At 64.6% G+C, this 112,232-nt stretch carries 105 protein-coding genes and 2 pseudogenes (2 of these 107 running past the window's edge); 54 read left to right on the forward strand and 53 right to left on the reverse strand.

Annotation, left to right across the window (positions count from 1 at the left end; all coding sequences use genetic code 11):
* From QT386_RS02045 to QT386_RS02055, 3 genes are all read left to right on the forward strand, one after another.
* Positions 1–573 carry the 3' portion of a class I SAM-dependent methyltransferase gene (locus QT386_RS02045; protein ID WP_289272063.1) on the forward strand. It extends 489 nt beyond the left edge of the window, so only the last 573 of its 1,062 coding nucleotides appear in the window; the start codon falls outside the window, past its left edge; it ends in the stop codon at positions 571–573.
* Positions 570–1,271: a pseudouridine synthase gene (locus QT386_RS02050; protein ID WP_289272064.1), complete on the forward strand. Its 702-nt coding sequence runs from the start codon at positions 570–572 to the stop codon at positions 1,269–1,271. The genes QT386_RS02045 and QT386_RS02050 overlap by 4 nt, the downstream gene beginning before the upstream one ends.
* A gap of 218 nt (positions 1,272–1,489) precedes the next feature.
* Positions 1,490–2,857 (forward strand): cytochrome P450, encoded by a 1,368-nt coding sequence (locus QT386_RS02055; protein WP_289272065.1) that lies wholly within the window; start codon positions 1,490–1,492, stop codon positions 2,855–2,857.
* A gap of 95 nt (positions 2,858–2,952) precedes the next feature.
* Here QT386_RS02055 and arr read toward each other — a convergent pair whose 3' ends face one another.
* Positions 2,953–3,354 (reverse strand): NAD(+)--rifampin ADP-ribosyltransferase, encoded by a 402-nt coding sequence (gene arr / locus QT386_RS02060; protein WP_289272066.1) that lies wholly within the window; start codon positions 3,352–3,354, stop codon positions 2,953–2,955.
* A 298-nt stretch (positions 3,355–3,652) separates the two neighbouring features.
* On the opposite strand from arr, the gene dapF reads away from it, so the two are divergent.
* Positions 3,653–4,492: a diaminopimelate epimerase gene (gene dapF, locus QT386_RS02065; protein WP_289272067.1), complete on the forward strand. Its 840-nt coding sequence runs from the start codon at positions 3,653–3,655 to the stop codon at positions 4,490–4,492.
* A gap of 50 nt (positions 4,493–4,542) precedes the next feature.
* On the opposite strand, the gene QT386_RS02070 is transcribed toward dapF, so the two are convergent.
* Both QT386_RS02070 and QT386_RS02075 read right to left on the reverse strand, forming a co-directional pair.
* Positions 4,543–5,445, reverse strand: a complete 903-nt coding sequence (locus QT386_RS02070; RefSeq protein ID WP_289272068.1) for an NAD(P)/FAD-dependent oxidoreductase — start codon at positions 5,443–5,445, stop codon at positions 4,543–4,545.
* Positions 5,435–5,890: an Rrf2 family transcriptional regulator gene (locus QT386_RS02075; protein ID WP_289272069.1), complete on the reverse strand. Its 456-nt coding sequence runs from the start codon at positions 5,888–5,890 to the stop codon at positions 5,435–5,437. The genes QT386_RS02070 and QT386_RS02075 overlap by 11 nt, the downstream gene beginning before the upstream one ends.
* 182 nt (positions 5,891–6,072) lie before the next feature.
* On the opposite strand from QT386_RS02075, the gene QT386_RS02080 reads away from it, so the two are divergent.
* From QT386_RS02080 to QT386_RS02090, 3 genes are all read left to right on the forward strand, one after another.
* A complete protein-coding gene (locus QT386_RS02080) occupies positions 6,073–6,423 on the forward strand; it encodes a hypothetical protein (RefSeq protein WP_289272070.1) in 351 nt (116 codons plus the stop codon).
* Positions 6,424–6,524: 101 nt separating this feature from the next.
* Positions 6,525–7,583, forward strand: coding sequence for an NAD(P)-dependent alcohol dehydrogenase (locus QT386_RS02085; protein ID WP_289272071.1), 1,059 nt, complete (start codon positions 6,525–6,527; stop codon positions 7,581–7,583).
* Positions 7,584–7,690: 107 nt separating this feature from the next.
* Complete coding sequence (locus tag QT386_RS02090) at positions 7,691–8,155, forward strand: hypothetical protein (protein ID WP_289272356.1); 465 nt, start codon at positions 7,691–7,693, stop codon at positions 8,153–8,155.
* A gap of 10 nt (positions 8,156–8,165) precedes the next feature.
* Here QT386_RS02090 and QT386_RS02095 read toward each other — a convergent pair whose 3' ends face one another.
* A complete protein-coding gene (locus QT386_RS02095; RefSeq protein ID WP_289272072.1) occupies positions 8,166–9,419 on the reverse strand; it encodes a DsbA family protein in 1,254 nt (417 codons plus the stop codon).
* A gap of 114 nt (positions 9,420–9,533) precedes the next feature.
* On the opposite strand from QT386_RS02095, the gene QT386_RS02100 reads away from it, so the two are divergent.
* The 3 genes from QT386_RS02100 to QT386_RS02110 are packed head-to-tail and all read left to right on the forward strand — an operon-like array spanning position 9,534 to position 12,745.
* Positions 9,534–10,634 carry a glutathione S-transferase family protein gene (locus QT386_RS02100; protein WP_289272073.1) on the forward strand — a complete coding sequence of 367 codons (1,101 nt, stop codon included), beginning with the start codon at positions 9,534–9,536 and terminating at the stop codon, positions 10,632–10,634.
* Between the two features lie 3 nt (positions 10,635–10,637).
* Positions 10,638–11,756 carry a glutathione S-transferase family protein gene (locus tag QT386_RS23305; protein ID WP_289272074.1) on the forward strand — a complete coding sequence of 373 codons (1,119 nt, stop codon included), beginning with the start codon at positions 10,638–10,640 and terminating at the stop codon, positions 11,754–11,756.
* Entirely contained in the window at positions 11,753–12,745 is a 993-nt protein-coding gene (locus QT386_RS02110; protein WP_289272075.1) for a glutathione S-transferase family protein, read from the forward strand. Before QT386_RS23305 ends, QT386_RS02110 begins: the two co-directional genes overlap by 4 nt.
* Positions 12,746–12,881: 136 nt before the next feature.
* On the opposite strand, the gene QT386_RS02115 is transcribed toward QT386_RS02110, so the two are convergent.
* Positions 12,882–15,026, reverse strand: coding sequence for a DUF1302 domain-containing protein (locus QT386_RS02115; RefSeq protein ID WP_289272076.1), 2,145 nt, complete (start codon positions 15,024–15,026; stop codon positions 12,882–12,884).
* 137 nt (positions 15,027–15,163) lie between these two features.
* Here QT386_RS02115 and QT386_RS02120 point away from each other — a divergent pair, with 137 nt between their 5' ends.
* Positions 15,164–16,582, forward strand: coding sequence for a DUF1329 domain-containing protein (locus QT386_RS02120; protein ID WP_289272077.1), 1,419 nt, complete (start codon positions 15,164–15,166; stop codon positions 16,580–16,582).
* Positions 16,583–16,792: 210 nt separating this feature from the next.
* Here the strand turns inward: QT386_RS02120 and QT386_RS02125 are convergent, their stop codons facing one another.
* Positions 16,793–17,428, reverse strand: a complete 636-nt coding sequence (locus tag QT386_RS02125; RefSeq protein ID WP_289272078.1) for a TetR/AcrR family transcriptional regulator — start codon at positions 17,426–17,428, stop codon at positions 16,793–16,795.
* A gap of 158 nt (positions 17,429–17,586) precedes the next feature.
* Between QT386_RS02125 and QT386_RS02130 the strand changes: the two genes are divergently transcribed.
* Both QT386_RS02130 and QT386_RS02135 read left to right on the forward strand, forming a co-directional pair.
* Positions 17,587–18,414 (forward strand): alpha/beta fold hydrolase, encoded by an 828-nt coding sequence (locus QT386_RS02130; RefSeq protein WP_289272079.1) that lies wholly within the window; start codon positions 17,587–17,589, stop codon positions 18,412–18,414.
* 99 nt (positions 18,415–18,513) lie between these two features.
* Positions 18,514–18,885 (forward strand): glutaredoxin domain-containing protein, encoded by a 372-nt coding sequence (locus tag QT386_RS02135; protein ID WP_289272080.1) that lies wholly within the window; start codon positions 18,514–18,516, stop codon positions 18,883–18,885.
* Here QT386_RS02135 and QT386_RS02140 read toward each other — a convergent pair.
* Both QT386_RS02140 and QT386_RS02145 read right to left on the reverse strand, forming a co-directional pair.
* The gene (locus QT386_RS02140; RefSeq protein WP_289272081.1) at positions 18,868–19,536 is read right to left on the reverse strand and encodes a hypothetical protein; all 669 of its coding nucleotides are present in this window, start codon (positions 19,534–19,536) and stop codon (positions 18,868–18,870) included. The genes QT386_RS02135 and QT386_RS02140 overlap by 18 nt on opposite strands.
* A gap of 35 nt (positions 19,537–19,571) precedes the next feature.
* The gene (locus QT386_RS02145; RefSeq protein ID WP_289272082.1) at positions 19,572–20,375 is read right to left on the reverse strand and encodes an enoyl-CoA hydratase/isomerase family protein; all 804 of its coding nucleotides are present in this window, start codon (positions 20,373–20,375) and stop codon (positions 19,572–19,574) included.
* 142 nt (positions 20,376–20,517) lie between these two features.
* Here QT386_RS02145 and QT386_RS02150 point away from each other — a divergent pair, with 142 nt between their 5' ends.
* Positions 20,518–21,123: a type 1 glutamine amidotransferase domain-containing protein gene (locus tag QT386_RS02150; protein WP_289272083.1), complete on the forward strand. Its 606-nt coding sequence runs from the start codon at positions 20,518–20,520 to the stop codon at positions 21,121–21,123.
* Between the two features lie 58 nt (positions 21,124–21,181).
* Here the strand turns inward: QT386_RS02150 and QT386_RS02155 are convergent, their stop codons facing one another.
* On the reverse strand, positions 21,182–21,529 hold the full coding sequence (locus QT386_RS02155; RefSeq protein ID WP_367401374.1) for a zinc ribbon domain-containing protein YjdM: 348 nt from the start codon (positions 21,527–21,529) through the stop codon (positions 21,182–21,184).
* 19 nt (positions 21,530–21,548) lie between these two features.
* Positions 21,549–22,196 (reverse strand): FABP family protein, encoded by a 648-nt coding sequence (locus QT386_RS02160; RefSeq protein WP_289272085.1) that lies wholly within the window; start codon positions 22,194–22,196, stop codon positions 21,549–21,551.
* Between the two features lie 147 nt (positions 22,197–22,343).
* Between QT386_RS02160 and QT386_RS02165 the strand changes: the two genes are divergently transcribed.
* The 4 genes from QT386_RS02165 to QT386_RS02180 all read left to right on the forward strand — a co-directional run bounded on the left by QT386_RS02165 (position 22,344) and on the right by QT386_RS02180 (position 26,846).
* Positions 22,344–25,187 carry a penicillin acylase family protein gene (locus QT386_RS02165; protein ID WP_289272086.1) on the forward strand — a complete coding sequence of 948 codons (2,844 nt, stop codon included), beginning with the start codon at positions 22,344–22,346 and terminating at the stop codon, positions 25,185–25,187.
* Positions 25,188–25,195: 8 nt separating this feature from the next.
* Entirely contained in the window at positions 25,196–26,008 is an 813-nt protein-coding gene (locus QT386_RS02170) for a DUF429 domain-containing protein (protein ID WP_289272087.1), read from the forward strand.
* A gap of 69 nt (positions 26,009–26,077) precedes the next feature.
* Entirely contained in the window at positions 26,078–26,209 is a 132-nt protein-coding gene (locus QT386_RS02175) for a hypothetical protein (protein ID WP_289272088.1), read from the forward strand.
* A gap of 136 nt (positions 26,210–26,345) precedes the next feature.
* Positions 26,346–26,846 (forward strand): PH domain-containing protein, encoded by a 501-nt coding sequence (locus QT386_RS02180; protein ID WP_289272089.1) that lies wholly within the window; start codon positions 26,346–26,348, stop codon positions 26,844–26,846.
* Here the strand turns inward: QT386_RS02180 and QT386_RS02185 are convergent, their stop codons facing one another.
* Positions 26,847–27,635: an aspartyl/asparaginyl beta-hydroxylase domain-containing protein gene (locus QT386_RS02185; protein WP_289272090.1), complete on the reverse strand. Its 789-nt coding sequence runs from the start codon at positions 27,633–27,635 to the stop codon at positions 26,847–26,849. It abuts the gene before it with no gap.
* Between the two features lie 159 nt (positions 27,636–27,794).
* On the opposite strand from QT386_RS02185, the gene QT386_RS02190 reads away from it, so the two are divergent.
* Positions 27,795–28,409, forward strand: coding sequence for a hypothetical protein (locus QT386_RS02190; RefSeq protein WP_289272091.1), 615 nt, complete (start codon positions 27,795–27,797; stop codon positions 28,407–28,409).
* A 14-nt stretch (positions 28,410–28,423) separates the two neighbouring features.
* On the opposite strand, the gene QT386_RS02195 is transcribed toward QT386_RS02190, so the two are convergent.
* The 5 genes from QT386_RS02195 to QT386_RS02215 form a co-directional block, all read right to left on the reverse strand.
* Entirely contained in the window at positions 28,424–29,413 is a 990-nt protein-coding gene (locus QT386_RS02195) for a sensor domain-containing diguanylate cyclase (protein ID WP_289272092.1), read from the reverse strand.
* Positions 29,414–29,504: 91 nt separating this feature from the next.
* A complete protein-coding gene (locus tag QT386_RS02200; protein WP_367401375.1) occupies positions 29,505–30,188 on the reverse strand; it encodes a mobilization protein in 684 nt (227 codons plus the stop codon).
* A gap of 353 nt (positions 30,189–30,541) precedes the next feature.
* A complete protein-coding gene (locus QT386_RS02205) occupies positions 30,542–31,372 on the reverse strand; it encodes an HDOD domain-containing protein (protein ID WP_289272094.1) in 831 nt (276 codons plus the stop codon).
* A gap of 63 nt (positions 31,373–31,435) precedes the next feature.
* Complete coding sequence (locus QT386_RS02210) at positions 31,436–32,320, reverse strand: YihY/virulence factor BrkB family protein (protein ID WP_289272095.1); 885 nt, start codon at positions 32,318–32,320, stop codon at positions 31,436–31,438.
* An 18-nt stretch (positions 32,321–32,338) separates the two neighbouring features.
* On the reverse strand, positions 32,339–32,683 hold the full coding sequence (locus QT386_RS02215; RefSeq protein WP_289272096.1) for a hypothetical protein: 345 nt from the start codon (positions 32,681–32,683) through the stop codon (positions 32,339–32,341).
* Positions 32,684–32,820: 137 nt separating this feature from the next.
* Here QT386_RS02215 and QT386_RS02220 point away from each other — a divergent pair, with 137 nt between their 5' ends.
* The 3 genes from QT386_RS02220 to QT386_RS02230 are packed head-to-tail and all read left to right on the forward strand — an operon-like array spanning position 32,821 to position 34,172.
* Positions 32,821–33,288: an MOSC domain-containing protein gene (locus QT386_RS02220; RefSeq protein WP_289272097.1), complete on the forward strand. Its 468-nt coding sequence runs from the start codon at positions 32,821–32,823 to the stop codon at positions 33,286–33,288.
* 15 nt (positions 33,289–33,303) lie between these two features.
* Positions 33,304–33,750 carry a hypothetical protein gene (locus tag QT386_RS02225; RefSeq protein WP_289272098.1) on the forward strand — a complete coding sequence of 149 codons (447 nt, stop codon included), beginning with the start codon at positions 33,304–33,306 and terminating at the stop codon, positions 33,748–33,750.
* Positions 33,747–34,172, forward strand: coding sequence for a YqaA family protein (locus tag QT386_RS02230; RefSeq protein ID WP_289272099.1), 426 nt, complete (start codon positions 33,747–33,749; stop codon positions 34,170–34,172). The genes QT386_RS02225 and QT386_RS02230 overlap by 4 nt, the downstream gene beginning before the upstream one ends.
* Before the next feature lie 3 nt (positions 34,173–34,175).
* Here the strand turns inward: QT386_RS02230 and QT386_RS02235 are convergent, their stop codons facing one another.
* Together QT386_RS02235 and QT386_RS02240 are read right to left on the reverse strand one after the other, a co-directional pair.
* Positions 34,176–34,442: a cupin domain-containing protein gene (locus tag QT386_RS02235; protein ID WP_367401376.1), complete on the reverse strand. Its 267-nt coding sequence runs from the start codon at positions 34,440–34,442 to the stop codon at positions 34,176–34,178.
* Between the two features lie 138 nt (positions 34,443–34,580).
* A complete protein-coding gene (locus QT386_RS02240) occupies positions 34,581–34,922 on the reverse strand; it encodes a hypothetical protein (RefSeq protein WP_289272101.1) in 342 nt (113 codons plus the stop codon).
* A gap of 88 nt (positions 34,923–35,010) precedes the next feature.
* On the opposite strand from QT386_RS02240, the gene QT386_RS02245 reads away from it, so the two are divergent.
* Positions 35,011–35,604: an L-2-amino-thiazoline-4-carboxylic acid hydrolase gene (locus QT386_RS02245; protein WP_289272102.1), complete on the forward strand. Its 594-nt coding sequence runs from the start codon at positions 35,011–35,013 to the stop codon at positions 35,602–35,604.
* A 30-nt stretch (positions 35,605–35,634) separates the two neighbouring features.
* The gene (locus tag QT386_RS02250) at positions 35,635–35,979 is read left to right on the forward strand and encodes a HopJ type III effector protein (protein WP_289272103.1); all 345 of its coding nucleotides are present in this window, start codon (positions 35,635–35,637) and stop codon (positions 35,977–35,979) included.
* Here the strand turns inward: QT386_RS02250 and QT386_RS02255 are convergent.
* Positions 35,976–36,755, reverse strand: a complete 780-nt coding sequence (locus QT386_RS02255) for a helix-turn-helix domain-containing protein (protein ID WP_289272104.1) — start codon at positions 36,753–36,755, stop codon at positions 35,976–35,978. The genes QT386_RS02250 and QT386_RS02255 overlap by 4 nt on opposite strands.
* A 121-nt stretch (positions 36,756–36,876) precedes the next feature.
* Here QT386_RS02255 and QT386_RS02260 point away from each other — a divergent pair, with 121 nt between their 5' ends.
* Positions 36,877–38,094, forward strand: coding sequence for an MFS transporter (locus QT386_RS02260; RefSeq protein ID WP_367401369.1), 1,218 nt, complete (start codon positions 36,877–36,879; stop codon positions 38,092–38,094).
* Positions 38,095–38,309: 215 nt separating this feature from the next.
* Positions 38,310–39,461: an acyl-CoA dehydrogenase family protein gene (locus tag QT386_RS02265; RefSeq protein WP_289272105.1), complete on the forward strand. Its 1,152-nt coding sequence runs from the start codon at positions 38,310–38,312 to the stop codon at positions 39,459–39,461.
* Positions 39,462–39,554: 93 nt separating this feature from the next.
* Here QT386_RS02265 and QT386_RS02270 read toward each other — a convergent pair whose 3' ends face one another.
* From QT386_RS02270 to QT386_RS02280, 3 genes are read right to left on the reverse strand one after another with little or no spacing between them, the layout of a single operon-like run.
* The gene (locus QT386_RS02270) at positions 39,555–40,145 is read right to left on the reverse strand and encodes a 2-hydroxychromene-2-carboxylate isomerase (RefSeq protein ID WP_289272106.1); all 591 of its coding nucleotides are present in this window, start codon (positions 40,143–40,145) and stop codon (positions 39,555–39,557) included.
* A gap of 30 nt (positions 40,146–40,175) precedes the next feature.
* On the reverse strand, positions 40,176–40,574 hold the full coding sequence (locus QT386_RS02275) for a hypothetical protein (protein WP_289272107.1): 399 nt from the start codon (positions 40,572–40,574) through the stop codon (positions 40,176–40,178).
* Entirely contained in the window at positions 40,571–41,404 is an 834-nt protein-coding gene (locus tag QT386_RS02280) for a dienelactone hydrolase family protein (protein WP_289272108.1), read from the reverse strand. The genes QT386_RS02275 and QT386_RS02280 overlap by 4 nt, the downstream gene beginning before the upstream one ends.
* A 102-nt stretch (positions 41,405–41,506) precedes the next feature.
* Here QT386_RS02280 and QT386_RS02285 point away from each other — a divergent pair, with 102 nt between their 5' ends.
* Together QT386_RS02285 and QT386_RS02290 are read left to right on the forward strand one after the other, a co-directional pair.
* The gene (locus QT386_RS02285; RefSeq protein ID WP_289272109.1) at positions 41,507–42,484 is read left to right on the forward strand and encodes a GlxA family transcriptional regulator; all 978 of its coding nucleotides are present in this window, start codon (positions 41,507–41,509) and stop codon (positions 42,482–42,484) included.
* Positions 42,485–42,519: 35 nt separating this feature from the next.
* A complete protein-coding gene (locus QT386_RS02290; RefSeq protein WP_289272110.1) occupies positions 42,520–43,065 on the forward strand; it encodes a GNAT family N-acetyltransferase in 546 nt (181 codons plus the stop codon).
* Positions 43,066–43,069: 4 nt separating this feature from the next.
* Here QT386_RS02290 and QT386_RS02295 read toward each other — a convergent pair whose 3' ends face one another.
* The 7 genes from QT386_RS02295 to QT386_RS02325 form a co-directional block, all read right to left on the reverse strand.
* Complete coding sequence (locus QT386_RS02295) at positions 43,070–43,972, reverse strand: hypothetical protein (protein WP_289272111.1); 903 nt, start codon at positions 43,970–43,972, stop codon at positions 43,070–43,072.
* Between the two features lie 63 nt (positions 43,973–44,035).
* Positions 44,036–45,655 (reverse strand): ABC-F family ATP-binding cassette domain-containing protein, encoded by a 1,620-nt coding sequence (locus tag QT386_RS02300; RefSeq protein ID WP_289272112.1) that lies wholly within the window; start codon positions 45,653–45,655, stop codon positions 44,036–44,038.
* Positions 45,656–45,926: 271 nt separating this feature from the next.
* Positions 45,927–47,273: an APC family permease gene (locus QT386_RS02305; RefSeq protein ID WP_289272113.1), complete on the reverse strand. Its 1,347-nt coding sequence runs from the start codon at positions 47,271–47,273 to the stop codon at positions 45,927–45,929.
* Positions 47,274–47,335: 62 nt separating this feature from the next.
* Positions 47,336–49,123, reverse strand: a complete 1,788-nt coding sequence (locus tag QT386_RS02310) for a serine hydrolase (RefSeq protein ID WP_289272114.1) — start codon at positions 49,121–49,123, stop codon at positions 47,336–47,338.
* Between the two features lie 473 nt (positions 49,124–49,596).
* Complete coding sequence (locus QT386_RS02315; RefSeq protein ID WP_289272115.1) at positions 49,597–50,595, reverse strand: LysR family transcriptional regulator; 999 nt, start codon at positions 50,593–50,595, stop codon at positions 49,597–49,599.
* A 537-nt stretch (positions 50,596–51,132) separates the two neighbouring features.
* Positions 51,133–53,439 carry a DUF6351 family protein gene (locus QT386_RS02320; RefSeq protein ID WP_289272116.1) on the reverse strand — a complete coding sequence of 769 codons (2,307 nt, stop codon included), beginning with the start codon at positions 53,437–53,439 and terminating at the stop codon, positions 51,133–51,135.
* A 124-nt stretch (positions 53,440–53,563) separates the two neighbouring features.
* A complete protein-coding gene (locus tag QT386_RS02325; protein ID WP_289272117.1) occupies positions 53,564–53,944 on the reverse strand; it encodes a hypothetical protein in 381 nt (126 codons plus the stop codon).
* Positions 53,945–54,349: 405 nt separating this feature from the next.
* Between QT386_RS02325 and QT386_RS02330 the strand changes: the two genes are divergently transcribed.
* From QT386_RS02330 to QT386_RS02340, 3 genes are read left to right on the forward strand one after another with little or no spacing between them, the layout of a single operon-like run.
* Positions 54,350–54,562, forward strand: a complete 213-nt coding sequence (locus QT386_RS02330; RefSeq protein ID WP_289272118.1) for a hypothetical protein — start codon at positions 54,350–54,352, stop codon at positions 54,560–54,562.
* Between the two features lie 11 nt (positions 54,563–54,573).
* Positions 54,574–54,903 (forward strand): hypothetical protein, encoded by a 330-nt coding sequence (locus tag QT386_RS02335; RefSeq protein WP_289272119.1) that lies wholly within the window; start codon positions 54,574–54,576, stop codon positions 54,901–54,903.
* Positions 54,904–54,944: 41 nt separating this feature from the next.
* The gene (locus tag QT386_RS02340) at positions 54,945–55,181 is read left to right on the forward strand and encodes a zf-TFIIB domain-containing protein (protein ID WP_289272120.1); all 237 of its coding nucleotides are present in this window, start codon (positions 54,945–54,947) and stop codon (positions 55,179–55,181) included.
* A 54-nt stretch (positions 55,182–55,235) separates the two neighbouring features.
* Here the strand turns inward: QT386_RS02340 and QT386_RS02345 are convergent, their stop codons facing one another.
* Both QT386_RS02345 and QT386_RS02350 read right to left on the reverse strand, forming a co-directional pair.
* Positions 55,236–56,153: an iron-containing redox enzyme family protein gene (locus tag QT386_RS02345; protein WP_289272121.1), complete on the reverse strand. Its 918-nt coding sequence runs from the start codon at positions 56,151–56,153 to the stop codon at positions 55,236–55,238.
* Positions 56,154–56,315: 162 nt separating this feature from the next.
* Positions 56,316–57,221, reverse strand: a complete 906-nt coding sequence (locus QT386_RS02350) for an AraC family transcriptional regulator (RefSeq protein ID WP_289272122.1) — start codon at positions 57,219–57,221, stop codon at positions 56,316–56,318.
* 98 nt (positions 57,222–57,319) lie between these two features.
* Between QT386_RS02350 and QT386_RS02355 the strand changes: the two genes are divergently transcribed.
* Positions 57,320–58,072 (forward strand): SDR family oxidoreductase, encoded by a 753-nt coding sequence (locus QT386_RS02355; RefSeq protein WP_289272123.1) that lies wholly within the window; start codon positions 57,320–57,322, stop codon positions 58,070–58,072.
* Between the two features lie 760 nt (positions 58,073–58,832).
* Complete coding sequence (locus QT386_RS02360) at positions 58,833–60,269, forward strand: MFS transporter (protein WP_289272124.1); 1,437 nt, start codon at positions 58,833–58,835, stop codon at positions 60,267–60,269.
* Between the two features lie 66 nt (positions 60,270–60,335).
* On the opposite strand, the gene QT386_RS02365 is transcribed toward QT386_RS02360, so the two are convergent.
* The 3 genes from QT386_RS02365 to QT386_RS02375 all read right to left on the reverse strand — a co-directional run bounded on the left by QT386_RS02365 (position 60,336) and on the right by QT386_RS02375 (position 62,264).
* Complete coding sequence (locus QT386_RS02365) at positions 60,336–60,782, reverse strand: SRPBCC family protein (protein ID WP_289272125.1); 447 nt, start codon at positions 60,780–60,782, stop codon at positions 60,336–60,338.
* Between the two features lie 124 nt (positions 60,783–60,906).
* Positions 60,907–61,278, reverse strand: a complete 372-nt coding sequence (locus QT386_RS02370; RefSeq protein ID WP_289272126.1) for a hypothetical protein — start codon at positions 61,276–61,278, stop codon at positions 60,907–60,909.
* 122 nt (positions 61,279–61,400) lie between these two features.
* Positions 61,401–62,264, reverse strand: a complete 864-nt coding sequence (locus QT386_RS02375; protein ID WP_289272127.1) for a dihydrodipicolinate synthase family protein — start codon at positions 62,262–62,264, stop codon at positions 61,401–61,403.
* A gap of 147 nt (positions 62,265–62,411) precedes the next feature.
* On the opposite strand from QT386_RS02375, the gene QT386_RS02380 reads away from it, so the two are divergent.
* The 3 genes from QT386_RS02380 to QT386_RS02390 all read left to right on the forward strand — a co-directional run bounded on the left by QT386_RS02380 (position 62,412) and on the right by QT386_RS02390 (position 64,028).
* A complete protein-coding gene (locus QT386_RS02380) occupies positions 62,412–62,804 on the forward strand; it encodes a DUF1905 domain-containing protein (protein WP_289272128.1) in 393 nt (130 codons plus the stop codon).
* A 199-nt stretch (positions 62,805–63,003) separates the two neighbouring features.
* Positions 63,004–63,864, forward strand: a complete 861-nt coding sequence (locus tag QT386_RS02385; protein WP_289272129.1) for a nitroreductase family protein — start codon at positions 63,004–63,006, stop codon at positions 63,862–63,864.
* Between the two features lie 35 nt (positions 63,865–63,899).
* On the forward strand, positions 63,900–64,028 hold the full coding sequence (locus QT386_RS02390) for a hypothetical protein (RefSeq protein ID WP_289272130.1): 129 nt from the start codon (positions 63,900–63,902) through the stop codon (positions 64,026–64,028).
* On the opposite strand, the gene QT386_RS02395 is transcribed toward QT386_RS02390, so the two are convergent.
* The 4 genes from QT386_RS02395 to QT386_RS02410 are packed head-to-tail and all read right to left on the reverse strand — an operon-like array spanning position 64,025 to position 67,222.
* Positions 64,025–64,879, reverse strand: a complete 855-nt coding sequence (locus QT386_RS02395) for a sulfotransferase domain-containing protein (RefSeq protein ID WP_289272131.1) — start codon at positions 64,877–64,879, stop codon at positions 64,025–64,027. The genes QT386_RS02390 and QT386_RS02395 overlap by 4 nt on opposite strands.
* A gap of 2 nt (positions 64,880–64,881) precedes the next feature.
* Entirely contained in the window at positions 64,882–65,799 is a 918-nt protein-coding gene (locus QT386_RS02400; RefSeq protein WP_289272132.1) for a hypothetical protein, read from the reverse strand.
* A complete protein-coding gene (locus QT386_RS02405) occupies positions 65,796–66,941 on the reverse strand; it encodes a 50S ribosomal protein L11 methyltransferase (protein WP_289272133.1) in 1,146 nt (381 codons plus the stop codon). Before QT386_RS02405 ends, QT386_RS02400 begins: the two co-directional genes overlap by 4 nt.
* Entirely contained in the window at positions 66,938–67,222 is a 285-nt protein-coding gene (locus QT386_RS02410; protein ID WP_289272134.1) for a lasso peptide biosynthesis PqqD family chaperone, read from the reverse strand. Before QT386_RS02410 ends, QT386_RS02405 begins: the two co-directional genes overlap by 4 nt.
* 1,316 nt (positions 67,223–68,538) lie before the next feature.
* Here QT386_RS02410 and QT386_RS02415 point away from each other — a divergent pair.
* Entirely contained in the window at positions 68,539–69,051 is a 513-nt protein-coding gene (locus tag QT386_RS02415) for a lasso peptide biosynthesis B2 protein (RefSeq protein WP_289272135.1), read from the forward strand.
* Between the two features lie 6 nt (positions 69,052–69,057).
* Positions 69,058–70,188, forward strand: coding sequence for a hypothetical protein (locus QT386_RS02420; RefSeq protein WP_289272136.1), 1,131 nt, complete (start codon positions 69,058–69,060; stop codon positions 70,186–70,188).
* Positions 70,189–70,428: 240 nt separating this feature from the next.
* On the opposite strand, the gene QT386_RS02425 is transcribed toward QT386_RS02420, so the two are convergent.
* Positions 70,429–71,661, reverse strand: coding sequence for a sugar-transfer associated ATP-grasp domain-containing protein (locus tag QT386_RS02425; RefSeq protein ID WP_289272137.1), 1,233 nt, complete (start codon positions 71,659–71,661; stop codon positions 70,429–70,431).
* Positions 71,658–73,553: an asparagine synthetase B gene (locus QT386_RS02430; RefSeq protein WP_289272138.1), complete on the reverse strand. Its 1,896-nt coding sequence runs from the start codon at positions 73,551–73,553 to the stop codon at positions 71,658–71,660. Before QT386_RS02430 ends, QT386_RS02425 begins: the two co-directional genes overlap by 4 nt.
* Before the next feature lie 353 nt (positions 73,554–73,906).
* Between QT386_RS02430 and QT386_RS02435 the strand changes: the two are divergent.
* Together QT386_RS02435 and QT386_RS02440 are read left to right on the forward strand one after the other, a co-directional pair.
* Positions 73,907–74,164, forward strand: a pseudogene (locus QT386_RS02435) (nitroreductase family protein); the annotation flags it as partial.
* An 845-nt stretch (positions 74,165–75,009) separates the two neighbouring features.
* Positions 75,010–75,258: pseudogene (locus QT386_RS02440) on the forward strand (nitroreductase family protein); the annotation flags it as partial.
* A gap of 36 nt (positions 75,259–75,294) precedes the next feature.
* Here QT386_RS02440 and QT386_RS02445 read toward each other — a convergent pair.
* The 9 genes from QT386_RS02445 to QT386_RS02485 form a co-directional block, all read right to left on the reverse strand.
* Entirely contained in the window at positions 75,295–76,122 is an 828-nt protein-coding gene (locus tag QT386_RS02445) for a hypothetical protein (RefSeq protein ID WP_289272141.1), read from the reverse strand.
* 21 nt (positions 76,123–76,143) lie between these two features.
* Positions 76,144–76,515: an SH3 domain-containing protein gene (locus QT386_RS02450; RefSeq protein ID WP_289272142.1), complete on the reverse strand. Its 372-nt coding sequence runs from the start codon at positions 76,513–76,515 to the stop codon at positions 76,144–76,146.
* A gap of 232 nt (positions 76,516–76,747) precedes the next feature.
* Positions 76,748–77,638, reverse strand: coding sequence for an HNH endonuclease (locus QT386_RS02455; RefSeq protein ID WP_289272143.1), 891 nt, complete (start codon positions 77,636–77,638; stop codon positions 76,748–76,750).
* A 517-nt stretch (positions 77,639–78,155) separates the two neighbouring features.
* Positions 78,156–78,635, reverse strand: coding sequence for a hypothetical protein (locus tag QT386_RS02460; protein WP_289272144.1), 480 nt, complete (start codon positions 78,633–78,635; stop codon positions 78,156–78,158).
* Entirely contained in the window at positions 78,632–80,737 is a 2,106-nt protein-coding gene (locus QT386_RS02465; protein ID WP_289272145.1) for a TniQ family protein, read from the reverse strand. Before QT386_RS02465 ends, QT386_RS02460 begins: the two co-directional genes overlap by 4 nt.
* Positions 80,738–80,739: 2 nt before the next feature.
* Positions 80,740–81,831, reverse strand: coding sequence for a TniB family NTP-binding protein (locus QT386_RS02470; RefSeq protein WP_289272146.1), 1,092 nt, complete (start codon positions 81,829–81,831; stop codon positions 80,740–80,742).
* Entirely contained in the window at positions 81,831–82,562 is a 732-nt protein-coding gene (locus QT386_RS02475; protein ID WP_289272147.1) for a hypothetical protein, read from the reverse strand. The genes QT386_RS02470 and QT386_RS02475 overlap by 1 nt, the downstream gene beginning before the upstream one ends.
* On the reverse strand, positions 82,556–83,911 hold the full coding sequence (locus QT386_RS02480) for a DDE-type integrase/transposase/recombinase (protein WP_289272148.1): 1,356 nt from the start codon (positions 83,909–83,911) through the stop codon (positions 82,556–82,558). The genes QT386_RS02475 and QT386_RS02480 overlap by 7 nt, the downstream gene beginning before the upstream one ends.
* On the reverse strand, positions 83,847–84,677 hold the full coding sequence (locus QT386_RS02485) for a hypothetical protein (RefSeq protein WP_289272149.1): 831 nt from the start codon (positions 84,675–84,677) through the stop codon (positions 83,847–83,849). The genes QT386_RS02480 and QT386_RS02485 overlap by 65 nt, the downstream gene beginning before the upstream one ends.
* A gap of 134 nt (positions 84,678–84,811) precedes the next feature.
* Between QT386_RS02485 and QT386_RS02490 the strand changes: the two genes are divergently transcribed.
* Positions 84,812–86,083 carry a hypothetical protein gene (locus tag QT386_RS02490; RefSeq protein WP_289272150.1) on the forward strand — a complete coding sequence of 424 codons (1,272 nt, stop codon included), beginning with the start codon at positions 84,812–84,814 and terminating at the stop codon, positions 86,081–86,083.
* A 293-nt stretch (positions 86,084–86,376) separates the two neighbouring features.
* Here QT386_RS02490 and QT386_RS02495 read toward each other — a convergent pair whose 3' ends face one another.
* On the reverse strand, positions 86,377–86,856 hold the full coding sequence (locus QT386_RS02495) for a hypothetical protein (protein WP_289272151.1): 480 nt from the start codon (positions 86,854–86,856) through the stop codon (positions 86,377–86,379).
* Positions 86,857–86,931: 75 nt separating this feature from the next.
* Positions 86,932–87,348, reverse strand: a complete 417-nt coding sequence (locus QT386_RS02500) for a hypothetical protein (RefSeq protein ID WP_289272152.1) — start codon at positions 87,346–87,348, stop codon at positions 86,932–86,934.
* Between the two features lie 887 nt (positions 87,349–88,235).
* On the opposite strand from QT386_RS02500, the gene QT386_RS02505 reads away from it, so the two are divergent.
* The 5 genes from QT386_RS02505 to QT386_RS02525 are packed head-to-tail and all read left to right on the forward strand — an operon-like array spanning position 88,236 to position 103,264.
* Entirely contained in the window at positions 88,236–89,009 is a 774-nt protein-coding gene (locus tag QT386_RS02505; protein WP_289272153.1) for a hypothetical protein, read from the forward strand.
* Between the two features lie 25 nt (positions 89,010–89,034).
* Positions 89,035–90,768 (forward strand): hypothetical protein, encoded by a 1,734-nt coding sequence (locus tag QT386_RS02510; protein ID WP_289272154.1) that lies wholly within the window; start codon positions 89,035–89,037, stop codon positions 90,766–90,768.
* Positions 90,769–90,787: 19 nt separating this feature from the next.
* Complete coding sequence (locus tag QT386_RS02515) at positions 90,788–92,026, forward strand: hypothetical protein (protein ID WP_289272155.1); 1,239 nt, start codon at positions 90,788–90,790, stop codon at positions 92,024–92,026.
* A complete protein-coding gene (locus QT386_RS02520; protein ID WP_289272156.1) occupies positions 92,026–97,353 on the forward strand; it encodes a hypothetical protein in 5,328 nt (1,775 codons plus the stop codon). The genes QT386_RS02515 and QT386_RS02520 overlap by 1 nt, the downstream gene beginning before the upstream one ends.
* A gap of 7 nt (positions 97,354–97,360) precedes the next feature.
* A complete protein-coding gene (locus QT386_RS02525) occupies positions 97,361–103,264 on the forward strand; it encodes a hypothetical protein (protein WP_289272157.1) in 5,904 nt (1,967 codons plus the stop codon).
* Between the two features lie 187 nt (positions 103,265–103,451).
* Here QT386_RS02525 and QT386_RS02530 read toward each other — a convergent pair whose 3' ends face one another.
* Both QT386_RS02530 and QT386_RS02535 read right to left on the reverse strand, forming a co-directional pair.
* Positions 103,452–103,967: a DUF6557 family protein gene (locus tag QT386_RS02530; protein WP_289272158.1), complete on the reverse strand. Its 516-nt coding sequence runs from the start codon at positions 103,965–103,967 to the stop codon at positions 103,452–103,454.
* An 11-nt stretch (positions 103,968–103,978) separates the two neighbouring features.
* Entirely contained in the window at positions 103,979–104,908 is a 930-nt protein-coding gene (locus tag QT386_RS02535; protein ID WP_289272159.1) for a hypothetical protein, read from the reverse strand.
* A gap of 205 nt (positions 104,909–105,113) precedes the next feature.
* Here QT386_RS02535 and QT386_RS02540 point away from each other — a divergent pair, with 205 nt between their 5' ends.
* The 8 genes from QT386_RS02540 to QT386_RS02575 form a co-directional block, all read left to right on the forward strand.
* On the forward strand, positions 105,114–105,362 hold the full coding sequence (locus QT386_RS02540) for a helix-turn-helix domain-containing protein (RefSeq protein WP_289272160.1): 249 nt from the start codon (positions 105,114–105,116) through the stop codon (positions 105,360–105,362).
* A gap of 12 nt (positions 105,363–105,374) precedes the next feature.
* Positions 105,375–106,175 (forward strand): hypothetical protein, encoded by an 801-nt coding sequence (locus QT386_RS02545; protein ID WP_289272161.1) that lies wholly within the window; start codon positions 105,375–105,377, stop codon positions 106,173–106,175.
* 266 nt (positions 106,176–106,441) lie between these two features.
* The gene (locus QT386_RS02550) at positions 106,442–107,386 is read left to right on the forward strand and encodes a hypothetical protein (RefSeq protein WP_289272162.1); all 945 of its coding nucleotides are present in this window, start codon (positions 106,442–106,444) and stop codon (positions 107,384–107,386) included.
* Positions 107,347–108,525, forward strand: a complete 1,179-nt coding sequence (gene dbpB, locus QT386_RS02555) for a DGQHR domain-containing protein DpdB (protein WP_289272163.1) — start codon at positions 107,347–107,349, stop codon at positions 108,523–108,525. Before QT386_RS02550 ends, dbpB (QT386_RS02555) begins: the two co-directional genes overlap by 40 nt.
* A complete protein-coding gene (dpdA, locus tag QT386_RS02560; protein ID WP_289272164.1) occupies positions 108,522–109,814 on the forward strand; it encodes a tRNA-guanine transglycosylase DpdA in 1,293 nt (430 codons plus the stop codon). The genes dbpB (QT386_RS02555) and dpdA overlap by 4 nt, the downstream gene beginning before the upstream one ends.
* The gene (gene dbpB / locus QT386_RS02565) at positions 109,811–110,884 is read left to right on the forward strand and encodes a DGQHR domain-containing protein DpdB (RefSeq protein WP_289272165.1); all 1,074 of its coding nucleotides are present in this window, start codon (positions 109,811–109,813) and stop codon (positions 110,882–110,884) included. Before dpdA ends, dbpB (QT386_RS02565) begins: the two co-directional genes overlap by 4 nt.
* 7 nt (positions 110,885–110,891) lie before the next feature.
* Entirely contained in the window at positions 110,892–111,599 is a 708-nt protein-coding gene (queC, locus tag QT386_RS02570; RefSeq protein ID WP_289272166.1) for a 7-cyano-7-deazaguanine synthase QueC, read from the forward strand.
* Positions 111,596–112,232, forward strand: partial view of a 6-carboxytetrahydropterin synthase gene (locus QT386_RS02575; protein ID WP_289272167.1) — the 5' portion only. 461 nt of this gene lie beyond the right edge of the window; 637 of the gene's 1,098 nt are visible here — the first part of the coding sequence; its start codon is at positions 111,596–111,598; the stop codon falls past the right edge of the window. The genes queC and QT386_RS02575 overlap by 4 nt, the downstream gene beginning before the upstream one ends.

A 112,232-nucleotide genomic window follows, 5' to 3' on the forward strand; every position in this document is an offset into this window, starting at 1 on the left:
GAGTGGGCGAGCCTCGACGCACCACGCCCGATCCTCGAGGGCCGCTTCACCAGCCGCCCCGGTGTCTTCGCCTGGGACCGGATCGACGCCGCCTCCGCCCTGCTCGCCGCCAACCTGCCCGCCGATCTCTCTGGCCACGCCGCCGATCTCGGCGCCGGCTACGGTTACCTCAGCGCCGAGCTGCTGGCGCGCTGCCCGCAGATCACCGCGCTAGACCTGTATGAAGCGCAATCACGCGCGCTGGCCATGGCCAGGCTCAACCTGCAGTCCGCGCGCGTGCCGGTGGAGTTCTCCTGGCATGACGTCACCATCGGCCTGCCGCGCCGCTACGACAGCATCGTCAGCAACCCGCCCTTCCACGCCCAGGGCGGCGAAGAGCGCCCCGACATCGGCCGCAGCTTCATCGCCGTGGCCGCGCAGTCGTTGAACCCCGGTGGCCGCTTCTGGATGGTGGCCAACCGTCACCTGCCCTACGAGCGGGCGCTGGACGAGCACTTCGGCGAGATCCGCAGCGTCGCCCAGGCCGGCGGCTTCAAGGTCGTGGAGGCCCGCAAGCCGAGGCATCGGTCATGAGGCTGGTGCGCCTGATCGCCAACCTCGGCTACGGCAGCCGCAAGGACGTCACCGCTCTGTTCCGCCAGGGCCGCATCACCGATGAGGCAGGCGAGGTCCTGTACGCCGACGACAAGGTCGAGCACGCCGCCATCCGCATCGACGGCGAGCCGCTGGACCCGCCCGCCGGCCTGACGCTGATGCTGCACAAGCCCACCGGCTATACCTGCTCCACCAAGGATCGCGGGCAACTGATCTACGAGCTGTTGCCGCCGCGCTTCCGCGAGCGCTCGCCGCTGCTGTCGACGGTGGGCCGGCTGGACCGCGACACCAGCGGCCTGCTGCTGATGACCGACGACGGCGCCCTGCTGCACCGCATCGTCTCCCCCAAGGCCGGCCTCCACAAGATCTACGAAGCCACTCTGGCCCAGGACCTGCGCGGTGACGAGGCCGTCATCTTCGCCAGCGGCGAGCTGATGCTGGAATCGGAACAGACCCCCCTGGCCCCCGCCCAGATGGAAACCCTGGGCCCGCGCCACGCGCGCCTCACGCTGACCGAAGGCCGCTACCACCAGGTGCGCCGCATGTTCGCCGCGGTGGGCAACCACGTGAACAGCCTGCACCGCCCCAGCATCGGCGGCCTCTCCCTGCAGGACCTCCCCAGCGGCCAATGGCGCCAGTTGGGCCCCGAGCACCTGGAGACGCTGTTCGGGCGCTGAGTCAGCAGCACTTGCGAGGGGCAACAAACCATCTCCCTCTCCCCTTGAGGGAGAGGGGCTGGGGAGAGGGGGCACCATCAGTTCCTGCCGCCACCCCATTCCCTCAACCCACCTCAATCTGTAAATGGCCGTATCAACCTGAGACCCCCGCCACAACTTCCCGCCCCTTGCCCGCCTAGAATCCCCACACCTCCAACACCCGCGCGGCGCCTCGACACATGCCCGATTCCCCGCCGCCCCCCAGACCCCTCAGCGCACTGCCCGCACCCCGCGGCTGGCCGCTGCTGGGCAACCTGCCGCAGCTGGGGCAGGGGCGGATTCATCAAGTGCTGGAGCGTTGGGTGCAGCAGCACGGCCCGCTCTACCGGGTCCGCTTCCTCAACAAGCAGCTCCTGGTGATCGCCGACATCGAGCTTTGCCGCCGGGTGCTGCGCGAGCGCCCCGACAACTTCGGGCGCTTCCCCGCCTTCCACCGCATCATCTCCGACATGGGCCTCACCTCCCTGTTCTCCTCGGAGGGCGAAACCTGGCGTCGCCAGCGCCGCGTCTTCATGCGCGCGCTCAACATCCACCACATGGCGCCCTTCATGCCGAAGCTGGACGTCATCACCGGCCGCCTGCAGGGTCTGTGGCAGCGCGCCGCCGACAGTGGACAGCCGGTGACGGTGCTGGACGACGTCATGCGCTACACGCTCGACGTCACCACCCGCTTCGCCTTCGGCTACGACGCCAACGCCCTGGAGACGCACGAAGACCCCATCCAGAAACACCTGAGCCGCATCCTCCCCCAGGTCAGCCGCCGCGCCCGCATCCCGTTTCCCTACTGGCGCTGGTTCAAGCTCAAGGCGGACCGGCAACTCGACGCCGATATCGCCGGCGTACGCGGCTACATCGAGAACCTGATCGCCGACGCCCGCAAGCGCATCGCCGGCGACGCCAGCCTCGCCGAGCGCCCCACCAACTTCATCGAGGCCCTGCTCGTCACGCGAGATGAGGATGGCTCCGTCTTCAGCGACAACGACATCTTCAGCAACGCCCTCGGCACGCTGGTGGCCGGCGAAGACACCACCGCCATGACGCTGGCCTGGATGATGTACTTCCTCGCGCAGAATCCAGAGGCGCAGGAGCGCCTGCATGAGGAAGCGGTACAGGGCGGGGTAGAGCGCCCCTACCTGGATGCCGTCATGAGCGAGACCTTCCGCCTCAAGCCCGTGGCGCCCGTATTTTTCCTGCACGCGAACGTGGACGTGGCACTGGGCGGCTACGCCGTGCCCGCCGGTACGGACCTGGTGCTGGTCACGCGCCCGGCTGCTGCCGACCCTATTGAGTTCCCCGGCGACCCGGGCTTCCGACCCGAGCGTTGGCTCTCACCGCAGCCCAGCTATGTCAATCGCGCGCCGCTGGCCTTCGGCCACGGTCCGCGCCTTTGCCCCGGGCGCAATCTCGCGCAATTGGAAATCCGTACGGTCGCCAGCATGCTGGCACGCGAATTCCGCATCCGCCTGACAGACGATCGGCCAGTGGAAGAGAGCTTCGCGTTCACCATGGCGCCCCAGAACCTGAAGCTGCGTTTCGAGAGCCGCTGAGCTTTTCCTCCTTCTCACCGCTTGCGGGGAGAGAATTGGGATGAGGGGCCGCGCCCTCCGGCGGGTCGCCTGCCGCGGATCGAATACAGGGGGCTTCAATCCTCGATCGCCTCGATGCCTCGTCGCTCCAGTTCTTCGATCCCGTCGCGCATTTGCTTGAGTCGTTCCGGAGAGTGTCCTTCCCACTCGGTTACTTCGCCGATCACCCGGAAGCCGTGCCGAGAGCGATAGGATTCCGTGGGATTCCCGGGGAACTTCTTGTCCGTCAGATTGGGGTCGTCCTCGATGGGGCCCGTAGGTTCCACGACATAGATCCTGCCTACGCCGGCACCGGCGGCCATTTCGGCTCCCCAGATGGCCGCATCCAGGGTGGCGGTCAGATAAACGAAAACGGCTTTCTTCCTTTTTCCGTAGTTGGATGCATGACCTGGCACGATCAGTTCACCCATCTTCAGGTGGGCTTTCGTGCCGTGGTAGTACGTCTGCGAATCCGACATTGCCTGCTCCATGCTGCCTGCCATTCCGGCAGGGCGCCGATGCTGAACCCTCGACAGGGGCTTCCCGCAAGCCCCCTGGTGTTATATAAATTGGATGTGGGAGGCGCCTGGCGCCTCCTTTTTGGTTTGCGAGACAAGGCCGGGGCGATTCTTCAACGGGACACGGCACAAGCGCTCCCGCCCCAAGTCTGAAGAGCGCCGACACGGGATTGGATCAAAGGCTTGCTTGATTGCGGCAGCCCTCTCCCGAATGCTCAAATGCACCGGCTCCATCCAGGCGTCGCGCAGGACCCGGACCATGAAATTCCATAAGTACCAGGCCCTCCGCAACGATTACATCGTGGTCGAGTTCGATGCAGCGCAAACGCCATCCCCAGCCCTGGTCCGGCGCATCTGCGACCGCCACTACGGCCTGGGCTCGGACGGCATCCTCATGCCCGGCCATGCCCCCAACGGCGACCACGCCCTGCGCATCTTCAACCCGGATGGCTCGGAAGCGGAGAAGAGTGGCAACGGCATCCGCATCTTCGCGCGCTACCTCTGGGACATGAAGCGAGTCAGCGACCAGCCGTTCCGACTGATAACCAAGGGCGGCGTCGTTCAGTGCCAGGTGCAGGACCACGGGCGGCAGATCATGGTCGACATGGGCAAGGTCACGTTCGACAGCGCTGAAATCCCCATCGCAGGGCCCCAGCGGGAAGTGATCGACGAGGAGCTGGATGTCGCGGGCGAGAAGATTCGTTTCAATGGCGCCAGCATCGGCAACCCCCACTACGTCATCCACGCTGACGCCACCAGCCGAGCCATGGTCGAGCGGCTGGGCCCGCTCATCGAGCGGCACGAGAAATTCCCGAACCGGACCAATGTGCAGTTCGTGAAGATCGCCAGCCGTCGACGGATCGAGATCGAGATATGGGAGCGCGGCGCCGGCTATACGTTCGCTTCCGGCAGCAGCAGTTGTGCGGCGGCCGCTGCGTCCGTGCGTCGTGGCTTCTGCGATCCCGATCTGGTGGTCGCCATGCCAGGCGGGGAGTTGTCGATCAGCGTGTCGACTGCATTCGAGGTCCGGATGACCGGCCCTGCCGCAAAGGTGGCCGAGGGCGTCCTCTCGCCTGAACTGATCCGGGCCGCAGCCTGATCGGAAAAGCGGAGGGCAGGGCCAGTCCCGCCTTTCGCGAAAGCTAGGGTTTACCCGAACAACATTGCCCGATGCGCCGAGGCTCCGGCCTGCGCGCCATCCCCCACCGCCAGCGCCACGTTGCCCGCCATGCGCGCGGCATCGCCGCAGGCGAACACACTGGGCACCGTGGTCTGCTTCAGGGCGTCGGTACGGATGTAGTGTCCCATCGGGCTTTCATCCAGCTCGCAGCCGAGTTGTTGCGCCAGTGGGCTGGCCATCGTCATATGCGTGGCGGTGAACAGCCCGTCCAGCACCACGCGCTCGTCGTCTTCCAGTTCCACCGTCGCGGTATCGGCCAGGCGCCGCACGCGACGTGTCTCGATGCGGACACCACGGGCCTGCAGTGCCGCACGCTGCTCGGCGTCGGGCTCGAAACTGCCGTTGATGAAGAAGGTGACTCGTCCCCAATGCGGCAGCATCAGCGCGTGGTGCATGGAATTCGGGCCCACGGCGAGCACGCCGATGCGGCCTTCGTTCAACTCATAGCCGTGGCAGTAGGGGCAATGGAAGACGCTGCGTCCCCAGCGCTCCGCCAGGCCCTCCACCGCCGGCAGTCCGTCCTTCACACCGGTAGCGAGCACCAGGTATGAAGCCTGGAAGCCTGCGCCATCTTCCATCGACACACTGAAGCCGCCTTCCTCGCGCCGGGCCGAGGCGGCGCTGCCGTCCTGCCACTGCACGTTGGGGTAGGCCAGCAGTTGCTGGCGCCCCTCGGCGGCGATCAGTTCGGGCGGCCGTCCGTCCTGTCCCAGGAACCCGTGGGAAGCCTGCGCGAAACGGTTGCGGCGGATGCCGGCGTCGATCACCAGCAGGCGGCGTCGCGCGCGGGCCAGTTGCAGGGCGGCAGACAGGCCGGCGTAGCTGCCGCCAACCACGATGGCGTCGTAGCGGCTGGGGTTTTCAGTGGACATGAGGTGTCTTCCTGCGCGAGTGCGCTTGGTAGCGTCGATTGAAGTCGGCCGAGAGGTCGGCCAGCGTGACGCCGGAGAGCCGGCCGATCAGCAAGGCCTCGGCCTCCTGGAAGGCCTTGTCCAGGCCTTCGTTCACGGCCTGCTCCACCAGGCACTGCGGGTTTTCCTCGCGGTGCCCCATGGCAAAGACGCCTGGCGCGCCTACGGCGTCATAGATGTCGCGCAGCGTCACCTTGGCCAGGTCGCAGCTCAGCGTCCAGCCGCCGCCCGGGCCCTTCACGGCCTCCACGTAGCCCAGCGCGCGCAGCCCCGCGAGCGTGCGCCGCACCACCACCGGGTTGGTCTGCAGGTATCCCGACAACTCCTCGGAGGTCAGGGCCCGGTCGCTGTGCGCCATGTGCAGCAGCACGTGCAGCACCGAGGAAAGCTTGCAGTCCTTTTTCATGTAACAAACAATGATACATATTGGCGGACCTGTCGAGCCGCGCCGGCGGCAAAATCCTGTAGGTCACTGATTCGCGGTGAAATCGGGCGGGCCGGTGGCCCCTGAACTCCGGGCGTCGGCGCCGGTCTACACCCTTGAACCTGCAAAACGGCAGGCATTTCCATTCACTCAGGAGTTCAAGGATGAGCGCCAACAAGATCGTCGAAACCGTCAAGGATGCTGTCGCCGAAGCCAAGGGGAAGGTCGAGTTGATCGGTGCCCACGGCAAGGACGTGATCCAGACCGGCGCACAGACCCTACAGGCCGCCAAGAGCGTTGTCGTGGAAGGCGGGCAGCAGACGGCCCAGGTGCTGGCCAACACCAAGGAAGAACTGCAGCGCACGCTCAAGGACGGCGTGGCGCAGATCGGTCACAAGCTTTCGAACCTGGCCACGCCCACCCACAAGGAGCAGGCCGCCGCGCGCAAGGCCGAGGTCAAGGAGAAGAAGCAGCGCCGTCGCGGCAACGGGGCCGCCGCCCAGGCCGGCGCCTAGCTGCAGGAGCGCCTGCAAGGGCCTGAATTTCTGCGATAAGCTCCCGGGGCCGGCCGGTCCGTGATCGGCCGGCCCCTCTCACTGCAGAAGAAGCCAAGCCCATGAAGACCATCGGATATGCGGCCCTGTCCGCCACCACGCCCCTGGCGCCGTTCACCGTCGAGCGCCGTGAACTGCGCCCCAACGACGTGGCGATGGAAGTCCTCTACTGCGGCGTCTGTCACTCCGACCTGCACACCGCCCGCAACGACTGGGGCTGGAGCACCTATCCCTCGGTCCCCGGCCACGAGATCGTCGGCCGCGTCACCGCGGTGGGCAGCGAGGTCAAGCGCTACAAGGTCGGCGACTCGGTGGCCGTTGGCTGCATGGTGGACAGCTGCCAGAGATGCGACCAGTGCCAGAAGGGTGATGAGCAGCTCTGCCGCCAGGGCAATACCCAGACCTACAACGGCAAGGACCGCATCACCGGCGAGCCCACCTTCGGCGGCTACTCCAAGCACCTCGTCGCGCGCGAGGAATTCGTGCTGCGCGTGCCCGAGGGCCTGGATCCTGCGCGTACGGGCCCGCTGCTCTGCGCCGGCATTACCACCTACTCGCCGCTGCGCCATTGGAAGGTCGGCCCCGGTACCCGCGTGGGCGTGCTCGGCCTCGGCGGCCTCGGCCACATGGCGGTGAAGCTCGCCGTGGGTCTGGGCGCCGACGTCACCGTGCTGAGCCGCACGCCCGACAAGCAGGCCGACGCACTCGCCCTGGGTGCCCACCGCTTGCTGGTGTCGTCCGACAAGGACGCCATGAAGAAGGCCAAGGGCAGCTTCGACGTCATCATCGACACCGTGCCGGTCAAGCATGACGTCACGCCCTACATGCCGCTGCTCGACATCGACGGCACACTGGTCATCGTCGGCCAGCTCGGCCCCCTGGCCGAGACCTCCAGCATGCCGCTGGTCTCCGGCCGCCGCCGCATCACCGGCTCGCTGATCGGCGGTATCGCCGAGACGCAGGAACTGCTGGACTTCTGCGCCGCCCGAAACATCCTGCCGGACTGCGAGATGATCCGTATGGACCAGATCAACGAAGCCTTCGAGCGCATGGAGAAGTCCGACGTGCGCTATCGCTTCGTGATTGACATGGCCTCCCTGTCGCAGGCGAACGCCGACTGAAATCGCTGCTCGCTCGTCTCCGCGGCTGGTGGTGCGGGCTGGTCCTGCGCCTGCCCTGGGCGCGCCCGCCCGCCGCGCCCGCGCTCGCCGGTCCACCGCGCATCTTCATCGACGCGCTGAACCTGGCCTACTGGACCGGCCAGCCGCCGTCCCTGCGCGCGCCACTGACCCTGCTGGCTCGGCTACTGGAACAGGGGCAGGATGCGGTGCTGTACTTCGACGCCAATGCCCGCTATCGACTGGGTGACGAGAGAGCCGTCTACGAGCTTTTGCTGGAGCATCCGCGCCATTGCATCGAGGTAGCCTCGGGCAAGCGTGCCGACGGCGTGCTGCTCCGCATGGCCACCGCCTGCAAGGGGTGCGTAGTGAGCCGCGACAAGTATCGTGACTTCCGCAAGCGTTACCGCCGGCTCATCGACGATCCGGCGCGGCTACTCGGCGGCGGCGTCCGCGAGCGATGCTTGCGGGTTCCACAGCTGCAGATCGATGTGCCGCTGCCGGCATCCGCGCAGGAGGCATGGGAGCGGTTGGCGCCGTTGCTCGTGAAAGATGTGCCGCGCGCTCGGGCATAGGCCCGTATCCTCAGGCCCCCGTCACCTTTTCCACCATCCACAAGCGATCCTGTCCCCAGGTGTTGAAGTCGCCCGCACGGAAGCTCGGCACGCCCCACAACCCCGCCGCGAACAGCGCGTCGCGGTTGTCCTGCGCGTACTGCGTGTCGATGCCACGCGCCAGCTTCGCCGCTGCCGGCGCCCAATCCAGGCGGCAGCGCTCGTAGATGCTCCGCAGCACGTCGTCACGTCCGGCATCCAGGCCCTCGGCCCATACGCTCTGGCCGGCGATGGCGCAGTAGCGCAGCTGTGTATCCACATCCGCCTCCAGGGGGAACACCGTCAGTAGCCGCGATGCCGGATCGCCCACCGGATCGTGGATGCGGCCGAAGGGGATGCCTTGCGCGTCGGCGCAGCGCTTCACGTCGCGCACGATGTACAGGCGCTTGATCGACGGCACCGGCAGTCCGCGCATCACCATGGGCAGCACCGGGCGTACCCGCAGCTCCGTGCCGTGGCCGGTGGCGCGTCGGCGCAGCAGTTCCACCGCGGCCAGGTAGGAATAGGGGCTGCGGAAGCTATACCAGAACTCCAGCGGCGTGCCGGGTGCGACCGGCGCCTCCGGCAGTCGCGAGGCATCCAGCGTCGACAGTGGTGCCGAGTCTCCCAGCACACCGTCGGCCTTCAGCCGTGCCCGCAGGAATTCCAGACGGTCCAACGCCCAGAACCACTCGCCGTGGTACTGCCACATGGCGGGCAGGTAGTGAGCCAACTGGCGACGCCGTGCGGCATTGGCCTGCAGCAGTTTCTGCAGGCTGCCGGAATCGGCCACTGGCCCGCTGATCGGCCGGCCATCGTCCAGCTCCCGCAACGCCGCCTCCTCGGCCGCCAGGAACTCCGCGCCATCCCCGGCCGCCGCCAGGCGGGCCTGCAGCTGCGCGATCTGCACGGGCGTCAGCATCCGGGGCACCGGCAGGCCATGGCAGGGCGCCAGGCGGGCCGCGTCGGTGGCGGCGAAGGCGCGCTGGCGGGCTTCCTCGGGATAGGTCTCGGCGTTGGGCGTGGGCACCAGGCGGATGCGCAACAGGGTGCCCAGGCGCGGCAGCAGGCGCCGCGCCAGCGCGGCGCAGAGCTGGGAGTGCGGGTCCCCGGCCTCGTAGTACAGCTCCAGGTCGGGGCCCGAGCGCCAGCGTGCCAGCAGGTTCTGCGAGCCGGCGATGCGCTCGGCAATACGTGACTTGAAGCTGGGCGGCAAGCCGGCAGCCGGCAGTGTGGCGTTATTCATGGGGCCTATGGTCTCCAGGGTCCTTGACCGTGTCCAGAGGGTAGTTTACATAGTGTAAATATCAATGGAAGGGCCGCAGGCAAGGCCGCTTCCGCATAACCGGGGAGTGGGGACGTGGACAAGCCTTATGTGATGCACGGCTGGCATCTGTCGTATTTCAGTGGCAAGACCCGCGCCTACCTGCGCTACAAGGGCGTGCCTTTCGAAGACCGCGCGGTGGACGCGCTGACGCTGCTGTGGAAGATCCCGCGCAAGACCGGCGCCGCCGTCATGCCGGTGGTGGTCACGCCGCAGGGCGAGTGGCTGCAGGACACCACCGACATCGCCGAGGCCATCGAGCGGCGCTTCCCGGAGGCGCCGGTCACCCCCGCCACCCCGCGCCAGCGCATCGCCGCGCTGCTGCTGGAAGCCTGGGCGGACGAGTGGTGGATCCCCCCGGCCATGCATTACCGCTGGATCTACCCGGAGAACTACAAGCTGTTCCAGGCCGACAGCGGCGACGGCCTGCTGCCCTGGTTCCCTCGCGTGGTGAAGGATCGCTTGGCGGCCTACGTGGCCGACAAGATGCGCAGCTACCTGCCCGCGGTGGGTGTGATCCCCGAGCAGCGCGCCGTCATGGAGCGCTGGACCGAGGACATGCTCGACGCGCTGGAGAAGCACTTCGCCGTGCTGCCTTTCCTGTTCGGCACGCGCCCCTCGGTGGCGGACTTCGGCCTCATCGGCCCGATGTACGGCCACCTCGGTCGCGATCCCTGGCCGAAGAAGCACCTGGTGGAACCGCGCCCGCATCTCAAGGCCTGGATCGAGCGCATGAACCAGCCCAAGGTCCGCGGCGGCGAGTTCCTGCCGGACGACGCCATCCCGGAAACCCTGCAGCCGTTGCTGGACGCGGTATTCCGCGAGTTCTACCCGATGGTGGAAGGCATCCGCGATGAAGTGCGGGCCGCGCTGAAGCAGAAGCCCGCCCGCTCGCGCCTGCCGCGCGCACTGGGCACCATCGAATTCCCCATGGGCCAGGGCCGCTTCCGCCGCGCCGCCATGCCCTACACGCTGTGGATGATGCAGCGCGTGCTCGACGCCTACGGCGCACTGGATGCCGCCGGTCGTGGCCGAGTCGATGCCTGGACCGCCGCGCAGGGCGTGCCGGATGCCATGCGCCTCGACATCGGCGTGAGGCTCAAGCGCGTGGGGCTGCACGTGAAGGCGGAGCGCTGAGACGTGGGCTACCGCGTCTACCTCTCCGACGTCTCCTACTTCAGCGGCAAGCTGGAATGCGCGCTGCGCGCCAAGCGCATCGCCTACGAGCGCGTACCGGTGTCCAGCGACACCCTGCTGAACGAGGTCCTGCCCCACACCGGCTGGATGAAAGTGCCCGCCGTACGCCGCGACGACGGACTCTGGCTCTACGACAGCACGCCGCTGCTGCGCTGGCTCGACGCCGAACACCCGCAGCGCTCGCTGATCCCGCAGGACCCCTATCGCGCCTTCCTCTCCGCCCTGGTGGAGGACTTCTGCGACGAGTGGCAGTGGCGCCCCGCCATGTTCTGGCGCTGGGCCTGGCCGGACAACGCCCGTTATCTCGGCAGCCGCCTGGGAGAGGAACTGTCGCGCGGCACCATTCATCCCGCCGCCGGCATGGCCCTGTACTTCCGCAAGCGGCAGCAGCGCATCTTCCTGCGCGGCGACGGCGTGCGCGCCCATAATTTCGACGCCATCGCCGCGCTGTATCCGCAGGCGCTGGCCTGGCTGGAAGCGCTGCTGGGAAAGCGCCGCTACCTGCTCGGTGACCGCCCCAGCCTGGTGGACATCGCCTGGTGCGGCCCCATGCTGCGCCACTACGCGCAGGACCCGCGCCCCGCCGCGCTCATGGCCGCGCAGGCGCCGCGCGTCTGGGCCTGGGTCTCTCGCGTCTGGAACGCCGGCAGCGAAGAGTGGGGCGCCACGGAGCTGGACGACTTCTCCGATTCCGCCTGGGATGCCTTGTTCGCCGACATCGGTACCGCCTACCTGCCGTACCTGCACGACAACGCCGCGGCCGTCGCCGCCGGCCAGAAGCGCTTTTCCGGAGCCTATGGCGGCATCGACTACCCGGACTTGCCGGCGGTGCGCTACCGCGCGCGCTGCCTGGCCACGCTGCAGCGTGACTTCGAGGCCCTGCCGCCCGATGTGCGCCAGCGCATCGGGCAGCGCCTGGGCCCCGTCATCGGCGGGCTCCTGCAGCGCCGCAGCGCCGCGCAAGTGGCGCCCATCGACACCGCCATCGTGCAACCGCGAAAGGTGACGGCCGCCCAGCGCCTGCGCTATTACTTCAGCGGCACACCCTGGGACTGCGAATGACCTACATCCTCTACGGCGGCAACCCTTCGCCCTACTCGCGCAAGCTGCGCGCCATCCTGCGCTATCGCCGGCTGCCGCACGTCTGGAAGGCCGGCACTCCGGAAACCCTGCCGGAAATCGCCCGGGTGAAGCCCAAGCTGATTCCGGTGCTGAAGCTGCCGGATACCGGTGAATTTCGCGTGGACTCCACGCCCACCGCACACCTGCTGGAGCAGCGCCACGCCGAGCGCTCCATCATCCCGCCGGACGCTGCAGATGCCTTCGTCTGCCACCTGATCGAAGACTTCGCCGACGAGTGGTTGAGCAAGCTCATGTTCCACTACCGCTGGCATGAAGATGCCACGGCGATGTGGGCCAGCCACTGGATCGTGCGGGACGCATTGCCCGCCGCCACCGGCAAGGCGCATGACCAGGCTGCGAAGATGTTCCACGACCGCCAGCGCAGCCGCATGGCCATGGTCGGCTGCACCCCGGAAAACGCGCCGGTGATCGAGGCCGCCTACGCTCGCCTGCTGGACATCCTCGGCCCCTACGTCGGCGGCCAGCACTATCTCTTCGGCAGCCGCCCCTCGCTGGCCGATTTCGGCCTCTACGGCCAACTCGCCCAGCTCACCACCGACCCCTGGCCGCAGCGACTCTGCCGCGAGCGTGCGCCCGCCGTGGAGGCCTGGGTGATCACCCTGGATGATTGCTCCGGCGTGGACGGCGAATGGAAGCCGGAGAAGGCCGCCGCCGTGCGCGAGGCCCTGCTGGAAATGGTGGGCGCCGAGTACCTGCCGTTCCTGCGCGCCAATGCCGCCGCGCTGGAGAAGGGCGAGCCGCAGATGACCGTCTCCATCCGCGGCCGCGAGTACACCCAGCAGCCCTTCGCCTACCAAGCCAAGTGCTACGGCCAGATCCGCAGCCAGTGGGCGGCGTTGCCGGTGGAGGCGAGGGCGGGGCTTGAGCCGCTGATGGAGAAGACTGGCTGCTTGGGGTATCTGGCCTGATCTTTCTTTAGCCCTCGCCCGCTTGCCGGGCGGCCACAGATGGCCGCCTTGGTGGTCGATCGGGTAGATGAAGTCCCGCCATGGATGGCGCCATCGCTTGTCTTCCCTCTCCCGCCAGGGGAGAGGGAAGCAGGCGCTAGAACACCTTCGCCACGTAGATCGAAACGTTATCCCGATCCCTCAGCCGGTGATGCGTGCCGCCCCCGGTGAACACCTGGTAGCTGACGCCCGCCGTCCAGTCATCCGGGAACTCCGCCATCAGGCTGCTGACCAGCACCTTGCGGCCCTCGATGAAGTTGATGATCGGTGCAGGCGAGATGCCCTTGATGTCGTGCAACCACAGGAAGGTGGGATACAGCGCGATGTTGCCCGGCAGCTCGTTGTAGGTGAAGCGCAGCAGGCTGCGGTAACCCCAGGCAAAGTCGTCGCCGAAGCCGCTGCGCATCTGCGTGGGATTGATGTGGCGTGTATCCGGCAGGCCGTCGGGCGTACCCGTGCCGTCGGCACCGGCCGAGGGATGCGTGCGGTCGCCGGCACCCTCGAAGTACAGCTCGCCACGGGCCGGCATGTCGTGGACCATCAGCGCTGCGCCCTCGATCACCCAGAACACCTGCGCCGCGCCAAAGGGGTTGTCGGCAAAGCTGCGGATGCCGGTCAGCGACATCTGCGACACCTTCTGCCGCTCGTAACCCTGGACGTAGTCGCCGGCATTGACCGTCACGCCGCGGTAGCGCGAGAGGTAGTCCGGCACCGCGCTGTTCTCGCCGGGTAGCGTGAACAGAGCGCCACCGGGCAGCAGCGCGCCCAGCCCGGCCTGCAGCCCCTGCAGTGCCGGCGCCAGCGCCGACGGCAGGCCGGCCAGCAGGTTGGGGTCCGACACTGCCGACACGCCGATGGGGATGTCCTGCGCCGGGAAGGCCGGCCCCAGCACCGTGAACAGCACGTCGGACTGCAATACCTGCAGCGGCTGGTTGGGACGGAAGTTGTATTCGCCCGACAGTGCCCAGTCGCCCACGTTGGTATTGAAGCTGATGCCGAAGAGATCAATGTCTTCCGGATACTCGAGGAACAGCTGCGCCGTATCCACCGGCAGCGGCTCGCGGCCCAGAGGATTGATCGGCGCGTTGAAGCCCATGCAGGCCACGAAGGCGCCTGCGAAGCCACCGCCCGGAGAATCACGCGTGCAGCTGGCATTCGCCGCATAGCCGCTGAGCAGCGGATAGCGGCTGTGATAGCGCAGGTAGTGCAGGGTCAGCTCGGTGCCGCCGTTGAGCCAGTCCGCCAGGTAGTTCAGGCGCAGGCCGTACTGGCCGTCATCACTCGGCGCGGCGAAGTCCGCGTCGGGGATGCGCAGGGTGCGCGTGGACTGCGACACCAGCGACACCAGGCCGGCCGGCGAGAACTGCCCGTCCGGGTCCTCGCTGTAGTTGCCGAAACCGGTGATGGCGTATTCGCCGCCACCCGCAATGTCGCTGAAGGACAGTAGGCTGCCGGTGGCCGGCAGCTTCGCGCCGCGCCAGCCGAGCTGGTACACCGCCTCCAGCGCCAGGTTCTCCGTCAGCGTCAGCGAAGCCACCGCCAGCGGCACCGCGAGCTGCAGCTGGCTGGGCTCGGAGCCCGGCATGCCCAGCACCGGCGCATCCAGCGGGCTGATTTCCGCCAGCGTGTTGAACTGCACCAGGTTGGCCTCGCCCCAGTTCAGCACCTGGTTGCCCACCTTCACCAGCAGCTCCTGCTCCCCCACGGCAAAGCTGCGCGAGACGAACAGGTTGCCCAGGCGATAGCCGCTGGCAAACAGCTCCTCGGCCGCGCCGTTGCGCCGCGAATGGCGCGGCTGGAAGCGCGTGTCATTGTGGGTTTCCTGGAAGCCGCTGTTGACCACGTCGTGGAAGAACAGTGCCGAGGCCTGGAACTGCCAGTCGTCCCAGACCAGCTCCAGCTTGGGCCGCACCTGGAAGATCGCCGCGGTGAGGTCGCCCTTGTCGTAGTTGAGGTTGCCGTTGTCCTCGTTCACGCCGGAGAAGCTGCCGCGCGCATCGACCAGGCGCTGGTTCGGCGCGGGGTCGCCGCTGGCGGACTGGCAGTCGTCGGCCACGCAGAGCCCCTGCTGGCCCGGCACGTTGAGCTTGCCCAGGAGGCGTTCGTCGCGGTCCTGCACGCGCATTGCGGCGCCGAAGGACAGACGGGTATTGAGCGCCCCGCTGACCGGGCCCCAGTCGAAATCCACCGCCTGTGCCGGCAGCGTCAGGAACAGCGCCGCCACCAATGCCGTCTGCTTCATCGTCTCCTCCCTCATGCGCGGGCGGCGGATTGCCGCGGCCCCGTGGGCGGGGTCTTGACGCGAGATTTACAGGGTGTAAAGTTTACATCATGCCAATACAGGCGCAAGCGATGCGCCGCAGCCGGTCTGGAGGAGACATGCGGCAATTCCAAGCGTCGTCGGTGATCAGGATGTTGGGGGTGGGAATGCTGGCGCTGTGGCCTGCGCTGGCGGGGGCGGGCGTGCCGGAGGCCGAGGCGGCCAAGCTGGGGGGCACGCTGACGCCCGCCGGGGCGGAAGCTGCCGCCAATGCCTCCGGCACGATTCCGGCCTGGGAGGGGAGCAAGCGCTTCCGCCCGGAGCAGCTCAAGCTCACCTATGACGACCTGCAGCGGATGCGCAAGAGCGATCCTGCCGCCCTGGCGCGCGCGCTGGCGCCCAACGGCGCGGCCGACAAGCCGAGCTTCGTCATCACCAAGGCCAACGCCGCCCAGTACGCCGACAAGCTCAGCGCCGGCCACAAGGCGATGTTCGAGCGTTACCCCACCTGGCAGATGCGGGTATTCCCGACCATCCGCGGCGCCTTCCTGCCGCCGGTGGCGGAAGCCGCCACCAAGCTCAACGCCGTGCAGGCCAAGCTTGAAGGCACCGACAAGGTCACTGGCGCCAAGCTCGGCGTGCCCTTCCCGATCCCGCGCAGCGGCGCCGAGGTGATCTGGAACCACAAGCTCAAGTTCCGCGGTTCCGCCGTGCGCCGTTTCAACAACGAAGTCATCGTCGCGCAGGACGGCAGCTACCAGTTGGCGCGCATCGTCGAGGACGTGAAGTTCAAGTACGGCGATCCCAAGGCGCCGAGCCCGATCGAGGACGGCATCATCCTGTACTACCTGCAGGAAGTGCTGACTCCCAAGCGCATCGCCGGTCAGATGCTGCTGGTCCACGAGACCACCGACCAGACCGAAGGCGGCCGCAGCGCCTGGATCTTCAATCCTGGCCTGGGTCGCACGCGCCGCGCGCCCAACGTCGGCTACGACAACCCCAAGGCCTCCGCCGACGGCCTGATGTTCAACGACCAGACCGACATGTACAACGGCGCCCTGGATCGCTACAACTGGAAGCTGCTGGGCAAGCGCGAGCTGTACATTCCCTACAACTCCACGCCCATCCTCGGCGCCGGCGTCAGCTACGACAAGCTGATCCGCAAGGGCCACCTCAACCCCGAGCTGGCGCACTACGAGCTGCATCGCGTCTGGGTGGTGGAAGCCACGCTCAAGCCTGGCGTACGCCATGCCTTCCGCCGCCGCATGTTCTATCTCGACGAGGACAGCTGGAGTGTGTCGATGGTGGACTGCTACGACGATCGCGACCAGCTCTGGCGCTTCCAGGAAGCCCACCTCACCAGCTTCCCCTTCGTGCCCGTCACCAGCGGTAGCCCCGAGGTGCACCACGACCTGCAGAGCGGCCGCTACTTCGTTACGGCCAGCTTCTCCGGCGACGACTACCCGGACTTCAGCCTGCAGCTGGAAGACAACTACTTCCGCCCGCAGACCCTGGCGAGCCGAAAGCTGAGGAAGTGATCCTTCGCCCGTCTCCCCTTGCGGGAGAGGGTGATGCGCCCCGCTTTGGCGATGACTCAATGTCATCGCCTGCGGCGAATCACGGGCGGCCATGGATAGCCGCCCAGGCGCTAGATTGAGTGATGAGGTCTCGCCATGGATGGCACCCCCGACTTGTTCCCTTCTGCCTCGGCTCCCTTTCGGCAAGGCGAGAGTGCGGAAAAGCTCGGCTCAGCTCTTCACCACTCTTTCCATGAAGCCATTGAACAGCTTCACCCCGCGCGTACGGCTGAGCTCACCGTCGCGCACCAGTTGCCGCATGCCCCAGAACGCCAGGATCGACATCCAGGCATAGGCGCGCGCATCGGCTTCGTTCATGTCGAGCGCCTTGCGCACCACCGGCGTCCAGATGCCGCTGATCAGCTTGCGGATGCCCTGGCGGATCTCCTCCAGCTCGGGCGTGCTGCCGGCGGTGCCGGCGATCAGCTGCCACAGCGCGTCGCCGCGGCCGGGCGGCAGGTCCAGCGAGAATGCTTCCGCCGCCTTGATGGCCTCGGTGAGATTGCCGGCGTTGGCCTCCACCGAGTCGGTGGTGCCCTTCGCCACTTCCATGAAGATGTGCCAGGCCGTATCGGCCAGCAGCTTCTCCATGCTCGGGAAATGCTGGTAGATCAGCTGGCGGCTGGTGCCGCCGCGTTCGGCCAGGGCGCTCATGTTCAGCCCGGCCCAGCCGTCGCTTTCGACGATCTGTGCCGCCACCTCCAGCAGCGTCTGCCGGCGCAGGTCCTTGCTGAGGTAGGCGCGCTTGGCGACGGCCGGCTTCTTGACACTGCCCTCGCGCGGCTTGGCCGTCGGCTTGGTGGCCATTCTCATCCCTGGAATGTTACGTGGTGACAATATTTTCCGTTACCCGCAGGCCGGTGTCGATAGCCGTCGGCTTACACGCGGGCCATGCAGAAAACGAATGGAGCCCCATCCATACGGCGCATTTCCATTCCCGGCAGGCCAGGTCTAGCCTGCCCGGCATGAACGAACTGAAGCTGCAGGACCGCTACATCGCCACTGTTCTGGGCCGGCTACGTCTGCGCGTGGCCGGGCAGGGGCCCGCCATCCTGTTCTGGCCCAGCCTGCTGATGGACGGCTCCATGTGGCTGGCGCAGGCCCGCCATTTCGCCCCGAGCCATACCGTGATCCTGGTGGACTCCCCGGGCCACGGCGGCAGCGAGGCCCTGACGCGCATGTTCAGCTTTGAGGAATGCGCGCAGTGCATCGTGCAGGTGCTCGACGCGCTGGGTATCGAAAAGGCCCACATGGTCGGCAACTCCTGGGGCGGCATGATCGGTGGCACCTTCGCCGCCCTGTATCCGGAGCGCATCGGGGCCGCCGTGCTGATGAACGCCACCGCCTCGCGCGCACCCCTGCGCCAGCGTCTGGAGTTCCGCCTGCTGACACACGTCGTGCGTCGCCTGGGCGGCTTCCGCGGCCCCTTCGTGTCGCGCGCCATCAAGGCCTTCGTCGGCCCCACCACCGCGCGTGAGCGGCCGCAGGTCGCCGAGCAAATCCGCGCCGCCCTGCGCCACATCGATGCGCGCTCGGTCTACTGGGCCGTCAACAGCGTCGTCCCCGCGCGCCCGGACCAGCACCAGCTGTTCGGCCGCATCCGCACGCCCGTGCTGGTGCTGGCCGGCATCGAAGACCCCACCTTCCCGGTGCCGGAGACCAGCGAGATGGCCCAGGCCATCCCCGGCGCTGAATTCCTCGTCATGGATCGCACCGGCCACCTCGCCGGCCTGGAACGCCCGGAAGAGGTCAACGCCATCGTCGAGTCCTTCCTGCAGCGCAGCGGGGCCTGAGTGGCCCGAACTGTGGCTCATCGGATGACACGCGATCAGGCATTGCGGGCGCCCTGAACGCCGCCGATACTGCGCGCCATCACGCATCCGGAGTCACCCATGCCGCGCCTGGTCCTCGACGAATCCCGCATCCATCCCGCCGTGCGCGAGGTCATTGCGCAGAATCATCGCGACATCGTGGAAGAAGTCTCCGCCGCAGTGGACGCCAACGACATCGTCGTGGTTGGCATGGCGCAGAACCCCTCGCCCAAGAAAGCGCGCCAGTTGCTCGAAGCCGCGGGCCTGCAGTACCGCTACATGGAATACGGCAGCTACTTCAACACCTGGCGTCGCCGCAACGCGCTGAAGCTTTGGACCGGCTGGCCCACCTTCCCGATGGTGTTCGTCAAGCGCCAGCTCATCGGCGGCGCCAGCGATCTGGAAAAGCTCCTGGCGTCCGGTGAGCTCAAGAAGCTACTTGACGAGCGGTAAGTAAACGGGCGTCGGCGTAAAGCTGTAGCCGCCGGTTCCGCCGATAGCCGAGGCTGGAGGGCTGAACTCGTTCACATCCACGGAGTCGCTCCGCAGGCGTGCGTATTTCTTCTGTGCCAGAGCCCAGTCCCTCTCAAAAGGCTGGGTGTAGTCGACGCTCGCGGAGGTGACGACGAGTCCTCGGTTGGCAAGCTCCGTGAAATGGAAATTGTCGATGTAGGTGATCCTGCCAGGCTGGATCCTGTACTTCATCGAGAAATGCGATGCGGGTCCTGCATGCGCAGAGCCCCCCACCACATCCCAACTGAAAAATTCATAGTCGCCCGGGGGTAGTTCCACCGCGAAGAGATCGCCCTTCATGCCGAGCGCGGTGAAGTCCTGATGGGCATAGCAACTCGGCTCCATGATCGAATCGCAGCCGGTCTCCACGAATTCGAAGCCCTTCTCTTGCCCCAAGGGCCGGTATAGCACCCGGTAGGCAGACAACCGCCCATCACGCGTGACGGAGCCGAGCATCACCCCTTTGTCCGCCGTCTGCTCGTAGTCCGCCCGGATGTTCTTTGCGGCGCAGCCGGAAACCAGCAGGCAGCAGGCAAGTAACGCCAGGCAAAGCGTTGGGCAGGGCCTCATCAGATTCGCGTCCACCATCATGGCTCCAGAGCTTAGCGCAACAGAAGCGCGCGCCCCTACTGATCGTCGTACTGCGGCTCCCGACGCTCCCGGAAAGCCGCCACTGCCTCACGGTGATCCGCCGTCTCGGTCAGGATGATCTGCTGGCGGTTCTCGATCATCAGCGCCGTCTCCAGGCTCGGTGCGTCGATCAGCGTGTTGAGCGTTTCCTTGGTCATGCGCAGGCCCAGCGGTGAAGCACGCAGCATGTCGGCCGCCATCGCCAGGGCGCCATCCAGCAACTGCTCCGCCGGCAGCACCTCGCTGACCAGGCCCATGCGCAGCGCGCGCGGCGCATCGATGAAACGCCCGCTGAGCAGGAACTCCGAGGCCGCCGCCAGGCCCACCAGCCTTGGCAACAGGTAGCCGGAGCCCAGGTCGCAGCCGCCCAGGCCCACACGCAGGTAGGCGGCATTCATCTTCGCCTCCGGCGCGGCGTAGCGCAGGTCCGCCGCCAGCAGCAGCGAAAAGCCCGCGCCGCAGGCCGCGCCCTGCACCAGGCAGATCACCGGCTGCGGGCAACTGCGCATCAGGCGGATCACGCGTGCATAGCGCTCCTGGATTTCGGTCTGCCGATGCGCCCGGCCACTACCGCCCTCGGCGAAGGCCTGGGAGCCCAGGTCGGCACCGGCGCAGAACGCTCGGCCTGCCGCACGTAGGATCGTCACGCGTACCTGCGTACGGCGGTGCAGGCCCTCGTAGTAATCGGCCAGCTCGTCGATCACTTCCGGCGTCAGCACATTGAGCGCCTCCGGCCGGTCCAGCGTCAGGATCTCGATGGCACCGCGCGCTTCCACGGTGATGCTGCGATAACTGCCCATGGCTTCTCTCCCCGCAAACTGCATGGTCCCGGGAGGATTACAGCATGCCGGCGCAGCGCCTGGCTCCTGCATGCCGGGTGGGGAACTTCGCCGTTTTGGCCGGGGTCGCAATGACCCTGCGACACAAGCCATGGAGGGCATCATGTCCGCAAGACTGGAAGGCAAGCGTGTAGCCATACTCGCCACCGACGGATTCGAGCAGTCCGAACTGCTGGAACCGCTCAAGGCCCTGCGCGAGGCCGGCGCCACCGCTGAAATCGTATCCCCCAAGTCCGGCAGGATCCGCGGCTGGAAACATACCGACTGGGGCCAGGAGGTGGACGTGGACGTCGAGCTGGCCAAGGCCGACGCCGACGACTACGACGCCCTGGTGTTGCCGGGCGGCGTCATGAACCCCGACCACCTGCGTGCCAACCGCAGCGCCGTGCAGTTCGTGAAGGACTTCAACGACGCGAAGAAGCCCATTGCCGCCATCTGCCACGGCCCCTGGACCCTGATCGAGGCCGGCGCGGTGAAGGGGCGCCAGATCACGTCCTGGCCGTCGTTGCGCACCGACCTGACCAACGCCGGTGCCCAGTGGGTGGACCAGGAGGTCGTCACCGACCGGGGCCTGGTCACCAGCCGTAAGCCGGACGACCTGCCGGCCTTCTGCCGCAAGATGATCGAAGAGATCGCCGAAGGTCCGCACGAGCGCGACAAGGCTACGATCAAGGCCGGCAAGCAGGAGCAGCGCGCGGCGCGTCACTGACCGTGTACGGGGCAGGCTGGAAGAGCGGGCTTGGCGCCCGCTCTTCCAGTAGCCCGGCTCAGGCCTTCTTCAGGTACTGCGCCTTGAGCATGACACTCATGCCGTCGACCTTGCAGTCCACCTCGTGGTCGCCGGAGACCAGGCGAATGCCGCGAATCTTGGTGCCACCCTTGATCACCGTGGACGAGCCCTTGAGCCGCAGGTCCTTGATCAGCACCACCGAGTCGCCATCCGCCAGCAGGTTGCCGTGGGCGTCCTTCACCACGAGTCGATCATCATCCTGCGCGGTAGCCGCAGGCGGTGCGTCGGCGGACCACTCATGCCCGCAGTCCGGGCAGATCAGCAGTCCACCATCGGGATAGGTATTCCCCTGGCGGCAGGCGGGGCAGGGTGGCAGCTCGGTCATGTCGTTCATCGTTGCGAGCTCAGCCGCGCGCCAGCGCCAGCGGATTGGGCGTTGGCGCCGCCACGCGAGTCAGCGTGTTGCGGTCGGTATGGTGGAAGGGCTCGGCCTGGCCCTTGATCATCATCACGGTGTCTTCGTCATAGGACCAGCTGCCGTCGTCGTTGATCGTCACCTGCATGCGGAACTCCACCGTGCGGAAGGCATGCTCCAGGAACGGCGCCGAGCGGATGCCGAAGGACGTCGAGTCCGCCGTGGCCACCACCTCGAAGCTCTTCGCATCGGCGCTGGCCTGGCCATAGGCCATCACCACCTGCCCGCGCGGGATCGTGAGCGTGTGGATGATGCCGCCGGTGGCCGGCTCCCACAGCCAGTAACCCACCTGGTCATGGTAGGTCTTCACGTTGTTCGGCTTGGTGATGAAGGTGTGGTAGCGCAGCCCGTACAGCAGCTGAGGGCCGTTGGTGGCCGGGTCGATCGGCTGCAGTTCGATGCGTTCCACGTAAGCCTGCTTGCGCGGGCCGTCCGCCTTGGGCTTCACGTCGAGGCCGCGCGTGCCCTCCCAGATGCCGGCGAGGCCGGCCAGCGGGCCGAGGTTCTTCAGGGTATCGACATCGACGTCGGACGGTTCGGTGTAGATGTCGGCGGGAAAGCCGCTGTCTGCGCTCATGGAAAGGCTCTTGTTGTTCGAATGACGGGCGCGATTATGCCCGCTGCCCGGCGACTGCCGTAGGTGAATCTTCCCGCAGGCAGCCATCGCGGGCTCGGCTACACTGGCCCCAAACGACAAGCGCCGGACGGCGCGACGGAGGAGCCCATGAAGACCCCCCTGCTCACGGCCCTGGCGGCCGTGGTCCTGCTGGCCGCCTGCAGCCGGTCCGACGACCGCAGCGACAGCGGTGGCGGCACGGTCACCCCGCCGGCCAACCTGGTCCTCAAGGCCGAGACCGTGCTCCCGCCCGGCCAGTCCGGCTTCGTCTCCCTGGCCGGCCAGCTGCGCGGCCTGCTCAGCGGCAACCCCGGCGACTACGGCGAGCACGTCGACGACCAGCGCCTGCTGTACTGGAGCTTCGACGCCAAGCCCGGCGTGCTCGGCACCAAGCCGGGCACCTCCGTGGTCCCCAAGGAAGGCGTCGAGATCTATCGCGATTCCCACGGCGTTCCCATCGTCTACGCCGCCAGCGTGCGCGACGGCTGGTACGGCGTCGGCTATGCCGTGGCACAGGATCGCCTGTTCCTGATGGACGCCGTGCGCCGCATGGGCTTGGGCACCTTCTCCGAGCTCACCGGCTGCGGAAGCGTGCCGGCCGACATCCAGCAACGCACGCTGACCTACACCGACGCCGAGTACCAGGCCATGTTCGAGGCCGGCTCGCAGGACTCCAAGGACGCCGTGCTGGGCTATGTCGAAGGTGCCAATGCCTGGCGCGAGAAGGCCCTGGCCAATCCCACGCTGCTGCCGGCCGAGTACGTGCTGCTGACCACGCTGCCCGCCGAGTTCACCGTGCGCGACGTGATCGCCGCCGGCGTCTACATCACCCGCTTCGTCGCCAGCGAGGGCGGCAACGAGTTCCTCAACATCCGCATGCTCAAGCAGCTCGAGGCCGAGTACGGCTCGCGCGACGAAGCCTACAAGGCCTTCCAGGACATGACCTGGCTGGAAGACCCCAAGGCCGTCACCAGCGTGCCGCGCGGCTTGAGCACTTTCTCCAACCAGGCCGAGCCCGCCGCCGGCCGCGAGGCCGTGTTTCGCCAGATGGCGGCCTGGGCGCTGACGCTGCCGGAGACCCTGTGGAAGGGCAGCGGCACCGGCCACGCCGCCACGCCATTCCCCTGCGCCTTGCCGCTGGCCCCGCCGAGCCTGCCGGGCGGCCTCGGCGCCTCCGGCAAGGTCGTGTATCCCAAGACTGCCGTCGCCGCGAAATCCCCTGCCAGCCGCCCCGCGAGCAAGACCGAGCAGCAGAGGGCCGTCGCCACCCGCGCCGCCATCCACAAGGTTGTCGCCTCGCTGCAGGACCTGCGCGCTCATCTGCACGGCGGCAGCATGGCCTACGCCCTGGCGCCCTCGCGCACCCGCGACGGCGGCACGCTGATGGTCAGCGGCCCGCAGCTCGGCTACACCTATCCGACGCTGCTGGTGGAATTCGAGCTGCATGCCGGCGACTACCACTCGCGCGGCTCCTCCGTGCCGCTGCTGCCGGCCGTCGGCATCGGCTACAGCGAGCACGCCGCCTGGGGTCTCACCACCGGCTACAGCAAGACCATCGACTCCTTCATCGAAACCACCTGCTCCACCGCGCAGCAGGCCGCCAGCACCTGCAAGGCCGACCAGTATTTCCACGATGGCCAGTGGAAGGACATGCAGTGCCGTGACGACACCGTGCGCTACCGAGCCGCCGCGCAGGGCATTCCCGCCGGCCCGGCCATCCTCAGCGCACCGGCGCGCATCTGCCGCACCGTGCACGGCCCGGTGGTGGCGCGCGACGATGCCGCCGGCCTGGCGCGCAGCGTCCAGTACGCCATGTTCGGCCGTGAGATCGAAACCATCGAAGGCGTCACCGCCTGGTCCAAGGCCAAGAGCTTTGCCGAGTTCAAGGCCGCCACCGCCAAGGTCACCTGGAACGAGAACGTCACCGTCGCTACGCGCGACGGCCACATTGCCTACTTCCACCCCGGCCTGTTCCCGCGCCGCCATCCGGACACCGACATGCGCCTGCCGATCCCAGGCACCGGCGCCTACGACTTTGGCGACAACCTGGCCTTCTCCGAATTGCCGCAGGTGGTGGACCCGCCGCAGGGCTACCTCGCCAACTGGAACAACAAGCCCGCCTTCGGCTGGCTCGACGGCGAAGGCCTGGGCAGCACCTCGCGTCCCGGTGGCGCCGGCCAGCGCGTCACCAGTATCCTGGAACTGCTCGCCACGCGCAGCGACTGGAGCTACGAAGACCTGCGCGGCATCGACCGCCACCATGGCATCCGCGATCACCGCGCCCGCGAATACCTGCCGCTGCTGGCGAACTTCCGCAGCACCGCCGCCGCCCAGCTCAGCGATGTGCAGAAGGCTGCGCTCGACCAGGTCCTGGCCTGGAACGGCGACGCCTTCGGCCCGACCCAGGACGTGGAGTCTCCCAACGCGCGAGACGGCGTGCCGCAGACCCTGTTCGGCGAGATAGTCACCGGCTTGCGCGACGAACTGTTCGGTGGCCTGCGCGACAACATCCTCGACACCGGCGTGCCGGACCCCGATCCCAACAACCCCGACGCGGAAGCCGGCCTCACCGTCTATGGCCGCGTCGCCGGCGTCGGCAGCCATGTCTTCGACCAGAGCGTGATGGACAACCTCGTGCTGCGCATCCTCAAGCCCGAGAGCTCGGGCCTGGCACTGCGCCGCGACTACAGCGGCAACCGCGAGCGTGACGCCGTGATGCTGGCCGCGCTGAACCGCGCCATGTCGGCACTGGCAACCCAGTACAACGGTGGTGCGCCGCTGGCGGTGGCAGACCTGTCCAAGTGCACGCGCATCCACCCGCGCTCGAAGATATGCTCGCTGTCGGGCGTGATCGGCCCGGGCTCGGACACCATCCCCGGCACGAGTTGCGTGACCATGCCCTACGAGGATCGCGGCTCCTGGGTGCATCGCGTCGGCTACGAGAAGCCCTGAGCGATCCAATGGCAATCGTGCTGGGCATCGACGCGGCGTGGACTCCGACCCAGCCCAGTGGGGTGGCCTTGCTCGATACCACGGTGAGCACGAAGTGCGTAGGCGTCGCTCCCAGCTACGCTGCTTTCCTGAAGCTGGCCGATGGCGTAGCGGTCGATTGGAGCGCGTCTCACCTCGGGCAGGAGCCACCGATTTCATCCCTGATGGAGGCGGCTTGCCGGATTGCTGGGGCTCCCGTCGATGCTGTGGCCATCGACATGCCGGTTTCCCGGCGGGCCATCGATTCAAGACGCGCGGCAGACAATGCGGTCTCCAGGGAATTCGGGGGACGCCGCTGTTCGACCCACACGCCGAGCAGCCTGAGGCCAGGGCCCATGGGGGCAAGGATTACCGAAGCATTCGCGGCATTGGGTTATCCGGTGGCGACTGTCGACACTGCACCGGGAACACCCAGGCAACTGCTGGAGGTTTATCCCCATACAGCCTTGCTGTCGCTTCTCGCGCGAGAGATTCGCGTGCCCTACAAGGTCGGCAAGCTGAACCGCTACTGGAGGAATGAGACGCCCGGGATGCGCAGGGAGCTTCTATTCCAGGAACTGGGGGCGATCGAAGCGGGACTGACTTCCGTCCTGGGCCCTCTGCCTATCGAACGGCCCTTGCCCTCGGCAAAGGTGAAAACCCTCAAGGCCTTCGAGGATGCACTGGACGCCATGATCTCCGCTTGGGTTGGCTTGTTGTACCTGGAGCGTCGGGCAGTGGCCTTGGGCGACAGCCATGCCGCCATTTGGTGTCCCGCGGATGTGATCAGGCGAATGCCCTAGCCCTCGCCGTATCGGATGATGTCCCGGCCGCAGCGCTGGCCTGGGCTTGAGAGCCTTCTGGAGCGTTCCATGTCCGGTCATCGCCCCAGTTCCACCGCCATCGGCGCCGCCATCCTGCCGCGCGACCGCCATGCCGAGGAACAACGGGAGCGGGCCATGGCGCGCGGCCTGCGCCAGATCTGCGCCGCGCTGTCGCCCTGAAGCCCCTCGAATGGGGGGTAATGACGCGAATGGGGGGTATGAGGCCTTTCTCGCAGGCCGGAGTATTTCTTGTCTACTTCGCGCGCGTCGGGTTTTCCACAGACTTGACCTACCGCATCGAGCAGGGAGCTCCGTGATGGACCCGTACAACCGAACCGCCGCTGCCATCCCGCAGCCGGCACCGACCATGTCCGCCGCCCTGAGGATCCAACCCTGGCGTCGCGTACTGCTGGGCCTGGCCTGCCTGATGCCGATGCTGCTGATGTTCTCCGCCCTGCTGGGCTATCGCGCGGAGCACGACGAAAGCCCCGTGCTCGCGGTGAGCAGCGGCGTCGCCTTCATCCTCTTCCTCGGCTGGTTGTTCGTGCATGTCTACCGCCTCGGCTCGGTCGTGGTGGATGCCGAGGGCCTGTCGCATGCCTCGCTGCGGCTGGGCATGCCGCGCCGGCAACGCCTGCGCTGGGATCAGGTGCAGCGTGTGCGCTACACCGACTCGGCCTACCGCTTCAGCGGCGCCGACGGACGCGAGGTGATCCTCAGCGCGGCCCTGCTGCCCGACACGCAGGTCACCTTGCATGCCCTGCGCCTCTTCATGCCCACGCGCCTGCTGGCGCAACTGGGCCTGCGCGCACACTGATCAAGTCGCGCGCCGATCGCGCATCCATTCGCGCTGCCGCTTCGCCGCCCGACGCATGAACGGCGTGACCGCCGCCAGGTCCAGGAAGCGCTGGTTGAGCCAATGCCAGGGCTGGCTCAGCGGCCGTGCAAAGTCGGCGAAAAGCACCACGCGCGTGCCGTCCGTGTCGTTCCAGACCTGGTGGTTGAAGCTGTCGTCGAAGATCAGCGCCTGGCCCTCGCGCCAGTGACAGATCTGGTCGCCCACGCGGATGGAACAGCGGCTGGCCGGCTCCGGCACGCGCAGCGCCAGGTGCAGCCGCAACACGCCGTTGTAGGCCCCGCGGTGCGGCGGTATGTGCTTGCCGGGTTCCAGGATGCTGAAGAAGGCTGTGCCCAGACCCGGCACTTCGCGCAGTGCCGCCATCGTCGCCGGGCAGTGCCGGGCGTTCTCGCGGCAGTCCATGCCCGGTGCGTGGAGGAAGAAGGTCTTCCAGCGGGAATCCTGCTGGATCGTGCGGACTTCCTCGAGAATGTCCTGGAAATTCGGGATGCCGTCGACGTCCTGCAGCACCGCGTCCAGTTCCCGCCGGATTCCGGGTGCCCGCGCCTCCAGCCGCGTCACCCAGGGAAAGTCGCGGTTGTCGTAGACCACCGGGTCTCCCTGCAGCGAAGCCCGCGCCACGAAATCCTCCAGCCAGCCCTGCAAGCGCTGGCCGATGGCGCCCAGGCGCGTGCGCGGCGGCGTGAGCGTCTGCGCGCGCGTGCGTAACGCGGGGTCGGCGGCATGCCGGACCTGGGGATCGTTCATGGGGCGTTCCTTCGCGGCGGGTCTCCTAACTTCGGCCCCCGCGCCTGAATCCCCGCTGAAGCCGAGCCGACCCAGGCACAGGAAGAATCGACCCATCCGCGTCCGGCGCCCGTGCGCCGGGTTACCCTGTCGCCATTGCGAGTCCGGGGAGGGACCGTCATGGGCAATGTGTCCGGGGGAATGCTGCAGGGCTGGCGGCTGTTCTGGCTCATTACGGCGGCGTTGGTGGCCATGAGCGGCGCCATGGTGGCCCTGCACCCGGGCGAGGAAGGCGCGCGACTGGTGATCCGTGCCACGGCGCGGACCTCGCTGCTGCTGTTCGCGCTGGCCTTCTCGGCCTCCACGTTGCGGCGGCTGTGGCCGGGCGCTTTCACCACCTGGCTGCTGCGCAACCGCCGCTACCTCGGCGTGGCCTTCGCCGCCTCGCATGCCATCCACCTGGCGGCCATCGTCGCCTTCGCCCGTATCGACCCCACGGAGTTCGGCCAGATCTCCCCGGTGGCCAATCGCATCGTCGCCGGCCTGGCCTACGTCTTCATCTTCGCCATGGCCGCCACGTCCTTCGACCGCATGGTGGCCCTGCTCGGCGCGCGCCGCTGGAAGCTGCTGCACACGGTGGGTGCGCACTACATCTGGCTGATCTTCCTGCTGTCCTTCGCCAAGCGCATCCCGCAGGGCCCGGGCTACGCCCTGGGCGTGGCGGTGCTGCTCGCGGTCATGGGCCTGCGGCTATGGGCGCGTCGGGTAGAGAGCCGCCACCCCGCCAGGGCGTAAGGTGCCCGCGACATTCAGTGCCGTGTCGCCCTGCGCGCCTTCTTGACCTCGTACATCTGCGCATCCGCCTGCTTCAGCAGCGCGTCGGCGTCGATGGCGCCCATCGATGATTCCACCACGCCCACGCTAGCACCCGCATAGTCGATCGGCACGCCCGCACTGACGTAGCGTCCGCGTATCAATTCCTCCAGGCGTCCGCGCAGATCCTGGCCGACCGCCGTCGGCGCCACCACCACGAACTCGTCGCCGCCGTAGCGGGCCACCAGGTCGCTGCTGCGCAGGCCATCGGCCAGGCGCCGCGCCACCTGCGACAGGAACCGGTCGCCGGTCTCGTGGCCGTGCTGGTCGTTGATCGCCTTGAAACCGTCCAGGTCGATGAAGGCCACCAGCAGCGTCGTGCCCTCGCGCTGCGCCTGTGCCAGGCGCTTGCGCAGTTCCTGTTCCAGCGCGCGGCGGTTGGCGACACCGGTCAGCGGGTCCACCAGCGCGTGGCCGGCTAGCTCCTGGTTGCTGCGGCGCAGGTTGTCCACCAGGCGCTCGCGCTCCACCTGGTGCGAGATCAGCCGCGCGAACATGCCCAGCACCTTCACCGTCTCCGGCGACACCGGCACCCTGGAGCCGCTGGCGGCGCAGAGCGTGCCGTAGAGCCCGCCATCGAGATTGCGCACCGGCTGGCTCAGGTAGGTCTGGATGCCCAGCTCCCGTGCCGCCGCGGAGTCACCCCAGCAGTCGGCGACGTTGTCGGTGTAGGCGCGGCCCTCGTCGAGCGCGCGTTTGCACAGCGTGTCGCCCCAGGGCACGTCCAAGCCCTCGGGTATCTGCATCTGCTGCGTGTTGCGCGAATACAGCACGTGCTGCACGCCGTGGTCCTGGTCGATGGTGGTCAGGTAGGTCGACTCCATGCCCGTCACGGTTTCCAGCAGTTCCAGCAGCGGGCGGGTCAGGCTCTCCAGGTCGTTGGCACCGGAGACCGATTCAGCGAGGCGATTGAGCAGATGTTCCATGGGGAGAAATATACGGCGGGTCGGCGGCCGCGCCAAAAAAACGCGACCCTGGCCTGCAACATGCAACCCCTGCGCCCGGGATGGGTTTTATCTAGACCCCGACCCGTTCCAGTTCCGCATAGGCCTTGGCCAGCCACACGCGCACGCGCTGGCGCTCCAGCAGGCTCAGGCCGATGCCGTCGTTGGCCGCTGCCCAGAAGCTGGTGCTGCGCGCGTCGATGCGCGTCATCGCCGCGTCGTGGAGCTTCGGCAGCGTAGCGATCTTTGCCCCCAGTGCCAGCGCCCGACCCTTCTGGCCCGAGGCCTCCAAGATGTCGAAGTCGTCGCTGCGCAGCTGGTTGAGCACCAGCGTGTAGTCGAGCTGGTCGCCGAAGCGATCCAGCAGGCGCGCCAGCAGGTCCACGGAATCGCGTCCGGAGTCCATCACGTGCCAGTAGCGCACCGCGATACCGAGCTCGCGGGCCAACTCCAGCATCCCGGATTCCTCCATCCAGCGCAGCAGCGGTCGCTGCGTCTGTGCCGCCAGATCCACCACGATGCGTCGCTGCTCCTTCTCCAGGGCCGCCTCCACCACCTGGTCGAGGCTGGCGTAGTCGTCGATTACCACCGGCGAGGCGTAGTCGGCGTAGAAGCGCAGCAGCGCCCCATGCGAGCGGTCCGAGTCAAAACCGAGGAAGGGCAGCTGGCGGTCGATCAGGTACTGCGCCATCAGGCGTGCCACCAGCGACTTGCCGACACCGCCCTTCTCGCCGCCGATGAAATGGATCGTTGCCATGCTGGATGCTCCGGGGTGGGTCACGTCGGGTAGGGGAGGTGCGGCTGCCGGCTCGGGTTCCGGAGTGTCGGTCGCCGCCTGGGGCCCCGCGGGCGGCCGCGGCTCGGCCGCGCGCAACTGGCCCTGCTTCCAGGTCAGGCGCAGCTTCACGAAAACGGAGGGATTCAAGCGGGTGCCGGCGCCGCGGCGCCGCTCCAGTGGGTGCGGCGGTCGGGCGGACCACCGGGCACGCACGGGGCGTGCCAGGGTAGGGTAGCGGGCAAGCCCGGCCAGGGCAGCCGGGCGCCCAGCTTACGCGCTTGTCGACTCGCCCGTGTTTCGCTCCCGGCGCTCCTCGTCCGTGGGTGCTGCGGTCAGTGCACCAAAGCTTCCAGCCCGGCCGACATATGGGGCAGGGAGGGCATGTCGTGCAGGGCCGAATCCTCCAGGCCCAGGGCGCGCAGGCGGGCCGAGATCACCACCGGCAACTGCGAGGGCGGACTTCGGCGCCATTCGAACTCGCCGGCCACCCAGGCGCCCAGGGCCACCAACTGGCCCAGCTTGCCTTCGCGCCCCTCCGGCGCGCCCTGCGACTCCCGCAGTGCCTTCACCATCGGCGGGGGGAAGTTCCAGCGTTCCGCCAGCGCCGCCGTCACATCCACATAGGTGAAGCCTAGGCGGCTGCGCTCTGCGCCGGTACGCCCCTCGTCATAGAACGGGCAGAACTGGTCCAGCACGGCCATCTGCTCGTGCATCACGCTGGCCGCCAGCGGCTCCCCCAGGGCACGCACCAGGCCCACGGCGAACGCGGTCTCGGCATCGGAGCGCAGGCTCTGCGCCAAGTGCCGTGCGGCCACCGCGGAGTGCAGGCTGTAGCGCCAGAAGGGCTGTACAGGAAACTGCGCGGGAAACTGGACCGCACCGGACAGCCCCACCGACATCACCAGGTTGCGCGTGGCATGCGTCCCCACGAAGACCACCGCGTCCTGCAGGCGTGTGACGGTGGCGGGACGATGGTAGTAGGCGGAGTTGGCCAGCCGCAGCAGTTTGGCCGACAGCACCGGGTCGGCACCCACCAGCCGCGCCACGCGGTCCACGTCGGTCTCCGGCTTGTCGAACTCCACCATGAGGTCTCGGATCGCCTTGGGCACCGTGGGCAGGTTGTTGACGTGGTCCAGCAGGCTTTGCGCGTCGGCAATGGCCATGGTCGTCTCCGGATTCAGGTCTATCCGGAGGGATAACGGCAGCTTCGGCCGCCGCTTGAGCGACTAGTGTGTTGTATCTAGCGGCGAGGCCTCACCGGACTGTTCCGCCCGCCCCAGCGCCGCCGCCACCTGGGCGCCGAACAGGAACACGGCCGCCGAGAAATACAGCCACATCAGGATCACCGCCAGCGAGCCGGCAGCCCCGAAGGTGTCCGCCGTGCCGGCCCGCGCCAGGTAGAGCCCGAACAGGTGCTTGCCGAAGGAGAACATCAGGGCTGCCACCAAGGCGCCGCGCAGCACATCGCGCCAGCGCGGCTGGCCGTCGGGCAACTCGCGGATCAGGGCCGCAAAAGCCAGGCTCATCAACGCCAGCGCCACCACGGTGCGTAGCAGGTTCAGCAGCCAGTAGGACTTCTCGCGTTCGCCCCACACCAGGTCCAGGGCAAAGCCCAGCGCCGCATCCATCACCAGCAGCACCAGCAGCAGGAAGCCCATGCCCATCACCAAGCCGAAGGACAGCAGGCGCGTCTTCAGCAGCGCCAGCAGGTCGGCCAGCAGGGGAGTGTCGGGTGGGCGGATGTTCCACACCTGGTTCAGCGCCGCGCGCAACTGTGCAAAGGTCGCCGAGGCGCCCACGATGATCGCCCCCATCGAGGCCAGTGCCACCGAGCCGGTGCTGTCCGCCTTCCAGGCATTGGCCACCATGGTCTGGATGATGCTGGCGCCGTCGCGGCCCATCAGCGAGGCAATTTCGGCGTAGAGCCGGCCCTCCGCCGCCTCGCGCCCGAAGACCGCGCCGGCCACCGCGATGACGATCACCAGCGTCGGTGCCAGCGAAAACGCCGAGTAGAACGCCAGGGCCGCCGCCTGGGTGGCGTTGCGGTCCTCGTTCCAGCGGCTGGCGGCGTCCTTCAGTGCGCCCAGCCATTCCGTGGCCTGACGGTGCATGGCGGTCAGGGTGCGCCGCTAGCGCAGGGCGCCACCCACCGCCACTGGGCGCCGCAGTGTAGGCAGGGGCGGTGCACGACGCGGCCCGGCCGCCTCGGCGATGGCCGAGATCGTCTCCACCAGTTCGCCGCGCAGCACGATGGGTCCGTGGCCGTAGTTCATCCAGCCCCGTGGCGCTGTCCAATCCGACATCAGCGTCTGCAGCCGCCGCAGGTGCTTGAGCAGCACCAGGTTCGGCCCGCGCTCGTAGATTTTCTCGCAGATCTCCGCGGTGCGGATCAGGTTGGCCACACCCATTCCGGGGTCACCCTTGGCAAAGCGGTAGAGCTCATGGCACAGCGTGAGGGTCGGGTTTTCGTCCATGAAAAACTCCCTGGGATTCGTGGCTTGCAGCATCCCGGTCTCGCCATCCATGGCGCCGATGCCGCCCAGCCACTGTCGATCCGGCGCGCTGAACTTGCACTGAACACAGGGGAGCCATGCGGTAGGATGCCGGCGTCATGGGAATCATCCGGCATATCTACATTGCCCCGGTGCGCGGCGCACCGATGGTGGAACTGGAGCAGGTCGAAGCCATCGCCGGCTGTGGCCTGAGCGGCGACCGCTATGCCGACGCCGCCAACCGCGAATCGCCGGACTACCAGCTCACCCTGATCGAGCTGGAGAACATCGAGGCCTACGTCGAGGCCAGCGGCCAGCTCATGGCCCTGCACGAGCCGCGCCGTAACCTGGTCACCAGCGGCGTGCGGCTCAATGAACTCTGCGGGCGGGTATTCCGCGTCGGCGAAGTGGAACTGGAAGGCCTGGACCTCTGCGAGCCCTGCGCCCTGTTCGGCGAGCGCACCCGCTTCGAGGCCGTGCGCTTCTTCGTGCATCGCGGTGGCCTGCGCTGCCGCATCCTGAAGGGTGGGGTGGTGAAGCAGGGCGATGAAGTTGGACTTTTTGTGGCATCAAAGAGTGGGCTTTAGGAGTAACTAGAAATCATGAAATTCATCAAGATCATTCTTGCTGCTTTTTTGAGCACCTGTCTCTTTGTTCTGCTGAGTGCATCGGGCGAGTTTGTGGTTGCCAATTTCATTTCCAGTCGACCGGCTTTGTCCGATCAACAAGCCTTTCCATGGTTGCTGACGATCACATTCGCATCGTCTCCGTTTCATTTCATCCCTCAGCTTCTCGGCGGATTGCTGTCATGGCCTGCTCTACGTGAGATCAACGCCATAGGCATGGCTACTTGGGCATTTGCTTCTGCCGTGGCCGATGCGCTTCTTTCAACCATATTGGTTACGGTAGATCTTTCGCTGTATCCTGCGGCATCGTTGCTACTCACACTCTGTCTGCCCCTGACGTTTCTGGTCATTGCCTTCTTTCTTGCCAAATGTCTGGCTAGATTCAGAGAAGAGCACAGGAAGCCGAGCGCTTCAGTTCCTTGAGCGCCGCACTCGCCGCGCACGCCGGCCTCTTCCTCTCTGCCTTCCTCGCTGCCACGATCCTGCCGGCGCAGTCCGAGGCCGTGCTGGTGGGCCTGCTACTGGCCGGTTATACCCCTTGGACACTGCTGCTGGTCGCCACCGTCGGCAACGTGCTGGGCGCGTTGGTCAACTGGCTGCTGGGCCGCGGGCTCGCCGGCGCCTCTTCGCGCTGGGCGCCCAAGCAAGGCCCTATGCTGGAGCGTGCACAGCGCTGGTATCACCGTTACGGCCGCTGGTCCCTGCTGCTGAGCTGGGTGCCCATCATCGGCGATCCGCTCACCGTGGTCGCCGGCATGCTGCGCGAGCCGCTGCCGGTGTTCCTGCTGCTGGTGACGGTGGCCAAGCTCGGGCGCTACCTGGTGCTGGCAGCGATCACGCTCTGAGCCTCAGCGTTTTCCCGGTGGCAGCGTGCGTCCCTTCTTGCCGTAGGCCGGCGGCGCATAGAAGTTCAGCGTGCGCAGCAGCGTGCGCCCGGTATTGCGGATCTCATGCGTGTCGCCATGCTCGATCAGCAGCAGTGATCCCGCCTTGAGCCGCAGGGTCTTCTCGCCGACCCGGGCCTTGCCGCTGCCGCTGACCACGTAGAGCCACTGGTCCGCGCCGCGATGCCGGTTGTTCTCGTCGCCTTCCGCATCGCCGGGCGGGATCACCATCTCTGCTGCCTCCGCGCGGGCATTCTTGATGGCAACCCGGAATCCCTTCCCGAAACGCAGGACCTTGTGCTGGCTGGGCATGGCGTCGTTCTCCTTGAACTCCAGCGCTTCATAGCGCAGCTTGCCTGAATCGCGGATTTACGGTGTCTTGGCCCGCTTTTCGATCCGGCGCTCGTCGTAGAACACGAAAACCCGCGAGCTCTCTTCGGTCAGGCGCACGCCATTCACCACCATCTCCTTGCGGCCGGGCATCTTCAGCGGATAGAACTCCAGTTGCCCGCTGTGGCCGAAGTTGGCTTCCTGCAGCAGCGCCAATGCAAAGTCGCGCAGCGCCTCGCGCGAGGAGAAATCCAGGTTGATGCAGTACCGGTCCGCGTCGAAGTGCGCATGCATGCAACGCGTCTCGTCGTGCAGCACCTCGGGCGAAGGCGCGGCGCTTTCGCCCTCGCGGATCACGATGGTTTCGGACTTGCGCGGCATGCCGGGGCAACCTCTGGGGTAATCGGGCGCGGGGAGCATAGCCGAGCCCTGCCGCGCATGCCGCCGCGATCCCCGTAGAATGCCGCCCATGCTGCTCATGCTCTTCCCCAGGTTGGCCTATCGCCGTGCCGTGCTGCACGCCGGCATCGCGCGGCCGGACGCCGTCTGGGCGCAGGCGCGCGCGATCCACTCCGGGCTGCCGCCGCCGCAGCGGGTGGGCTTGCCGGGCCTGGCGCTGATGCTGCGCTACATGGCCTGGAGCCGCGCGCTGTACCAGGCGCTCTGCGAGTCGGGCCTGGCGCCGGATGCCGCAGGCGCGGTGGTGCGCGAGGTCAACTGGAGCATCTTCGGCCCCGGCATCGGCGTCGTGTTCACGGTCTCGCGCCTGCGTGGCATCGAGCCCCTGCCGCGTGTGCGCCTGATTACCGACCTGCTGTTCACCCTGTTGTTCACGCGCCCCTTCCGCCGCCGCCCGGTGGCCGACGGCGACAACGTCAGCTTCGAGGTCACCGCCTGTCCGCTGGCGGACTACTTCAAGGCCCAGGGCCAGCCGCAACTCACCCATCACGCCGCCTGCAGCCTGGACTTCCTGATGGCGCGGGACTGGGGTGTGGCGCTGAGCCGCGAGCGCACCATCGCCAACGGGTATGCGCTCTGCGATTTCCGCTTCCACAAGCCGTAAAATGGCCGGCCGTTCCACCGCAAGACCTACATGACCCTCCCGTCCTTCCTGCAGAAGCTGCGCGAATTCCCCGAGACCCTGGAATTCGCGGACACCATCGCCGCCATCGAGGCCGCGTACGCCTACACGCCCACCGCCTTCCGCAACGGCGAGGTGGAGAACGCCGCTGGCCAGAACGGCGGCTCCTGCAAGATATTCTCCTTTGCCAGGCTGCAGGGCTTCAGCGAGGCGCAGACGCTGGCCTGCTTCGGCCGCTTTTACCGTGAAGACGTGCTGCAGCACCCCGATGCCACCGACCACCAGAATATCCGCAACTTCATGCGAAGCGGATGGGCTGGCGTGTCGTTTTCTGGTGAGGCGCTGAAGCCGCTCTAGCTTCGCTGCCCGAAGTAGCGGCTCGGCGGCGCGCCCAGCGCGCGGCGGAACATGCTGGTGAAGGCCGCCGGGCTGTCGTAGCCCAGGTCCAGCGCCACGGTGGTCACCGCCTCACCCGCCGCCAGCCGCGGCAGCGCCGCGAACAGGCAGGCCTGCTGTTTCCAGGCGGCAAAGCTCATGCCGGTCTGCTCGCGGAACAAGCGCGTGAAGGCGCGGCGGCTCATCTCCATCGACTCCGCCCACTGGTCGATGTTGTCATGCGGTGTCGGCTGGTCCAGCAGGCGCCGGCAGCGCTTGGCCAGGCGCTGGTCGCGCGGGAAGGGCAGGGACAACGGCAGCACCGGCAGGCGCGTCATCTCCTGCTGCAGCAAGGCCATGAGCAAGCCGTCGCGGCCCTGCGCGTCGTACTCCAGCGGCACGTCGATCGATTCACGCAGCAGCTCGCGCATGAGCGGCGACATGCCCACCACCTGGCAGTGCTGCGGCAGGCCCGGTATCGCGTCGGGCCAGACAAAGGCGCTGTGCGTCTCCATCGGCCCCATGGTCATGTGCACGCTGTGCACCTCGCCGGCCGGCAACCACACTGCCTGCTCAGGCGGCACCACCCAGGCACCGTGCTCCGTCACCACCATCATCACGCCGGTGGCCCCATAGAGCAGTTGCGAGCGCTTGTGGGAGTGGGGCTGAACCACGTGGCCCGCGACATAGCGGTTGCCGATCGCCACCACGGCGCTGGCCACCCGGTCGTACAGCGGCTGGTAGTGGACGTCCCACATCTTTTGGCCCGATCTCGACAAAAGCGTGCCCATGCACGCAAGCGGGACAGATCATAGCGCGTAATCTGCCGCGCCATCGTCGGGAGCCGTTCTGCTCCCGGCCCGATACGGAGAGTTTTCCATGCGTGACATCGCCGCTGCGCCGCAGGCGCAGCCCTCGGCCGAAAGCACCGCCTTCGGCATCATCGCCGCGATCAGCTTCTGCCATCTGCTCAACGACATGATGCAGTCGCTGCTGCCCTCGATCTATCCGATCCTGAAGGACTCGCACGGCCTCACGTTCGGCCAGATCGGCATGCTCACCTTCGTCTACCAGGTCACCGCCTCGCTGCTGCAGCCGCTGATCGGCCACTACACCGACCGCAAGCCGCAGCCCTACTCGCTGGTGATCGGCATGGGCTTCACCCTGGTGGGCCTGCTGGGCCTGGCCTATGCCAGTGGCTTCGCCACGCTGCTGGTGGCCGCCGCCCTGGTCGGCACCGGCTCCTCGGTGTTCCACCCGGAGTCCTCGCGCGTGGCGCGCATGGCCTCGGGCGGCAAGCACGGCCTGGCGCAGTCGCTGTTCCAGGTGGGCGGCAACGCCGGCTCCGCCATCGGCCCGCTGCTAGCTGCCTTCATCGTGCTGCCCTACGGCCAGCACAGCGTCGCCTGGTTCTCCCTGTTCGCGCTGCTGGGCATGCTGCTGCTGTGGAACGTCGGCCTGTGGACCGCGCGCCATGGCCTGGCGCGGCTCAAGCCGCGCGCCTCGCAGGCCGCCGCCGCCCTGGTGCCGCTGTCACGCCGCCGTTTGATCCTGGCCGTGGGCGTGCTGCTGGCGCTGATCTTCTCCAAGTTCTTCTACATGGCCAGCATCACCAGCTACTACACCTTCTACCTGATCGAGCGCTTCGGCGTGTCGGTGCAGTCGGCGCAGTTGCACCTGTTCCTGTTCCTGGGCGCGGTGGCCGCCGGCACGCTGGCGGGCGGCCCGCTGGGTGACCGCTTCGGCCGAAAGCCGATCATCTGGGTGTCCATCCTCGGCGTGCTGCCGTTCAGCCTGCTGCTGCCGCATGCCAGCCTGTTCTGGACCAGCGTGCTGACCGTGCCCATCGGCTTCATCCTGGCCTCCGCCTTCCCGGCCATCGTGGTCTACGCGCAGGAACTGCTGCCGGGCCGCACCGGCACCGTGGCCGGCCTGTTCTTCGGCTTCGCCTTCGGCATGGGCGGCGTCGGCGCCGCCGTGCTGGGCCTGCTGGCGGACGCCACCAGCATCGGCTTCGTCTACCAGGTCTGCGCCTTCCTGCCAGCCATCGGCCTGCTGACGGTGCTGCTGCCGGAGACGCGGGAAGCTCGGGGCTGAGCGAGCGTTGGTTCACCGCGAGGGTTCAGATTGCCGTTCGCACTGAGCCTGTCGAAGTGCGGGCGGCAATCCACTAACTGCGGTGGCGGCCGTTCATGCTTCGGCAGGCTCTGCATGAACGGCTGAAGCTGCGGAAATCACCCGAACCAGTGAGGCAGGCTCACCAGCCGCGCCCTAGGATGCCGGTCATTCCCTGACCAACCCCCGTTCCGACCATGGCCTTCGCAGACACCAACAGCGCCGAGCTCGCCTCCTGGCGCGACACCGTCATCCGCTTCCTCGCCGACGAGGTGGAGCCCCACTACGAGAAGTGGGAGAAGGCCGGCATCGTGCCTCGCGAGCTGTACGGCAAGCTCGGCGCCGCCGGCCTGCTGTGCGTGGACCTGCCCGAGGAATACGGCGGCAGCGCCGCGCCGCTGGCCTTCTCCTTCGCCATCGCCGAGGAGAGCGCGCGACTGGGCTACATGTCGCTGACCTCCAACATGATGATGCACTCCGACATCGTCGCCCCCTACATCCTGCACCTGGGCACGCAGACGCAGAAGCAGAAGTACCTGCCGCGCATGGCCAGTGGCGAATGCTTCGGCGCCCTGGCCATGACCGAGCCCGGCACCGGCTCCGACCTGCAGGCCATCCGCACCTCCGCCGTGCCGGACGGCGACGGCTGGCGCCTCAACGGCTCCAAGACCTTCATCACCAACGGCCAGCACGCCGGCGTGGTGATCGTCGCCGCCAAGACCGACACCAAGGCCGGCGCCAAGGGCATGACCCTGTTCCTGGTGGACACCGAGCTGCCCGGCTTCCGCCGCGGCCGCAACCTGGAGAAGATCGGCATGCACGCCGCCGACACCTCCGAGCTGTTCTTCGACGACGTACGCCTGGGTTCCGACGCCGTGCTGGGTCGCATCGGCGGCGGCTTCGGCCACCTGATCGACGAGCTGCCACGCGAGCGCCTGATGCTGGCCGTGGCCGCCGTCGCCCACGCCGAGGGCGCCCTGCAGCGCACCATCGAATACGTCACCAGCCGCAAGGCTTTCGGCCAGACCGTCGCCAGCTTCCAGAACACCCGCTTCGAGCTGGCCAAGGTCAAGACCGACATCGAGACCACGCGCGCCTTCTACGAGAAGTGCTGCCGCCTGTATGAAGAAGGCAAGCTCGACGTGCCCACCGCCGCCGTGCTCAAGCTCGCCAGCAGCGAGATGGAAGGCCGCGTGGTGGATGCCTGCCTGCAGCTCTTCGGCGGCTACGGCTACATGGCCGAGTACCCGATCTCGCGCTACTGGACCGACGCGCGCGTGCAGCGCATCTACGGCGGCACCAACGAGATCATGAAGGAAGTGATCGCGCGCTCGCTGGTCGGCCGCTGAACCGCGAACCCCTGGAAATCCGCTCGTGCTGATCTTGAGCCTGTCGAAGGATCGAAGCGCGGGCGGATTTCCTTGCCACCCCGCAGGGGTTGCCTAGCGCTTGGCCCAGGCCAGCGCATCTTCCAGCCGGTCGTTGCCCCAGAACAGCTCGCTGCCGGCCACCAGCGACGGCGCGCCAAAGACTCCCAGGCGGATCGCCTCGTCGGTCTGTGTCGCCAGCTTCTGCTTGGACTCCGGCGCCTGCGCCGCCGTCAGTACGGTTGCCGCATCGCTGACGCCCGCCTGCACCAGGCAATCCGCGATCACCGCGGCGTCCGCGATGTCGTGGTCCTGCGCGAAGTTCGCCGTGTACACCGCGCGGACGAAGGCCGGCAGCCAAGGCTCTCCGGAGAAGCGACAAGCCACCCGCGCTGCCAGCAGGCCGTTGCGCGGGAACGTGGATGGGCGCCGCAGCGACAGGCCCAGCTTTTCGCAGCCACGTTCCATGTCGCGCCACATGTACTGGCCCTTCACCGGGTAGAGGTTGAAGGGTGAATCGTTCCAGCCCTGGCTCTTGAAGATCGGCCCCAGCAGGAACACGCGCCACTCCAGCTCCACCCCGGCCTGCGCGGCGGCCTGCTCGACGCGCATCGCCGTGAGATAGGAATAGGTGCTGGCGAATTCGAACCAGAATTGCAGTTTCATCGCTCGTATCGTCCTGGACGGGCCGACAGCTTAACGGGCCTGGCGCAGCAGCCGCAGGATCGCCAACGCGATACCCAGGATGAACAGGCACAGGCTCCACATCATCGCCTGCGCCATCAGACCCCAATCGGCGTAGACACCGACGACGCCGGCCGTGAGCAGAGCCAGCCCCTGGCCGCCGTTGCTGACCAGGCCCATGCGCAGCACCCCGCGCGGAAACTCACCACGCCGTGCCTGCTCGATGCCGCCGTAGTAGCCCGCCAGCAGAGCCAGCGTGGAGAGGCCGTAGAGTCGCAGGAACAGCATCGTCGGCTGCGGTGGAAAGCCCAGCCACTCGTACAAGGCGGCTGGCGCCAGCAGCATCGGCAGTGCCGCCGCCAGCGCGGTGCCCACGATCTTGATCCACAGCAGGCGGATCACGCGGCTCATGCCGTAGCTCCCGCAACCTGAAGTCGGCTCCGGAAGAAATCCAGGATCTCATCGCGTGCGGCCACGGTGGGTTGCCCGACCTCGTCGACCAAGTGCGCCGTCACCACGCTGTGCGGGCTGGCCACGATCTTGGCGAAGAAGGGCGGCGGCTCCGGATGTGCTGCTTCGTCCGGCAGCACGCGCGCCACGAAGCGCGGCCCCAGGGCCGCGCCCAGCGCCGCGAAGCGTTCCGCGCGGCAATGCCGGTCGCCGGCGAAGCGGTAGGCCATCACCGTCAGGTCCTCGCGCTCCAGGCGTTCACGCACCAGCGCCAGGTCTTCCGGCGGGATATCGAGCGCGGTGGGCTGGTCCATCGGCATCGAGGGCTGGCAGACCACCGGGGCGACGGTGGCCGGCTCCAGCATCAGCGACAGCGCGAAGTTGCCGGTGAAGCACATGCCGATGGCGCCCACGCCCGGCCCGCCGCATTCGCCATGCGCCAGCCGCGCCAGCGCCCGCAGCCAGCGCGTCACCGGGCTGCTGCCCGCCGCCAGCCCGCGGAACTCCGCGCTGATGCAGGTGCGGCGGAACACCGCCACGCCTTCCTCCGCGCCCGGCACCGCGCCGTCGCGCCCGAACAGAGAGGGCATGTAGACCCTGAACCCGGCATCACGCACCCATCGGGCGAAGCGCGCCACCTGCGGGCTGATGCCCGGCATCTCCGTCATCACGATCACCGCCGGGCCTTGCCCCGAGACGTAGACCGCCTTCTCCACCCCTTCCAGCGTCAGCGGCCGCCGCTCGAAATCGTCCAGCGGATCGTCCACGTCCATCCTGCCTGCGTTGCCCATGCATCCTCCTGGCGGCCGGGTCATTGCGGCCGGTTTGTATTGCAGCCGTTGCAGGGCCAGAATGGCAGTGTCCGATAAGACTGTTTTAAGGCGTAATCAGACATGCGTGATTTCACCGTCCTGGTGCTGGAAGGAGCCTATGCCAGCAGCGTTGCCCTGACCCAGGACATGCTGGCCACCGCTGCCAGCCTGGCCGCTCGCGCCCGCGTGCCGGCACCGCGCTGGCGGGTCTGCTCGCTCGACGGTGGCAGCGTGGCCCTGCAGGGCGGACTGAGCATCGAGACCACGCGCCTGCCGGTGCGCAGCCGCGACGACCGCTCCACCTGGGTGCTGCCGGGCCTGGGCATGGGCACTCCCACGCTGCTGGCCCGGCGCCTGGCGCGCGAGGATTTGCCGCGCGCCGCCGCCGCCCTGCAGCGGCATGCGCGCGGCGGTGGCGCAGTGGCGGCCTCGTGCTCCTCGGTGTTCGTGCTGCAGGCGGCCGGCCTGCTGGAAGGACGCCGTGCGACCACCACCTGGTGGCTGGCGCCCTTGCTGCAGCAGAAGGAACCCGCTTGCCGGGTCGACGCCGACCGCATGGTCTGCGCCGACGGCCCCGTCACCACCGCCGGGGCCGCACTGGCGCAGACCGACCTGATGCTGCACCTGCTGCGACAGCGCTGTGGCGCCGTCCTGGCCGACGCCGTGTGCCGCGCGTTGCTGATCGATGGCCGCCAGGCCCAGGCACCTTTCATCGTCCCGGAGCTGCTCGCCAGTGGCGACGACCTGGTCGCGCGTCTCGCCGCGCGCGTGGAGAAAGCCCTGCCCGCCGCGCCCAGCGTCGCCGCGTTGGCGGACGAGCTCTGCATGTCGGAGCGCTCGCTATCGCGCCACGTGCACCGAGCCACCGGCAAGAGCACGCAGGCGCTGGTGCAGAGCGTGCGCCTGCGCCGCGCCCGCGCCTTGCTGGAAGGCAGCCGCATGACCGTGGACCAGGTAGCGGCGGCCGTGGGCTACCAGGACGCCACCGCCCTGCGCCGCCTGATGAAGAAGGTGGCGGGTGCCAACCCCAGCCGTTATCGCCGCGTGGTCGCGGCCTAGCGGGAACTTCGCGCGGCTGCGCGGTCCAAGCGCCCATGAGTGCCGCCCCCTCCATCGACATGCAGATCGCCTCCAGCCGCGATCTGAGCGCTGCGCAACGGCAGGAAATCCTGGTGCTGTGCTCCGCCGCCTACGAGGAAGACTTCTCCGCCTACCTGGAGATGCTCGATCCCGCCATGCACCTGCTGGTGTACGCCGACGGCCTGCTGGTGAGCCATGGCGCCTGGGTGGAGCGCGAGTTGCGCGCCGAGGCTTATGGCCGCCTGCGTTGTGCCTACGTCGAAGCCATCGCCACCTTGCCGGAGCAGCAGGGCAGGGGCTATGGCAGCTTGGTGCTGTCGCGGATGCCCTCGCTGTTCGACGACTACGACATCGCCGTGCTGTCACCCTCCGCCGAGGCGTTCTACCAGCGCCTGGGCTGGGAAACCTGGCAGGGTGCGCTGTCCTATCGAAGCCCGGAGGGCGAGGAGATCGCCACGCCGGAGGAGCAGGTCATGATCCACCGCCTGCCGCGTACGCCGGCGTGGCTGGATACGCGCACCGCGCTGAGCGTGGACTGGCGTCCCCTGGAAGTCTGGTGAGCCCTCAGCGTCCCACCGGGATGCGCGCCGCCGGCGTCGGGCTGCCCTCGGAGGTGATCAGCAGCGCGCGGCCATCCGCCGTCCAGGTCACCGCCTCGATCTGCGGATAATCCGGCAGGTCCAGCGCGCGCGGCGCCCGCCGCAGCGCCTCAGCCCAGGTCTGGCCGTTACTGCGCTCGTAGAGATAGGCCCGCGTCAGCGTCACCATCGCCAGGCGGGTGCCGGAGGGGTCGAAGTCCATGCCCGTCACCCAGTTGATGGCCTCCGGGTTTTCCGCGCCGGCCGGCGCGCGTGGGATGTTGATCTCGCCCAGGGCCTCGGCAATCACCAGCGGCAGGGCAGGGCGCAGCGGTACGCGATACAGCCGCGGCACCGCGTCGCGCTTGCTCAGCAGGTAGATGAAGCCCTCCTGAGCATCCACCGTCACCGACTCGCAATCGCGCGGGCCGTCCGGGTAGGCCATCAGGATCGTGCGCACTGGCGACGCACGCAGCTCCGGCACCGTGCCGGCCGGCAATTCGGGTTCGTTGGCGACATACAGCGTCAGCAGCGGCCGGATCGCGCCGTTGTCGCCGATGTCCGCCAGCAGCAGCCGCGGCGCGCCATCCTCGGTGAAGGAGCTCATGTCCTCCCAGTCGAGATTGATCGTGCCGCTCAGCGTCAGCGTGCCGCGCAAGCGGCCCGTCTCGTCGAAGGCATAGGTTGCCGTGGGGCCGCCGCTGTCGTTGTGGCTCCAGTACAGGCCGGCCTCGCGCTGCGAGCGCGCCAGGCCCGAGGACTCGGTCAGCGCCGGAGCGTCGATCTGGAACTCCCGGAGGCTGCCGCCACCATCGACCTCATTGCTGTTCGAGCAGGACGCGAGCGCGAGTGTAAGGGCCAGGCCGGCCAGGCGCAGCGACAGAGTCATGGAGGTCCCCGATGGAAAAGCCCGCCACGCTAGCGGAGGCGTTTGACCGCCGCGTGACAGCCTTCAGGCGGGCCACTCCCGCAGCCTCCAGCCCTGTGGACTTGCTTCCAGGCGATGGGTCAGTCCGAGGTTTGCCAGCAGGGCCTCGTCATGCGAGACCACCAGCAGCGTCCCGCCGTACTGGCGCAGCATCGCCTCCAGCGCCTGCAGCGAGGCTAGGTCCAGGTGGTTGCCGGGCTCGTCGAGCAGCAGCAGTCGCACCGGGCGCTCCGCGTACAACACCCGGGCCAGCGCCGCCTTCATCCGCTCGCCGCCACTGAGCAGCGCGCTGGGTTGCTGCACGCGATCCGCATCCAGGCCCAGCAGGGCCAGGCGCGTGCGCAGTTCACCTTCCGGCTGTTTCGGATTGTCGGCCATCATCTGCGCGAGTAGCGAGGCTCCAGGCTCCAGCACGGAGAAGTGCTGGTCCAGGTAGGCGACCTCCACCTGTCGCTCGCAGTGCCCCGACAGCGGTGGCAGCAAGCCCGCCAGCAATTTCAGCAGCGTGGATTTGCCGCAGCCGTTGGGGCCGGTCAATGCCAGGCGCTGTCCACGCAGGAGCTTGAGCGATAGTGCCTGCGTAGGCCCCTGCACATGCGGCAACTGAACCTCCTCCAGTTTCGCGACGCTGGCCGGCGCCGTGAAGGTGCCCGGCGAAAACAGCACCACCGGAGCGCTTTCCTCCACCTGCGCGGCGGCATCACGCACGCGCTGCGACAGCCGCTCGCGCGCCTCGTCCTGCTGCGCGCGCAGCCGGCCGCTGCTGGACTCGTTGCGCTCCTTCTGCCGGCCGAGCAGGATCGGCGCCTGGTTGGCCTGCGCCGCTTGCCTGGCGCCGCGAGACAGCCGGTGCTCCAGCCGCTCGCGCTGCTCCACCAGCGCCCGCTCCTCGCGCCGGCGTTCCGCCTTGCGCTGGTCCAGCAGTATCTGTGCCTGCTCGCGCTCCTGCGCCCGCGCCTGCGCGTAGAAGCCGTATCCGCCGCCGTAGCTGTGCAGCCCGAGCGCAGACAACTCCACGATGCGCTCCATGGTCTCCAGCAGTTCACGGTCATGGCTCACCACGATCAGGCCGCCGGGCCAGCGCTGTAATTGTGTGATCAGCGCCCGCCGGTGTTCGCGGTCCAGGTGATTGCTGGGCTCGTCCAGGATCAGCACGTCCGCGCCACTGAGGAGTGCGCCCGCCAGCGCCACGCGCATCGCTTCGCCGCCGCTGAGTTGCGTGGCGGGCGTGTCGTGCCGCAGATGCGAAAGGCCGGACGCGGCCAGCTCCTGCTGCAGGCGCTCGCGCATATCCCAGCGCTCGCCCACCGCGTCAAAATCCTCCTGCCGCGTGCTGCCACCCTCGATCCGCCGCAGCGCGTCGATCACCGGCTGCACGCCCGCCAGTCCGGCTACGCTCTGCCCCGGTTGCGGTGCTGTCTGCTGCGTTAGGTAGTGAACGCGGCCGCTGCGCAGGCAGCGTCCGGCAGAGGGAGCCAACTCGCCGGCCAGGATGCGCGCCAGCACGGTCTTGCCCACGCCATTGCGCCCGACCACACCGGTACGCCGGCCGTCGAAGCTTTCATCGAGATCGGAGAACAGCGCCCGGCCATCGGGCAACTGGAAACAAACGCCTTGCAGCGTCAGGGAGACGTGATTCGTCATGCGCACTCCAGGAACAACACCCAGGACTTCCCCGCGAGAGATCGCGGGACGGAAGCGGGCCGTCAGGGGGACGGCGGGGTGCTACTGGCGCATCGGACGAGAGCTCCGGCAGGTGGAAGAGGAGGCGAGTCTACAACGGCTCGTGGCGTTGAACGCGAATGGCCGACGGGCGGATCAACAGGATGTCACTGTAGAGCGGGAGCATCCCGCCCTCTGCGAAGGCAGGCATGTCTATCCGCCAATCGATTGCGACACGCTATCCAACGATCCTTCAAGAGGCTTGCCGCCAATGGCGCTTGAGCAGGTAAAACACCGGCACCCCCGCCGCGATCAGCACTAGCCCGATCGCGCTGTCCACCGGCATGGTCCAGACCGTGTTGACGATCAGCAGCACCGACACCACCACGAATACGATCGGCACGAAGGGATAGCCCAGCACGCGATAGGGCCGCGCCAGGTCCGGGCGCTTGTAGCGCATCACGATCACGCCGGCACAGACCAGGCCGTAGAAGATCCAGGACGAGAAAACCACGTAGTTGGTGAGCTGGTCGAAGCTGCCCAGGGCCGCCATCACCGACGCGATCACGGCCTGCACCAGGATCGACACCACCGGCACGCGGCTGCCCTTGCTGAGGATGCCCAACTGGCGGAAGAACAGGCCGTCTTGCGCCATGGCGTAGGGCACGCGCGCGTTGCTCAGTACGGAGCCGTTCATGGCGCCCAGCGCGGAGATCACGAAGGCGATGGACACCACGCCCACCGCGGCCACGCCCATGAAGGTCATCGCCGCCTTGGTGGCCACCGGCAATGCGCCGGGGTTCAGGCTGGAGTTGGCGCTCAGCACCTCCGACAGCGGCAGCGCCAGGAAGTAGCCGAGGTTGATCAGGCAGTACACCATCATCACCACCAGCACACCCAGGATCAGCGACAGCGGCACGTTCCTCTCCGGCTGCTTCACTTCGCCCGCGGCCATCGGCAGGTTGTTCCAGCCATCGTAGGCCCATAACGCCGCCAGCATCGCCAGGCCCAGGCCGGACAAGGTGAAGGCCTGGGCGCTGCTGCTTTCGCCCAGGTGCGTCGCATCCGCCTGCGGGCTGAAGAACAGCACGCCCACGATCAGGCCCAGCATCATCAACAGTTTCACGCCGGTGACGAGGGACTGCACACGCCCGCCCACCGACACCTGCAGGCAGTTGAGCGCGGTGAAGAACAGCACGAAGGCGATGCCCACGCCGGCCTTGCCGCCGGCCAGGTGCAGGCCCACCGCGCCCTCCAGGAAGGTGGCGGCACCCACGCCATAGGCGGCGATGGTGCCGGGGCCGGCGATCCAGAAGCGGGTCCAGCCATTGAGGAAGGCGGTGAGGTCGCCGTAGGTCTCGCGGAGGTAGACGTACTCGCCACCGGCCTTGGGGAACATGGCGCCCAGCTCGGCATAGCTCAGTGCGCCGGCCAGCGACAGCAGCCCCGCCAGTACCCAGGCCAGCACCACCCAGGACGGCGAGCCGACATGCTGCGCCATGATGGCGCTCTTCAGGAACACGCCGGTGCCGATCATCGAGCCCACCACGATGGCGGCGGCATCGACGAAACCCAGGCCGCGGATCAAGCGAGCGCTCATGGCAGGAGCCGTTGTGGAGACATCCTCATACTAGCCTGAGCGCCCGCCGCCGCGCGCGGTGGCTATTGGTTGATCTGCTCCAGGATCAGCGGGCGGATCAGGCGCCACAGGTTCACGCCGGTGGTGGAGCCCTCCAGCGTCCACAGGGCGGCGCTGTAGTCCTTGTCGAAGTCCATCCAGGGCATGGCACCGAGCAGGCCGGGGTCGCTGAGCTCCGGGCCGGCGCTGCCGGGGTGGGCGGATGCGCCCGACAGCCACCAGCCGTTGCTGTAGCCATCGAGCCCGCTGCTCTCGCCTATCGGCTGGAACAGCACCAGGCGCGAGCCGATCTGGCTGCCGGTCACGCTCGCGGCGCTCTGCGCCGACAGCACCGTGTTGCCGTTGGCGCGACCGCCGTCGATGAACATGCGCATGATGCGCAGGTAGTCGAGCGCATCCGACAGAGCGCCACCGCCGATGCGTGGGTTGTCGTTGCCCACGTAGCGGAAGGTCTCCAGGCCCAGCGGCGTGCCGATCTGCTGGGAAAAGAGCTGAGCCCAGGGCCTGCCCGCGGCCTGCTGCGCCACGTAGCCGGCCAGCTGGTAGCCCGCGCCGCTGTAGAAGAACGCCGCGTTGGGCGGGAAGTTGAGCGTCAGGTTGGCGATCTCCTGCGCGCAGGCCTGCAGGGTGATGCTGTCGTTCTCCATGCAGGGCGAGCCGAAGGGCAGGCCGGAGCTGTGGTTGAGCAGCATCCGCAGGGTGATCGGGGCCTTGTCCAGCGGCCAGGAGATCGAGTTGCCGAGGTAGGTCGACACCGGCGCGTCCAGGTCCAGCAGGCCCTGGTCCACCAGCGACAGGATCGCCGCGGCCGAAGGCGCCTTGCTGGCCGAGGCGATGGGGATGGTCATGCGCGGCGGCATGTTGCCGCCGCTGCGCTCGAACAACAGGCGCCCGCGGATTTCCAGCGCAAAGTTGTAGCCGTCCATCTGGCCTTCGCCACTGCCCAACTGGTCGTCCAGCAGCTTCGCCAGCGCCGACCAGTCGTAGGTGATGACCTTGAGCGTGGTCTCTGCCGTGCGCACGCCGCCAGGGCCGGTCGCGGTCAAGCGATACGTGATGGTTTCCATCGGCGACACGCTGAGGCTGCCGCTGGCGGGTTGCGTGCCCAGGCCTGGCTGGATGCTCACCGTGGTCGCCTCGCTCGTGGCCCAGCTCAGAGTCGCGGATTCCCCGGGCTGCAGCGAAACCGCACTGCTGCCGAAGCTGGCGATCGTCGGTGGTGGCAATACCGTCACCGTGACCTCGCTGCTGCTGTTGCCGCCGGGGCCGGTCGCCGTGAGGCGGTAGGTGGTGGTCACGGCCGGGCTCAGGGTCACGCTGCCATCAACGGGAACCGCGCCCACGCCGTTGTCGATACTGACCTGGGTCGCGTCGGTGGTTGCCCACTGCAACTGGCTGCTGCCACCGGCGGCGATCGATGCGGGGCTGGCCGTGAAACTGTCGACCCGCGCGGCGGCCGCCTGCACCGTGACCTGCACGCTGGCGCTGCGGGTGCCGCTGCTGTTGGTGGCGGTGAGGGTGTAGGTGGTGGTGGCTGTCGGGCGTACCGTGGCCGTGCCCTGCGCGCCCCGGCTGCCCAGGCCCGGCTCGATCCGCACCGTGGAGACGTTGGTCGCGTCCCAGCTCAGCATGGCCGCGCCGCCGGAGACCACGCTCGAAGGGCTTGCGGTGAAGCTGCGCAGCACCGGCGCCGGCGGTTCCGCCGCGCCTTCCTTCTCGCCATCCCCTGCGCCCCCGCCACCGCCGCAGGCACTGACCAGCAGCAGGCCCAGGCCAAGCAGGGCAGAGCGGAAAGCGGGTTTCGGAGACATCACGGCGTCCTTGTTCGAAGAAGGGACGCCGGGGCGCCCTGCCGGCTCAAGGGGCCGGCAGGGTCATGCTGCAGGCTCGGGGCGCGCTTATGGCGCGTGGCAAGACGAGCGGCAGGGATGGCCGTGCGGAATGGGACTAAACGGAGATCATTTAGATTTTCTAAACGACCACCCCAGAACATATCAATTGTTGCGCCGCACCAACCCCCGTACATTGCACATCAACGAAGTACTTGGAGCGCAGAAGGAGGTACCCGATGTTTGCAACGATCATTGTCGCCAGTGTCGCCGCCAGCTTGATGTCGGTAGCCGTTCTGGATGTCACGGATACCGTTGCCGACCTCCGCCGCGCCGAGTCCAAGCACTGACCTGACCGATTTTCCTGCCGCGGTGCGCGGCGCCGAGCCCTCCCCCAACAGGCTCCGCGCACCCCGGTAACGATCTCCTCCAGATCCCGCCATGGGATCTACTTTTCAAGGCCGCAATTTCCCTCGCGGCCTTTTCTTTTTTTCCGTCGCGCCCTGGGCATTCTTCGCATCCAGGGCAGCTTCTTCCAGCAACCATTTCCTGAACGCCACCACCTCCGGCCGGCTGGCCGAGGCCGAGGCGGTAACCGCGTAGTACGCGCGGTCCAGCCGGATGGCCAGCGGAATCGCCACCACCAGGTCACCGCGCCCGAGCTCGTCCGAGGCAAACAGAGGCGTCGCCAGCGTCACGCCCAGGCCGTCGGTGGCCGCGTCCAGCGCCAGCGTGGAGTGGTCGAACTGCAGTCCGCGGCGCGGATCCACGTCCGTCACCCCGGCATGGCGCAGCCACTGTGCCCAACCCGAGCGGGAGCGGTCCTCGATATGCGTGTCGCCGTGCAGCAGCGCGTGGTAGCGCAGGTCGGCTGCCGTCTTCAGCGGGTGCGCGCCCTGCCTGGTCAGGCGCGGATGGCACATGGGCACGATATCCACGGTAAACAGCAGGTCGGCGTGCTCGCTGTCCGGCCGGCCGTTGCTGAAGCGGATCTCCAGGTCCGGCTCCGATTCCGGAGCGTCGTCCGCGCCTGGGCGCTCCGTGGGGCGGATCAGGTTGCCGCTGGCCAGCACGCGCACGTCGATGCCGTCGTACGCCGCCAGGAAGCGGTGCAAGCGCGGCATGATCCAGCGGGACGCAAAGGTCGGCGTGGTCTTCACCGTGAGGTGCGGCGCGCGCCCGTAGTCGCGCAACTCGCTCACCCCCCGGGTCAGCAGGTCGAAGCCGCGCTGGAACAGTGGCAGCGCCGCATTCGCGGCCGGCGTCAGTTCCACGCCGCGCGGCAGGCGGCGGAACAGCTCCACGCCCAACTGCTCTTCCAGTGCCTTGATCTGGTGCGTCACCGCCGCCGGCGTCACGAACAACTCATCCGCCGCCTTGCGAAAGCTGCGATGACGGGCCACGGCCTCGAAGGCGCGCAGGGCGTTGAGCGGAGGAAGACGAGCGTTGGTCACGGGAGGGCCGCCTTGGGGTCAGCGGTCTTGGGTCGGGCCCACAGTTTAGCCGGGAACCGGAAAGGGCAGGCCCACCCCAATGTAGGGTTTTGCCTATAGAAGGAATGCAAAGGTGATGCAGTTGGCGGCGGTATGCACCAAAACGGTGATGTCGGGAGATTCTTCGTCGAGATGCAACGCCGGCATCCCCGTGCAAGGTTTCTTCCAGAAGGAACTCGTAGAGGTGCAGCCTTCAGTGATTGAGCATGGAAGCCGACCACGCAAAGTTCCGTGATGAGCAGGCTCAGCATCCATGCGGACGATCCGCTGCTCAGCAGCCAGTTGAGTTGGATATCAGTGATCTGGAAGAAGGATGCCGGGCGGTCTCGCACGAATCTCCATGTGCTGGAATTACGTGCGCGAGTACGCAACGTAGCGACCGATCAGGCCACGGCCAAGCGAAAATTTTCTCTGCGGATGATGCAACGATGCTGCGGCAGAGCGTGGCCGTTCATCCTTCGACAGGCTCAGGACGAACGGCCACGGCTGGAGGAACTGCTACCGCGCAAACACCTGGAATGCCGGCGACGCCCAGCCCAGTCCCGAATTGGCCGGAACCGCAGGCATCGGCTTGCCACCGTAGACCGCGGCTTCCGCCGTGCCGTACTGCTGCCAGGGGATGGTGGGCTGCTGGCTGACGCCGGGCTTGCTGAAGTCGCAGACGCCGTCGGGGAAGACCGCCTGCAGCTGGGCCCACTGCTCGTCGCTGAAGCCGAAGATGCCGTAGTTGTCGTTACGGTCCATGGGCTTGAGCTGGCACTTGTTGGTGTCGGTGGTGATGGCGTCGCCCGCGCCGGTGCGCGGCGTGCCGTAGATGCCGACGATCAGCGGGCCGCAGGCCTGGTCGAGCAGCTTCTGGCCCACGCCGTCGAAGCAGGCGTCCTTCAGGTCCGCTGGTTTGCGGGTGACCAGCTTCTGCGCCAGCGGCGTGGCGCTGGCGTCCTTCTCCACTTCGCCCAGCCAGCGGTCCATGGCGATGAAGCTGTTCTTGGCGCAGAAGTTGTCCGCCAGCATCGGGATCGGGCCTTCCCAGATCAGCTGGTTGTCGTGATGGCCGTGGGCGCGCTCCAGGCGTGCGCGCATGGCGTAGGCGCGGTAGGCGTCGTGGAACAGGCCCGGATCCGGCCCGCGGCAGTCGATGATGGCGACCTGGTCCATGTTGTTGGCCTGGTTGATCATGCCCGTGCGGTAGGCGTTGGCCAGCGCCGGCTGCACCGCCACCATGCGTTCCTCGGTCACGTTGGTGTCCTGGTCGGCGCCGCCGATCTTCACGTTCAGGTCCACGAACTGCGCGGGCAGGATCAGGCCCTGCTGCAGCGCCTTGAGGCCGTACTGCACGCCGACGTTGTCCAGCGGGAAGCCGGCGAAGCCGCGGTTGATCTGCTGCTCGTAGACGCTCCAGCGCTCCGGCGGGCGAGGGCCCAGCAGGTTGATGGCGGCGTCCTGCACCGTGCAGCGCGTGCCGCCGGGGTTGGTGTCCGGGTGGTAGCGCTGCGCGTCGCTGATGCCGGCGCAGGCGCTGGTGGGCACGGCGACGTGGAACTGCGCGCTGTCGCTGACCTGCGAGTTGACGATGGTGAGGTGGTCCTGCACGTTGGCCATCTGGGTGGGCAGCCACAGCACGCCCGGCGCCCACTGCGAGGGATCCAGGAAATAGTCCAGCGTCAGGTGGTAATCCAGGAACTGCGTGGCGGTGCTCCAGGCGTCGGGGAAGGAGCAGGTCGGCAGGATGCCCTGGTAGATGCCGGGGTAGGCGTTGGCCACTTGCTGCTGCGTCAGCGAGCCGCCCGAGCAACCCTGGCCGATGGTGTAGCGCAGTTCGCCGTACTGCTCGATCACGCGCTCCTTGGCCATCACTAGCGATTCCGCCTGCACCGCCACGTTGCAGTTGTGGCCGGCGTGGTTCAGTGCCGTGGACATCACCGCGAAGCCCTTGCTCAGTGCGTGCTCGGTGGCGTCCTTCAGCACCTCCAGCGGCAGGCCGATGGGCAGCAGCTCGCCGCCGATCACGGGGATGTCGGTGCCGCTGCTGGGGATCACCGACGGCGCGTTGCCGGTCTGGTAATCCACACCGCAGGAGAAGCCGTGGTTGATCACCAGCTTGTGGTTGAACTGCGGCTGCGGCGCGGCGGCGGTCCAGGGCTGGTTCGGCTGGTACAGCGCGGCGATCTTGTACTGGTCGCGGTCCTGGTAGCCGGTCTCCACGCGCACGATAAAGGGCACGGTCACCCCCTGGTCGGTGGTGGTGGTGGCGACGTCGCTAGGCGGGTTCTCCGGGTCATAGGACTGCAGGCCCGGCAGTAGAGGGTTGCTGGATTTGTAGACCCAGACGTACTCCGGCGGCTGATTGCACTGCGCGTCCACCGCGCCGGCATTGGTGCAGGTCCAGGGCTGCAGCTGCGGGCCCGCGAACACCGGGCCGCCATGCGGGTGGTTGGTGAGCGTCACGCTGGCCGAGCCCACGCCCGGCAGGTTTGCGCTGACGGTATTGAGGCCGATGGCCATGCCGCTGACCAAGCCGATCACGCGGCCGTCCTCGCGCCGCGAGAAGGCGCTGCTGGCGTCCGCGCCGGCCACCGTCACCTTCAGCTTGCTGGCGTCGGCATCTGCCGGCAGCTTCACTTCCAGCAGGGCATCGCCGCTGGAGATCAGGTCCGCGCGGTTGGACAGCACGCGCAGTTCCAGCGCTCCAGTGCTGGTGTCGCCGCCGTCACCGGACGCGGGATCAGAGCGGCTGCAGGCGGCGAGAGCGCCGGCCAGCGACACTGAGACGAGGGACAGCAGCAGGCGACGTGCAAGGGTCATGGCGTGGTCGGGTATAGGAATGATCATGGGACCGGCGGCGCGGGAGTATCGGGCAGCGCCCCGACGCCTGCAGTAGGAAAGAAAACCCAGACAGGGTGCTTCGCGCGGTGCGCAGGGCCCGGCCTCAGGACCCTTCGTAACGCTTGAGGTAAAGGCCCAGTGCCGGGTCTTCGTTGCGCAGCGCCTGGTTGCCATGCACGGCCTTCGACTCCACGCCGCTGATCGCCAGCACTGGCCCCACCGCATTGCCCGCCGCGTCAAAGCGGCGCGCCATCACCTGTGTCCGGGACGATGAGGCGCCCGTCTCAGTCCAGGTCAGTACGAAGGCGCCGCTGTCCTGCAGCGCCACCACCGGCCCACCGGCGTAGATGCCGTCGGGCGTGCCGGGTGTGTTGATGCGGGTTTCCGGCCCCAGCGGATCGCCGGGCGCGGCGGTGGCGGCCAGCGGAAACAGCAGAGCGGCAAGCAGGCCGCGGCAAGCCACGCGAATGATGGACCGGTTCATTCCCTCTCTCTACCCCAGGGCGCTGCCCCGGCGCGTTCCCGCCCTCGTTGGGGCGTGGCTGTTTTCCTTATGCGATGCAGTCTATGCCTGCTGGGAATGGACGCCAATGATTGTTTTAATAATTTAAAAATTAAATTAATAACTTATCTCTTATCACAACTCTACAGGCATGCCCGAAGTCCGGCTGGCAACTGGAATCGATGCGTGAAAACGGACGGCGGCGCGGGCAGGCCGGCGGCAGGCAAGGGTTTCGAGGGTAGCCAGAGGAAGGATGCAAGCCGCGGAAATGGCGACCTGAAATCCGTGCATCCTGCAACGCGTTGCTTGCATAAGTTCAATGAAAACAATGGCCTGATACTGGCCTGACTCTTGATTGGCTGGCTTCATCATCCGGAGGGCTGGGCCATGCATCACGAACTCGTTGTAGCAGCGCTGTTGGTACTGACCATGGTCCTTTCCGGCTGTGGCGTGGAAGCAAAGGCCGATGCGGCGAGCCTCGCCAGCTTCGCGCCGCCGGACTCGCTGCCGGAGGCCCTGCGCGGTTCTTACTGCGACCGTTACCTGCTGGTCCACGCCAAGGAAGCCTGCCGGTCCGGCTTGCAGCTGGCCAGCCAGTGAGGGAGGCCCCCATGGATGCGAAATCACGGCATGCCGTGCATCAGCTTCGACAGCTTGCCCATGGCCTGCCCGGCGCCGGTGAGCAGGAATTCTGGCGCGTCACCGGCCTGTGCCAGCAGATTCACGCTGCCAATCCGAATCCGCAATTGCTCATTCGCCTGCGGCATCTGCAGGCGATCATGAAGGATTGGCTGTTGCCACTGCGCTGGCAGGGGCATGAGGACGCACTGGATCCGTTGCGTGCAGAGGTGTTGCGCTGCATCGACGCCGTGGATGATTGCGCCTGCTTCGAGCAAGACGCCGCGGGCGAGGTTGAGCCGCGGCGTGCGGCGCGCGGATGACGCCCCGCCACGATTTCACTACGCAGCGCCAGGAGTAGCCCATGACGATGAAGGCAAGGATGCAGACGCTGGTGCGTCAGGTGGTGCGTGGGCATACCCCGTACGAAGACGAGACCATGACGCGCTTCGGGGCGTCTGCCGGGGCAGGCATGAAGGCCTGCCCGAATTGCAGCAACCCGCTGCATCCCGACTCATCTGCGGCAGGCAACGAGCATGGGCTCGCGCTCTATGTCTGCGGTGTCTGCGGAGGGAGCTGGATCCTGGTGGCGCGCCACTAAGCCGGACAACCCGCAAAGAGGACAGGCCATCGATGGCCTGTCCTCTTTGCGCATCTAGGCCACGGCCTTCTGCTCGCCACCCCAGAGCTGGGCGCGATATCGCGCGAAGCAGCTTGCGCCTGCGGCGAGTCGCAGCAGGGCGCCTTCCGCGATGGGACGGGCCAGTTCCGGGTTTGACGAGACCAGGGGCTCAATGACTTCGCGGTTCCATTGCTCGGAGTGCTTGATATCGAGTCCGGCGTGAATCTGGAAGTAGCGGCGGCCCGGGGCATCCACGCCCAGGCGCTTGAGGCCTTCGTTGACGCGGCTGACGCGACCGGGCGCGGTCATCTCGATCACGCCCAGGGCGCCGACGGACTGATAGGCGTAATGGCGGTTGGCGGCCAGGGCGACCATGAGATTGCCCAGAGCCAGGGATTCCCACACGGTGCTTTCCATGGATGGCTGTAGCTGCAGGGCCTCGACGCATTGCGACAGCATCAGGCCATGCATGGCCTGCAGGCGGCCGCGGCCCATTTCGTCCCAGTAGTTGCTGGCCATTTCCACCTTGGGGCGCGCGGGAAACTGCACCTGCGTCAGGGCCACCAAGTCATCGAAGCCGGCTTCGCCTGCGGCCTCCTGCGTCAGGAACCACTTCATGTCGCTCATGCTCGCGTGCTCGGCGAGCCAGGGGAATAGCGGATCACCCTGGCCGGGGCCGTCGTGGCGCAGGTCGTCGAACCAGTCCATGAAGGCGGCCGGCGTGGTGGGCACCGCCTGCATCCAGGGCGCGATCCCGGCGCGCAGGTGCTCCATGTAAAGCCCTTCCAGGTGGCGCATGCGGATCTCTTCCGCCAGGCCGCTTTCCCAAGCGCTGCTGTCCGGCTCGGGGCGCAGGCGCTTGTGGTTGAAGCGCGTCAGGCGCAACTGGAAGCCCGGCGAGTCGAAGGCCGGAGCATGGTGGGTGAAGTCGCCGGTGGTCAGTACGTTCATGGTGGTCTTTCCGTTTCTCATCCAGGGAGAAGGACCAAGAGCCGTGCCAGCCCGGCCGGCTGATAAGTCACTGATTCATGGAGGCGGATACGGAAGGAGTCATGCAGATTGAACGGAGCTCATCCGCGGAGTTCGCGCTGGCGCATGCAGCAGGCATGAGCATCAAGCCTCCGCGCCTGACCTCGCATAGCGCCCCGGCGGCAGGCCGACATGCCGGCTGAATGCGGTGCTGAAGGCGCTGGCGGAGCCGTAGCCTACGCGCTCGGCGAGCTCGCCGATGCCGAGCTCGCCGCGGCGCAGCAGGTCCTTGGCTACGGTCATGCGCCAGGCCAGCAGGTACTCCATCGGCGCCTGGCCGAGCGTGCGCGTGAAGCGCTCGAAGAAGGCGGAGCGTGACAGAGCGGCGACATCCGCCAGGCGCGGCACGGTCCAGCCCTGCGCGAGGTTGCCGTGCATCTGCCGCAGCGCCCGTGCCAGGCGCGGATCGGCCAGGCCGCGCAGCAGGCCGGCTGGGGCTTGCTCGCCGGAGACTTGGCGCACCGATTCGATCAGCAATATCTCCACCAGGCGCGTCAGGACCAGCTCGCGGCCGGAGCCCTGGCCGCGGGATTCCTCCCGCAGCAGACGCACCAGTGTGGACAGGCGCTCCACACCGCGCACATGGATACGCGGCGGCAGCATGGAGACCAACAGGCCCGCCTCCGGTGATTCAAAGGCGAAGTGACCGCCGAGCAGGCGCACATCCGGCTTGCCGCCGCGGCGGCCGTGGCGCAGCTCGCCGCCAAGCGTGGCGCTCTGCCACGGGTCCATGCGCACCGGCTTGGCGGGCTCGAAGCCTGACATGGTGAAGCCGCCGGTCTTGGGCAGGAGAAGGAAATCGCCGGCTTCCAGCACCAGGGGTTCCTGGCCATCCAACGCCAGACGGCAGCGGCCTTCCAGCACCGCACAGAAGCTGGGCAGGCCGAACTCCGGGTAGCGCACGGCCCAGGCGCCGGCACCGCTGATGCCATTGGAGAACACCGCGCGTGGCTTGAGCAGGGCAATGACGTCGGACAGGGGATCACTCATGTCTGGACTTTGGATAAAAAATGATGGACTCATGATTATGGAGAGTCCTGATCATGGCGCCTATCGTGGACGCCATGCAAACCACACAGGAGTTCCCCATGAAAGCCACACCCAGAGCTGTACTGATCACCGGCTGCTCGTCCGGCTATGGGCTCGAGACCGCGCGATACTTCCATGACCAGGGCTGGAAAGTGATCGCCACCATGCGCCAGCCGCGAGAAGACCTGCTGCCGCGTTCCGAGCGCCTGCGCGTCCTGGCGCTGGACGTCACGCGGCCGGAGAGCATCGCGGCCGTACTGGAGGCGAGCGGGCCGATCGACGTGCTGGTGAACAACGCCGGCATCGGCCTGTTCGGCGCCCTGGAGGCCACGCCCATGGCCACCACGCGCGAGGCGTTCGAGACCAATACCTTTGGCGTGATCGCGGTGACGCAGGCGGTGGTGCCGCAGTTCCGCAGCCGACGCTGTGGCGTGGTGATCAACGTGACTTCCAGCGCGACACTGGCGCCGATGCCGCTGGTGGCGGTGTACACCGCCAGCAAGCAGGCAATCCAGGGGTTCACGGGATCGCTCGCGCTGGAATTGGAGCCCTTCGGCGTGCGCGCCAGACTGGTGGAACCGGGCTATGCGCCCAGCACGCGATTCACCGCCAATGGACAGGAGCGCATGGCGGGGCTGATACCGGAGGCGTATATGCCGAGGGCCCAGCGCATCTTCGCGGCGCTGGACAATCCCATGGTCACGACCGAGCGTGACGTGGCGGAGGCGGTGTGGCGTGCGGCGAACGATGAAGGCGGACAACTGCGCTTCCCGGCGGGCGCGGATGCGGTGGCATTGGCGCAGGCGCGGTGACGGGAAGACACGGGGAATGGGTGGCAGTTTGCTGCCGAAAAAACCTGCTCCGCCGGGCCGACTCCGGAGAGATGGCGCTCGCCACGTGCCAGACCTGGCCTTGCGGCCAGCCGTTGTCTCCGCGGACGCCTCTTGCCGGCACGCCCGTTGCGCTGCGCGGGCTCCCCTGGTGGAGGGACCCGGCGGGCAGCAATACCAAGTTGTTAATGAGCACCGACAGCAGGTGTGACCCGGGACTCGTTCGCGGATGCGCTAGCAGAGCCCTACTGGGTTAGCCCGGCAATCGTTCTACTGCGGGGAAGTCTGGGAGCCGTGGAGGCATGGGCCGGGTGGGTGAGATCGTTCCCGGTATGCGGCGGGCCTCGGTCGTTGCCTGGCAACGTGGGGCGTTGGCTCGATGGGAATAGGTTACGCCGGAGAAGGTGGAACTCATAACGGAGTTCCGTTTTTCTTCTTGGCTGGGTTGCTCGAGCGGTTCACCCTTCGACGGCTGGGTGTGAACGGCTTTCTCCAATTCATTGATGATCTCCCTCTCATCGGCAATTGCTGCGGTATTTCCCTGGCTCCGGCACTCTCCCCGGAGAGATGCTCTGCCATGATGGCCCGCCGGCTTCCGGACAGGCTTGGCCCTCCAGCGGCGTTCGTCCACGGAGGGTGACCAAGAGCTTGGCCTTTGCCCCGACCGATACCCTTGACCTCAAGTGGACTTGAAGTTGCACAGTAGGCCCTGCCCGAGAAGGGCGAGCCGATGGAGCACCGCATGCAAGCCGCGCCGAAGACCGATACTGATACTGCCCCGAGCGGCCCGGCAGAGACGCGGGCGGTGCGTTGGGCGCTGGTGGGACTGTCGCTTTCGGTGCTGCTGTCGTCGCTGGGCACCAGCAGCGCCAACGTGGCCCTGCCGACGCTGGCGCAGGTGTTCTCGGCGTCCTTCCAGCAGGTGCAGTGGATCGTGCTGGCCTACCTGTTGGCGATCACCACGCTGGTGGTCGGGGTGGGGCGGCTGGGGGACGTGGCGGGGCGGCGGCGCCTACTGGTGGCCGGCATCGCGCTGTTCACGGCGGCGTCTGTGTTGTGTGGGCTGGCGCCGACGCTGTGGATGCTGATCGGTGCGCGAGCGGTGCAGGGCCTGGGGGCGGCAGTGATGATGTCGCTGACGATGGCCTTCGTCGGCGAGACCGTGCCCCGTGAGCGCAGCGGCAGTGCGATGGGCCTGCTGGGCACCATGTCTGCCGTGGGCACGGCGCTGGGGCCGTCGCTGGGCGGGCTGCTGATCTCGGAGGTGGGCTGGCGGGCGATCTTCTTCATCAACCTGCCGCTGGGGCTGCTGGCCTTCGGCCTCTGCCGGCGATACCTGCCGGATGTACCGCGGACTGCGCCGGGTGCGGCTGGACGCTTCGATGTGACGGGCACGGTGCTGCTGGCGCTGACGCTGGCGGCGTATGCGCTGGCGATGACGCTGGGGCGGGGGAGCCTGGGAGTGCTCAACCTGGGGCTGCTGCTGGCGGCGGCGATGGGCCTGGTGCTGTTGCTGCGCGTGGAGGTCCGGGCTGCCACGCCGCTGCTGCGGCTGGCGATGTTCCGGGAGCCGGTGTTGCGGGCGGGCCTGGCCACCGGCGTGCTGGTGACCACGGTGATGATGGCGACGCTGGTGGTAGGGCCGTTCTACCTGTCGCGGGCGCTGGGGCTGGATGCGGCGGTGGTGGGGCTGGTAATGGCGGCAGGGCCGCTGATCGCGGCGGTGGTGGGCCTGCCCGGCGGGCAGAGCGTGGACCGCCATGGCGCGCAGCGCATCACGGTGGGCGGGCTGATGGGCATGGTGGTGGGTTGCGCGGCGCTGTCGCGGGTGCCGGTGTCGCTGGGCATACCCGGCTACGTGATCCCCCTGGTGATCCTCACGGCGGGCTATGCGCTGTTCCAGGTGGCCAACAACACCGCGGTAATGGCGGGCGTGGCGGCGGACCAGCGCGGGCTGGTGTCCGGCATGATCGGCCTTTCACGCAACCTGGGATTGGTCACGGGTGCGGCCGTGCTGGGCGCCGTGTTTGCGGCGGCAGCGGGCGCGGCGGATATCCACGCGGCCAGCCCGGATGCGGTGGCACACGGTATGCGGGTGACGTTTGGCGTGGCGGCGCTGCTGATCCTGCTGGCAGCAGGGATCGCGGTGGGGGTTGGGCACGCACGGCGCGGCGCGTAGCCTGGCGTGATCGGGCGCTTGCCCGACCACGCCAGCCCTTGCTGCGCTGCCGCTGGGGCGAGCGCCTTATGCGTCCGGAATCTCGGGGTCTACCAGCTGCGCGAGCTGGGCCAGCGACTCCTGCCAGCCGAGGTAGCAGCCCTCTTCCGGGATCACGTCCGGCACGCCGGCCTGGGTGATGCTGATGTCCGTACCGCAGGAAACCTGCTTGAGGACGATGGTCACGGTCATCTGGCCGGGGAGGTTGGCGTCCTCGAACTGGTCGGTGTGGACGATGCGCTCGTTGGGCACCAGCTCGGTGTATTCGGCGCGGAAGAAGTGGGCACCGCCGGTGGTGAAGTTGGTGAAGGACATGCGGTAGCCGCCACCCACCTTCGCCGAGAACTCATGGATCCTGGCGGTAAAACCATTGGGCGGCAGCCACTTGCAGAGGGCGTCGGCGTCGGTGAAGGCGCGGTAGACGCGCTCCGGCGGGGCCTTTAGGACGCGGTGGAGGCGGATGGTGCTGGGCATGGTGGGGCTCCTGATTCTGGGGAAAGCCGTGGGAGGCATCTACACGTCGAACGGGCAGGGCGGATTTCGACAGGGGGCGATGATTTTTCTGCACGGCCCCCTCAGTGCCGACCTCCACCCTCGGTCAGCGGCCTGGTCCAGCGGCCCCTTCGGCCTCTGCGTACCACTGCGCATAGGGTGAGTTCCGGGCCAGGTGGCGGTTGTAGTCCTGGGCGCCATCCTGCCACCAGACCGGGCCCCTTTCACCCAGCGCGACCTTGGCGGCGTGGACCCGGGCGCGGGCTTGCTTCAGCGATGCCTGGGCGCCGGACTGGAGGGCCTGCCTGACGGCGCGGCGGGCGGACATGAGCTCATGCTGGATCTCCTGCCGGCGCGTGGCCCCGAGCCCGGGATTGGACGTGCGCCACAGGCGCCCGCGCACGACGATGTAGCGCCCGTCCGGTGTGTGCAGCGGAGCGAGCCTGGGGTGCCGTGCGGGAGTGCGTGGGGCGGCCATGCCCCTTGGGACCGCGGCGTGGCACGGCAGGTTTCAGTGTTGCGGCGATGCGAGCGGTGGCTGGGCAGGGCATGGCCTGATGCTCCGGCCTTGCGATGCCGCGTCTGCCCGGGGGCATGCCGTCAGATGGCGCAGCCGGTCGAGCGCAGGGCGCGGCGCAGGTTGGTGTAGTCGCGCGTCTGCGACAGGGCCAGCGGCGGCGTGCTCTCCGCCACGCGGCCCATCTCGATCAGCGCCCATTGCAGGGCGCGCGGCAGGTTGTGCTCGGGCTGGGCCTGCAGCAGCGTCTGCAGGGGCTTCTGCAGGGACTCGACTTCTGTCCGATCACCGGACAGAGCGGCGTCGTGAAGCTTGCGAACCATGCGCGGGACGAGGTTGGCGGTGGTGGAGACACCGCCGGCGAAGCCTTCCAGCACGAAGGGTGCGGCGGCGATGTCACTGCCCGCATACAGCGCGAAGCCTACCGGCAGGTGCAGCGCCAGCAGCGCGCGCGCTCGGGCAAGGTCCGTGGCGCCGTCGACGAAACCGCTGACGCCGTCGATACGCGCCAGCGCGTCCACCACAGTGGGCGCGATGCGCTCATTGGAGCGCAGCAGCAAGGGCTGCTTCACGGCCCGGGCAACAGTCTCCACGTCATGCAGCAACTTGTCCCGCGACGGAAAGGCCGAGATGGGCAGCGTGAGCAGCACGGCATCCACACCGGCCTCGTCCGCGACCTGCGCGAATTCCAGCGAGATCTCGAGCCGGTTCGCGCTCAGGCCGGCGATGACGGCGATGCGTCCGTCGGCCTGCCAGACCACGCGGCGCCACAGCTCCAGGCGCTCCTCGGCGTCCAGCTCCAGGGCGGCGTCGAGCGTGTCGCCCACCAGCAGCGCGGCACTGCCTTCCACCACGTGCCAGTCCACCAGGGCTTCCAGGCTTTCCATCTTGATGGTGCCGTTGGACTCGGCGGGGGATACCAGCTCGACGATGCTGCCCTTGATCATGTGCAGGTTCCTGGCGGGAGCGATGCGGGCCAGTATAGGCAGCCCAAAAGCCCTCATGCGTTTTGCACAAAAAGGGTGCGAAACGGGCCTCGGCAGGGGCGCGGTGGAGTACCTTATCCGCACTCTTGAAGCGTGAGAGCAGGGCCGATGGCGAGCACCCGGAAGACCAAGCGGAATGTCGTGCTGATGTACGGCGAGCCGGACCGCTTCTCGCCGTTGCTGGATGGCGAGCCGGAAGCGGCCGCCGCGCCGGTCACGGTGAAGACCAAGGTATGGCGCTGGAAGCAGGGCGCGGCCTGGCACTTTGCCACCGTGCCCAAGGCGCAATCGGCGCAAATCCGCAGCAAGGTCACCGGCGCCAAGCGTGGCTGGGGATCGGTGCCCCTGCGGATCCGAGTGGGTGAGACAGAGTGGGAGACGTCGCTCTTTCCCGAGGGCAAGGCGGGCACCTACCTGTTTGCGATCAAGGCGAGTGTCCGCAAGGCGGAAGGGATCGAAGAGGGGAACACGATCACCGCGCAGGTGTTTCTCCGCACATGAGCCTGCCCCGCTGCGCAGATGGTGCCGACGATGACGATGCGCATGGGGCGGGGATGCATGCCACAGGAGCCAGGAATTCCAACCCGGCCCTGTTCCGGCTCCACCCGCCTCTGCCGCTCCGCCGGGCTCGCCGGCCAAGGATCGGGCCAGCCGGGGCGGCTACAGTGGGGGTCAACCTTCTCCGATCTGAAGCCTGCCCATGACCACCCAGACCAAGACCCGCAAGAAAGCCGCCAAGCCCGCCGCGAAGGCCAAGGCCCCCAAGGTCCCCGCCGCCCGGAGTGTCGCGAAGCCTGCGGCTCCCAAGACCGTGACCGTGGACGGCAAGGAGCGCTACCACGAGCCCGCGCCCCAGGGGATCGACCTTGAGTCCTTCCGCCAGGTGGTGAGCAGCCGCCGCTCGGTCCGCAAGTTCACCGACAAGCCGATCCCCCAGGCCGTGCTGGACGACTGCCTGGACATGGCGCTGCTCGCGCCCTGCTCCTCAGGCCTCCAGCCCTGGGAGTTCTACGTGGTGAAGTCCGCCGACAAGAAGGCGCGGCTGGTGAAGGCCTGCATGAGCCAGCTCGCCGCCAAGACCGCCGCGGAGCTGATCGTCTGCGTGGCGCGCACGGACCGCGTGCAGGAGTTCTCCCGCAAGATGCTGCGCGAGTGGCCGATGCCGGACGTGCCGGTGCTGGTGAAGCGTTACTACCAGCTGATCCCCTACAACTACGCGCCGGGTCCGCTGAACAGCTTTGCCATGGTGAAGAAGGCCGCCACCGCCGCGGGCGGCCTGCTGGCCGCCGTGCCTCGCGGGCCCTACACCGGCGCGGAGGTGAAGCTATGGGCCGCCAAGAGCACGGCACTGGCCTGCGAGAACCTGGTGCTGGCGCTACGCGCGCACGGCTACGACAGCTGCATGATGGAAGGCTTCGACGAGGTGCGCGTGCGCAAGCTGCTGAAGCTGAATGATGCGGCGTTCCCCATCATGGTGGTGGGGGCGGGTGAGCGTGCGGCGGACGGGGTGTTCTGGCCGCAGCTGCGGTTTGAGCGCAAACTGTTCGTGCATGAGGTGTAGATGCATGCGCCGGGGCGGGAGAGGAGGCTGAGCCCATGACGCGGGGCTGGCTGGATGCGCGCCCGGCCATCTTCGAGCGGGCGCTGAAAGGTGTTCGTGGTCGCACCGCGCCCGCGCCCGGCCTGCCCGCGCGGCTGCTGAAAAAGGGCGCGCGCCGGGGCTAGACGGGCTCGCCGGCCGCATCGAGGTACCCGTAGCGGTACATCACGGCGGAATGGTCCTTGACCAACCGCTGCACCTGCTCTTGCGTGAGCCTGTCGCGCCAGCCGCCAGCGCGGCCCTGGCGGAAGAAGCGCTCGGTGTGCCGCGGCCGCTCGCGAAAGCCCTTTTCCGACTCCTGGCGCGCCAGCTCGCCAAACGCGCTGAAGCGGATCGCCTTGGCCACGCGTGCTGGATCGTCCGGCAGGCCCAGGAAACGGGCCGCCCCGGAAAAGGTTTCCTGCGCCCGATCCAGCATGTCCTCGTAGCGGATCACGTGCAGGTTCAGGCCCGACGCATCGGCCCAGCTTTCCACGTGGCCGGACCAGCTCAGCAAGCGCTGGCGCACCTGCGGCGGCAGGCTCTTGCGCGAGCGGCACAGGGCCATGTCCGGCTGGCCCATCTGCTCGATCGCCTGGTCGATGCTGCAATGCCAGTGATTGGCGGCGGAGGGCGCCACGTCCAGCGGGTTGCGCACGATGTACAGGGCGCCCAGCGTGGCCTCGCGGCTTACCAGCGGCTCGCCCGCCGGAGTGAGGGTGTAGGCATCGTGAATCTTGTGGTACCCGATCTCCGGCTCCCGCAAGCTCCAGCGGTAGACCACCGGCCGCAGGCGCTCGACCTCGTCCGGCGTGAGCTCGGCCGTGTCGAAACCCAGCACCTCGTCAAGCCAGCCCCGGGCACTGGCGATGCTGCCGGTGGACAGCTCATTGATGTCCACCGGCGTTTCGCCATCGGCCTTGAGGTTGCGCAGGAAGGTGCGGAACCAGGTGTTGCCGGACTTGGGGTAGGACGCCAGCCAGTAGATGCCGCCCATCGTCAGGGATTCGCGGCGATGTCGGCCAGGATACTGTCCACCAGGGCGTCGAGTTCAAAGCCATGGTCGGGGCGCGTGACCCGCACCAGACGGATACGCGCGGCGACCTGGCCTATCAGGCGCAGGTGCTTGCCGTTGAGCCCCATGCCCTTGAGGAAGCTGACGCGATAGGTGTTGTCGCGCAGCGGCAGGAAGCGGTCCATGCCGGCGACCGGATCGAGCTGGATGTCCGGCTGGTTTTCGCCGCTCAGGATGTAGATCCAGCGCACCGGCAGCGCGCAGTCGGCGAACTGGGTGACTACCGGGAAGTTGAATTTCTCCATGCCCGGCCGAATGCGGCGCAGGCCGGCCGTATCGATCTGCATGCGGCTGGCGGTGTCCTGCCAAAGCTTGATGCGCGGGAATCCCGGCAGCGCCCGGCATTGTGCGTCCACCGGCACGACATCGTCGGCCAGGATGTTGTAGCCGCGCCGCAGGAACGCCGCCGCCAGGGTGGATTTTCCGGCGCCGGAGTGCCCCACGCAGATCATGGCCCGGTCGCCGACCTGGATGGCATTGCCGTGCAGCACCAGCAGGCCGCGCTGGAACAGCAGCGCGCCGAAGGCCGAGCCCAGCAGGAACACACGCAGGCTGTCGTCGTCGATGCCGGGCTCGGGGTCCACCCGGATCTCGCAGCCATCGTTCACCAGGAACCGTGCCACTTCCGGTATGTGCAGCCAGAACTGCCGCGGGCCGGCCCAGAGGTAGGGCCCCAACTGGCTGGCGCCTGCCGGGCCCTCGGACGGAACGGCGCCTAGACGGATGCGGACGTCCGGCTCATCGTTGCCTGCTGGGGGCGGTTGCTGCAGCTCCGGCAGGTCGAGCTCGCTGTCGATCCGCAGCCCATAGGCGTACCGCAGCTCCCGAGAGTGCTCACTCATGCTCGGCCCGAATCGGCAGCCGCAGGAATGATGTACAGGCGGCTGCGATCGTGGCCGATCTCCACGTCCAGCGCGTCGCCCGGCTTCAGGTCCCGCGCCTGCGGCAGGATATGCAGGTGGGGATCCCAGCTGGATTGCTGCGGCGGCCGGTTCTCGAACACGATGCCGTCACCAAAATCCAGCCGCAGCCAGCGCATCAGGGCCTCCGCGCGGCCCTCTTGGCTGGCCACCAGCCGCAGCGCGTGGCTGGCCTCGGCCGGGGCATCGTGGCGCAGGTCGAAGCCGACCAACTCCACTGGCTCGGACAGCATCTCGACGTTGCCGCCGCCGCCCTTGCCGGCATTCAGCTCCAGCGGGCTGAAGCGGTTGAAGGGCGTGAGGTCAAAGCCCATCACCGTGTCCATGCGGTAGTGCTCGTGGTGCTTGCTCCCGGATACCAGGCAACCCATGGCGGCGACGTGCCAGGGCAGCAGCGGCGCCCCGGGCTTGAGGAATCGTTCCCGAGCAAGCTCGGTCAGCGGCAGCACGTGCTCGCCCAGCAGGGTGTTGTCCACGATCTCGGAGACGAACAGGTCCGCGCGCTCGGGCAGGTCCACGCCGAGCTTCACGTCACGGGCATTGCGGCTGATCACGGTGATGCGGTCGGCCATACCGTTGCGGGCGACGATCGCGCGCGCTGCGGCAGCAACGTCCTCTCGCATCTCGCAGGTGTAGACATGCTGCGCGCCGGCCTGAACCGCCAGCATCGCCAGGATGCCGGTACCCGTGCCGATCTCGAACACGGTCATGCCCGGGCGCACATGATGACGCAGCGCACGGGCATAGGTTTCGTTGCGCAACTGGTCATGGACGATACCGAAGTGCCAGAGCGGGGCCTGGCGGCGGCAGATCCACTCGGTCAGTACGCGCACGCGGATGTCGTGAGGCGCCAGCTCACGCGCTGCCGCCGCCACCAGGAGCGCATCCTTGCGCTGCTCGCGGTCGCGCAGCATCTGGGCCAGTCGTGCCAGGCGTTGCGGTAGTTGCGGATGCTCGGCCAGGGCGACCACGAAGGGCCGGGCTGCGGGGGTCAGTTCGCCAAGGTGCAATACGGCGGCCAACGCCGGCCAGGCCCGGCTCTCCAGGGCAGCCGTTGCGCTCATGCGACCGTCTGGACCAGGCCGCGATGGATCAATTCTTCCAGGAACTTGCGCATGTCCTGCTCGCCGATGGCGGCATCAACCTCGAACTCCTGGCAGATCGTGGCAACGATCTCAGCCAGGCTGACGGGATGCTCCAGCAATTCCCAGGCACGAGTGCCGACGCCGCTGATGCCGTAATACTCGCCGCGCTCGATGCTCATCATCACCAGATCACCGTCCATTTCGCTGGCGATCAGGTCGGGCACTCGGACAACACGGGTTTCGGGGGACATATCCGGCATAGGGGGTTCTTGAGAAAGGAGATGTGAGCGCGCTTGTACCGGGCAGAACATGGCGTCTACCCGCGCGCGCGAGGCTGTGCCAGACCGCATTCTGCTCAATGAATCGGGGCCCTTCCAGGGGCGTGTCGGCGGGCACTCCATTGCGGGTTGCCGCCCGCGCATCAGCGGACTTCGAGCATGCTGAGCAACGCAAGCCCGGGGCTGCGCCCGCGGATCAGGCCGGTGTACGGGCACTCCTTGGGCCCACCCACTTCCGGAGTGCGCAGGCTGGGGAGAAGGCCGGGCCGTCAGGAAGGGGCATAAGCGGAGCCATACTCTTTAATCTGGGTGAGAGCCTTGCCGTGCGTATCGAGGGAGTGCTCCAGGCACACGAGACGCGGGCGCATGTAGGGCCGACGGGCCGGGGACGCAGCATCGGACTTTGGCGCCTGGGTGACGGGGGCGGTGGGGGTGACTTCGGTCATGCGGAGGGGCCTGGAGTGGAAAATAAGATGAGCGGAATCCGTCAGGCAGAGGAGCGGACCCCGTTGCATGGACGGACCTTGCCATTCCGCGGCAAGAGCCGGGGTTGAATTGAGCCCAATCCCTGCGATTACGCTATACAGCTTGTCGCTGGACGGCAACGAACCCGGCGTCACATTCAGGGGGTATGCGGAGCCTGCTGGAAGTGCTGGCCCAGCTGCGGTCCACTGCCATCCTTTCTGCGGGCACTCCAGTGCGGATTGCCGCCCGCGCGTCAGCGGACTTCGAGCATGCTGAGCAACGCAAGCCCGGGGCTGCGCCCGCGGATCAGGCCGGTGTACGGGTACCCCGTGGGCCCATCCACTTCCGGAGTGCGCAGGCTGGGGAGAAGGCCGAGCCGTCAGGAGGGGCCAATAATGGTGCCACCCTCCGGAGAGTTCTTAAAAACCTTGCCGTGCGTATCGAGGGAGTGCTCCAGGCACACGAGACGCGGGCGCATATAGGGCCGACGGGCCGGGGAGGCAGCATCGGACTTTGGCGCCTGGGTGACGGGGGCGGTGGGGGTGATTTCGGTCATGCGGAGGGGCCTGGAGTGGAAAATACTGATGAGCGGAATCCGTCGGGCAGAGGAGCGGACCCCGTTGCATGGACGGACCTTGCCATCCCGCGGCACGAGCCGGGGTTGAGTTGAGCCCAATCCCTGCGATTACGCTACACAGCTTGTCGCTGGACGGCAACGGACCCGGCGTCACATTCAGGGGGTATGCGGAGCCTGCTGGAAGTGCAGCCCTGGCTGCGGACCACTGCTATCCTTGCGACGCCCTGGCGTGCCCCAGGCAGCCGCCACATTCCCCATGTCCCGCTCCGGAAACCCCACCGCCCCTGCCCCCTTCACCGCTCGCTGGCGCCAGCGGTTGCGGCATGTCCTGCAGCGCTCTTTCTTCGAGCTAGGCTGGTTCCTGCCGGCCTGGGTCGTGCTGGGCCTGAGCCGCGCCGCGATCCTGTGCGTGCCGTTCCGGCGGCTGGCACCCTGGATGGGCCGGCATCAAGGGCTGCATCCCTGGGTGCCGCTGCTGACGGCGACGCAACAGGCCCGTGCCGGGCAGGTGGGCCGCGCCGTGCGGCTGGCCGCGCGCTACACCCCTTGGACGTCAAACTGCTTTCCGCAGGCCCTGACGGCCAGCCTGCTACTGCGACTGTATGGCGTGCCTTATGCGTTGTACTTCGGTCTCGCCCCCGGTGCGCCGGGGGAGTCGATGAAGGCCCATGCCTGGGTATGCTCGGGCGCCATCAATGTGACCGGCGGCGCCAGCTTTGCGCAGTTCACGGTGGTGGGCTGTTTCACCAGCATCATCGCGGAACGCTGATTCTCCATGCGAATCGCGGCTGAACTGCGGGATGTGGAGCGCGCCTATGCCGCGCTGATCGGTTTGGTACGCGCGGCCGGCGGCCAGCTGCACCCTGGGCTCTGCCTGCACCAGGAGGGCAGGGCGCTATGGGCCACCGTCGACCGTCAGGCCCTCGCCGCCGCCGAGGCGCCGCTGATCCTGGTTCCGGAGCCGCTGCTGGTGCCGGTGGCCGACCTGCACTGGCGAGCCGCGAGTCGGCTAGAGCCAACGACCGGGCTGGAGCGGCTGAGCCCTTTGCAGCGTCAGGTGCTGGATCAGATGCTGGAGCTGTATGCGCTGACCGGCAAGCTGGCGGACCTGCCGCTGCGGCTGCCGGCGCTGGCGCTGGCCCCTGGCTCGGCGCTGGCACTGCGGCTGCAGACGGGCCACCCGCCCTGGGAGGCGGGCACGCTGTCACCGGCGGAGGCGTTCCTGCGCACCCGCACGCTGGGCTACCCGGCGGCTCCCTTGGTGGCGGACGCGGCGGGGCCGGCGAGGACCCCGGTGCTGATGCCCCTGGTGGATGTGCTCAATCACCACCCGGACGGGGCGCGCTTCAAGACCCGACCCAGTGGCGTGCGGGTCGACCCCTGGCCTTGCGGCGACGGGGGCGAGTGCTATGCCAGCTATGGCTACAAGGATGCGATGACCCTTCTGTTGCAGTATGGGTACGTAGCCCGCGAGCCCCGCTTCCTGCAGTCGGTTGCCTGTGAACTGCGGGTGCCGGGCCTCGGGCGGCTGGTGATCCAGGGCCAGCACCACCGCCCCCACATGGACCTGCCCGCGCTGGAGGTGCTGGCGGACGGCCTGTCGATCAGCCACGTCAACCTGGATGCGGCACGGCCCCTGAGGGCGCGGGCGATATTGCGGGTGCTGGTGGCCGGCCTCCACCCGAAGCTGGCGGGCGCCGAACTCGACAGCCTGGCCCAGGCGGCCTGGACGGCGGTGCTTCACGCCAACCGCGGGCATTACCAGGACCTGCTGGCATTGGGCACGGCCGAGCCGGAGGTTCCCGTCACGGCCATGATCGCGGAAGTGGCGCGGCACCAGCTGGGCCTGTTGGAGGCGATAGGGCAGGTCGCGTCCGGACATGAGCAGATTCCGCCAGCGGCCTGAGGGGCCCAGACCATCGGGCTTTCGAGGCCCCGCAGCGCGGCAAGCGCCTCATTCGCCTCGCAGGCTGGGGACCCGGCCTGCAGACCCGCTGCGGGTCAACCGAGGCAGGCGGCCGGTGCATCACGCTCCAAGAGACACAGAAGCCAGATCAGCGCCCCGCGTGGCCCGGCAGGCAAGCCAGTGACCAGCTCCGCCCGCTTCCACGGAGCCGATACCGGCACTTGAGCCCGGCCGCCCGATTCAGCGGGCGGCAGCGGCCAGCCCGCCGCGGACCATCTGCGGCATGGCCAGGCCGAAGCCGGCGTTGCCTTCGAGCAGCACCGGCCCCCCCGGCGTGATCACCCAGTCCCAGGCGACCGCCCAGAGTTCCGGGCAGAGGCCATGGGCGCTGGCGTTGTATCGCAGCAGCTCTTCCCAGAACGGCACGCGGAAATCCGTCGGCAGGCGTGCGCAGACTTCCGCCTGGTCGCGCCGAACCGGCTCGGGCAGTTGCGCCGCAGCCAGCGGCCGCGGGCACCCGCTACGCGGGTCCAGCGGCAGGATGACGTAGGTCTGTGGTGCCGTTCCCGGGGCGCTGGGGGCGGGGATTTCCAGCGCCGCGTAGCCGGGCGGCGCACTCCCCGCGGGGCCCTGTGTGATCAGGCGCAGGGTAATGGCGTCATCGCGGGTGCCGAGCGCCTGCAGTGCCGGGTGGTTTTCGAGCCGCGGCTGGATCAAGGCGTCGTCGAGAGCCAGCAGCTCACGCCAGGCCTGCTCGACGGCCGCCGTGTCGTCCAGCGCCCGCCCCTGGAAGCTGCATCCACGCAGGCCGCCTTCGACCCGCCAGACGGTAAACGCGCCCCGGCCGGCGTGACCGCTGCGTGTCTTGCAGAACCAGCAGGCGCCCGTGCCCAGGCGCGACGCCAGGGTGCCCGCGCTGTGCCGGGTGACACAGTCCAGGGTCTGTGCGACCGGCACGCCTCGTGCGGCCAGGGCCGCGGCGGCCGCCAGCTTGTCTTGCAGGCGCTGCCGCGCCGCACCGGCGGATGGGCCGGGGCTGCGCCAGCGGTGGTAGGCGGCGAGCTCGTGGTCGTAGATGTAGTCGGCGGCCGCTGCCGGCCGGCGGTAAAGCTGGAAGCGATAGACGTCGGCCGGCGGTATGCCCCAGCCCAGGCCCAGTACCAGCAGGCGGCCCGCCTGCCGCGGCAGGGAGATGTGTTCCTCCGCGCGGACCTGGGGCCCCGCCCTGCGCAGGACCGTCCAGCCCTGCCGCCAGACGTGGTAGGCAGCCCAGCGCAGCCACAGCCAGAACTCACCGAGCAGCCACAGGGGCCGCGGCAGGCGCCGCGGCGCCTGCCACCACAGGCGGCGATGCAGGGCCCGGCGCTCATCGCCGTCCGGCCAGAACAGCGCCGGCCCTAGCAGTCCGTGCGGCAAGCCCCGCGACAGGTATTCGCGGCGCAGCAGGCGCAGCGCGCGGCGCCAGCGGCTCATGCCGGGCCCGCGTGCCCGTGGAGCCAGCGGTTGAGCATGTGCAGTGCGGTGAAATGCTGCCCGATCAATGCCCCGGCCGACCCCTGCGCGAAGGATATGCCGAGCTGCGCCCGCAGCCGCGCCACATCCACCAGGTCCACCAGTGCCGGGTGCAGGTCGTGCAGCAGGGCCTGGTGGCGACGCGCCGAGGCCTCTGTCGCCAAGCCCAGATGGCTGGATGAGGAAGGAGCGCCCATATCCTTGCTGGGCTTCCACGCTACACGCTGGGGCACCACCCCGTCGATCGCACGGCGGTGAAGATAGCGGCCCATGCGGCCCGGACCACGCTTCTCGATGCTGGGCGTGGACAGGTATTGCTGCACCAGCCGCGCGTCCCACAACGGCCAGCGGTATTCGATGCCCCAGGATGCCGCTGCTAGCGTGCAGCTCTCGAGCCGTGCGGGGATGAACGCTTGTTGCAGCAGGTGCTGCAGGATGAAATCGTTGGTGCGGCGGTAGGGCGCATCGTAGATCGCGGTGGCGAAGTAGGCCTCGCGCAGGCCGTATGCGGCCACGACCTCGGCGCGCAGCGGCTGGTGTGGCCAACGCTCGTTCCAGGCCAGCCAGAAGTCCGGGTTGTACGCAGGACTCTTGCGGCTCGTGAGCAGCATCTTGGCGACCCTCAGGCGCCGGGTCAGCGCGTTGCCGGGCAGCAGCTCCTGCAATTGCTCGTAACGGCCTGCGTCCAGCAGCTCGAGCCGCACGTGGGACGCGGGGTTGGTGACCACCTCGTCGCCACCGAACCCGGAGTACAGGGTGCGGATGCCGCGCGCCTGGGCCTCGCGATAGAACGGCGTATGGCCGCTGCCGTTGCTGTGCTCCTCCGGCAGGCCGAGCACCCGCAGCGTGCGCTCCAGCACCTGGTCAGGGGTCTCGGCCTCATCGCTGCGTGCGGTGATGACGTAATTGTGGCGGACACCGGCAGCCTGGCTGGTCTCCAGGATATAGGCCGGCTCCTGTTCGCAGAGCGCGAAGGCAAAGCTGTGCAGCCGATCGCCCGGGTCACCCAGGAAGCGCGCGAGATAGGCAGTCACCGTCGCCGAGTCGATACCGCCGCTGTTCTCGGTGCCCAGCGGATAGTCGCTGGGCATGCGGCAGCGGATGGCCTCCTCCAACTGCGCGCGGTACTGCTCTACCCAGCGCGGGTCGCGCGCATGCGCGTCGGGGGCGTCGTCTCGCCAATGGTGCCAGCGGCTCAACGTGGCGCGGCCTTCGGCATCCACGCTCAGGCTGTGCCCTGGCGGCAGCTTGTGCAACTCGCGGTAGCCGGAGCGCTCAGGGCTGTTCGACAGGTGCAGCAGGTATTGCGCCATCCACTCCGGGTCCGGCGTCAGCGGCAGGCCGCGCAGCGTGCGCAGCGCCGCGGCCGAGCTGGCGAAGGCGAAAACCGAGGCATCGTGGCGGTAGTACAACGGCTTGATGCCGACAGCGTCGCGCGCCAGGAAGACGCGGCGGCGCGCGGCATCCACCACGGCGAGCGCAAAGTCCCCCACCAGATGCAGTGGCAGCGCCTCTCCCCAGCGTTGCCACGTGGCCAGGACGAGCTCGCTGTCGGCGAGCGACGCCAGGCGCTGGCGATCGAGCGCCAGCGCCGCCGCGAGCTGCTCGCGATTGTCCAGGCGGCCCCAGAAGGCCAGCACCACGCCGGTCTGTCCGCAGCGCAGCGGCAACTCCGGATCGCGCGACTGCGGGGCATTGAATTGGCGCTGGGCCAGCAGCAGCGCGGGACCCTGCTGCCAGCATCCTTCGCGATCCGGGCGGTGGTAGGGCGCCAGGGCGGCGCTCAGCGCGGCAGGTTCGGCGAAATCCTGTGGCTCAGTGCCGGGAGCGATCGTGATCAGGCCAGCAAACATATGGGCGGAACGTCCTACTCGTTATGCGATTCTGGGGCGGGCATGCCGGTGGCCGGCGCGGCGGACACGCCAGCCAGCGCGCCCTGGCGAGCCGAGATTAGATGCGATCCGCCCCCCGAGCGATACCCCTGTATTGCGTCGGCCCCCGCATCCGAAACCTGCCGCCTCGGCTCGCCAGGGCTGCGGCACACCCCGACAGACGACAGATCTCGCTCAAGGAGCCGAGTGGAGGCAGTGCCCGGATTCCGGCCGGCCGCCTGAGACAGGTGCCGGGTCCGCTGAACGGCTTTGCCATGGTGAAGAAGGCCGCCACCGCCGCGGGCGGCCTGCTGGCCGCCGTGCCTCGCGGGCCCTACACCGGCGCGGAGGTGAAGCTATGGGCCGCCAAGAGCACGGCACTGGCCTGCGAGAACCTGGTGCTGGCGCTACGCGCGCACGGCTACGACAGCTGCATGATGGAAGGCTTCGACGAGGTGCGCGTGCGCAAGCTGCTGAAGCTGAATGATGCGGCGTTCCCGATCACGGTGGTGGGGGCGGGTGAGCGCGCGGCGGTTGGGGTGTTATGGCCGCAGGTGCGGTTTGAGCGGGAGTTGTTTGTGCGGGAGGTGTAGGGGCTGGGCGACCGGCGGGCTCTCATGCATTTAGTTTTACCGAAGGGGTTGGAGTAATTTACTCCGACCCCTTTTTATTTCACTCCGACCCCTTTTTATTTCCCCGCGGTAGCCGGTGCGCTCAGGCCCGTTTGCTGACGGCCACCGGCCGTCGATCACGGAATGCGGTATCCGCAAGGATTCCGGTCGGAGGACCGGAAAGGGATTGGGCTGGGCGTCAGCTCGCTCCATAGGGAACAAGCGTGACAGTATCAGTGTACTCCTTGATACTGTTGAGCTTGCCGGCAGTTTGCGGACTTGCCAGCGGAACAAGCACGGGGGGGCGGTAAGGACGCTTGGGTGCGTCCCCAGTGGGGTGCTCGAGCGGGGCTGCGGCAGCGGCGGGACTATCCATGGTGGTGCTCAGGGTTCGAATGCGGTCTCAAAGATTAGCCGCCGCGAGGATGCATTACAATTCGGTCCGGTGACACGTCGGATTCAAGGTGGGGCCTGAGCTTCCCCTCATAAACCAGACTGAAAGCTTTTCCCTTTAAGTCGTTAGAAGGTGGCTTCACGGCAAAAAGGTCGCTGTCCATGCGTGCATGGCAGGGCTTGTATCTCTGGCGATGAGCGCCAACCTGGAGCGGGGAGATGCGAAGCACGTGCCGGTTGGCGCATCTACAACTCGGGCGGGGAAGGCGCGTGATGCTTAACGCGGGGCGCCCATGAATGGGGATCTTCCTACCAGTCATCACAGGCGATGTGTGCCGCTGCACGGGGCACGCGCGCGCAACCCAGGGCTCTAAACCAAACCGCTACTCAGGGCGGGGTAACGTCGCGCCGTGCCTCGCGGGCCCTACACCGGCGCAGAGGTGAAGCTATGGGCCGCCAAGAGCACGGCGCTGTCCTGCGAGAACCTGGTGCTGGCGCTACGCGCGCACGGCTACGACAGCTGCATGATGGAAGGCTTCGACGAGGTGCGCGTGCGCAAGCTGCTGAAGCTGGACGATGCGGCGTTCCCGATCACGGTGGTGGGGGCGGGTGAGCGCGCGGCGGGTGGGGTGTTCTGGCCGCAGCTGCGGTTTGAGCGGGAGTTGTTTGTGCGGGAGCTGTAGGGGCTGGGCGACCGGCGGGCTCTCATGCGTTTAGTTTTACCGACGGGGTTGGAGTAATTTACTCCGACCCCTTTTATTTGTAGCAAGCTTGCTGGCTGCCTCTTGCAGTTTTGACAGGATGTTAAGGTGCTCATTCGAATGGAATGGGACGGTTCCGATGAAATGGTCCGAAAGATGATAAGGGGATAAGGACTGTTCCCCCATGGGTTTCATGGTGGCTAGAGTTAGAACCCAGCATCCCCGCTCTAGGACGATGGCTTGACCACGAAATTGAGAGCACGCGTCGGCAATGGTGGTCAGCAATACCTGCCAATCAGCCTCGGTGGGAAAAGCAGTTGCCAAAACGATGGTTCGGACGCTGTGCACTTTCTGGGCGAGCAAAGAGCGTACCTTTTCGCGAGCGATCTTCATTCGCTTCTGAACACCTCGCTCGTGAATGGAGGGAGAGTACGTCTTCAATGAAATCCGCCAAGAATGGTTATCGGTGTCCACTACGTCGACGTCGTACCCCTTCTGGTTCTGTTTTGCGGGAACGACGCTCTGGTTTCCGTTCAGCAAGGAACTCACACCAAGGATTTCGAACAAAGCGCCATTGGTATTATTTTCGTCGCGCCCTTTGACAATCTTCACCTGATGCTTGAGCCACGACTTGTCGATGGGGTCAAGCCGTGCCAGTGAGTAGCCCAAGGTATAGAGTTCGAAGGTTGCCAATGCGTCCCGTCGCCTCCATAAGCGCTGCAGCAAATGGTCCCCTCGGGCCTGCAGCCAATCAGATTGAAAGTGCTCATGTAGAGCACGGAAAGCGGCGTCACGCTCCTCATCGGAGCCGCTGAGGGGGTTCTGGCGATTTCCAAAATAGTCCATTCAATTACGATCCTCTCTACCTTAAGGTCGGTTACCGTTTTGAGTTGCTGAATAGTTATGCGGGACTCGCTCGAGATACTTCTTCAGGACCCAGCCAGTTCGATACTCCTCGTGAAACCAATGGTAATACTCGATCTCCACCCACTTCCCGCGCTTTCTCAGAACGCGCACAACCTCGTTTGGTAGCAGCGACCCCTCAACTGGCGAGCCACTTTCAGGCTCGGATCGAACCCTCGCAGGCCGCGAACGAACGACCCACTGATCTGCTGTTGCTTTGGGAGCTTCCGCCAGCGTCTTTGCCAGTAATATCTCCAGACTGCGAATCCGATGAGCCTGAAGATCAAGCTTCTCCAGTGCCTGCTGGAATGCCTCGGTCTTCGCCTGCTGCACCATGGAGCTGTACTCCTGGTACGCAAACATAGAAGCCTCTGTGGCGCATTGCGATACGAAGCTGTGCGCACTCATCACTGCAGAAGGCCCTGTCATCGTTACGGCTGATGACATTCGTGAGGGCAGGCAGAATCCTCCTGCGCCGCCGTTGGTAAAAATGGAGGACGAGAGTCCCCCTTCCGGCGTAACGCCTGCAGCGCCTTTAGTTTCCGCGCAAGAATAAGCTGAGATGGATCTACTCCGCGGGCGCCATATCAATCCGAAATCCTTCTAATTCCTCGTCTCCATCGATGAGCTTGAGTTTGTCGGCAGCTGCCTTGAGTTTGGCAGCGGCGGCCTCCATCGCATCCTTGTCGGCGAATCGACCACAGATGATCTGGTAGGTCGGAAAATTCCATCCAAAGTCAGGCAGGCCGACGCGGCATCCTACAAAGTAGGTTCCCTGGTGGTTGATGAAGTCCACTGTCGCCCCGGTGTTGACGGCCTCTTCCTTGCTTACACCGCCGATCAATTGAAAGTAGCGCTTGTCGTTTCCGAGTATCAGTGGCGGCAGCAACGGCTCGAAAGAGTCCATGCCCATCATGGCGACGGTGTGTGCATGGCCGATCTGCGCGAGTTGCTCGCAGAATGCGTCAACGCGGACGTGTTCGATAATCCCGATGTCCTCATCAGGCTGGACGTACCCTTGCTTTACCAACTCTGCCATGTCCTCAGAAGAGTTCCGGAGTTCGCGATCGAAGGTCGCTGGGTACTTGTCAGACAGTATCCCGGCGCGCTTGAACTTGAATACGGTGTAGCAGCGGGGATATAGCTCGGCAGGCACCATTACTTCTCGTTCGGTGCCGTCGCGACGTATGGCGAGAATGGACAGTTCAGTGGGGCGTTCCTTCGGCTTGCGGGTTGGGACATTCAATCGAATCCGCATCCGACCGTACATGGATCTGGCGATCGCCTCATTGAAGCCACGGGTGACCTTTTGGCATGCAACGCACGATGCCTTGGGGAAAATCAACCTACCTCCGAGAGAGAAGGGCACGATGTGCTCATCGGTAAGAGGCGGTTCGGTGCCGCCGCAATAGATGCAGTAGTTCGCTGCTTCGTAGACTACGTTCTTCGGCTTGCTCATGGGTCATGCCTCGACGTTTGTTGGTCATGGACGGACAACGGGGACGCTGTAAAGAAAAAGCCCCTCCGAAGAGGGGCTTTGGCGTTATGACGACACTTTTTGGCGCCTGTCGCATACAAAATTGGTGGCGGATGGGTTCTCCGACGTGGGCGTAAGACCTGACCGAGATTCCATGGGACGACAGATCAAGTACTTGCGCAGAACGGCGAGTTCGATTTCGATATCAGGTGGCTCCCAATGCCGAGATTTGCCGTACAACTCGCCTGGTAAAGCAAGATTTGTCGTATGCAGCTCCGTTGAAGCTAAGGCGAGATTTGCCGAACGGCGTTTCGGGGCTAAGGTGAGATTTGCCAGCGACTGGACCTGTGCCGGAGGCAAAAAAAAAGGCCCATCAGGGCCTTTAAATGACTGCGGCAATCGTGGTTCAGTCGAGAGGTCTAGTCCTCAGGCGGTTGCCAGGATGTGAATCGGTCAAAGACGTCAGTCTGTCCCAGCAATCGGCGAGCACGATCTATCTTTACGCGAAGTTGTAGTGCAGCTTGGACGCGTATTGGGTCGCGTTTGCCGTGCCGGGATCCGCCAGCATCGACACCACATCCGGCGGAACAACACCCTCGAAACCCGAGGGCGAACCCGTCCACGGCTGCACATAGGCCCCCTGAGCAAGGTACTCCCCCCATTCGTCGAGTGCGGCTTCCTGAAGTTGCCGGTGGTCTTCGAAGTGGCGGATCAGTATCCCGATCGTGCGTCCCTCACCCGTGGCGAAGTGGTCGAAGTGAGCGCAAACCATGCAGGGAAAAGGCAGCTGGGCTGCCTGATCCAGTAAAACCGCTTCGCGTACTGCCTCGGCTGCGGGGAAAGCCTCTGCAGCAAAACTGCCCAGTTCCTCGGCAAGCGCCCCGGCATCAACAGCCAGTTCCCGCAGGTGCGCGATGAGTCGTGCGGCCCGGAAGCCCAGCCTTTGCTTTGCCACGACATTGGCAAAGATGGAGTTCATGACGACCTCCGATCAACCGGACCTTGGGTCATGTCATGGCGCTGGAGTGCCGGAGAGCCACGGGGGTAGAGTCGAACCTGGCGGGCCCCGGTTCCCAGACGAGTCGGCGCCGGGAGTTGGCCCATCGTGGCCAGGTTCGGGCACAGCCAGCGCCGGCGATTCAGTCCGCGGGCAATCGACGATGCCGAGCCCATTTCACGCCAGATCTCCCTGGCCCGGTCCAGCCCAGCAGCTTCCACCAGGGTCCGGTCAGCAAACCGGTGGGCCTGGAGGGTGCCGGTTACCACCCAGGTCTTCCGGAACTGCGCTGCTGTCTGGCCCAGCATGCGTGCGGCCTCCTCCAGCGGAACGAAGTCCCGCCCCAGGCGCAACTGAAGGCCGGCCACCGCGTCGCGGTCGAACACCTGCCGGCGGGCGTCGGATGCGGATGGCGAGATCCAGCCTGCCTTGATCACCTCCCGAAGGTGCCTCACCGAGATTCCCAGCGCCTGTGCGGCCTCGTGGCCCGCCACATGGCCCGGCTGCGTGGCGAAATGGCCAGCAGGACCCTTCTTCCTTCCGCCGGGGGAGCGATACGGGCCCACCAGGACAGTTGGCAGATCGAGACGCATGAGGTCCGGCCGCCTGAAGATGAAGGTGGCGCCGCCATCCACCCCTGGACCGCTGATCGGCTCCAGGCCAGCCGACCGCAGCCGGTTGGCGATGGTGGTGACGGACACCCCATGCTGCCTGGCGATCTCCGAGGCGAAGACGTTCTTCGCCTGGAAGGCTTCCAGGGCAGCCGGGTCCATCGTCCACTGGACCGAACTCGTGGCCGAGCCTTTGCTGGCAGGGAGCAGCTGGAGCTTGATCGCCCGGCGAACCGATTCCTCATTGGTGCCGAGCTGGACCGCTGCGGCGCTGAGGGTGACGCCCTCTCTGGCCTCCGGTTCGGTGGACTCTCCCACGGCACAGTGCAGTCCTGACAATCCGTCGGGCGGCGGGCAGTAATGGGAGACAATGTCCCCCGCCTTGATCTTGCTCACCAGGGCGGCCAGCGACTCCCGGCGCTTACCTGCGCGCAGGGTCGAGAACGGCAGCATCGGCTGCTTCGCATCCGCATGGCCGGCGACGATCCAGAGCAGCTCATTGAGAGCGGCGGCCGTGAACAGACCATCTGCGTTCGCGACCGCATGACCTTCCTGCACGAGCTTTTCGAAGGGAACCCTTCCGACGCCCAGCACAGCCCGGGCCACCGAAGCCGGCCATTGAACCTGGTCGAGCTTCGGGGCACGAATGACCGGCATTTCGCGCCGGAGCAGTTCGCGGGCCGTGGCAGAACATGCCGGATCGGTGGCGGCGAGCAACGGGGCTAGAGCCACCCGGGGGTGGAGCACGACGCCGTCATCCTGGGCGGAGAGAGTCGGCCACTCCTCGCGGCTCAGTTCCGCCAGTACATGGACAGTGGCTGCTCTGGACAGGTCCAGGCCAAGGGCCGACCACAGCCCGGCAAGCTGCCAGAGGTGACCCATCACGTTGAGGCCGGCCTGGTCGCCGGCATCCAGGATGCGCTGCATGGTGCTCGCGACGCGCGCGGAGCAGGGCTGCTGGCGGGCGGCCATCTCGTCCGGAGCACATCCGCAGGCGAGCGGATCGCCCGCGGGTCTCCAAGGGACTCCGCAGCAGGGACAGGCATCATCCAGCAGGACCAGATGCTTGGGGCAGGCCATGGTGGCGACGTGATCCCAGACGCTGTGGGCGTAGCCGTCCTCTACATAGCAGGCGACGCAGATCCTGGACTGGCGGAACTGCAGGTCCCCAATGGGGACCTGCAGCCGGTTCCAGACGAGCGCGTCGAGCTTGGCGCGCCCGGTACGTTCGTAGGAGACCTTGTCGGCCTCCTCCGAAGGAATGCCCATCGGCGCGAAGATGCAGGCCCGCAGATCGATGCTGCGGGCTGCCGATGCCAGACCACTCGGAGAGTGGTCCAGCGCCGGGTTGAGGGCATAGGCGAAGCGCAGCGCCGAGCTGTGGTGATTGCCGAGGGCGCCGCGGCGCAGCACACTCAGCGGCGACTCCCCGGACTGGGGAATGGGACGAAATGGCAGAGACGTGTTCGTCATGATCAGGCCGCCATCTTCATGATGAGCTGATGCACTTCGTCATCGCTCGCGACGAACGGGTTGATCGCGCGGCCATCGAGGGCCTCAAAAAACTGCTTGCGTGTCGCGCGGCGCTGCTCTCCAGCCAGATGGATCAGGAGCGCCCGATGGCGCTGCTCGAATCCGGCCGTGAAGTCGCACATTTCGATCCTCTTCGACTCGCGTCGATGCGCGCATAGCGCGGCGCGGATCACAAGATCCTTGAGCCTGCTGGGCACGCCGAGTGTTACCGAGTAAACCCGCTCGGCATCACTGCCTCCGTTGACGAGGAGTTCCGCCGAGCTGAAGTGAGGCAGCGAGTTAACCGCGTCCATCAGGAGGTCATTGACGAAATCGACCATGCCCGTGTTGCCGGCACTGGGGATGCCGAAAGGGTCGAGGGAATAGAAGTGGGGGAAGCGACGCTCCAGCTGATCATCGCCTTTGATGAGTTCTCGGGCTTCCGGGGTCCCCGTGATCAGGACGGAGACGTGGGTCCTGTTGATGACGTGCTTCACCCAGGAGCGGGATGCGCGCAGCCTGCCGGGCTGGATCTTCTGCCGGTCGCGACCGAGGGCATACAGGTCCTGGAACTCATCTTGCCAAAAGAGCTTCACGCCGCTTTGCGGTATCGTCCTGCACAGTCTTTCCGTGAGCTCTGAGCAGGTCCCGTTCAGGTTGGACGTATCGCCCAGTGCCCTGAGTGCCTGCTGCGCCATCGAACGGGGGGTGATGTTGGTCGGCATCGACATCATTAGAGCCGGAACCTTCCGGCGCATGCCGAGACGGAACTCGTCTTCTTCCTCCGGCATCTGGCTCTTGAGGATGTCCTGCAGCGTCGTTTTGCCGCAGCCGGCCTCACCGGTCAGTATGGCGTGGCGGGGCTCCGAGAGCGCGGCGTTTTCCGCCAGGACTTGCTGGATCAGCTTGATGCCGCCTTCCAGACGGGCATCGATGATCACGTGGTTGCTGATGTGTGCCACGATTTCTACCTCAGCCGGGGTGAGTACCGGCTGGTCGGCATCGAGGAAGGTTTTGAAGTTCTCCTTTTCAGGGGTGGGGTTTTGGTTTTGCATTATGTGGGTCTCCTTTTCAGGTTGATGGATGGGTACTTAGGCTTGTTAGGCAAATCTCCTGGTTTGCATTCGTGGGTGGTTGGGGCCTGCTGAGCAGGTGATTCGTTGGGGTCACTGACCTGGGGGGCAGGAGGGTTACCCTGCTCCTTCACGGGTTTGGGTGGAGCCTGCACCTTCGCCTTCCCTGGTCTCGGTGCGCTCGGCGGCGGGGATTCCTGCGCCTGTTCATCAGGCGGAGTCATGCCGGCCTGCCTCAGCCGGAGTTGCGCCAGCTGGTTCTGCAGGTCGGACAGCCGCTTCTGGGCAGCCGGATCGTGACCGTGGCCCAGTTCGGCGTACCAGGCGACCCGGAGCTTGAGGGCTTCGGAATCGCTCATCCGTCCGATCTTTTCCGCGAGCCCTTTGTCCTTCACCGCCTTCTTCAGGCGGTTGAGTTCGAACAGGGAGAGCCCGCGCGTGAACTCCGGCTGGCGCGAATCCAGCTTGATCGGTCCCCGATCGCTCTCGGGGACGTCGACGTACACGACATGCAGGTCGAGCTCGTCTATGCGGACATCGACCTTGGGCTCGCGTCCCAGCGCCCGCTCGGTGTGCTCCCAGGAGTGCAGCGCGTCTGTCTTCCAGGTAAGCCCGAAAACCTCGACGATGCCGCGCACCAGGGTGCGCGGCACGACGGTACGGGCGAGGACCTCGGCGTCCTGCGGAAGCAGCGTGCGGACCGGGATCAGCATGTCTTCGTTTCCTCGTTCCAGACATCGATGGGCGCGCGGCCGAGCGCGCGATGCGGCTGCTGGTGGTAGATCTCGTCGATCCAGGTCTGCACACGCCCCTGGATATCCTTGAGCGTCAGCATCGCCATATCCTGTGAGCGGTAGTCACCACGAGCTTCCGGATTGGAGAAGGTGGTCCCCGGGAGCTTGTGGATGAGGTCCTCGTTCAGGCGCCGGAAGAAGCGCTCGACCACGGCCTTGCCGTTGGGCGTGTGCGGTTTGCAGATCTCGAGTTTGACGTCGAGGTTGCCGATGAACCGAATGAATCCAGAGTCCTGGTAGTCGGCGCCGTTGTCGACAATGAGGGTCGATGGGATGCCTCTGGGGCAGCCAGGCGACGCCACTACCGCCTTCATCATGGCCTTCAGAAGCGTGCCGCCCGAGAAGGGTGCCAGCGAGACGAACGCGGCCAGGACACAGCGGGTGCGCACGTCGATGATGACCGTCACATACGGCCGGCCCAGCACCTTGGCGGGACCACCGTCCAGGCGCTCCTCCACCGCCATGATGTCCATGTGCTGGCCGTCGGCCATGCAGATTTCCAGCGGTTCTCGCGCGATGAAGGACCGGCCCGCCGCTCGATGATGGCGATCGGCATAGGCCTTCCCGTGCCGGCGCCGGTCGCGCTCGTAGCTGTCGACACTCTTCATCAGCTTGTCGACGAGATACCGCGAGGGCGCCTCCAGCGTCTGACCGGTCTCGGCGTTGTAGTTCGCGACGAGGCGCAGGGCCTCGGCGTGAACATCACACTGGCGGTTACGGTGTGGGCTCAGGCCTACGTCTCGAACCGCCAGACCGCACAGCTCGAGCACCTTCGGGGGCACGTTTCGAAACTCCACGCGGCTCGGCTTCGGGCGGTTCACCAGCGCCATGTCGTCGCACCCGGCCTCTCGCCAGAGGCGGATCCAGTTCGCGATGGTCGAGGCCCCGGGAGGATCCTGGTCATTGATTGCGGCGGCGATCGACTTGAGGTGCGCCTGGATCTCCTGCTGCGAGCAGGGATTCTTCGGAGCACACCGGATCATGCTGTGCACGTAGTGGGCTCGGCGCTTCATGCACTCGAGCTGTGCGGGCTTGAGCGAGCGACGGGATGTCACCATGCCGTCGACGATATCGCGCGGCGTGTAGGTGATCTTCAGGCTGTTGGCGTCCAGCAGTGCGGACAGCGCCATGAACTTGAATGTCCGCATCGGCCCGCCGTTGCAGGGCACCGCACGAATTTCGTCGGTGCGGACCGCGGCGACCTCATAGGCGGATCCGGACATTTCGAATCGTGCCCCGGCCTGCAGGATGGGTAGAATTTTTTCCATGAGAAACCTCCAGAAGAGCGTATGGGCTCCATTGCGTAGTGGTGGGAAAGGAAACATCACCGAGCAGTGCCAGCTTCTCGACACTGATCGGGTTAAAGCCAAGGGAAACGGCGCAGCTGCGAAGTTCGGAGACGGAGTGCGGGCGATTGCGGAGCGGCTCCAGAAGCTGAAGACGGTCCTGTTCGCTCAAGTCCACGCTTACCCCCTTGCGGAGGGCCTCGCGGATCTGCCGATGAGGCTGGGTTTCCAGTTCGAGTTCGGTGACCAGTGCGTGGCGGAGTCGGGCTTGCTTGAGCGTCGAGCGCATGGACTTCATACGCAGGGTTACAGCAGGTTCGGTCAGGCGGCCGGCGACCTTCACGTCGATGATCACGAAGGTGCCGTTCCGGTATTCCGCGACGAAGTCCGGCACATAGGGCTTGCCGAGCGCACCTGGCACGAAGATGGGCTGGCAGCGATACCGGCGGATGTCCGGATCGATCTCCAGGCTTTCGGCCATGGCGGCCTCGGGGCGTCCCTCACAAGGAATGAGGGCGCCGTCGTTCTTCGGGGACGGGTACAGCGAGAGGCGCGCGTAGGGCAGGCCTTTCCGGAACGCCCGCACCCCCTGGAGGATGTTGGCTCCGTCGGGCTTGCGGGCGAACGCCGCATAGATGTCCCGGTGCAGGGCTCGCACCCCTTCGTCATCGAGGTAGACCACGTGCGCTTGATCGGTCTCCAGGGAGGACCGACCGCTGGTGGTCTGTTGGCCTTGTAACGCGAGCATCTCTAGGTGTCTCCGCAGTCGCCGGCGAATCCGGCAGTAGCTATGAAAACACGTATAAAACGCGGTATAAGGCCGAAATTAGAGGCTTGGATACGCGTTTAGGAGGTCAAATGGGGCGGCCAAGGCGGGATTTGGTGCAGCGCTGCCAAGCGTCGCTGTGGGCCAAGATGGTTTGGGAGGCCACCGGTTTGGATTTCGACGAGATGGACTTCGTGTTCATTCCCGCCACGGGCTGGAATGGCACCGATCCGCTGCCGCCTAACCGATTGATAAAAAATGAATTACTGAGAAATAGATTGTGGGCAAACCACCGCTTTAAGGTGCAGCAGCGCCGTGCAGCGAAGAAGGAAGCTGACGAGGCCAAGAAGGCGGGCCGACCCGTTTCTGCGGAGACAAAGAAAGTGAAGGAGCTGCCTCTGAGTCCGCGTGTCATGAACCGCATTTACAGGTCGGGTGACAGCCCAGAGCGGGTGCGAGGAGCGCAGGGGGGTGTTTCGAACTTGGTCGAGGTATTCGCGGCGCAGGATGAGCGGTGCCGATTCGCCCGAGAGGTATACAAGCACCCTATCTGGGACGTCTTGGCCAGCCAGGGACCACCGACCGAGGAGCGAACGGACCAACTGATCGTCGCCTGCCTGGAGCGCCTTGGGTTGGCGATACTTAACGACAATGTGATGTACGTAGCGGACCTGGTGGTCGGCGACGCATTCCCCGTGAAGCGCGATGACCTTGAACAAATATCCGCGGGTGCAAGCCGCCTTTCCTCCACAGGATCATTGGATGCGATTCTGCCGCTTGCGCTACTTTGCAAGCTGGCAGACGAAGACCTCGCCTATGACATTGCCGATGTGTATGTGAAGGCCCTGGATAAAGCCCTGGTCTCCTTCCAAGACCGTGTCGATGATGCTTACGTCGTGGGAACGTTGCGCGAATTTATCCACGATCGATTGCTCCGGAACGAGTGGAAGAAGACGTCTCCGGAGGATTGGCTGCGCTCGAATCTCGTGCGTGGAGTCAGGCGGAAGAAAGCAGAAGCCTATCGACTTGAGGCTCAACAGGTGGCGAATCCTGCGGCGTTTTTCTTTAACCGTCCGGAGACACCATCTGTTCATCCCCACTTGCCTGTGATCGAGCTCGATAACAAGCTGACTTGGTTTCTTAGGTATCACTATGTGGTCTTGCAGTCTGCGATCATTGTTGCTACCGGGACCAACCCTTACGAAGAGTCACCCGCAGATCCTCAGGGTGAAATAGATCGTGTGAGGCGATTCTGGAACGCTAAACCTCAACCAATACAATTGTTCCGGTCGACCCTTGAGGAAGCGCTCACGACGGTGAGGTCTCAGCGAGCCCACATCACGTCGCCTTCGGCGCGCCTGAAGCGCAAGAAAAAGCAAACGGGTTGAAGCGAGAGGGATGCTCCGCTCAGTAATCCGGATTCATACCCTAGTGAAGTTATGAGCGACGAAATTGCGAAGAAAATAGAAGTGTTGATATCCAGCTGGGAGAGCAGCGCGCGCATGCCGCTCGAGTTCCAGCGCCTCCACGGTCGCGCATCGCGACCCGCGCTTCATGGCCGCCGTGAACCTCGATGGCGGTCAGCATGGCAACGAGTTGTTTGACACAGATGTGCGCATGGGCCTGAATGAAAGGTGCCCGTTAAGAAAGCCTGTCGTTCTTCACGCGAAGGCGGCCATATTTACGGAAGCGGGGGCTCTACCCAAGCAGTGCGGGATATTCTCCCAGCACGACCTATCAGGTTCATTCGATCCTTAAAATCACGAGCCACTGCGTTATGCTCCACTGCCTTCTCCAGGAGAGTATCGATACGAAGGCGCATGTGAAGTTGCATAAGAAATTCCTCACGCTGCTCCTCGAACTTGAGGCCTCCATTGCTCAAAATGAGCTGATAATGCAGGCTTTTCCGATCCTCCAGAAGTTCGCAGAGGCGCTTAACTCCCTCCATTTGGGCTGCGTCCAGAAGATCTTTTTCAGTGGCCGCCAGCAAATCCTCGCTGCTGTAAGAAAGGTCAGAATTGCTATAGGTGTTTCCCCTTTCGCTAAAAAAAGCGTGGCATCGAACCATGTGCGTATTGCCGGTAAGCGTTGGTCCGTCGACGATCACAATGCCGTAACCGAATTGCTGAACATAGGGACAAGCGTAGATTTTATAAGCCATGGTATTTTCCCTTGAGCTACTGATCTAAGCGCATAGACTCGACACCTCTGTGGCCAAGGGTTAGTGACACCCCCTTTAGCCTTTCCAAACTTCGCGAACGAGGGCTGCCAATTGATTCACGAGGGGACGAGTTCTCTTCCTATCCGACCAGTTTGGTCCATTTACATATTGCTTATCGCTTGGATGAGCCAAGTATGCAATTTGAAACTCACCCTCACCTAAGTTGATGTTGTTGACGAGTGGCTTATTCCCGCATAAGAAATCAGCATCTACGTCAAACATAAAGGGTTTTAAAACTGTCATTCGCATGGCTGGTCGAGAAACATCCGGAGCTTCAAGATCCACTAGAAAAGTGTCATCGACGATCGATACTAAATGCAGGTCAATAGGCATCCGTTCTGAAGGAGAAACGGTGAAACCGTTGTAGCCCACCTGAACATACTTAGCGCCTGCATCCAACCACTCTTGGGAATTTTCTGCCGTCATTTCCATGCCCGCGATTCTTCTGCGAACAAATTCCGGTGTGAAGGCTTGCAAACATACTGCGAGAGGCTCCGCAGTGATATTTAGATGCCGTAGCGTGGACGTTACAAGCTTAGTGGATGCCACGCACCGTGGTCTCTGAAAAGCAGAATCTAGAAGGGACGGGGCATGCTCGATGATTGTCTCAAGGGCAGCGGTGACTCTTGCACGGTCCATGGGAGCTTCAGAATTGGATTTGGCCTTATTTTACGACCAAAAATCCAGGTCGTAAGCACTAAGCCCCAAATCTAGGCTGCCGACAGTAGGTGGGGATGATCGGTTTCTCGGTTGCGGGACGATGTTCTAGACCAAATGTAGAGAAGGGTGGATTTCTAGAATTCGCCGTAAAGCCCCCCAATTGCCACCTATCCCAATGGAAATTTCCGCTGCTTCCGCTTGGGATTTGGGGAGACCTTATCAATTTTTCCGATGGGGATCTGCGGCAAATCCGATCTGATGGTGATTCGCTTGGGCACCCTATAAATGACCAGACACTCGCGGGAGCGGAGTTACAGAGATTCGACAGATACCTTATCCGAATCCCGCCATAAGGAAGGCATAGCCTACACGGCTGAAGATATCTATAAGTGCGGGCGCTGAGATCGACAATATGCGACCTGATTCAGGTGTCATGTCTAAGTTAAAGATACTCGGTCGCTGCCTTTAGCGCGCGAATATCACTCCCGCCACCTTCTCTGTTAGTGACGGGCAGAATCGAGATCAAGCGGGAAAGAGCTTCTGGCTTTTTGCTGATGCGGCTGATAAAACTGTTTCCCGTCAGGTTTGCGAGCAGGTTTGCTATCCGTCGCCTGTATGTGATTCCGGGATGCGGTGGCTTATCGCCTTGGGGGGACATCATGGGACTTGCGGTTCTGCTGCTGCTGCTGTCTGTGGCTGTCGACATGCTCGCAATGAAGTATGGCTTTTTGCATTTGTCCGGCGGACAGGTGTGGTTAGTGTCACTGGTCTTGATGAGCCTGTCGTTGGGAGCGATTGGCTGGGCGGCGCATAAGCGCTGGGACGGCGTGCTGATCGATAGGGACAACCGCATCAGCTTATCGCGTCTGCAACTTATCGTGTGGACCCTGCTGCTGCTGAGCGCATTGCAGGCTGTGGGCATTTTTAACATTCCCGCGTGCCTCACCGGCGACATGCGCGGTCCGGTAGACGTTCGCATTCCATCCGAGATTTGGGTCCTACTAGGCCTGGGAAGCTTCACGGCTGTGGCCGCGCCTACAATAAAACAGCGCTATCGCAGTCACTCTCTGCAGCATGGGACCCTGGCCGACGCGATCGCCGTGCATGTCAAGACGGGTTTACGCCTCCAGACGCAAGGCAGCTTTGATGGGCGAGTGTATAGAAATGCCACGCCCGCAGATGCCAGGTGGCTCAACTTGGTGATGGGCGACTATGAAGGTGCGGCGTACATAGACATTAGTAAGGTGCAGCATCTAGTGCTCACGCTGCTCTTGGTCCTGATATACGCACTGGCGCTCAATCAGTTGCTCGATAAGCCTTTGCCATATCGAGAGGCGATCAGCCAGTTTCCCGAAATTTCATCGGGATTTCTCTCACTGTTGGGGATTAGCCACGCCGCTTATCTCGCCGATAAGTCTGGAGGCCAAACGTGAACTGGGTCCGTAGAGGGGGTCCGCAGTGACCCCGGCGGAGCTTGGCGCGCTGACTGAGCGACTAGCCGAGCTAGGCTTCAATATGGTGTTCGACGTCACTCTCGAAACATCGCCGTGGCTGCGGCACGCCATACGCGAATTTCAAATCTATGCGCGCTTTGCGCGCGTCGCGAAGCTCAGATCAGACAACGCAACTGATCCGCGCTGGGTCAATCGGCTGCAGGCGACTGACAATAGTAAGCCCTACACCGGAGCGATTAACGGGACTTACGACGCGGCGCTGCAACCCTTTCTCGATCACTGGCACGCTGAGAACTATCGCTGCCCGGTTGTCGCCGAACTCTATGTCAATAACGCCAAGCCCACTTGGCCTGAGTTGGGGGCTGACACGAAAGGAGTGCGCGGAAACTATTGGCGTTATGACGATCCTCGGATCGAGTCGTTCGTCAAAGAGCATCAGGATGAGAAGGATCCGCGCGGGCGGCTGCAAGTACGAATCTGCGACCTGAGTGGTATGTTTGAGTCGGCGCACAGTGCAGGCACGATGGTAAAAAGCGGCCGCATCCGCCGCCATGTTGTAACTTCGGGAAAAGGCAAAAAAAAGAAGACTGACACATGGGTCGGTGGATTTGTCGGTGATTCGCGAATCGTTACTCCGACGGCCGAAGTTCTGCCCAAGACGATGATCGACCAAGAATGGGCGCAACTGACCGATTCCGCCAAGCAGACCTTTCGGGTAGTACGTGCCGTCTCTGAGCAAGAGTGTCTCGGCTACCTTCAATCGATCAACGGCTATGACGACGCGTGGATGTCGCTCGGTCCATGTCACTGGACATTGGCTCTGGCGGTCCCCGGCCAAGCGGAGCCCGACCAAGACGCGGGAGCGGGCGAGTTGCCGGCCTTTTTGGCTTATTGGGCATCGACCGAGCCAGCCGATGCTAGTGCCAGACTACTCGAACCTTTCGGAATTATGCCGCGGCCGGCTTGGACTAATGGAGAGCCTCCGAGCAAGCCGGGGGCGATTTGCGCCTATACCGGGCGTTTACATTGGTTGCCGAAGCCGGCAGGCGGGTCCGGATCCGATTCTCCGATCGCGAAGGTTGAGGACCTTAATTGGTTTCGTACCACTCATTGGTTTTGGCGGTTCCTAGCGCTCGCCCGTAACGTCAAATCGTTTCGATTGCGCCAATGGCATATGACGCGAATTCGGATTCGAGACATTCTGGCCTATGAGATTGATCCTTCGGATCGCCCCACCAAGCCAGCGGGCACGGCCAAGGTTCCCGTCGGAAATCTTGTCACCTCAGAAGCGGGCGTTGCGCTGCTGCTGCGCTGCCATATCCGAAAGTCGGGGTTTCTTGCCCAAGGAAATCTGGCCCATCCATCGCTGCGTTTGGCTCTCGCCTTTGCGAATATTTCCGAAACGGACCCGAATAAATGGAAGGACGCGGAAGAGAAACAACTGATCCAAGGATTGCTTGCTTCCGCGGCAGTCGCGGGTCTGCCTGCCAAGACCGCGGCTAGACTAAAGAAGCTAAAACTCGAAGAAATTCACGGGATGCGAGATGAACTCGCAGGACTTATGTCCGCGGGTGACCTATTCGACCAATGCCAAAAACTGCTTGCTTGGCCCGACCCACGTAATTTCTCCTGGGGCCGAAAGGGCGCGGCTTTCAAGCTGGCGAAAGACGTCGCGACGCCCGGCCTTCGTCAAGCGCGCGGCTCCTTCACGCTCGATGTGAGCAATTTGCCTACCTGAGATGAAGGAGATGCGCGCTATGAAGAATGTCGTGGCCACTCTTATGACGCTAACGCTACTCAGCGGTTGCGTGGCTGGCAACATTTCGCCACAGACCCATGTGCCTCTCGATACGACAATAAAGCTCCCCGTTGACGCGCCGATTTTGGTGCCAGTGCGGTACGGCGTTCCGAAGCCTGCGATCGGTACTCGCTGTGGAGATTCTCCGTCCTCACACGAGACAGAAGAAGAGCTGCAGGCGCGGAAATCGATCGGTCTTCCCTACGCAGTGCGCCCGGGTGTCGGTTCCAGAGTTGTGCTATCGACCTTCAGTGCAGGAACATTTCGCGAACGACTGGGGTCGGGTAACTCGGGGCCTCCAACGCTGACGCCTATTCGGATTTCTCTGCGACTAGTCGAGGAAGGTCGCCCGATAGATCTTGATGAGCGTGCAGTATTGGCGAGCTTTCTGACTGCGAATCGCACTGAATGGAGCTCCGAAGATGCGACCGATGACTATCCGGTGTCGAAGTCACGAAGAAGTACGCTTGTCCAAACGCTCGAGGATAATCAAGCAAAACTGTGGAACGCGTTGGTGCGAAGTGTTTGCATCGAAGTTCGGAATGTTTCGCCTGGAAAAGGGCAAGTCCTCCCCGCAATCCGTGCGGTCGCCGATATGGCCGCCTTATGCGCGACAATAGAAGACGCGGATGTACGGAGGGAATTTGTTAGAGCGTTTATCGACGTCAGAGCAGCGCATGACAACAAAATTGCGTGCAACAGCATTGTCAATCGCTCGCTCAACGGAACCGGCTCTCTTGTTGCTGGGGCCGGCTGGTTGAACGCGGCGCTGGGACTAAGCGCTGGTGGTGGTGATAACGACTATTATGACAGCGGCGTGCTGGCGTCATCAAAAGCCATAATCGGTGCAATAGATCTAAATGTTGTGCGGCCATTCTTTAGCGACGCTCCACCGTGGTCTCTTGCGGCTTGGGAAAAGTCGCGAATCTGCGAAGTGAATGATGAAGCGAAGATTGTCGCTCTGCGGCTAAAGGGTACGGACAACTATTTCGAGGTGGTTGAGAGCGAGCCAACGCATCGGGTCATCTACGGCCACATACAGCGCAGCCTTGTGCGGATCGAAGGCTCCAGCCCTTTCAAGACGAGAATTGCTAGAACTGATCTTAGGCTGTTGACAGCGGCTGACGTGCAGGGCTTACGTTGGGGGGCTGGGAGTAAAGCTGTAAATATTAGCGGTTGTGAAAAGGCGGGCATGTAATGGCTACGCTGGCGTTGCTCGGACTCGACCTGACGATCGCTGCTGGCGGAAGCGTTGACTCACCTTACCCAGGAGTGACGGCGCGCTTCACTCTCGACGCGGCAGCTACACGGCTAACAATACAACTCAATGGCAACTCCGGCGCAGTACGCTTTACGGGTGTGCAAATACATTTGGCCTGTTCGATTCAAGATGGACGCGTGGTGTTTAGAGATGCGCCAAATGTCGCGAGCACTGGGGAAGTAACGCTGACTATTGGAGGCCGCTTCGTCACTGCAACTGCTGAGGGGGCAGTGGTCGATCGCGGGGTGCTCTTTTTCAGACACCCAGCAACCCTTGCGCAGGAACTCGCTCAAAGCACTGGGAATCCCCTCGGCGCGGCGTTTAGCTTTGAGCGGTTGCAGTATTGGCAAAGAAGCCTGCTCTGCTGTGATATCGAAAAAAATACTGCCGAGCTTCTAGCCGACGATACGCGGCCCCGGGCGCTATTGCGCGATCAATTCGGCGGTACGCAGACCAGCCCGCGGGTTGACCAATTTCTGCATTTGCGTGGTGCGCGCCTCGAAGCAGCGGAGGTGGCACTGCTGTTCGATCCGGTGCATGGCGCCCTATATCTCAATGCTGACATTCTCGATCCGACAGTAGCGCTCGATGACAAAGAGAACAGCCTATTGTTCCAGCATATCATCGCCGAGGGGCGGGTCGAGGCGGATTTTGCGAGCACCGCGTCGGGCTGGGTAATCACCCAGTGGTGGGTAGCACCACAAGCAAAAGACTTTATTCTGGGCGTGCCCGCTCTGCGCGACGAACACGGTCATCCACTTGCGCTGCGTGTACCTGGTCGGGTACCGCTCAGCCTGCGCATCGGTGGGCGCAAGGCAGAACGCAACGGGCGGCTCAACCAAGCGGTTGTGTTGGGCAAGCGCGACGCGATATTCGAATGCGAAGTTGTACTTGTCGCGATTGACCCGATTGCCACTTATGGATTGACGCGGGCGCCGAAGCCGCTTGGCAATGACAGGATCGTAAGCGCGCCCTACTGGGTGCACGACGGACGCGCGCTCGTGGTCGGAACCCGCCCGCGCGAGATTCTAGGCTGGTCGGCCAACGGCGCAGTGCGCACTGGTGAGCGCACTGCGCTTGCCTGCACTCTTAAACTTAACCCAGTTCGCCCGCAGGCAAGTGACCTGTTGTTCGTCGAAGCGGGCGTGGCGTTTAATACCAAAGGAATGACGCTGTGCGCCGAGCTTCCTGAGCGCGCGACCTTTGCCTTCGACGGCGGCGAAGCGCCGCCAATGCGTCGCTATAGCGCCGAAGGCCTTGGCCGCTCAGCAACGTTGCCGTTGTGTGACCTGAACTGGACCTTCGCCGAACTTGCTGGTCCGCGGCAGGATGCTGATCTTCAGCCGTTGTCTCACACTGCCCAGTCTTGGCCGACAAATCTCAACAAACAACTGATCGATAGCTTCGGTGCTGCATCACTCGGCAGATATGCGCATAGTGAGGGGCACCGCGCCGTCGCACCGACGCAACCGTTCGCCCGCTTAATCGGTGTCCCGCCAGCGACTACTATGGGCATGATGGGCCGCATGGCGCAAGCTTTCGCTCCAGCCGAAACAGTGCTGAGGCGACCTACGAGTTCATTGGTGGGCTTCGCGGGCGGGTTGGCAACGTCATCAACGGCTGCGCTGTTCGGCGGCCCACGCTCAGCCGCAGCCATTGGCGATGCTGTTCAAAAACTTGATCACGCGCGTGGCACGTTGGGGCTTCAAATCGAATCTTTTTTTCGATTCTGGGCTGGCATAAATCTGCCTGGAGGGCTGATATCAGATCCGTCACCAGCTCGCCGCGCGCTGCGCGCCTACTTGGTGGGCGAGCCGATAGCGCTCGGTAACCCGGAGGATTGGGGATGGGATGAATTGCTTATGGCATCGACGCGGCTCAGTCAGGCTTCAGAGTTGCTCGGACGCAATCCGCCGCGCGTGCTCGGCTTCGACGAGTATGCCGAAACGTTATCGACGTCTCTGCCTGATGAAGTCGTCGAACTACTAGACCCAGCGGGCGATGATGGCCCCGTTTCATGCATTTTCCAGTACGCCTATGCTCCGCCGTCAATTGATGTACTTAAACGGGCATTAGCGGCGGTATGGAGTTCGGAGACAGCGCCAGTCCTGCGAGAACATCTACCCGTGCTGCGTCAGGTGATTGACTCTGGACTCAAACAAGCGGTTAATGATTTTTTTGCGGGCGCTGGCAAGCCCGCCGGCCTGATCGCCGAGTTGCTCCAAGGCTTGTCGCCGCTAGTTGAGCAGGTAGAGTTGCTCTGGCGCGACCACCAGCAACTCGACCCGGATATAAGTGCACTGTTTGATGATTTCAATGCGCGCTATGGGGCGCTGTTCTCGCCCGAAGTTTATTCGGCGCTACTTGCCGACCCAGTCGATGCTGAGGCGTTGTTGCAGGCGCTACGTGCGCTCGGGATGCCGCTAATCAGCTTGGCCGATTTGTCTTTCGAGCCTCCCGACTACCTTATGCTGTCGCGGCGCACGCGTTCGGCAGGCGTCGCAGGCGACACCGAGTCGCTGCACCCGGTCGATCGAATCGCGGCATTATGGAACCACCGTCTCGACTTCTGCAGCCTGGGTGGCGGCAAGGCTTGGGATATGTTCCTCGACGACGAGACCACCGTCGTGGTCAAACTCGGAGGTGACCGGGGGCTCGCCGCAGTCTTGGCCGAAGCACACAAGGCATATGCAACCCCCGGATGTGACGACCCGTTCGGTCTGGCGAATGGCATCCAGACCAGTGATCCAGTCGGCGCATTTTGCGCACAACTAGCCAGTGAATTGCTTCGCCCCGAATGGCGCGGCGTGCTGATCATTAACCCCACCGTGGATTTAGAGCGCGATCCGGTGCTAAGCACCTTGTGCGGCCTTCCGCATATCGCTGCGCGCTATGCGGCTGTGGGCGGCCAGACCCCAGCGGCGCTTCAGGGCATTGACCTTGACGTGTGGGGGAGAATCGAACGGCGCGCCGAACGCGAGGGGTGGGCTGAGGCCAAGGGTGATTCGCTTAAGGGCCCGCCAGAATGGGGCAAAGCTGACGTTGGTTGGGCTCTGAGCAAATTCGAAGCAACGATCAAGAACACGACAATCCTGTCGGGTGAGATCGCCTTCCTTCTCGAGGTCCGCGAACTGTTCGGCCGCACTAGCGATTGGCCGTTGATTACCGTATCGGGAGTGCTGCGTCCGGCGGATGCCCCAACCGCTGGTGCCGCCCGTGACTTCACTTTTGGGGCGAGCTTCGATACACCACTCAAGCTCAACGTCGATGTTGCATTTATCGAAGATTTATTTTTGCGGGGAGTGCGGGTGGGTTCGCACGACGGAGACACTACGCTCAACATAGATGCCGATCTCAAATGCCGAAAATGGAGTCTGGGTGGATTCGACTTTGAGCTACCCGATGCGCCGGTGCGACTATCCGACTTTCGCGTCCGCATGCCCGCGGTCAGCGGTGGGCTATCGATCCCAATGGGGATTCGCCGTGCGCTCGGATTCGATCTGGGCGCGATCCGCTTCCCCGTAGTCGGAGAACGTCAATTCCGCATTGCCGGTCTTGAGATAAAGCCCGTTGGAGTCGGGCTATTGCGCGATAGCGGCGCACAGATTCTGAAACGGCTGAAAAGCGAGACGATGTCGATCGTCGATCCAGAAGTAACCGATCAGGATCGCTATGCTTATCCCTATCTCGATACAAGAATTTCATTCGGCAGTGGTCCTGAACTAGGCGGCGGCGGGCAACTCGCCTTGGTCGCACGTACCGGTGTCCCGGTATCCGATCCGGGCACCAAATTTCACGCCCCGGGATTAGGCGTTGCCTCGCTCGAAGGGCGCAATCTTAAATTGTCTCTGTTCCGGCTCCTGACAATTGAAGCAGAAGAAGTTTCGGTGGAGGTTCTACCGCTGCGCGAGCCAACACTCGTAGCAGGCGAGTTTGAATTCACTGAAAGCGCGAATGGTCAGAGCAGATCCGGCGAAATCATGCCCTTCTCATTTAAAGATGACGGAGTGGCAATCGCTACCGCCGATGCTAGGGTCGGTGTGATCAACGTCAAGAATTTCAATCTCAAGCTACTGTCCTGGTCGCTGTTCGATGATGACGATGAACGGCAGTTGATTCTCGCGCAGAAAACGGAGCAAGGTGGTGGGCGCGGCATGCTCGCTTGGTACTCGAGCGGTGAAAAGGAGCCGAGCGGCGCATTCTTTAAGCTGCACTGGCTCTTGATTGCCCGAAACTTCAATCCGGGCCATGGCGTTCTCAATGCCTTACTAAGCCCAAGTCATGGCGGCGATGTCCCTGCCGAACGCAAGGCGATAGCGGGCATAATCACACGTAATCCCAACGCACAACTGAACGCCAGCATAGGCAAGGACGATCCATGGCTATTCGGCATCCGCTTCGATTTGGGTGAACTGTTTAAACCGTGCGTGCTGGTGCTACACGACGGACACTACTACGGCATCCGTTTGGGCGGATTGGTGCCGAAGTTACTTACCGGAGAAGAAGAACTTAACTTCGCCTACATCCCTGGTTCTGAGCCAGCACTCGATCGCTTTCGCACGACCTTCCGTTGCGCTGCCTTTGATTTACTTGCGGAAATGCGATCGGGTGTGATGGCACTCGAATGGAGTCCGTGTTGGGATTTTCTGATTGATTGCGGACAGCCTTGGCGCGGCCCTGAGGGCTATGCTTGGGAACGCAGCTTTTCTATTCCGGTGGGCACCTATGAAGCTAAATTTGGCTTCTTCATCGAGCGCCGCACCAGTCTCGCCCCGCCTCCGACTTTGCCCGGCGAACAGGGAAAGTTCGTCACGTTCAGTGCGGGCGCGGGATTCTATCTGGGTTATCGCTTCGAACTGTCAGCCGGAATCGCTTGGGTCCGTGCTGGAATAGGTGTATTCGGAGTTATGATCGGATCAGCAACGCTGAAACTTCCTGTCGGCGCAGATCCCCTCAATCCGCTGGCGCTGCTCAAAGGCTCCCTGGCGCAACTGCAGGTGGTCGGTGTAATTGGCATATATGCTTATGGAGAGGGCGGCGTCGAAGTATGGATTCTGTCGGCGCGCTTTCGCGTTTCGGCACAAGCCTTCGTCGAAGTCACGCTGACCTATGTGCCGAGTGGTCGCAGCATGATAGCTTGGGATGCAACTTTGTCTGCACACTATTCGGCATCGGTACGTGTCGGGTCTGGATGGTTCAGTTGGACCTTCCGAGTTTCGGGCGCGGTCCAGATGAGCATAAGCGGACGCGCGGCGTTCGGATGAGGGACGCATGGCAAAACCCTATATAGCCGTTTCACATTTTCACGCGCCGCTGTTCACGACGCCGGGCCCTCAAGGCGACGACTATAGCCTCGATGCCGACACGACTTTCGTTGTCGTGCAGCCCTTCCTGCTGGGAAGCAATCACCCTGATAGGATCGATCCACTTGACTATCTGATCGGATGGGACGCCGCTCGACTCAAGCAGGAAGGCTTTGGCTTGATTGACGCGCGAGTTGCGCAACAGCTTCAACAAGGAGTTGAAGCTATTCCAGTGCCCTTCCCTAAGGGAACTGATCTTTCGCTCGAGTTCCAAGGCGTAACGCGCTCTGGAGGAGCAGCCGTTAGCTGGTCGGATAATCGTACTATTGGTGGCACAACGCCACGCGGCACTCCGGTAACTGCGTTTGATCAACTCGGAGGCGATGGTCCGGCGGGTTGGCCAGGCTTCGCCGTGCTTTCGCAGGCGGTACCGCTGATCGATCGGTTTGATGATTTGGATAGCGGCGCCGCTCAGGGGTTGCAGAAGCAGGCAGTCGAGAGCGCACTACTAACGCTTTTCTCACAGCTAGTCGAAGCCGGCGGCGCCGTTACGCCAGCGCAGCCCGCATCGGACGTCAGGCAAGCCCTGTGGACGCGGTTAGTTGCTCCGAATTATGTTGCACATCCGCTCAGTGAGACCGTGTGGTGGCATGAGTATCTTCATCAAGTCGATGGGGGCGAGACGCTGATTAGTTGGGCCTATAGGCAGTTGATCATGGCAACCGCCGGCGGCCCGCTGGTGGGCAGCCCGACAGTATCGGTGCCGCGATTTGCCTGGGAGGCAGCTAGGCTCGATCGCCAAGCAGGCCTCTTTCTCGACACGGCCTCGCTGTCAGGGCGCTCCTATCTCGATGCAATGTGGGATAGCCTGACAGAAATTGGCAAGCGCGAACCTCAGAAGCTCACCGGGACCTTGCAGCGGCTGTTTGGCTTCGGAGAGCGACTGGCTTGGCCACGAGCCCGTGTCAGCATGTCGCCCGATCACTCTAAAAGATTCATAACTCTGCGCCCGAGCTTGGCGGCAGATGCAAGCATTCCGTGGCTCGACCCGAGTTCTTGGCTGGTGACCAACATGGTCTCCTTGCTTGGTCAGGTGTTTCGCATCGCGCCTTTCGATCCGCATGATCCGCCTACGGGGCTGACCGCTGCTAAGTTGACAATTGCGGGAAACGAACTGCCCGCGTCTGCTGACTTAACGGGGGCGCTTAACAAATACTTCACGGCAATTGCCCGCGATGCAGTCGGCGGGGGCAAGCCTCAGGTGACTGTTGCACTCGCTCATGAACTCGGCGATCAAAGCGATCTGCCCAGCCATCCCGAGCGCCTAGTACTGTTCGCCGCGCGCGAGGCCAAGCCAGCGCCGCTTGCGACACATGCTCAGCCTGTTGGCCGTAGCCTGGTGTCGATTAGCGAGGCACTGCTTGACTTGGTCGATCCCGCGGCACGTTTTGGCAGTGGCGGACGGCAGTCGCTACCCACGGCTTCGCCTGCACGGCGCGGGCTACGTCGAAGCGAACTCGCCGAGCCGTTGCCTCAAGGCGCCGTCACTTGGCAACGACGGCTGGCCGAGATCACCCCAAAATCTCTGACCGGAACCGACGAAGCGAGCGGACCTTCAGCTTATGCATTGCGCTTTCCGGAAGCCTTGCATCCCGCAGAAGCCGAGATCGGTAATTGGCTTGCAGCTATCGCGGCTGGCGATGCGCGTCAAACCTATTTATGGATTCCAACGGTTGATGAGGCGAAGACGCCGCAACCGACCGCAGTAGTTGCGCTCAGCGCTGCCAATCTATGTGTCGATATTGATGGAAGCATCCTATTGCTAGATTCAGCCCCTGCTGCGGCAGGATCGATCGCCAAGCTGCTCGCAAAGCGCCCCAGTCTGCCGCAAGGTGCTAAGGATCCGCGCGTTACCGTCGTCTTTGCCAGCCAAGGCAGCGCCGAGCCATTCGACTTGATCGAAGGTATCCCGGACGATTGGTCGCTTACTTTGGCTAATGCCCCTGCCTCGCGACTGGGGTTAAGCAGCGATAGGCTGGCCGTGGCGCTGGCGGCGCATTGGACCCCTGCCTATGATCCCGACAGCGGGCCATCAGGCGGGGTAGCGACCCCGCTTGCGGATCAAGTCGCCAACACCAATAAACTGCGCTTGCGCTTGGACGGACCGGACAATTCGAGTCGCAAGCTGACGCCGCTTGACGCGTTACTACCCCTGCCGCCCTATGATCCCGGACAAACTTTCGCCGATGCCAGGGAGCGGATCACCGACCGACCTTGGCACCGTCGCGGAACGGTGACACCGTCCGGCCCCCAAGCTTTCTATTGGCTCGGCGAATATCTCGATCAATCAGGCGGCAGCGATTCCGAACGCGAAAATTTCCGCTACGGAACTTGGGTCGGTGCGGGCCGACCGGTAAGCCTGAGCGGTTACTTCGAGCATCAGTTTGGCCACCGCGTGGCGATGCCAGCGGTCCCGCTTGATATGCGTCGAGCAGTTGACATCGTCAATCCCGCTCAAGTCCATTTTGGCGCATTAGCCTCTATTGGAGGCCCCGGGGAAAGGATCGCCTTAGTATCTGCGCGCGAGGTCCGCCAAGGCGCCGATACTAAGCTGCGTATTGGTTTTCGCATCGATGCGGCAAAACACGCGCTCGAACGCTATAACGCCAAACGACCAAACGAAGACTTTGCCGCCGACGTTCGTGCGCTCTATCGCGCTGTCGCCGAGCTTCGCGACGCAGTTATCGCGCGGCAAGCATATATCGAAATCGAACAATGGGCGTTCAACAATAGCTATGCGATCGGCGCCGGAAAGGGGGCTACATTGGCGCAGGGGTTGATTTGCATTGATACGCAGACAGCCTTGATAGACGTGCCCGCCCCAGGTACGCCGCTGGCGCGACTTTTTTCCGTTCTCGACCGTGACTTTGATGCGTTTCGCGACAAGCTCACTGAAGTCCTCGGCGCCGCAACCGGTGAGTGGTGGGCACAGTTGGCCGACCTACAAATCACCGAAGCCGCAAAGCGTGCCTCGGTACTCAGAACCGGTCTATTCCTGGTTCGGCCAGACGCAGTAAAAGCAACGTCTCATTGGGCAAAAGGAGCGATGATCGCGGTCGCCGAGGGCGGCGCAGCAGCTGGCAAGCAGGTTGCGGACGCCGCCCAAGCTGAGCTTGAACGTTATCTTAGCCAATCGAGGCTTACCGCAGATCTTAATTGGGTTTTTGTCCCTGAAGGTGAAACAAATACTCCGGTGCTGGGTACCGGCGCCGACACATTGCTGGTCCCTGACGCACCGACTGACGCCGTCGAGCGAGTGGTCGACCTGTTCTACATGCCGCATGCCTTTATCCTGCCTGCTGCGCATCCTGCTCTCGGCGATCGCCAATCGAGCTTTGAGTTCACAGGTTTTCTGCTTACGCTAATTGAGGACATACTTGCTGGCAATACGATCGATGACCGAATCCAGTTGCCCGTACTTGGTGCTCAGGCGGCCATAGAGCTGCGCCAAAATTTGCGTAATATGCTTGAAAAGCGAGGAGGCATTGCAGACCAGTTGATGGCGATGTTTCGGCGAGTCGACATACCCGCAGCCAAGCCGCGAACTGCCGCCGATCGCCGGCAGGCGCTGCACTGGCACGCAGGGGATTTGCTCGACAAACTCGAGACCTTGACCGACAACGGCGTGCCCTCGCTGGAGCGGCCGCGTACGGCTATTCGGGCGATGATAGTCAACAAGCCCGGGCTATATGTCTCCGCTAGGGCAATAGCGATTGTGCTGTTCAATCGCCACGTAATGCGCGTAGGTAGCGATCCGGCCGCATTGGTTAACCAGGACTGTTTCAGTCCAGAGTTACTTGCGCTAGACCTAACCAAAAAATTGGTCGGCGATGACGGTACGGAAAATAGTGACACGACACGGTTTGACCTGAGTGCACTGCGCGGCAGCGCCGCTGACGGCATCATCTATCCCTATCTCATTGACGTGTTACCCGATGGAGTCTATGACGACACTGTCGTGATTGCTCAGAATCGATACCGCGGAATTGACCCAGACCAAGATGATTTATGGGGGATGCCGCGAAACATCGATCAGATTCAGATTGCCGCAATCGACACTGGCTCGGGGGTAGAAGCGCGTCGCGGTGAAGGCGCGATTGACCCACCGCTGCCAAGCGAGCCGGCCGGAATTCTGGCAAATATGGTGCATGTATTTCCGAGTTGGCGAGTATCCGAGCGCGACGCACAGGGAATCAGCCGCAAACATGCTTACTATCTGTTGCCTGAGCGCCGCATGCCTCCATTGGCCAGAGCCATGTCGATCAAGCGAATCGACGGCGGCGAAGCTAGTCAAACGCCGATCACCCTCGATTTGCCGGAGCCGCAATCGGACGCACCGTTGCCGCGAATTAAACTGCGCGAGCGCTGGGCAGCGGCCTATGAAGCCGCGATCACAGGCCTGGGCGCAGTTCAAACCGCCACTGAAGGGGATGCGCGTCCGCGCATCTACCATCGCATTCGACCTGCGCAGCATCCGCACGATCCTGCGACGAAGGCGCTGCCGTCTGCCAAGGTCGCAGGTGGCGAGGCTGCGGGCTGGCATTTGCTGACAACAGTGCTCGCCAACTTCTATTTTGCAATCGATTTGCAGAAATCAGACGCAAAGCTGGTGGAGCAAATCGACGACGACCTCTATGAGATCGAAGTCGAGATGTGGCCTAAGAGTCCGCCTTCAGAGGCACCCCAAAAGACCAGGGAAGTAGAAGCTTTGAAGGACAAACTGCTGCTCGCGTTTCGCCGAGCACGAAAGGTCCACAGTGGCGATACGAGCGGAGCGATCCCGTCATTCGCCGACGAACAAGAGTTGACCCGCGGCTTGACTAACTGGCTCATAGAACCGCCAAACTCTGATCCGCATTGTGGCGTGCGGCTCCTCACCCCACCTAGTGCTAAGGTGTTTAGTGAGGGATCGCCGACCTTGGTTAAGCGGTTCCGAATCGGGCGTTCAGCGCAGGCTGGAGGCTGGCAGATCAGATCAGTCGATTCCGAGTTTGCATCTGCTGATGCCGAAGTAGCAGGGGCACTCGGCTCGGTAGTTGGATTTGAGATTTTAGCCCAGACCCCCATGGGCGCCGGCGAAGGGCCTGCCTACGATGCTATCGTCACGGACAGTGAGCGCTCTGCTCTAGTACGTCTGAGCGTGCTCGATCATCCGTTTCATGTTACACGTGCCCGCATGCGCATCCTTCGAAACTGGATTGACATCGATGGCGACGACAAGCCCGACATCAATCCGGATTTCGTACTAGCGAGCGGCTACAGCGAATGGGCGTGCGAGGGTCGTTTGCCCCAGCGCGTCGACTCAGCGCTATTTAAGGCCGCCAAGATCCCTGACCAGGGGCGCGAAGTGCGAGTTGTAGAGAGCGGGGTGCCCCCGGAAATCCGAATGCGCGAATGGATCGAGAAAATCGATGGCGGCGGTGAGTTTGATGCTGGTGGCGCCCTTCCCGCGATGCTCAATGTAAAACTGTTCGTTGATGTTGATGCGGGCGGTGTCGAACAAACACTGTGGGAAGCTGATTGGATGCGGCATGATGGCTTTACTGTGTCGGCGGTTGTCCACCGCACGCTTGAGGATTTGAGCGTGCGCTATGGGAAGGGTGGAGCAGTATTCTCAATCCCGACTCGCGACACTACGACAGTCCGACAGGTGCGCAACGCTGTGCCAGCGCCGCAGATCGAACAATTGCTTGATGGTTTGCTGCCTGCCGACATTTTGACGCTTGAGCCCTGGACGCGTTTGACATGGCGCGACAGCGAAGGTCATGCAGTTCTCGATATCGATGTTCCGATTATCTTCAAAAGCCGATAAAAAGCCTCGGTCCCACCGTGCTCGATTGACAGGCGTGGCTGAAAATCTGCCGCCTTCGAACTGCTGTGCTGCCAAAACGTCCATTTTCGGGAGATTCGAGGGGCCGGGAGCGGGCGTGGCGAAGTTCAGGATAATGGTACTTATGGTAAGTGCGTCGGCGCAGCGCCGAGCTGTGAAGCGACGCAGCCTAGTGGTATTGAAACCCGTCCGGCATCGTGCGCTTGTGGGCATCGAGAAGCATGGCATCGTGTGCCGCTTGGCGCCTGGCGTCGGAGAACCCGAGTCTGGTCATCTCGACCAGCAAGTACGCCAGAACTTCCCCCTGTGTGAATGACCGCAGCGTTGCCGGCTCTACCGTCATGCCTAGCCAATCGGCGTTCGAGTAGCGGCAGAGGGTGAACGTAACCTCCCGATCACCGGCGGGGCTCCCGGCATACTCTTCGAAGAGCTCGGGCCAGCCGGCCACATCTCGTTGCAATGTCCCATCCCGGCCAAGGACCTGCACGATGGCCAGATTATCTGGCGGAAGAAGCTCCTCCTCGATGGAGACCCGCATGGCCTGCGGTGACGGGACCATACTTCCAAGCTCTTCAAACAGCCTGCGGTAAGCCGAAACCTGCTGAGTTCGCCCTGGGAAAAGGCGCCTCAATGCACCTTCGACGTCCGGCCATGCCGTAATCCTGACCAAGTCCGCCAGATTCATGGCTGCTAATGTCAGACGCGCCAGTCGCAGGTAGCCCAGTACCGGCCTTCGTCCCAAATCTGTCCGGGATTGATGGGAGCGATCCGAATGGTCCTGTGTGGCTTGAACAGGTACAGCGGGTCCAGGACCGGCAGCTCAAGGTGCTTTCCATGCTCGCCGAGGCGCAGCTCATAGTTAAGACTGGAGCTATCCACCTTGAAGGGCCCCAGCGGATTCCCGTGGCCGTACACCGCATCCCTTTCGGCGACGGCCTGCCCCTTAACCAGGATTTTGATCCTGCTGCCCGACACCTGCTCGACATAGCCCAGGCGGTTATCCCTGGAGCAGACCGTCATCCCGGTCGATTTGGACCCGCTGCTAAGGGCGGAGAAGCGCTCCTCGGCCGCCAGATTCGCCTGGCGGACCTGGGCTGAGAAGGCCTGTTGCTGCTGGGCCTGCGCCTCGCGCGAACGCTGTGCAGCCTCCTGAGCCTGCTGCCGCTCGGACGCCATGCGGCTCTGATAGCTGGCCCTGTAGTTGACCTCGTCATTGATCAGCGCCTGACGTTTTTGTATCGGCAGGGCCGACTCAATGGCTTGCTGGAAGCGAGGCGTATCAATCGACAGCAGCGCCTTCTTCTCGGTGCCGGCCTTGAGGGCAGAGAGTATCCCTGAAGCCACCGACATCCCGGCACTGGAGGAATAGAGGTCCAGGTAGGGATAGTTGTCACAGCTCCCCGACTTCTTCTGATCGTTCAGGTTGTATTGGTAGCAGACGAAATCGGGGTAAGCCGGCTCCAGGGTCTCGACGTTGAAGTAAAGACGCCCTGGCTTGTCGAAGCCGTATTCGCATTCGGAATATCTGGACTCCCTCGAGGGGCGGAGGCTGCCGCCTTTTCGGCATATCTGGCTGACTATGTATTGGCCGCGCTCCTTCGAAAGCCGGGCGTAAAGGTCGCCCATGGCTGTCGCCGGAGCGGGGGAAGGGGGCGGAGTTGATGCGCAACCCGAGAACATCGCGACGCCCAGACCGACTGTGAACACCGACAGAGCCCTTCGCACTGAATCCCCCTGAGGAACCATAGATTTAGTTGAAAAATCAGTAAAACTTATTAATTATAATCAAAACGAATGGCGCATCAATGGCCTGCCGCACCACCCTTGCGGCATGGTCAACAAGCGCAAGTCACTACCGCTGAAGAAGATTTTCGGGACGAACGTTCGATTGGAGCGCGTGCGGCAAGGCATCACTCAAGAAGAACTGGCCCATCGGTTAGGCCAGGAGCAGGGTTACGTTAGTCAGATCGAGTCGGCCAAGATTGTCGCGTCCTTGGATGTGGTGGACCGGGTTGCCGAAGCTCTTGGGGTTACCTACACCGCGCTGCTGGATGAAACCCTGGGGCGTCGAGAGGGATGATCTTGGGGGCCTATGCTTCCCGCTCGATCTGATCTGCAGCCAGCGGTTGAGCAGCGCATCGGCCGGAATCTTCTCCGGTACCAGCTCGTCGAACTGCGCCTGAAGGCGCTTCTGCCCTTTCGGCGGGTGGAACTCAGCTACGACGGAATCGCAGAAATCCGGACCCGCACCGAGAAGCTCCAGGTGCAGACCCTGGGTCAGCTCATCAAGGCCTACTTGGATGTCGATGATCCGGCGATGTCGGCCGAACGTGCTCAGCGCATCGATGAATTTGTCGTGGCACGTAACTGGTTAACGCACCACCTTCTGGCTTCCCATGGAGCGCTGACGAGCGACGAGGATTGCAGGGCGTGTATTGAGCGGTTGGACCGCGACTACGATGCTGCGGCCGTTGTGGCCGGCGAAGTGTTGGTGACGACCCGAATTACCATCAAGCTATTCCGTGCTTTCGTTGAGGCTTGGGCCAAGGCGGGGGCTGATCTCTCGGAGGGTGATCAGTTGATGCGCTCTCTAGAGGAGCATTTGCGAGATGAAGTGCCGATCCACATCACTGTGATTGCACCGGCTGACTCTGTCGAGAACATCCTTGCACTTACGATGCGTAAGCTTCATCGGGAGCAGAAGAATGCCGACGGTTGGACACACTTCTCCAGTGTGGGACGACGCGCCAGGCAGGAATCACCGGACCTTCCGAAGCGCGGCCTGCTCGAAATTGCGCGGCGGATTGAGGGCTTCGAGTTCGCCCAGCGTCCGGAAGGGATAGGCAACGCGCCCTGGATGTTTCGCGAGGCTCATCGCTGCCAGGCGCCCTAGCCGGTCCTTCCAAGCGGAAATCTCCGCGAACCCGAGGGTTGATTTTATGGGGGCGACCTCGCTGACGAGACTCCTCACGCGATCGCCCGCTGAATGAGTTGATGCCTCAAAAAATATTTAGTTAAAGTATATAAAACAATAACTTAACAATAAAATATCCATAACTGCAGGTATCGACCGCCAGATACTCGTGCAGTTATTTTGGATACCCATTGAGCAACATTATGCAGTAAAATTCCACGGTACATGGGTCGGTGCAGTTTCCTATGACCAGCAACTACTTAGTGGTTACCAACTGCACGGCGCGCAAGCGCGTGGGGGTCGATTGCATTCCCTTTTCGCCGGCGAAAAACGCCACCGCGGAGGTGATGGCCCGAAAGTGGCGCCAAACGTTGTGCGACCAACCTGCTTCCCAAGCGGCTGAAGACCTCTATGTTGGCCGTTCGATTAAGGAAGCGCGGACCGTCGCCCAGCAACTCAACGCACCCCTGCATATCGTGTCTGCCGGACTTGGCCTGATTGAGGGTACGCAGAAAGTCCCTGGATACGATCTATCTGCTGCTGATAAAGGCTCTCCCTTTGATGCGTGGCTCACCCAGTCGAGCGTAACGACGCATCAATGGTGGAAGGCACTAACGGCCGGCTATGGCCTGGGATGGCTGCTGCAGAACGCTCCCAAAGCAATAGTTCTCGTGGCATTGCCAAACGACTATCTGGACCTCATAGGCGCAGAGTTGTCTGGCCTGACCCCTGGCCAAGCAGGGCGACTGCGAATCTTCACTTCAGCAGCAGGGCGGCGAGCATCGGCAAGGTTCTCCAACGTGCCGTTCATGCCATACGACGATCGACTTGAAGCGCAGCGAGGCTGGTCCGGTACTCGAGCGGACTTCCCCCAGCGCGCCCTGCGACATTTTGTGGAGAGACTCGGCGCACATGCGCGCCCTGTTCCCGACGCGGTAAGGGCGGTCGCGGCATCCATGGCCAGTCACAAAGCGCCCGAAGTGCCGAAAAGAGAGCGTCTGACAGACGAGGAGATCTGCGCCTTAATTCGAGCCGGCTGGAATGAGTGCGATGGCAATAGTGCCCGGCTGCTGCGATACCTGCGCGACGATCGGGGGGCTGCGTGCGAGCAAGGGCGATTCGCGGAACTACGAAAAAAAGTCCTGGCGGAGTGGCCGACGGCCACAGTGAAGCCAAGGAAGGCGAAGTGAATTCATTGGCGAAGACGAAAGAAATCGTAGTTCGCGCTCTGCATACCAAACAGGGCCTGGATCTGGACGTTTATGCGTTCTTCATCCGCGGATCAGACATCGTTCGGGTGGCAGATATATCCCGCATCGAAAGGGATGAGGCTGAGACCCTTAAGGGATTCCAACGGCCTGAAATTCAGACGCACGTTCGGGGCATCGTCGACTATCTTAAGCAGGGCAACGTCCTCTTTCCTAACGCAATCATCCTCGCGTTGTCGCAAGACATTCGCTTTGCTTCCTCTCGTGGTACGCGTCCGAGCGGGGACGAAGGCATAGCGCAGAGCGGGACTCTCACCATCCCCATCTACGATGAGGGACACCGGGCTGCCTGGATCGTAGATGGGCAGCAGCGCTCCTTGGCCTTAGCCCAGGCTGCCAGTAACGAACTCGCTGTTCCGGTAATTGCGTTTGTATCAGACAGCCTGGAAATCCAGAGGGAGCAGTTCATTTTAGTTAATAAGGCCAGACCCCTGCCGACTCGACTTATCAATGAACTGCTCCCCGAGACTCGATCAGTTTTACTTCCCCGCGATCTCAGCATTCGCCGCGTACCCTCTGAATTGTGCGGGCTGCTTGGCCGTGATCCGCGATCCCCTTTCCTCGGTCTAATTAAGCGGCCGTCAGATGGCCAGCGTGGCGGCAAGGCTGTGATCACAGACACCGCTGTGGTCAATATGATCAAGAACAGCATGAACAGCCCATTGGGGGCACTGGCAGCGTTCCGCTCCGCGGGGCAGGGAAGAGACGCAGTTGATGTGGAGGGCATGTATGGATTGCTTACGGCCTTTTGGTCTGCCGTCAAAGCAGTCTTCCCCGAGGCATGGGGACTGGACCCTCGGCAAAGTCGCCTAATGCACTCGGCCGGCATCGAGGCGATGGGCACACTGATGGATTGCATTTGTGGCCGAGTTCAGTTCGGCGGAGATTCGACGATTTTGGAGCGCGAACTACAGCTCGTAGCCCCTCACTGCCGATGGACTCAGGGCAACTGGGACGGTCTGGGGCTTGCCTGGAACGAAGTACAGAACACCCCGCGCGACATTCGTCGCCTTCAAAGCGCACTGGTACAGGCCTACACCGCAGCAGGTGCTCGCCGGTGAAGTTTCTCTATTCCGACACCCAGGACTACGTCGATCCGAACTACGATTTCATCAACGATCGATCAAGCCCGAAAAGAGAGCGGTATTGGGATGACGTCTATGCGCATGAACTCATGCGCACGCCGCCCTATGATGGCCTTCTCGTCGCAATGAGCGCCGTGCGCAAGGCAGATGGCGTGGCGTCATCCAAGGTTAGATATTCGACGGCGGAAGAGCAGAGGTTGCTGCGAGTTGGTGCCAGAAAGTTTCTTCGTTTCGATGGGAAAAACTGTAAAGACCTAATGCTCATGGGGGATTGCGGCGCGTTCGCCTATGCGGATCAGAAAGAGCCTGCCTACACCCCTGAGGAGGTTGTTCAGTTCTACCTCGACGCTGAGTTCACACACGGCGTTTCTCCGGACCATATCATTTTCGAGTGTGACCTAGAGAATCCCCCTGCCGCTCAGATGACAGAGGCAGCAAGACGCTCCGAAATAACACTGGAGAATGCTCGAAAGTTCATTAAGTTGGTCCGCAAAGAGGGAGACTTCTTCGAGCCGATGGGGGCTGTCCAGGGGTGGTCGCCGAAGAGCATGGCAAAAGCCGCGAAGGATTTGGTCCGGATGGGATACCAATATCTTGCCGTGGGCGGCTTGGTGCCACTGAAGGTCGATGCGATCAAGGTAGTACTAGAGGCTATCCGTCGTGAAATTGGACCGGAGCCGAAACTACATTTGCTTGGATTTGCGAAGGCTGATCATATTGATCAGTTCGCAAGCTACGGCATCACGAGTTTTGACTCCACCTCGCCGCTGATTCGTGCCTTCAAGGATGAAAAGGCGAACTACTACATCGAGAATTCTTCTGGTGGCTTGGATTATTACACAGCGATCCGTATTCCTCAGGCATTGGAAAACAGCCGCCTGATGCAAGGAATCAAGCGCGGTCTATTCGATGCGGAAGATCTTCTGAAGCGGGAGCAGAAGGCGCTGAAGGCCCTGAGGGACTTCGATCGTAACAAGGGCAAGGTTTCTGGAACGCTCGACGCAGTGATGGACTACCACCAGTTCCTCGTACTCGGCGAAGGCGAGGACGAGAAGACACAGCTTAATGCCTTGGCCAAGACCCGCTCCCGCGTCGAGCGCACGTTGGAAGACCGCCCTTGGAAACGATGCCAGTGCGATGTCTGCCAGAGCGTGGGCGTCGAGGTAATTATTTTTAGATCAAGCAACCGCAACAAGCGCCGCGGCTTTCACAACCTCGGTGTCTACCATCAGCACGTACAAAACACCTTGGGAAAAATTTCGTGACGGTCTTCCGATACCCCGCCATCAGGGCGCGCCAAGCTCCCAAGCATGATGTTTTCGTTTTTGCGGCGCACCCCAAAGAGGTGCTGCAGTTTGCGCAGATAGAGCGCGTTGGCCGCGCTGACGACGGGAAGCTGAAAGGTTTTCAACGACACCAAATTGCCTCGCATATCCGCGACATCCGGGACTATCTGCAACGTGACGATGCTCTGCTTCCCAACGCTGTTATCGTTGCTTTCATCGGAGGAACGCACGTCAAGAACGTTGGCGATGGAAGGCTCGAGGTTGTCATAAACGACAAGAACGGGCCGCCGGGCTTCGTAGTCGACGGGCAGCAAAGGCTTACGGCCCTCTCGGGTCTCGACAAGCCGAGCTTCCAGGTTTTCGTTTCAGCCGTGGTGTGTAAGGACTACGACGAACTCAGGCAGCAGTTTGTACTTATAAATAATACCCGGCCCCTGCCAAAATCTCTGATCTACGAGCTCCTGCCTACGGTCGATGGTTTGCCGGAACGCTATACGGCCCGCCGATTCGCTGCGAAGGTGGTTGAAAGGCTCAACTTCACGGGAGGGCGTGCTCTGCGGGGCGAAATTCGTCAGCACACGAATCCGGGTGGGGTAATTAGCGATACTGCCATGCAGAAATTGGTGATGAACTCAACGGCCCATGGCGCTCTTAGAGAGTTCATCCAGGCAGAGGATCGCGAGAATCTTGCGGTGTCCCTCATCAACGAGTTCTTCGAGGCTGTCGCCGACACCTTTGGAGGCGAGTGGGTGGGCATGACGCCGCGTGTATCGCGGCTTCGTCATGGAGCGGGCATTGTGGCTATGGGCTTCGTCATGGACCTCCTGTACTCCCATGAGGGCGCCAGATTGAAGAAGGACTTTAAGCCGGCTTTGGAATTGCTCAAGCCATATACGGCGTGGACTTCAGGCCACTGGAAGATTGAGGATCGTGAGTTTCACTGGAACGATATTCAGAACACCCCCACGGACATCGATTTGCTGACGCGTTTCCTCGTTACGACGGTCAAGCGTCAGTTGCGCAAGCTGCATCGAGTTGCGAATAGCTGAGGATTCCATGAAGACTACTGCACTCGTTCTATTCTCCGGCGGGCAAGATTCCACGACTTGCTTGGCATGGGCCTTGGAGAAGTACGATGCGGTCGAGACGATCGGGTTCGACTATGGACAGCGACATAGGATAGAGCTTGAGTGTCGTCGGGTCGTCCTCGACTCCATTGTCGAGCGCTTTCCGGTTTGGGCGCCGAAGCTTGGTATAGACCACATGCTTGATCTTGGCCTGCTGGGCGCAATAAGCGACACCGCGCTGACCGCTCAAAAGAAGATCGATTTCGAACAGACGGGCCTTCCGAACACCTTCGTGCCTGGTCGAAACCTCCTGTTCTTCACACTGGCTGCCGCTGTGGCGTACCGCCGCGGGCACAAGGTCCTCGTCGGCGGAATGTGCGAGACGGACTACTCGGGTTACCCAGACTGCCGCGATGACACGTTGAAAGCCCTGCAGGTTGCTTTGAACCTTGGGCTCAATGCGCGCCTGGTGGTCGAGACACCGTTGATGTGGATCGACAAGGCCCAGACTTGGGCCATGGCCCAGCAACTGGGGGGCGACGCTCTCGTGACCCTGATACGTGACAAGACTCATACCTGCTATATGGGCAATCGAGAGGCCCGCCACGCCTGGGGCTATGGCTGCGGAACCTGTCCTGCATGCGAACTGCGGCAGAAGGGCTATGAAGCCTTTGTTCGTGGGGAGGCCGCTATATGAAATCGCCCGTCATCTTGACCGTCGCGTCGGCTGGCTTTGAAGCGGCGCGCCAAGTGGATGTTCTTCCCGAGGGACATCGATGCCGGTCGCTGCATGGCCATAGCTTTCGCACGACTGTTTTTGCGCAACTGCCTGAAGATTTCGCTGCTTTCCCCGGTGGGGAGGTCGATGCGCTGCGCGAAAGACTGGAAAGCTGCGTGGCGTCTCTCAACTACGCGCATTTGAACAGGTTGGTCGATCAGCCGACGGACGAAAACCTGTCTCGCTGGATTCGTCAGGAACTGCAGATTCCGGGGATCGATCGTGTTGCCGTTCAAAGCACCGACATGCAGGGTGTAGACCTCAACCGTCATGGTCACGCCCACGTCTGGCGCCGGTTTCGCTTCCAGGCCGCCCATCGCCTGCCGAACGTACCGGAAGGACATAAGTGCGGGCGTATGCACGGTCACGGGTTCGAGGTCATTCTGCATGCGGACCAGGACCTTGGGTCTCGGCCGCTAAGCATCGACTACGACTACCTCGATGAAGTGTGGGCGCCGTTGCATCAGCAACTCAGTTTCCAGTGCTTGAACGAGATTCCAGGGCTCGAGAATCCAACCAGCGAGAACATTTCCGCCTGGATCTGGAATCAAC

Origin of the sequence: Solimonas sp. SE-A11 (assembly GCF_030345715.1) — a bacterium.
Lineage (GTDB): Bacteria > Pseudomonadota > Gammaproteobacteria > Nevskiales > Nevskiaceae > Solimonas_A.

Bases quoted from the DNA above. Each gene is read 5' to 3' on its own strand.
- QT386_RS02185 (WP_289272090.1), bottom strand. From the start codon at position 27,635: ATGAACGATCCCCAGGTCCGGCATGCCGCCGACCCCGCGTTACGCACG.
- QT386_RS02235 (WP_367401376.1), bottom strand. From the start codon at position 34,442: ATGGTGATCCCGCCCGGCGATGCGGAAGGCGACGAGAACAACCGGCAT.
- QT386_RS02345 (WP_289272121.1), bottom strand. From the start codon at position 56,153: ATGAACGTACTGACCACCGGCGACTTCACCCACCATGCTCCGGCCTTC.
- QT386_RS02475 (WP_289272147.1), bottom strand. From the start codon at position 82,562: ATGCTGATCCCGGTCCGCACGCTGCTTCCGCAGGACGCCGAGGTCCTC.
- QT386_RS02260 (WP_367401369.1), top strand. From the start codon at position 36,877: ATGCGTGACATCGCCGCTGCGCCGCAGGCGCAGCCCTCGGCCGAAAGC.
- QT386_RS02325 (WP_289272117.1), bottom strand. From the start codon at position 53,944: ATGAACCGGTCCATCATTCGCGTGGCTTGCCGCGGCCTGCTTGCCGCT.
- QT386_RS02175 (WP_289272088.1), top strand. From the start codon at position 26,078: ATGTCCGGTCATCGCCCCAGTTCCACCGCCATCGGCGCCGCCATCCTG.
- QT386_RS02155 (WP_367401374.1), bottom strand. From the start codon at position 21,529: ATGACCGAGCTGCCACCCTGCCCCGCCTGCCGCCAGGGGAATACCTAT.
- QT386_RS02225 (WP_289272098.1), top strand. From the start codon at position 33,304: ATGAAATTCATCAAGATCATTCTTGCTGCTTTTTTGAGCACCTGTCTC.
- QT386_RS02320 (WP_289272116.1), bottom strand. From the start codon at position 53,439: ATGACCCTTGCACGTCGCCTGCTGCTGTCCCTCGTCTCAGTGTCGCTG.
- QT386_RS02050 (WP_289272064.1), top strand. From the start codon at position 570: ATGAGGCTGGTGCGCCTGATCGCCAACCTCGGCTACGGCAGCCGCAAG.
- QT386_RS02400 (WP_289272132.1), bottom strand. From the start codon at position 65,799: ATGAGTGAGCACTCTCGGGAGCTGCGGTACGCCTATGGGCTGCGGATC.
- QT386_RS02535 (WP_289272159.1), bottom strand. From the start codon at position 104,908: ATGGGCGACCTTTACGCCCGGCTTTCGAAGGAGCGCGGCCAATACATA.
- QT386_RS02170 (WP_289272087.1), top strand. From the start codon at position 25,196: ATGGCAATCGTGCTGGGCATCGACGCGGCGTGGACTCCGACCCAGCCC.
- QT386_RS02540 (WP_289272160.1), top strand. From the start codon at position 105,114: ATGGTCAACAAGCGCAAGTCACTACCGCTGAAGAAGATTTTCGGGACG.
- QT386_RS02480 (WP_289272148.1), bottom strand. From the start codon at position 83,911: ATGGAAAAAATTCTACCCATCCTGCAGGCCGGGGCACGATTCGAAATG.
- QT386_RS02335 (WP_289272119.1), top strand. From the start codon at position 54,574: ATGGATGCGAAATCACGGCATGCCGTGCATCAGCTTCGACAGCTTGCC.
- QT386_RS02300 (WP_289272112.1), bottom strand. From the start codon at position 45,655: ATGACGAATCACGTCTCCCTGACGCTGCAAGGCGTTTGTTTCCAGTTG.
- QT386_RS02125 (WP_289272078.1), bottom strand. From the start codon at position 17,428: ATGGCCACCAAGCCGACGGCCAAGCCGCGCGAGGGCAGTGTCAAGAAG.
- QT386_RS02250 (WP_289272103.1), top strand. From the start codon at position 35,635: ATGACCCTCCCGTCCTTCCTGCAGAAGCTGCGCGAATTCCCCGAGACC.
- QT386_RS02390 (WP_289272130.1), top strand. From the start codon at position 63,900: ATGACGCGGGGCTGGCTGGATGCGCGCCCGGCCATCTTCGAGCGGGCG.
- QT386_RS02410 (WP_289272134.1), bottom strand. From the start codon at position 67,222: ATGCCGGATATGTCCCCCGAAACCCGTGTTGTCCGAGTGCCCGACCTG.
- QT386_RS02450 (WP_289272142.1), bottom strand. From the start codon at position 76,515: ATGGTGCAGCAGGCGAAGACCGAGGCATTCCAGCAGGCACTGGAGAAG.
- QT386_RS02350 (WP_289272122.1), bottom strand. From the start codon at position 57,221: ATGAGTGATCCCCTGTCCGACGTCATTGCCCTGCTCAAGCCACGCGCG.
- QT386_RS02215 (WP_289272096.1), bottom strand. From the start codon at position 32,683: ATGGACGAAAACCCGACCCTCACGCTGTGCCATGAGCTCTACCGCTTT.
- QT386_RS02465 (WP_289272145.1), bottom strand. From the start codon at position 80,737: ATGACGAACACGTCTCTGCCATTTCGTCCCATTCCCCAGTCCGGGGAG.
- QT386_RS02370 (WP_289272126.1), bottom strand. From the start codon at position 61,278: ATGGCCGCCCCACGCACTCCCGCACGGCACCCCAGGCTCGCTCCGCTG.
- QT386_RS02525 (WP_289272157.1), top strand. From the start codon at position 97,361: ATGGCAAAACCCTATATAGCCGTTTCACATTTTCACGCGCCGCTGTTC.
- QT386_RS02160 (WP_289272085.1), bottom strand. From the start codon at position 22,196: ATGAGCGCAGACAGCGGCTTTCCCGCCGACATCTACACCGAACCGTCC.
- QT386_RS02500 (WP_289272152.1), bottom strand. From the start codon at position 87,348: ATGGAAATGACGGCAGAAAATTCCCAAGAGTGGTTGGATGCAGGCGCT.
- QT386_RS02190 (WP_289272091.1), top strand. From the start codon at position 27,795: ATGGGCAATGTGTCCGGGGGAATGCTGCAGGGCTGGCGGCTGTTCTGG.
- QT386_RS02365 (WP_289272125.1), bottom strand. From the start codon at position 60,782: ATGCCCAGCACCATCCGCCTCCACCGCGTCCTAAAGGCCCCGCCGGAG.
- QT386_RS02220 (WP_289272097.1), top strand. From the start codon at position 32,821: ATGGGAATCATCCGGCATATCTACATTGCCCCGGTGCGCGGCGCACCG.
- QT386_RS02415 (WP_289272135.1), top strand. From the start codon at position 68,539: ATGTCCCGCTCCGGAAACCCCACCGCCCCTGCCCCCTTCACCGCTCGC.
- QT386_RS02180 (WP_289272089.1), top strand. From the start codon at position 26,346: ATGGACCCGTACAACCGAACCGCCGCTGCCATCCCGCAGCCGGCACCG.
- QT386_RS02395 (WP_289272131.1), bottom strand. From the start codon at position 64,879: ATGGGCGGCATCTACTGGCTGGCGTCCTACCCCAAGTCCGGCAACACC.
- QT386_RS02240 (WP_289272101.1), bottom strand. From the start codon at position 34,922: ATGCCGCGCAAGTCCGAAACCATCGTGATCCGCGAGGGCGAAAGCGCC.
- QT386_RS02295 (WP_289272111.1), bottom strand. From the start codon at position 43,972: ATGACTCTGTCGCTGCGCCTGGCCGGCCTGGCCCTTACACTCGCGCTC.
- QT386_RS02070 (WP_289272068.1), bottom strand. From the start codon at position 5,445: ATGTCCACTGAAAACCCCAGCCGCTACGACGCCATCGTGGTTGGCGGC.
- QT386_RS02405 (WP_289272133.1), bottom strand. From the start codon at position 66,941: ATGAGCGCAACGGCTGCCCTGGAGAGCCGGGCCTGGCCGGCGTTGGCC.
- QT386_RS02430 (WP_289272138.1), bottom strand. From the start codon at position 73,553: ATGTTTGCTGGCCTGATCACGATCGCTCCCGGCACTGAGCCACAGGAT.
- QT386_RS02460 (WP_289272144.1), bottom strand. From the start codon at position 78,635: ATGAACTCCATCTTTGCCAATGTCGTGGCAAAGCAAAGGCTGGGCTTC.
- QT386_RS02275 (WP_289272107.1), bottom strand. From the start codon at position 40,574: ATGAGCCGCGTGATCCGCCTGCTGTGGATCAAGATCGTGGGCACCGCG.
- QT386_RS02140 (WP_289272081.1), bottom strand. From the start codon at position 19,536: ATGATGGTGGACGCGAATCTGATGAGGCCCTGCCCAACGCTTTGCCTG.
- QT386_RS02355 (WP_289272123.1), top strand. From the start codon at position 57,320: ATGAAAGCCACACCCAGAGCTGTACTGATCACCGGCTGCTCGTCCGGC.
- QT386_RS02075 (WP_289272069.1), bottom strand. From the start codon at position 5,890: ATGAAAAAGGACTGCAAGCTTTCCTCGGTGCTGCACGTGCTGCTGCAC.
- QT386_RS02195 (WP_289272092.1), bottom strand. From the start codon at position 29,413: ATGGAACATCTGCTCAATCGCCTCGCTGAATCGGTCTCCGGTGCCAAC.
- QT386_RS02055 (WP_289272065.1), top strand. From the start codon at position 1,490: ATGCCCGATTCCCCGCCGCCCCCCAGACCCCTCAGCGCACTGCCCGCA.
- QT386_RS02080 (WP_289272070.1), top strand. From the start codon at position 6,073: ATGAGCGCCAACAAGATCGTCGAAACCGTCAAGGATGCTGTCGCCGAA.
- QT386_RS02145 (WP_289272082.1), bottom strand. From the start codon at position 20,375: ATGGGCAGTTATCGCAGCATCACCGTGGAAGCGCGCGGTGCCATCGAG.
- QT386_RS02205 (WP_289272094.1), bottom strand. From the start codon at position 31,372: ATGGCCATTGCCGACGCGCAAAGCCTGCTGGACCACGTCAACAACCTG.
- QT386_RS02385 (WP_289272129.1), top strand. From the start codon at position 63,004: ATGACCACCCAGACCAAGACCCGCAAGAAAGCCGCCAAGCCCGCCGCG.
- QT386_RS02165 (WP_289272086.1), top strand. From the start codon at position 22,344: ATGAAGACCCCCCTGCTCACGGCCCTGGCGGCCGTGGTCCTGCTGGCC.
- QT386_RS02310 (WP_289272114.1), bottom strand. From the start codon at position 49,123: ATGTCTCCGAAACCCGCTTTCCGCTCTGCCCTGCTTGGCCTGGGCCTG.
- QT386_RS02520 (WP_289272156.1), top strand. From the start codon at position 92,026: ATGGCTACGCTGGCGTTGCTCGGACTCGACCTGACGATCGCTGCTGGC.
- QT386_RS02110 (WP_289272075.1), top strand. From the start codon at position 11,753: ATGACCTACATCCTCTACGGCGGCAACCCTTCGCCCTACTCGCGCAAG.
- QT386_RS02505 (WP_289272153.1), top strand. From the start codon at position 88,236: ATGGGACTTGCGGTTCTGCTGCTGCTGCTGTCTGTGGCTGTCGACATG.
- QT386_RS02515 (WP_289272155.1), top strand. From the start codon at position 90,788: ATGAAGAATGTCGTGGCCACTCTTATGACGCTAACGCTACTCAGCGGT.
- QT386_RS02340 (WP_289272120.1), top strand. From the start codon at position 54,945: ATGACGATGAAGGCAAGGATGCAGACGCTGGTGCGTCAGGTGGTGCGT.
- QT386_RS02265 (WP_289272105.1), top strand. From the start codon at position 38,310: ATGGCCTTCGCAGACACCAACAGCGCCGAGCTCGCCTCCTGGCGCGAC.
- QT386_RS02130 (WP_289272079.1), top strand. From the start codon at position 17,587: ATGAACGAACTGAAGCTGCAGGACCGCTACATCGCCACTGTTCTGGGC.
- QT386_RS02135 (WP_289272080.1), top strand. From the start codon at position 18,514: ATGCCGCGCCTGGTCCTCGACGAATCCCGCATCCATCCCGCCGTGCGC.
- QT386_RS02200 (WP_367401375.1), bottom strand. From the start codon at position 30,188: ATGGCAACGATCCATTTCATCGGCGGCGAGAAGGGCGGTGTCGGCAAG.
- QT386_RS02360 (WP_289272124.1), top strand. From the start codon at position 58,833: ATGCAAGCCGCGCCGAAGACCGATACTGATACTGCCCCGAGCGGCCCG.
- QT386_RS02470 (WP_289272146.1), bottom strand. From the start codon at position 81,831: ATGCAAAACCAAAACCCCACCCCTGAAAAGGAGAACTTCAAAACCTTC.
- QT386_RS02095 (WP_289272072.1), bottom strand. From the start codon at position 9,419: ATGAATAACGCCACACTGCCGGCTGCCGGCTTGCCGCCCAGCTTCAAG.
- QT386_RS02085 (WP_289272071.1), top strand. From the start codon at position 6,525: ATGAAGACCATCGGATATGCGGCCCTGTCCGCCACCACGCCCCTGGCG.
- QT386_RS02455 (WP_289272143.1), bottom strand. From the start codon at position 77,638: ATGAGCAAGCCGAAGAACGTAGTCTACGAAGCAGCGAACTACTGCATC.
- QT386_RS02425 (WP_289272137.1), bottom strand. From the start codon at position 71,661: ATGAGCCGCTGGCGCCGCGCGCTGCGCCTGCTGCGCCGCGAATACCTG.
- QT386_RS02255 (WP_289272104.1), bottom strand. From the start codon at position 36,755: ATGTGGGACGTCCACTACCAGCCGCTGTACGACCGGGTGGCCAGCGCC.
- QT386_RS02305 (WP_289272113.1), bottom strand. From the start codon at position 47,273: ATGAGCGCTCGCTTGATCCGCGGCCTGGGTTTCGTCGATGCCGCCGCC.
- arr (WP_289272066.1), bottom strand. From the start codon at position 3,354: ATGTCGGATTCGCAGACGTACTACCACGGCACGAAAGCCCACCTGAAG.
- QT386_RS02285 (WP_289272109.1), top strand. From the start codon at position 41,507: ATGCGTGATTTCACCGTCCTGGTGCTGGAAGGAGCCTATGCCAGCAGC.
- QT386_RS02290 (WP_289272110.1), top strand. From the start codon at position 42,520: ATGAGTGCCGCCCCCTCCATCGACATGCAGATCGCCTCCAGCCGCGAT.
- QT386_RS02270 (WP_289272106.1), bottom strand. From the start codon at position 40,145: ATGAAACTGCAATTCTGGTTCGAATTCGCCAGCACCTATTCCTATCTC.
- QT386_RS02550 (WP_289272162.1), top strand. From the start codon at position 106,442: ATGACCAGCAACTACTTAGTGGTTACCAACTGCACGGCGCGCAAGCGC.
- QT386_RS02210 (WP_289272095.1), bottom strand. From the start codon at position 32,320: ATGCACCGTCAGGCCACGGAATGGCTGGGCGCACTGAAGGACGCCGCC.
- QT386_RS02495 (WP_289272151.1), bottom strand. From the start codon at position 86,856: ATGGCTTATAAAATCTACGCTTGTCCCTATGTTCAGCAATTCGGTTAC.
- dapF (WP_289272067.1), top strand. From the start codon at position 3,653: ATGAAATTCCATAAGTACCAGGCCCTCCGCAACGATTACATCGTGGTC.
- QT386_RS02330 (WP_289272118.1), top strand. From the start codon at position 54,350: ATGCATCACGAACTCGTTGTAGCAGCGCTGTTGGTACTGACCATGGTC.
- QT386_RS02280 (WP_289272108.1), bottom strand. From the start codon at position 41,404: ATGGGCAACGCAGGCAGGATGGACGTGGACGATCCGCTGGACGATTTC.
- QT386_RS02445 (WP_289272141.1), bottom strand. From the start codon at position 76,122: ATGGACTATTTTGGAAATCGCCAGAACCCCCTCAGCGGCTCCGATGAG.
- QT386_RS02545 (WP_289272161.1), top strand. From the start codon at position 105,375: ATGCTTCCCGCTCGATCTGATCTGCAGCCAGCGGTTGAGCAGCGCATC.
- QT386_RS02375 (WP_289272127.1), bottom strand. From the start codon at position 62,264: ATGATCAAGGGCAGCATCGTCGAGCTGGTATCCCCCGCCGAGTCCAAC.
- QT386_RS02485 (WP_289272149.1), bottom strand. From the start codon at position 84,677: ATGCTCGCGTTACAAGGCCAACAGACCACCAGCGGTCGGTCCTCCCTG.
- QT386_RS02380 (WP_289272128.1), top strand. From the start codon at position 62,412: ATGGCGAGCACCCGGAAGACCAAGCGGAATGTCGTGCTGATGTACGGC.
- QT386_RS02120 (WP_289272077.1), top strand. From the start codon at position 15,164: ATGCGGCAATTCCAAGCGTCGTCGGTGATCAGGATGTTGGGGGTGGGA.
- QT386_RS02150 (WP_289272083.1), top strand. From the start codon at position 20,518: ATGTCCGCAAGACTGGAAGGCAAGCGTGTAGCCATACTCGCCACCGAC.
- queC (WP_289272166.1), top strand. From the start codon at position 110,892: ATGAAGACTACTGCACTCGTTCTATTCTCCGGCGGGCAAGATTCCACG.
- QT386_RS02420 (WP_289272136.1), top strand. From the start codon at position 69,058: ATGCGAATCGCGGCTGAACTGCGGGATGTGGAGCGCGCCTATGCCGCG.
- QT386_RS02115 (WP_289272076.1), bottom strand. From the start codon at position 15,026: ATGAAGCAGACGGCATTGGTGGCGGCGCTGTTCCTGACGCTGCCGGCA.
- QT386_RS02530 (WP_289272158.1), bottom strand. From the start codon at position 103,967: ATGAATCTGGCGGACTTGGTCAGGATTACGGCATGGCCGGACGTCGAA.
- QT386_RS02245 (WP_289272102.1), top strand. From the start codon at position 35,011: ATGCTGCTCATGCTCTTCCCCAGGTTGGCCTATCGCCGTGCCGTGCTG.